Below are 110,935 nucleotides of genomic sequence, written 5' to 3'. Positions count from 1 at the left end.
AGCGACTTGGCGATGGCCAGCCCGATTCCGACGGTGGAGCCCGTGACGACAGCGGTTTTGCCGCGCAGATCGATGGAGAGCATGGGAGCCTTTCTGGGGAGGTGTTGCAAGACTGGATTGCCGTGAAGCACGCCGCGTGGATGGAGGACTTAGCCCAGCAGCAGCGCGTCGTCGGCCAGCTTTTCGCCGCGCACCTTCTCGAACATGTGCAGCAGATCGGGCACATCGAGGCGCTGGCGTTCTTCGCCCGACACATCCAGCACCACCTGGCCCTGGTGCAGCATCACGGTGCGCTCGCCCACGTCCAGGGCCTGGCGCATGCTGTGCGTGACCATCATGGTGGTCAGCTTGCTCTCGGCCACGATGCGCTCGGTCAGGCGCAGCACGAAGTCGGCCGTGCGTGGGTCGAGCGCTGCGGTGTGCTCGTCCAGCAGCAGGATGCGCGACGGTTGCAGCGCCGCCATCAGCAGGCTCACCGCCTGGCGCTGACCGCCCGAAAGCAGGCCGATGCGGTCGGTGAGGCGGTTTTCCAGCCCCAGGCCCAGCGTGGCCAGGCGCTCGCGAAAGCCCTCGCGCATGGATGCCTTGACGGCGCGGCCAAGGCCCCGGAAGGTGCCACGGCGCTGCGCCAGCGCCAGGTTTTCCTCGATGGTGAGGTCTTCGCAGGTGCCGGCCATCGGGTCCTGGAACACGCGGGCCACGCGCTCGGCGCGGGCCCACACGGGCATGCGCGTGACATCCACGCCGTCGATGGCGATGCGGCCGCTGTCCACCGACTGGTCGCCCGAGATGGCGTTGAGAAAAGTGGATTTGCCGGCGCCGTTGGAGCCGATGACGGTGACGAACTGGCCGGCTGGAATGTCCAGCGACATGCCACGCAGTGCGCGCGTTTCGATCGGCGTGCCGGGGTTGAAGGTGATTTCGAGGTGTTGGGCGCTCAGCATGGGGCTCTTTCGGTGCGCGGGTTCAGGACGGCTTGCGCTTGGCAAATTTGCGCTTGAGCTGCGGGATCACCAGCGCCACGGCCACCAGAACGGCGGTGACCAGGTTCAGATCCTGCGCCTTGAGGCCGATGAAGTCGCTGTTGAGTGCCAGCGCAATGAAGAAGCGGTAGGCAATGGCGCCGATGACCACGGCCAGCGTGGCATAGGCCAGGCGGCGCGAGGGCAGGATGCTCTCGCCCACGATAACTGCAGCCAGGCCGATGACGATGGTGCCGATGCCCATGGAGATGTCCGAGCCGCCCTGCGTCTGCGCAAACAGCGCGCCGGCCAGGCCCACCAGGCCGTTGGAAACCGCCATGCCCAGCAGCAGCATGGCGCCGGTGTTCACGCCCTGGGCGCGGGCCATGCGGGCGTTGGAGCCGGTGGCGCGGATGGCCAGGCCCCGTTCGGTGGCAAAAAACCAGTCGAGCAGCAGCTTGGCGGCCAGCACGATGACGACGAGGATCAGCGGGCGCGCAATGTAGTCTTCCATGCCTTCGGGCTGCAGCAGCACGAACAGCGTGGGGTCATTGATGAGGGGCACATTGGGCCCGCCCATGATGCGCAGGTTGATCGAATACAGCGCAATCATCATCAGGATGCTGGCCAGCAGGTCCATGATCTTGAGCCTGACGTTGAGCCAGCCGGTGATCAGGCCTGCCACTGCGCCTGCTGCGGTGGCGGCCAGCGTGGCAAGCCAGGCGTTGGTGCCGGTGGAGATCAGAATGGCGCAGACGGCGCCGCCCAGCGGGAAGCTGCCATCCACCGTGAGGTCGGGAAAGCGCAGCAGCCGGAACGAGACGAAAACGCCCAGCGCCACCAGGCTGAAGATCAGGCCGATTTCAACGGCGCCGAGCAGGGAAAAGAAGGACATGGTGCAGCAGGACGATACGAGTCAAAAAACAAGGCAGGAGCCACGCGAGGCATGGCTCCTGCCGGAGAGGGCGGGCCTGGATGCCCAACCCTGCAGAGGTGGTGCGTTTACTGCACGACCTGCGCGGCCGACTTGACCAGCGCGTCAGACAGCTTCGCGCCCTGCTTTTCGGCAGCGCCGGGGTTCACGAACAGTTCCATCTTGGTGCTGATCTCGGGCTTGATGTCGCCGGGCTTCTCGCCCTTGAGAATGCGCGCCACCATGCGGCCGGTCTGCTCGCCCAGGTCACGGTAGTTGATGCCGAAGGCGGCGATGGCGCCGCGCTTGACGCTGTCGGTGTCCGACGCCACCAGCGGGATCTTGGCCTCCTGGCCCACCTTCACCAGCGCCTCGTAGGCCGACACCACGTTGTTGTCGGTGCTGGTGTAGATCACATCGACCTTGCCGATCAGGCTGCGCGCGGCGCTGCTCACGTCCACCGAGCGGGGCGCTGCGGCCTCGACCAGCGTCATGCCCAGCTTGGGCAGCAGGGCCTGCAGCTGCTTGACCACGACGACCGAGTTGGCTTCGCCAGGGTTGTAGACCACGCCCACGCGCTTGGCACCGGGAACCACCTGCTTGACCAGGTCCATCTGCTTGTCCAGCGCCAGCAAGTCGGACACGCCGGTCACGTTGTTGTGCGAGGGCTCCCAGTTTTTCACCAGCTTGGCGGCCACGGGGTCGGTCACGGCGGAGAACACGACGGGAACCGTCTTGGTCGAGGCAATCACGGCCTGGGCCGAGGGCGTGGCAATCGCCACGATGGCGTCGGGCTTGTCACCCACGAATTTGCGGGCGATCTGTGCAGCCGTGCCGGTGTTGCCCTGGGCGCTTTGGTATTGCCATTTGAGGTTCTTGCCGGCTTCAAAGCCCGCTTCCTTGAGGGCCGCCTGCACGCCGTCGCGCACGGAGTCGAGGGCGGGGTGTTCGACGATGGCGGTCACTGCTACGGATTTTTGCTGGGCGTGAGCGGGTGCGATCACCGCCATGGCCAAGGCCAGGGCGCCCAGAGGTGCCCAAGATATTTGCTTCATTTCCATCACCAACCTGTGTTTCGTTATCCTGTGATTGCAAAGAAGCCCTGGCGCAGGAGGGGCGCAGAGCTTCGCAGGGAGTCTACTGCAGCCTGCGGGGCGGCGGTGCAGTGGGTTGCTTGCCGGGGGCGAGGGGCCGTTCCATCCGTTGTGCCGCTCCCTGGCGGTGGGCAATGTGCACTGCGGCGCCGTCGCCTGTGCCCCGAACCCGCGGATCAGCGCATGCCGCCTGAGCGGTGGCCGCGGCTGCGCGAGACGGCCCAACCCAGCAGGAGCAATACCACCAGAGCGCCTGCGGCCAAGCCCGCGCGGGCCAGCAGCAACAGTTTGTTGTCCTGGGCGTTGCCGCGCAATTGCGCGACCTGGCTCTCTGTGACACGCGCGTTGGGGTTGCCATATTCCTTGAGCAGGTAATTGCCCGGCGTGGCGATTTGCGGGTCGCTCAGTTCGCGCGCAAAGGCCGGCATGATGGTGTCGCGACCATGCCGGGGCACGCCTTGCAGGATGGCCAGCACGAGGTTGTTGGTGTTGCTGCGCCCCAGCGTGCCGCTGTTTTTTTGCAGCATGTGCTGGCATGGCTCGGTCGACGAGTGCTGTACAGCACAACGCGCATAAAAAAGGGCCTGCAGCGCAGACCCTTCAAGCACAAGTTGCTATGGTTTTTACATGCCCGAGTAGTTGGGGCCGCCGCCGCCTTCGGGGGTGACCCAGACGATGTTCTGCGTCGGGTCCTTGATGTCGCAGGTTTTGCAGTGCACGCAGTTTTGCGCATTGATCTGCAGGCGCTGCGCGCTGCCGCCCTTGGCTTCGTCGGGCACAAACTCGTACACGCCAGCCGGGCAGTAGCGGGCTTCGGGGCCGGCGTATCGGGCCAGGTTGATGTTCACCGGCACGCTCGCATCCTTGAGCGTCAGGTGCGCCGGCTGGTTCTCGGCGTGGTTGGTGTTGCTCACGAACACGCTGGAGAGGCGGTCGAAGGTGATCTTGCCATCGGGCTTGGGATAGACGATGGGCTTGCACTCGGCCGCAGGCTTCAGATAGGCGTGGTCGGGCTTGTCGCGGTGCAGCGTCCATGGGATGTGGCCCTTGAGCGCGAACTGCTCGATACCGTTCATCACCGTGGCCACTGTCAGTCCCTTCTTGAACCAGGCCTTGAAGTTGCGCGCCTTGTTCAGTTCGGTGTAGAGCCAGCTGGCCTCGAAGGCTTTGGGGTAGGCGGTGAGTTCGTCGTGCTGGCGTCCGCCGGTGATGGCGTCGTAGGCCGCCTCGGCGGCCAGCATGCCGGTCTTGATGGCGGCGTGGCTGCCCTTGATGCGGCTGACGTTGAGGTAACCGGCATCGCAGCCCACCAGTGCACCGCCCGGGAACACGGTCTTGGGCAGGCTCATCAGGCCGCCGGCCGTGATGGCGCGCGCGCCGTAGCTGATGCGCTTGGCAGGCTTGATGCCCTTGGCTTCGTCGCCCTCCAGGTAGTAACGGATGTTGGCGTGCGTCTTCCAGCGCTGGAATTCCTCGAACGGGCTCAGATACGGGTTGGCGTAGTCCAGGCCGGTGATGAAGCCCAGCGTGACCTTGTTGTCCTCCATGTGGTACAGGAAGGCGCCGCCATAGGTGTTGTTGTCCATGGGCCAGCCGGCGGTGTGCAGCACGAAGCCGGGCTGGTGGCGGGCGGGGTCGATTTCCCACAGTTCCTTGATGCCCAGGCCGTAGGTCTGCGGATCGCTTTCCGCATCGAGCTGGAAGCGGGCAATGACCTGCTTGCCCAGATGGCCGCGCGCGCCCTCGGCGAAGATGGTGTATTTTGCGTGCAGCTCCATGCCGAGCTGGAAGTCGCCCGTGGGCTCGCCTTCCTTGCTCACGCCCATGTTGCCGGTGGCCACGCCCCGTACCGCAGGTACGCCCCCATTCTCGGTGCCGTCCGTGTAGAGCACTTCCGCAGCGGCAAAGCCGGGGAAGATTTCCACGCCCAGGTTCTCGGCCTGCTGTGCCAGCCAGCGCGTGACGTTGCCGAGGCTGACGATGTAGTTGCCATGGTTCTGAAAGCAGCCCGGCAGCAGGAAGTTGGGGGTGCGGAATGACGATTTCTCACCCAGGAACACCATGGCGTCATCGGTGACGGGCTGGTTCAGCGGGGCGCCCTTTTCCTTCCAGTCGGGGATCAGTTCGCTGAGCGCCTTGGGGTCCATGATGGCGCCCGAGAGGATGTGCGCGCCGGGCTCGGAGCCTTTTTCGAGCACCACGACCGATACGTCCTGGCCCTTTTCGGCGGCGAGCTGCTTGAGCCGGATGGCAGTGGACAGGCCAGCGGGGCCGCCACCCACCACGACCACGTCGTATTCCATGGCTTCGCGGGGACCATACTGGGCAAGGATTTCCTGGTTTGTCATCGGTGTCTCGTCGGGCATTTGATAATGAAAGAATGTTCTACAGGCCGTGCCGCATGGCACTGCCTGGCCAGCGGCTGATTGTATTCATGCGAACACGCACAATCGGACGCGCATATTTCCTCTGTTTCTGATTTGTGGAGAAACTCTCAATGGCTTACAGCATCGATTTGTCCGGCCGCGTGGCCCTGGTGACGGGCGCATCCAGCGGCCTGGGGGCCCAGTTTGCGCGCACCCTGGCCCGTGCGGGCGCCGGTGTGGTGCTGGCCAGCCGCCGGCTGGAAAAGCTCAAGGAACTGCGCGCCCGCATCGAAGGCGAAGGGGGCGACGCCCATGTGGTCGAGCTCGATGTGACCGACCACGACTCCATCAAGGCCGCCGTGGCCCATGCCGAGACGGAAATGGGCTCCATCGACATCCTGGTCAACAACTCGGGTGTGAGCACCACGCAGCGCATCCAGGATGTGACGCCTGAAGATTACGATTTCATCTTCGACACCAACGTCAAGGGCGCTTTCTTCGTGGCGCAAGAGGTGGGCAAGCGCATGCTGGCGCGCTCGCGCGGCGCGGCGCCGGGCAGCTTCACGGGCGGGCGCATCATCAACATCGCCTCGATGGCCGGGCTCAAGGTGCTGCCGCAGATTGGCGCCTACAGCATGAGCAAGGCCGCCGTGGTGCAGATGACCCGTGCCATGGCGCTGGAGTGGGGGCGCTTCGGCATCAACGTGAACGCCATCTGCCCGGGCTACATCGACACCGAGCTCAACCACCACCATTGGGACACCGAGCAGGGCCAGAAACTCATCGCCATGCTGCCGCGCAAGCGCGTGGGGCAGCCGCAGGACCTGGATGCCCTCATCGTGATGCTGGCCAGCGACCAGAGCCACTTTGTCAATGGTGCGGTGATTGCGGCCGATGACGGCTTTGCGGTGTGACGATTGAAATCCCCGAGGCCAGGAAGCTGGCTTTTTGAGATGCGCGCTCCCGTGCGCCGGGGTGACATGGATGCCATGGGCCAGCCCGTGATTGCTGGCGGAGCAATCGATGTGTTCTCCCATTCATCGGTCAATCGACCGCGTCCAGTGGTGTGAGCGCGCGGCGAGCTTGCCATCTTTGTCCGCTACCGCGCACGATCACCAGCGTTGAGATGATCCCAGGCACAGTGACCGCGTGGAGTGGGTCGGACGGATCGCCGCCAGCACCGGTCACGACACCAGAGACGGCTTGGCTTCAGCGCGGAAGGCTTTGGCGAACAATCTCCGCAAAATACCTTGCCCCAATGGGCAGCACTGCGTCATTGAAGTCGTATTGGGAATTGTGCAGAGGCACTCCGCCCGGTGCGCCTGCGGCGCCATTGCCGATGAACACGAAGGCGCCAGGGACGACTTTCAGGAAGGCACCGAAGTCTTCCGAGATCATCATGGGGGCGACATTTCCTTCCACGTGGTCTGGCCCCACCACGGATTGGGCCGCCTGGATGGCTACTGGTGTGCACTGCGGCCAGTTCACTGTGGGAACGAACTCGTGGCTGTACTCGACATCGCAAGTTGCCCCATGTGCCTGGGCGATGCCTTGGCAGATCTCGCGCATGCGGCGCTCCAGCAGAGCCTGAACCTGGGGTGAATAGCTGCGCGTGTCACCCTTGATTTCCACATGCGTGGGCAGCGCGTTGCGAATGCCGTCGCTGTGGATTTCGGTGCACGAAACTACGGCGGGGTCGCTGGGATCGACCGAGCGGGCCACGATGGTCTGAAGCGCCAGGATGATCTCTGCAGCGACCACCAGGGGATCGATGGCCATGTGTGGCCTCGCAGCATGGCCGCCTCGGCCCGTGATGCGGATCACAAAGTTGTCCTCGCTGGCCATGATGCCGCCCTCACGTGTGGCGATGTGCCCGACGGGCATTCCTGGGATGTTGTGGGCGCCATAGATCGCGTCCACCGGGAAGCGCTCGAACAGCCCGTCCCGGATCATGGCGTTCGCCCCGCGGCCATGTTCTTCGGCGGGCTGGAAGATGAAGCGGACGGTGCCATTGAAATCGCGGCTCTTTGTGAGAATCTGCGCCGCGCCCAACAGCATGGCCATGTGCCCGTCATGACCGCATCCATGCATGCACCCGGCGTTGCGCGAGATGTGCGCCCGCCCTTCGGCCGTCTCGGTCATGGCCAAGGCATCCATATCGGCACGCAGGCCAATCACACCCTGACCATCGCCCACCGACAAACTGGCAACGAGTCCGGTGCCACCGATGCCGCTGTGCACCTGAAGACCCATCAACTCCAGAGCCTTGGCCACGAAACCCGCTGTCTTGTGCTCGTTGAATCCGGTCTCCGGAAACTGGTGCAGCTGGTGCCGCCAGTTAACCATCTGTGTTCCCACGCCACTGTCCATGTACATGCGCAGTCTCCTGTTGGGTTGCTAGGGCGCCCGGCGTTTCACTGGGCGGATGGTTGCCACGATGACTGGCGTTGAAGCACGGCCTCGGCACTTTCCCCCGTTCGCAGCGCGTACTCTCCGGGTGCCGTGGCACCCTCCGTGCTGACAATGAGGACGCGCGACTCCGTGGTAAGACCCACTTGGGCCGACTGGTGGGGGTCAGCCCTCAATGCCTGCAGCGCGGCCAGTCCGGCGACGCCTGACTCGCCCGCGACGATGGGGATGTCACGGCCACTGCCTTGGGCCAACGTACGCATGGCGTCCAATGCTTGCCCGTCCTCAATCGTCAGGAAGGCGTCGATCGATGGCTGCAGGAAGCGCCATGCGAGGGGCGAGGTTTCTCCGCAGGCCAGGCCCGCCATCACGGAATCAACCGAACCCGTGGCTCGGGCCGGACGCCCTTCGATGGCGCTCTGTTGCAGGCAATCGGCCTGGGCCGGCTCGACGACGATGAAGCAAGGCCGCTGCTCGCCGTGAAATTCCCACCAGTAGCTTGCCAGCCCGGCAGCCATTCCACCGACACCCCCTTGCAAGAAGACGTGGGTGAAAGCGCCCGCCTCGCCAGAGCGTCCTCCCGCCTGCTCAATGATCTCTTCCGCGATCGTTCCGTAGCCTTGCATCACGTCGCGTGGAATCTCCTCATAGCCTTCATAGGATGTGTCCGAGATCACTTGCCAGCCGTTGACTTTGGCGAGGCGCGCCGCCTCTGCCACAGATTCGTCGTAATTGCCCGCAATGCGCACAATCTGCGCCCCGTAGATGGCGATGGCTTGCTCGCGCTCTTCGCTTACCTTGGCATGCAACACGATCACGCAACGGCAACCAGCGTCCCGGGCTGCAGCGGCCAGAGCGCGGCCATGGTTGCCATCCGTGGCACTGATTACCGTGTAGTCCTGGAGATCTTTGGCGTACCGTCCTGCCAGGATGGCCGCTGGTTCGAAGTCAGGATGCAAGCGCAAGATCTGGCGCACGAGCGCAATGGGTGCTCCCAGCGCCTTGAAGCTTCCCAGTGAAGAGCGCACCGACTCGTCCTTGACTCGAATGCGGGCCACTTTGAGGCGTTCTGCCAAGTCTGGCAAGTCATGCAAGGGGGTCGGTTTGCGGCTGATACCGGGCCACGCAGAAAGCCATTGGCGACTTTGATGGGCTTGCGCAATGCTCATGATCGAGAGCAGTTCTGCAGGATAGGACGTTCGGGCAGCACGGGAGTTGAGGATGAGCATGGCGATCTACCGGAGGAAAATACGGGCCTGGTGGGTGGAGGTGCGATGGCGGCTCAATGGGCACCGAGGCAGTCTTGAACAACATCGAGCAAGACCTGCGCACCCAGGATCAGCTGTTCGTCGTCTGTGTGTTCGCGCGGGTTATGGCTGATGCCACCCCTGCTGGGCACAAAGATCATGGCCGAGGGCGCAATGCGGGCCATCATCTGGGCATCGTGCCCCGCTCCCGAGGTCATGCGCATGCTTGACAAGCCGCGGCGCCTTGCGGCCGCTTCGATACGGCCGGCTATGCCAGCGTCGAACACCACGGGCTGGAAGCGCACCAGTGGCTCTGTGTGGATCGTTACACCCTCGCGGTCGGCAACGGCGGCAAGGAAGTCCGCCAGGCGCTGCTCGGCCGCTTGGAGCCGCAATTCATCCGGATCACGCAGATCGACCGTGAAGGTCGCCTTGCGCGGGATGACGTTGATCACGTCGGGCTCGAGACGCAGCGAACCCGTGGTGGCCAGCGTGGTGTCCGGAGCCGCGGCCACGACCCGGTCGCGGAGGTGCGCAATGCAGGCCGCGGCCGCGTAGCCTGCGTCGTGGCGCAGCCGGGTGGGGGTCGTGCCTGCGTGGTTTGCTACCCCGTGGATCGTTACTTTCTGCCAGGAGATTCCTTGAAGGTTCTCCACCACTCCGATGGGCTTGTGCTCTGCTTCAAGCACCGGGCCTTGTTCGATGTGCAGTTCGATGTACTCGTGCGGCATGATGGTTCCCGGCACCATGGTCCCGGCATAGCCGATGCGAGCCAGTTCGTCGCCCAGCCGTGTGCCGTCTATGCCAACGGTGTCCAAGGCCGTCTGTACAGCCATGCCACCTGCATACACCAGTGATCCCATCATGTCAGGCTGGTAGCGCACACCTTCTTCATTGGTGAATGCGCCCACCACAATGGCGCGTGCTGGCAAGGTGCGCGCTTGACGGTAGGCACGCGCTACCGCCAGGCCCGCCAGAACGCCGTAGCACCCATCGAGGGCACCCGCGTTGCGCACGGTGTCGATGTGCGATCCCATCATCAAAGGCTTGGCGTCTCCTTCGGCCGAGGCTGCATGGAGCACTCCAAAGATGTTGCCGACCTGGTCCACCCGTACCTCTAAATCCAGCTCGCGCATCCAGCCTGCCAGCAGGTCGCGGCCGGCTTTCTCCTCGTCGGTCAGGGCGATGCGCGTGCGACCGCCCTGCGCACTGTCCTGGCCAATGGTTCCCAGTTCCTGAAGTTGGGCCAACAGACGCTCCGCATCCAAGGCGAGGTTTGCAGTTGCCACGGTCATTTCCTTGCAAAGGTGGGAATGGGTGAATAATATTTTTCCCTGCTGAATGATTTTTCGAAATTTTGAGTTTTGGATTGAATGTTTTTCACCAATGACCCCATTGACCTGGTGCCCACACGATGAAGCTGGATCACTACGACCGCATCCTTCTGGCCACTTTGCAAGAAGATGGCCGTGTGCCGCAGAGCGAGTTGGGACAACGAGCGCATCTGTCAACGGCCGCAGTCAATCGACGGCTCAAGCTGCTGGAAGGGGCAGGGGTCATCGAGAAGTTCTCGGCCAGCCTCCATCCCAGGTCACTCGGCTATGACCTGACCGTGATCGTGGAGGTGAAAGCAGAGAGCGAGCGAGCGCACCTGCTCGACGAGATGCAGCGCCGCTTTGCGGCTTGCCCACAGGTGCAGCAGTGCTACTACGTGACGGGAGAATGGGATTTTGTGCTCATTTTCCTGGTCCGTTCGATGGACCAGTATGTGGAGCTGACCCGCGAACTGTTTTTTGAATCGGGCAATGTGAAGTCTTTCAATACGCTGGTTGCGATGAACCGGGTGAAGACTGGGTGCACAGTGCCAGTGGACATGGCGTGAGGAAGAAAAACCCTCCTCGCACCATGTGGGTACAACGCCTTCGCCATTTCACACCCTCGGCATCGTGTCCTTTCCCGTAGCGGGCCATGTGCCGGAGTCGCCATGTACCGACCCGAAGGGCCAGGGCCCGGAGATCATTCTGGGTGGATTTTCCGCGGCACAAGGCCATGCCCTTGCCCGACGGAATGCGGGCTATTGCGCTTATGGGTAAATCACTGGTAGCTATCAAATCAGTAGTGATTCCTGCAGGGTCTTATTTCTGCTTGGGCACCCGCCCCATCAGATAGAACTCGGGGTTGGGCTGCATGCCCGCAAAGCTGGCCATGCGGTTGGAGAGGCCAAAGAATGCCGTGATGGCGGCAATGTCCCAGATGTCCTCGTCGTCCAGACCATGGGCGTGCAGGGCGGTGAAGTCGGCGTCTTCCACCTCGTGCGCGCGCTGGCAGACCTTCATTGCGAAGTCGAGCATGGCGCGCTGGCGCGGCGTGATGTCCGCCTTGCGGTGGTTCACGGCCACCTGGTCGGCCACGAAGGGGTTCTTTTCGTAGATGCGCAGGATGGCGCCATGCGCCACCACACAGTACAGGCACTGGTTGGCAGCGCTGGTGGCGGTGACGATCATCTCGCGCTCGCCCTTGGTCAGGCGGCCTTCTTCCTTGAGCATGAGCGCATCGTGGTAGGCAAAAAACGCCCGCCATTCGGCCGGGCGGCGCGCAAACGCCAGGAACACATTGGGAATGAAACCGGCTTTTTCCTGCACTTCCAGGATGCGTGCGCGGATGTCTTCGGGCAGGGTGCTCAGGTCGGGGAAAGGGTAGCGGCGCATGCGGTCTCCTGTGTGTGGTGTTGTCTGACGGGTTGACGGTAGGACAGCAGTGTGGCCCGGATTACGGATGCCATTGGGTGGCACGCACCGGACTCTGTGATGGCGCGGCCGTGTTGCCTGCCAGAGCGTACGACAGGCGGGTGGCGGCGGCGACCACGGTCTGTGCGAGGGCTTCGAGTTTGTTGGCGGGCAGGCGCGACGCCGGGCCCGAAATGCACACCGACCCCATCAATCGCCAATGCATTCCGAACACCGGGGCCGACACCGTGGCCACGCCCTGTTCGCGCTCGCCGATGGACCAGTGGTAGCCCTTCTTGCGGATCTCTTCGTAGGCCTTGCCTGGTTCGCCCGAGAAGGCCAGGATCACGCGGCCCGGCGAGCCCTTGTCCAGCGGCAGTCCTTCGCCCATGCGGGCGTGGTGGCGCAGGGCCTGCGGGCCTTCCACGCGCACCAGGCAGGTGCGCACATGGCCCTCGCGCACATAGAACGCCGCGCTTTCGCCGGTGGCGTGCGTCAGCTCGCGCAGCGCGGGTTCCAGCACGTTCTGCACATCAAAGCCCGCCTGGTAGCGCGCGCCCAGCCAGCCTGCGGCCGGGCCCAGGCGCCAGTCGCCGTCTTCGCGCTGCACCATGAAGCCCGATTGCGCCAGTGTGCGCGCCAGGCGCAGCACCGTGGTCTTGTGCAGACTGCAGCGGCGGCTCAGTTCGGCCAGCGGCAGGCTGGATTCACCCAGCGCAAAGGCCTCCAGCACCTGCAGGGCGCGCGTGACGGCGATGACGCCTCCGGTGTCTTTGGCTGCCGCCGCAGCGTCCATGGCGGGTGGCTCCGGGGCCCTGGATGGGGCTGGGCGCAGGGGTTGGGCAGGGCTGTTGCTCATGGCGGAATTCGTTTCATTGTGTGCAACTGCATTGTATGGGTTGAAACGTCTGCGTAAAGTCGCACCCACGGCGCTGGGCATGAAGAACTCTTGCTCAACGGCGTGACGAACCACCATAACGGAGACAAATCCATGCCAGTGCTTTCATCGCTTTCGCGTTCCTTCGGTGCACAGCTGTGCGCTGCCCTCCTGGGCCTTGCCTCTGCTGCCATACCCACCGGCGCCGCCCTGGCACAGGCTGCCTATCCAGCCAAGCCCATCCGCCTGATCGTTCCATTCCCGCCCGGCGGCGGCACCGACATGATCGCGCGCACCCTGGCACAAAAGCTTACCGACCAGAACAAGTGGAACGTGATCGTGGATAACCGCCCCGGCGCGGGTGGCAACCTGGGCGTGGATGCCGCAGCCAAATCACCGGCCGACGGCTACACCCTGGTCATGGGCCAGACCAGCAACCTGGCCATCAACCCCACGCTGTACCCCAAGCTGCCCTACGACCCGCTCAAGGACCTGGTGCCCGTGGGCCTGGTGTCGTCCTCGCCCATCGTGATGGCCGCGCCGGCCAACTCGCCTTTCAAGACCTTCGCCGATGTGGTGGCGGCCTCCAAGGGCAAGCCCGATGCGCTGACGCTGGGCTACTCGGGCAACGGCACCGTGGCCCACCTGGCGGGCGAACTGGCCGAGAATGCCGCGGGCATCCAGCTGCGCCACATCCCCTACAAGGGCGCGGCCCAGGCCATGACGGACCTGGTGGGCGGGCAGATCGACCTGTACATGTCGTCCGTGCCCACGCTGCTGGGCCAGGTGCGCAACGGCAAGCTCAAGGTGCTGGCCATCACCTCGGCCAAGCGCTCATCCCAGTTGCCCGACGTGCCGACGCTCGCCGAGTCGGGCTACAAGGGCTTCGAGGCCGTGACCTGGTTTGGCATCCTGGCGCCCGCCGGTACGCCTGCGCCCATCGTGGCGCAGCTCAACAAGGCCATCAACGCGGCCCTGCAGCAGCCCGACGTGGCAGACAAGCTGCGCTCCGAGGGCGGTGACGTGCTGGGCGGCTCGGCCGAGCAGTTCAGCGCACTGCTGAAGGCCGAAGTGCCGCGCTGGGCCAAGATCGTCAAGGACTCGGGCGCCAGCCTGGACTGACGCGTTCGCTGGGGCAGAGCGCACTGTGCATGCCCCAGTCCTTCTTTTTCCATGCATCTCGCCGACAGCCGCCCATCGTTGGGTGGTGGCGCCGCGGCATGGGCGCTTTGCAGGCAAGGCCAAGCCTGCTGCGCAGTGCTGATTTCACTGTTACCACCGTTCTTCACAAAGATTCACCATGAGCCAACTCCCTGAAATCATCCGCACCATCGACCGCGTGAGCGCCGACGTGGTGCAACAAGCCGCCACCTACCAGGCCGCCATCCTGGCCGACGTGGCGGGCCGCCGCGGCACCATGCACGGCCGCGTGGCGCCCGTGCACCAGGCCATGAAGGTGGCTGGCCCCGCCTTCACCGTGGAAGTGCGCCCCGGCGACAACCTCATGATCCATGCCGCCATCGCCCTGGCCCAGCCGGGCGACGTGCTGGTGATCGACGGCAAGGGCGACCAGACCGCCGCGCTGATGGGCACGCTGATGCTCAGCGCCTGCAAGAAGCGCGGCCTGGCGGGCGTGATCGTGGACGCCGCCATCCGCGACAAGCTGGAAATTCTCGAGCTGGACTTCCCCGTGTTCAGCGCGGGCTTCAACCCCGCAGGTCCTACCAAGTACGTGCCCGGCCGCATCAACCACCCCATCAGCGCCGGTGGCGCGGTGGTGAACCCCGGTGACCTGGTGGTGGGCGACGCCGATGGCGTGGTCGTCATCGAGCGCGAGAAGGCCCCCGGCATGCTGGCCCTGGCCGACAAGAAGGTGGCCGACGAAGCCGCCCGCATCGAAGCCATTGCCCGCGGTGACACCGCATCGAAATGGCTGCCTGCCGCCCTGCGCGCTGCGGGCATGCTCAAGGAAGGGGAATCGCTGTGAGCAACGCTACTCACCCCGTCATCGTCGTGACCGGCGCCGACCTGGCGCGACAAGCGCTGGACCTGCTCACAGGCTACGAAATCGTCTACGCAGGCAAGACACCGACCGAAGACGACATGGTGGCCCTGTGCCGCGCACACAATCCCGTGGCCATCATCGTGCGCTACGGCAAGGTGGGCGCAGCGGTGATGGACGCGGCCCCCGCGCTCAAGGTCATCTCCAAGCACGGCAGCGGCACCGACACCATCGACAAGGTGGCCGCGAAAGCCCGTGGCATTGAGGTGGTGGCCGCCGTGGGCGCCAACGCTGCGGCCGTGGCCGAGCAGGCCCTGGCCCTGTTGCTGGCCTGCGCCAAATCCGTGGTGGCACTGGATGCGCGCATGCACTCCGGTCACTGGGACAAGGCCACGCACAAGAGCCTGGAACTGGGTGGCCGCACCGTGGGCCTGGTGGGCCTGGGCGCCATTGGCCTGCGCTTTGCCAAGATGGCCGACGCCCTGGGCATGCGCGTGATCGGCTTCGATCCATTTGCCAAGAACCTGCCCGCCTATGTGCAGGCGGTGGACCTGGAAACGATCTGGCGCGAATCGGATGCGATCTCGCTGCACTGCCCGCTGACCGAGGAAAACCGCAACCTGCTCAACGCTGCCACGCTGGCCCAATGCAAGCGCGGCGTGATCGTGGTGAACACGGCACGGGGCGGCCTGATCGACGAAGCCGCGCTGCTGGCCGCCGTGCGCTCGGGCCAGGTCATGGCCGCCGGGCTGGACAGCTTTGCGGTGGAGCCCATGACGGCAGGCCACCCCTTCCAGGGCGAGAAAAACATCATCCTCAGCCCCCACATCGGCGGCGTGACGAGCGATGCCTACGTGAACATGGGTGTGGGTGCTGCCCAGAACCTGCTGGCCGTGCTGGCCCGCAGCACCGCGGAAGCCGCCACGGCCTGAGCAGCCGCGCCCGGAACCCCAGGAGACAAGCCATGCCACAGAATTTCAAGAAGAATCGCCCCCTGGCGCTTGTGTACAGAGCGCTGGCAGCTGCATTTTTAGTAGCGTCCGCCGCCACAGGTCTGGCCCCTGCGGCGCAGGCCCAGGGCGCCTGGCCCGACAAGCCGCTCAAGCTGGTCGTGCCGTACCCGGCCGGCGGCAACGCCGACAACACCGCACGCCTGCTGGCCACGCAACTGGGCCAGCGCCTGGGCCAGCAGGTGGTGGTGGACAACCGCCCCGGCGGCAGCGGTACGATTGGCGCGGCGGCTGTGGCCAAGGCGCCGGCCGATGGCTACACGCTGCTGCTCGATGCCACGGCCTTCACCGTCAACCCCAGTCTGTTCCCCAAGCTGCCGTTCGAAGCCAGCAAGGACTTCGCACCCATCTCGCTCGTGCTGCAAGTGCCGCTGCTGATGGTGGTGCCGGCCATGTCGCCCTTCCAGTCGGTGGCCGATGTGGTCAAGGCCGCCAAGGCTCGCCCCGGTAACCTGACCTATGCATCGGCCGGCAACGGTGGCGCCCAGCACCTGGCGGGCGAGCTGTTCAAGCAGGGGCAAAAAGTGGCCATCACCCACATCCCCTACCGGGGCGGCGCGCCCGCGCTCACCGACCTGATCGGTGGGCAGGTGGATGTGATGTTCAGCGCCACCACGGCCAGCGGCCCATTCGTCAAAAGCGGCAAGCTGCGGGCGCTGGCCATCACCTCGCCCCGCCGCGCCGAGGGCTGGGAGGCCGTGCCCACCGTGGCCGAGTCCGGCGTGCCCGGCTTTCAGGTCAGCGAGTGGAATGGCTTGTTCGCCCCCGCAGGCACGCCGCGCCCCGTGCTGGAGCGGCTGGAGGCCGAGACCCGCGCCATCGTGGCCAGCCCCGAGATGAAGAAGCGTTTTGCCGAGCTGGGCGTGCAGGGCATGGGCTCCAGCGCGCAGGAGTTCAGCGCCTTCTTGAAAACCGAAACCACGAAGTGGGCCGAGGTCATTCGCACCAGCGGCATCCGCATTGATTGAAGGAGTCTTCACCATGTTGAAGAAAAAAATGCCTCTGGCGCTCATCCATCAAGCGCTTGCAGCTATTTTTTTGGTAGCATCTGGCGCAGCCCAAGCGCAAACGGGCGCAGCGGCCTATCCGACCAAACCCGTGAAGCTGGTCGTGGGCTTTGCCGCGGGCGGCCCCACCGATGTGGTGGCACGCGCCTTTGCCGACCACGCCAGCAAGGCCCTGGGCCAACCGTTCATCATCGACAACAAGCCGGGCGCGGGCACCATCATTGCCGCGCAGGCCGTGGCCAGTGCCCCGGCCGATGGCTACACGCTGCTGTTCGGCGCCACCAACCACACCATGATTCCGGGGCTGTACCAGGGCCGCGTCAAGTTCGATGCGGCGAAGTCCTTCCGTCCCCTGTGCACCGTGGCGGGCAGCCCCACGGTGCTGGTGGTGGCCCCCAGCCTGCCCGTGAAGACGCTGGCCGACTACCTGGCCAAGGCCCGCGCCGAGCCCGGCCGCGTGACCGCCGGCACGGCCGGGGTGGGCAGCTCGGGCCACTTCGCCACCGAGGTGTTTGCCCGCGCCCAGGGCCTGCAGCTCAACCATGTGCCCTACAAGGGCGCGGCACCCGTGGTGACGGACTTGATGGGCGGCCAGCTCGACAGCTCTTTCGCCACCCTGGGTTCGGTGCTGCCGCAGATCAAGAGCGGCAAGCTGCGCGCGCTGGCCGTCGGCGCACCCCAGCGCTCGGCCCTGGTCCCCGACGTGCCCACCTTTGCCGAGGCGGGCGGTGGCAACTACGCCGCCGACGTGTGGTACGGCGTGCTGGCCCCTGCGGGCCTGCCCGAGCCCATCGCCCAGGCGCTGGAGCGCACGGCGGCCGACTTTGCCAAGAGCGAATCGGCCGTTGAGAAGCTGCGCGGCCTGGGCATGGAGGCTGAATCGGTCTGCGGCAATGCCTTTTCCGCCCGTGTGGCGCGCGAGGTGGCGACGCACAGCCAGATTGCCAAAGCGCTCGATCTGAAAGCGGATTGAGTCGCCCTGTTGTAGAACCAGAACCCATCGGAGATACCCATGCTTTCCTTTTTCAAACCCCTGATCGCCGCCTGCGCCCTGGCTGCGGGTGTGGCCCATGCTGCCTTCCCTGAGCGGCCCATCACCATCGTCGTGCCCTATGCCCCTGGCGGCGCGGCCGATGCCGTGGCCCGCGTGGTCGCCACCCGCCTGGGCGCCAAGCTGGGCGGCAGCGTGATCGTGGACAACAAGGCCGGTGCCAGCGGCACCATTGGCGCCAGCTACGTGGCCAAGGCGCCGGCCGACGGCTACACCATGCTGTACGACGCCACGCCGTACTCCATCAACCCGCACCTGTTTCCCAAGATGCCGTATGCCGCCAACGCACTGCAGCCGCTGTCGCTGGTGCTGCTGGCGCCCAACGTGCTGATCGTCAAAAGCGATGCACCGTACAAGAACGTGGGTGAGCTGATCGCCAAGGCCAAGGCCCAGCCGGGCAAGATCAACTTTGCCTCGGGCGGCAGCGGCACGGTGCAGCGCCTGGCAGCAGAGCTGATGGCCCAGAAGCTGGGCCTGGACATGGTGCATGTGCCCTACAAGAGCGGCGGCCCTGCCATCACCGATGTGATCGCCGGCCAGGTGGACTTCATGTTCGGCACCGTCGCCGCCACCTACCCGCATGTGTCGGGCGGCAAGCTGCGCGCGCTGGCCGTGTCGGCGCCAGAGCGTTCCAAGCGCCTGCCCGATGTGCCCACGGTGGCCGAGGCGGCCATCCCTGGCTACGAGGCTTATGAGTGGAACGGCGTGTTCCTGCCCGCGGGCGTGCCTGCCCCCATCGCCACCAAGCTGCAGCAGGCCCTGCAAGAGGTGCTGAAGGAAGACGAAGTGAAGCAGCGCCTGGCCGACCTGGGCGCGCAGCCGGTAGGCTCCACCCCCGCAGACTTTGCTGCCTTCTTGAAGAAAGAGGATGCGAAGTGGGGCGAGGTGGTGAAGAAGGGCAATATCAAACTCGACTGACCCATGCCCCTGCCAGCGCTTACCACGCCCGTGCCGCACTCGGTGGGCCTGAACCGTCCGCGGCGCCCGCTGCCGCCCGGTGCGTGCGACAGCCACATGCACATCTTTGACCCGCGCTTTGCGCCGTCAGCCCACTGGCCGCGCACGCCGCCGGTGGCGCCCGTGGCGGTGTACCGGCAACTGCAGGCGCGCCTGGGCACCACGCGCACGGTGGTGGTCACGCCCTCCACCTACGGCACCGACAACGCCTGCACGCTGGATGCGCTGGACCAACTGGGCAACGATGCGCGCGGCGTGGCCGTAGTGGGCGAGGACGTGAGTGCCGATGAACTGGCCCATCTGGCCGCACGCCGTGTGCGCGGGCTGCGGGTCAACTTTGTCTCGCCCCAATCGTGGGGCACCACCACGCCCGACATGCTGGCCACCCTGGCCCGCAAGCTGGCCGAGCACCCGGCCTGCGCGGGCTGGCACATCCAGATCTTTGCGCACCCCGAGCAGCTCATCGCGCTGGCGCCCCAGTTGCAAACCCTGCCCGTGCCCCTGGTCATCGACCACCTGGGCCGCATCGACCCGGCTGAAGGCCCCGCTGCGCAGGCCTATGGCGTGGTGCGCGGCTTGCTGGATGGGGGCAACACCTGGGTCAAGCTCTCGGGTGCCTACATGCGCTCGACCGTGCATGGCCCGAGCTATGCCGACATGCTGCCGCTGGGCCAGGCCCTGGTGCAGGCTGCGCCCGACCGCCTGGTGTGGGGCAGCGACTGGCCGCACACCACCGAGACGCCCGGCACCGTGAACGATGCCGATCTGGTGGACCTGCTGCAGGCCTGGGCTGGCAGCGATGCCGCCATGGACCGCATCCTGGTCGACAACCCGGCGCGGCTGTATGGTTTCGATACCGCCGCCCCCGCCTGAACGAATTGGAAAGACCCGCCATGTTTTTGCTGCAAGCCCCTGAGGTTCGCGACCTCGATGTCTTCACCACCATGCCCGAGCACTTTCGCCGCCGCGAGCGCAGCGACTGGGCCGATGCCAACCGGGGCGGCACCATCACCGATTCGTTTCTCGAAGGCCCGGTGTTCGACGACGCAGGCAACCTCTACGTCAGCGACATCCCCTGGGGCCGCGTCTTTCGCATCAACCCGCAAGGCGAATGGGCGCTGGTGGCCGAGTACGACGGCGAGCCCAACGGCCTGAAGTTCTTGAAGCCCGGCACGCTGCTCATCACCGACTACAAGAACGGTTTGATGCAGCTCGACGTGGCCACGGGCGCCGTTACCCCGTACCTGCAGCGCCGCAACAGCGAGCGCTTCAAGGGTGTGAACGACCTGATCTTTGACGCCGAAGGCAACCTCTACTTCACCGACCAGGGCCAAAGCGGCCTGCACGACCCGAGTGGCCGCCTGTACCGCCTGCGGCCCAATGGCCAGCTGGATCTGCTGCTGCACAACGTGCCCAGCCCCAACGGCGTGGCCCTGTCGCCCGACGGGCGCGTGCTCTACCTGGCGGTGACGCGCGGGAACTGCGTGTGGCGCGTGCCGCTGCTGCCCGACGGCAGCGTGGCCAAGGTGGGCCAGTTCTTCACCTCCTACGGTCCCAGTGGTCCTGATGGGTTGGCGGTGGATGGGGCGGGGCGCCTGCTCGTGGCCAACCCGGGCCTGGGCTATGTGTGGGTGTTGAACCACCGGGCCGAGCCGGAATGCGTGTTGCGCGGACCCGCCGGGGCTTCCACCACCAATCTGGCTTTCGGTGGAGAAGGGCACAGGGTGGTATACGTCACCGATTCGACGCACGGCCATATCCTGCACGCGGACCTGGGCACACCGGGCCTGCAAACGGGTAAGGCCGCAGGCGGCTATCGAAAATAGTGCAATCACTGGCGTACTGCCGCGCTCTTCCTGGCTATCTTCTTGGAGGAGCGGTTAATAAAAACTATCGGTAAATTTATATTAATTGACTTTTTGATCCAGAGGTCACTCCCTATCATTTGGCTTGCAACTCGCCATAACGGCCTCACACGCAAGACAAGGAGCGCTCCATGACCGAAGAATCCAAATGTCCATTCCATGCCGCCGGCGCAAGCAGCAGCCGGACCAGCCGTGACTGGTGGCCGAACCAGTTGCGCGTGGATTTGCTGAACCAGCACTCCGAGCGCTCCAACCCCCTGGGCGGGAAGTTCAACTACGCCGAAGAATTCAAGAAACTCGACTACTCCGCGCTCAAGGCCGACCTCAAGGCGCTGCTGACCGATTCCCAGGACTGGTGGCCCGCCGACTGGGGCACCTACGCTGGCCTGTTCATCCGCATGGCCTGGCACAGTGCGGGCACCTACCGCACGGTGGATGGCCGTGGCGGTGCCGGGCGTGGCCAGCAGCGCTTTGCGCCGCTCAACAGCTGGCCGGACAACGTGAGCCTGGACAAGGCGCGCCGCCTGCTGTGGCCCATCAAGCAAAAATACGGGCAAAAGATCTCCTGGGCCGACCTGATGATCCTGGCGGGCAATGTGGCGCTGGAAAACTCCGGTTTCCGCACCTTTGGCTTTGGTGCCGGCCGCGAGGACGTGTGGGAGCCCGACATGGACGTGAACTGGGGCGACGAGAAGGCCTGGCTCACCCATCGCAACCCCGAGACCCTGGCAAAGAACCCTCTGGCTGCCACCGAGATGGGCCTGATCTACGTCAACCCCGAAGGCCCCAATGCCAGCGGCGACCCCGCATCGGCCGCCGCAGCCATCCGTGCCACCTTTGGCAACATGGCCATGGACGATGAGGAAATCGTGGCGCTGATCGCCGGTGGCCACACGCTGGGCAAGACCCATGGCGCCAGCGCTGCCAGCCATGTGGGTGCCGACCCCGAGGCCGCAGCCATCGAGCAGATGGGGCTGGGCTGGACCAGCAGCTACGGCAGCGGCAGTGGAAGCGATGCCATCACCTCTGGCCTGGAAGTGGTGTGGACGCAGACACCCACGCAGTGGAGCAACCACTTTTTCGAGAACCTGTTCAAGTACGAATGGGTGCAGACGCGCAGCCCGGCCGGGGCCATCCAGTTCGAGGCCAAGGATGCGCCCGAAATCATTCCCGACCCCTTCGATCCCGCCAAGAAGCGCAAGCCCACGATGCTGGTGACCGACCTGACACTGCGTTTTGACCCCGGGTTCGAGAAGATCTCGCGCCGTTTCCTGAACGACCCGCAGGCCTTCAACGAAGCCTTTGCCCGTGCCTGGTTCAAGCTCACCCACCGCGACATGGGCCCCAAGGCGCGCTACCTGGGCCCTGAAGTGCCGAAGGAAGAGCTGGTCTGGCAAGACCCGCTGCCCGCGCCGCAGCACCAGCCCACGGCCGCAGACATTGCCGAGCTGAAGGCGCAGATCGCGGCCTCGGGCCTGTCGGTCAGCGAACTGGTGTCAGTGGCCTGGGCTTCGGCCTCGACGTTCCGTGGTGGCGACAAGCGCGGCGGGGCCAACGGTGCGCGCCTGGCGCTGGCCCCGCAAAAGGACTGGGCGGTGAACACCATCGCCGCGAGCGTGCTGCCCAGGCTGCAGGCCATTGCGCAGGCATCGGGCAAGGCCTCGCTGGCCGACGTGATCGTGCTGGCCGGTGGGGTGGGCGTGGAGCAGGCCGCCCGGGCTGCGGGCGTGGCCGTCGAGGTGCCGTTTGCCCCGGGCCGGGTGGATGCGCGCCAGGACCAGACCGATGCCGACTCTTTCGCCCTGATGGAGCCGGTGGCGGACGGTTTCCGCAACTACCGCCGCGTTGCCAGCAGCACCACCACAGAAGAACTGCTGATCGACAAGGCCCAGCAGCTCACGCTCACGGCGCCTGAGCTGACGGCGCTCATGGGTGGCCTGCGCGTGCTGGGCGCCAACCACGATGGCAGCCAGCATGGTGTGTTCACCGACAAGGTGGGTGTGCTCAGCAATGACTTCTTCGTCAACCTGCTGGACATGGGCACCGTCTGGAAAGCGTCGGACAGCAGCGCTGAGGTGTTCGAGGGGCGGGACCGCAAGAGCGGCGCGGTGAAATACACCGCCACCCGCAACGATCTCGTGTTTGGCTCCAACTCGGTGCTGCGTGCCCTGGCCGAGGTGTATGCCAGTGCAGACGCGCACGACAAGTTCGTTCGGGACTTCGTTGCAGCCTGGACCAAGGTGATGAACCTGGACCGTTTTGACCTGGCGCTGCACCCTGCCTGACAAGGCCGGAGCGAATGGCCAACGCCCCCTGCGAGTCCTGATGGATGCCGCAGGGGGCGTTTCTTTTTGCGCATGATGGAGGCGGATACCATGGCGGCCCCGATCGAACAGGAGAGCCCGCATGACGCAGCAACCCCCATCCACCAAAGACTTTGAGCAAGGACTGGCCACGCGCAAGCAGGTCATGGGCGAGGACTTCGTGGCCAAGGCCTTTGGCAATGCCACGGCGTTCACCCAGCCCATCCAGGAGTTCATCACCCGCAATGCCTGGGGCGATGTGTGGCAGCGCCCGGGGTTGGACATGAAAACGCGCAGCCTGATCACGGTGGCATTTCTCACGGCACTGGGCCGGCAGCACGAGCTCAAGGGCCATGTGCGCGGTGCGCTCAACAATGGCGCCACGGCCCAGGAGCTTCAGGAAGTGCTGCTGCATGCCAGCATCTACTGTGGCCTGCCGGCCGCGGTGGAGGCTTTTCGCACAGCGTCCGAGGTGGTGGACGGTCATGGAAAGGGCTGACGGTGCGCTCTTGCGCTTGGACTGCTTCCTGTCACCCGTAGAACTGGCTTGGCCAGGCCAGTGGTAATGTCCCCCTCAGGGGGAAGGCGCGAAGCGACTCAGGGGGAGCCTATGCTCCCGCCACCAGCTTGTGCACCAGATCGGCCGCGGTGGAGGCGTTGTACTTGCGCATCAGGCGGGCACGGTAGATTTCCACGGTGCGGTGGCTGATCTCCAGGGTCTTGCCGATTTCCTTGGAGGTCAGGCCTTCCAGCAGCTTGGCGGCCACTTCGCGTTCGCGCCCCGTGAGTTCGGCCTTGACGGTGCGCTGCGAGCTGAGGTCTTCAAAGCTCCAGATGCCCGATTCGTGGGGGGCTTCGCGGTTGAGGGCGCGGCCCGACACATGGCACCAGAACACTTCGCCGTTGGCCCGCTTCATGATGCGGCTGTCGGCATAGTGGCCCTTGGCGTTCAAAATGGGTTCCATGTGCGCCCCCAGGCGTTCGTACTCGTCGGTGCTGGGGTAGAGCACCTCGAACGATTGCCCGATCAACACTTCGCGCGAGGCGCCGAACATTTCACAGACCAGCCGGTTGCAGTCCATCATGGTGCGGTTGCGCGAGAGCACCAGACCCACGGGGGCAAATTCGAAAGCCAGTCTGTAATCAACGTCCATAGTGCAAATCTTTACGGGGTACTACTTATCTGTGTACGTAGTATCGTAGCGCATCAAAACTAGCAAGGAGATCGTGGTGAAAAAGTTATTTCCTTCCGCAGCCAAGGCCCTTGAGGGTGTGGTTGCCGATGGCCAGCTGCTGGCCGTGGGCGGCTTCGGCCTGTGCGGCATTCCCGAGGCGCTGATCGACGCGCTGCGCGATTCGGGGGTGAAGAACCTCACCGTGATCTCCAACAACGCGGGCGTGGACGGCTTTGGCCTGGGCAAGCTGCTGGAAACCCGCCAGATCAAGAAAATGATCTCGTCCTATGTGGGCGAGAACAAGGAGTTCGAGCGCCAGTTCCTGGCGGGCGAACTGGAGCTGGAATTCACGCCCCAGGGCACGCTGGCCGAGAAGCTGCGCGCGGGCGGCGCGGGCATCCCGGCCTTCTTCACCAAGACCGGTGTGGGCACCATCGTGGCCGAGGGCAAGGAGCTGCGCGAGTTCGATGGCGAAACCTATGTGATGGAGCGCTCGCTGGTGCCGGAAGTGTCGCTGGTCAAGGCCTGGCGCGCCGACCAGTCGGGCAACCTGCAGTTTCGCTTGACGGCACGCAACTTCAACCCGGCCGCCGCCATGGCCGGCAAGATCTGCATCGTGGAGGTGGAAGAGGTGGTGGAGACGGGCGCTATCGACCCCGACCAGATTCACCTGCCCGGCATCTATGTGCACCGCATCGTGCTCAACGCCCACCCTGAAAAGCGCATCGAGAAGCGCACGATCACCGAGAAAACAGGAGCCTGAACCATGCCTTGGACCCAAGACCAGATGGCCGCCCGTGCGGCCCAAGAACTCGAAGACGGCTTCTATGTGAACCTGGGCATCGGCATTCCCACGCTGGTGGCCAATTTCACCGGTGACAAGGAGGTGTGGCTGCAGTCCGAGAACGGCATGCTGGGCATCGGAGCCTTCCCCACCGAGGACAAGGTGGATGCCGACCTCATCAACGCTGGCAAGCAGACGGTGACCACCATCCCCGGCTCGTCCATCTTCAGTTCGGACCAGTCCTTCGCGATGATCCGCGGCGGCAAGATCAACCTCTCCATCCTGGGCGCCATGCAGGTCAGCGAGCAGGGTGACCTGGCCAACTGGATGATCCCCGGCAAGATGGTCAAGGGCATGGGCGGCGCCATGGACCTGGTGGCGGGCGTCAAGCGTGTGATCGTGCTCATGGAGCATGTGGCGCGCAAGAAGGACGGTACCGAAGACCTGAAAATCCTGCCCCGCTGCACATTGCCCCTCACGGGCGTAGGCGTGGTCGACCGCATCATCACCGACCTGGCCGTGATGGACGTGACACCTCTGGGCCTCAAGGTGGTGGAGCTGGCGCCGGGCGTCACGTTTGATGCCCTCCAGGCCAGGACGGGTGTCACGCTGCTGCGCTGAAGGCACTGCCTGACCTGCCATCACACGGGCCCGCGCAAGCGGGCCTTTTGCTGGCAGGCGCCTTTGTGCGGTGGGAGCAGTTCAAGGCAGGCTCCCACCCTGGACAGCAAGGCGACCTGCTCGAACAGTGGCAAGACAAGGCCGTGGGCCTGGCCGAAGTGGCTCTGGTGGGCGTGAAGCGCTGTGGCGGACTGGTGCGATGGGGGTGATGCGCATGTTGTGGCGGCCCCAAAGCGTCTCTTTTTCCTGTCGGGGTGGTTGGTGGTGAAAGGCAGGAATACTGTGTATATTTACAGTATTCCTGTCTTTTGAGTCTTTGCCACCACCATGACTGCGCCACGCTCCACTTTGCGGGTTGCGTTCGATTTGCCATCCGCCATGCCAGGTGTCTGGCATGCAGACGCATTGGGCGCGGGCCCCCAGATCGCACAGCCCACGGGATACGCGCTGCTGGATGCGCAACTGCCGGGCGGTGGCTGGCCTGTGGGGGCTCTGAGCGAGGTATTGCAGCCCATGGTGGGCCTGCATGAATGGCAACTGGTGCTGCCTGCACTGGCGCAGGCAGTGGCCCGGCGCGTGGGGGCCGTGGTGGTGGTGGCACCACCGTGCGAGCCCTTTGGCCCGGCGCTCAGGGCGCAGGGGTTGCCGGCACAGCGCTTGTGCGTGGTGCGGCCCGACAACGCCAAGGCGGCGCTCTGGGCGGCCGAGCAGGCGCTGCGCTGCCGCGATGTGCTAGCCGTCATGGCCTGGTTGCCGCAGGCACTCCCTGCGGCCTTGCGCCGCTTGCAGCTGGCGGCGGCGCAACAACAGCAGTTGCTGTGGGTGTTTCGCCCGGCCAGCGCCGCTCCGCAGGCGTCACCGGCCTTGTTGCGGCTGAAGGTGCAGGGGCTGGCCCAGCCAGGGAATGTCGTCCTATCGCCTGGCATGCAGGTACAGATCCTCAAGCGCCGGGGGCCGCCTCTGGTGCAGGGGCTGGATCTGCCGGGCTGCCACCCCCGTCTGGCCCAGGTGCTGGCGGCGCAGGCCGCGCGGCGGCGCGCAGCGCAGGGGGAGACCGGTGCAACAGCGGCGCGTCACAGTGCGGCGCAATCGTTGCCGATGCGCCCGGCGCTGGCGCCGTTGATGGCCGTGCCAACGAGGAGGGGCCATGCACTGGATCGCACTGCCGTTGCCATGGTGCGATGAGCCTGCGGCACCTCCGGGCGCCGCGGTGCAAGCCGCGGCGTCGGGCTGGTGGGCTTTGCGCTTTACGCCGCGCGTGGCGCTGGTGGATGGCGACGCCGTGCTGCTGGAAGTGTCCACCACCGAGCGGCTCTGGGGCGGGCGCGATGCCTTGCTGGCACAGGTGTTGCAGGCCTGGGCCGATGCATCCGGCGGGCCGCCGGAGCACACGGCCACCCGGGGACTGCGGGCACAACCGCCAGGCACACAGACGGCGTGGGGCTGCGGGCCGACAGCCCTGGTGGCGCAGGCCTGGCTGCGCATGGCGCAGGCGGGGCTTGTGCCACCAGGGCAGGGCGTGGCGCCGGGTGTGGACGGCTTGCCCTTGCACACGCTGACCGCCCTGCGCCCGCATGTGGCCAGCCTGGAGCGCATGGGTTGCCGCACCTGGGGGGCCTTGCGGTCGCTGCCGCGTGCCGGGGTGGCCAGGCGTTTTGGTGCCCAGGTGTTGCGGGTGCTGGACCAGGCCCTGGGCGATGCCCCCGAAGCCCATGCCTGGCTGGAGCTGCCCGAGCAGTTTGTGCTGACCGCCGAGCTGCCCGCACTGGCCGATTCGGCCGATGCGCTGCTCTGGAGTGCCAGCCGCTGCCTTACGGCCCTGCAGGGCTGGCTGCAGGCGCGGCAGCAGGGCGCACTGGCGCTGGAGCTGGCCTGGCGCCACGACCTGCGGCGCATCGATGGCGTGGCCATTGCCCCCACGCAGGCCCTGCCGGTGCGCACCGCCCAGGCCACGCAGGACATGGCGCACCTGCGGCGCCTGCTGTCAGAAAACCTGGCGCGCACGGCCCTGGCGGCACCGGTCAACCAGATCACGCTGCGCCTGCTGGAGTCCGCCCCATTGCCGCACCGCAGCGCAAGCCTGTTGCCGCCCGGTGATCTTGTGGGCGGTGGCTGCGACGACCCGGCTTCAGCGCCAGGCGAAGCCTTGCACCAGTTGCTGGAGCGCCTGTCGGCCCGCCTGGGGGCCAGCCAGGTGGTGGCCCCCGTGCTGCAGGCCGACCACCGGCCCGAGCACATGCAGCAATGGTGCCCGGCGGCCGAGGTGCTCAACCATGGCCGCGCCCACCCCGGCACCCCTGCCGCCGATACGCAGGCCTTCGACGCCACCCTGTGGCCCACCTGGCTGCTGCGCCCACCCCGGCGGCTGGCGGTGCAGGGCAACCGTCCCTGCCACCATGGCCTGCTGCGCCTGCTGGCGGGGCCGCACCGGTTCGAGGCGGGCTGGTGGTCGGCCGCAGACGGGGGCGCTGGCGACCCGGACCATCCCTGTGCGGGGTTGGCCCTGCGCGATTATTTTGTGGCGCACAACGATGTGGCGGGGCTGGTGTGGGTGTTCCGCGAGCGGTGGGCGCCACCTTCTGGCAATGCGATGCAAAGCGCGGTCACGGCCGTGCAGCCGCACCGCTGGTTCCTGCACGGCATCTATGGGTAAGAGCCTGTTCACGATCTCCCCGGGGTCGCGCAGCGGTCTTTGCGCGATGGGATGCCAGGCACGGTGTGCAGTGGATAGCCCGGCTATCCACAAGCGCCGCAACGCCGCAGACCGCCCGCAAAGACCGCTGCCCCACGGGTTGGAGCGCAATCGGGCGATTGCACGCCCCGGCTGCTTGCATGGGCACCAGCCCATGCGGCGCATCCGAAGCATGCACTCATCCCGATGGCGCTCCAACGCGATCCCCTGTGCGATCGTGAACAGGCTCTAAGGCCATGGCGTCTGTCGAGTTGCCGTCCCCCGCGCCCCTGCCAGGCTATGCCGAGTTGCATTGCCTGTCCAACTTCAGTTTCCAGCGCGGCGCATCCCATCCGAAGGAGCTGGTGGCGCGTGCTGCCCAATTGGGCTACCGGGCCCTGGCGCTGACCGATGAATGCTCGGTGGCAGGGGTGGTGCGCGCCTGGGAGGCCGCCAGGGAATGGGGCTTGCACCTTATCGTGGGCAGCGAGTTTTTGTGGGGCAAGCTGCGCCTAGTGGCCCTGGCGCGCAATGGCGAAGGCTGGGGCAATCTGTGCGAGTTCATCACCGCAGCGCGGGCGGCGGTGCCCAAGGGGCAATACCAGGTCGGCCCGGGCAGCCCGTTCAACCTCCTGGAGGGCTGCGAGCTGCTGCTCGTCCCCCGCCGCGAGTGCTTTGATGCTTCTGATTTTGTAGCTTTCAGCGCTTGCATATCAAGCGCTATAGGTCAATTTTGTTCAAATTTCGATGCCCACCTCTGGCTGGCGGCAGAGCTGCACCTGGCCCCCGACGACAGCCTGTGGCTGGCCACGCTGCAGCGCGTGGGCGCGGCGCTGGGCCTGCCGCTGGTGGCAGCGGGCGATGTGCACATGCATGCCCGTTCGCGCAAGCCGTTGCAGGACGTGATCACCGCCGTGCGGCGGGGCTGCAGCGTGGCCGAATGCGGCTTTGCGCTGCAGCCCAATGCCGAACGCCATTTGCGCCAGCGCGTGCGCCTGGCCGGCATCTACCCGCCCGAACTGCTGGCCGCCACGCTCACGGTGGCCGCGCGCTGCAGCTTCAGCCTGGATGAAATCAAATACCGCTACCCGCAAGAGACCGTGCCCGCCGGCATGACGCCTGCCCAGGCATTGGCGTGGCTGGCACAAGAGGGGGCCCAAGGCCGCTATCCCCAGGGGGTGCCCGACTGGATTGCCGCGCAGATCGACAAGGAGCTTGCGCTGATTGCGCACTGCCAGTACGAGATGTACTTCCTGACCGTGCACGACATCGTGCGCTTTGCGCGCAGCCGGGGCATCCTGTGCCAGGGGCGGGGCTCCGCCGCCAACTCGGTGGTCTGCTATGTGCTGGGCATCACGGCGGTCAACCCCGAGGACTCGCACCTGCTGTTCGAGCGCTTCATCAGCAAGGAGCGCAGCGAGCCGCCCGACATCGATGTGGACTTCGAGCACGACCGGCGCGAAGAGGTCATCCAGTACATCTACGCCAAATACGGCCGCGAGCGCGCCGCCATCACCGCCGTGGTCACCAGCTACCGCACGCGCAGTGCCCTGCGCGACGTGGGCAAGGCGCTGGGCGTGGCACCGGTACTGGTCGATGCGTTTGCCAAAGACCACCACTGGTTCGACGAAGACATGGCCGCCGATCGCCTGCAGCAACTGGCGGGCGACCGGGGCGTGCCGCTGTCGGCGCACCAGGCTGCGCTGTGGCTGGAGCTGGCTGTGCAGCTCAAGGGCTTTCCGCGCCACCTGGGCCAGCATGTGGGCGGCTTTGTGCTCACCCAGGGCAAGCTCACGCGGCTGGTGCCGGTGGAGCCGGCCAGCATGGAGGGCCGCAGCGTCATCCAGTGGGACAAGGACGACCTCGATGCCATGGGCCTGCTCAAGGTCGATGTGCTGGCCCTGGGCATGCTCAGTGCGCTGCGCCGATGCCTGGATCTGCGTGCTGCGCTGCGTGGCGAGCGCTGGGGCCTGGCCGACATCCCGCGCGAGGACGCCGCCACCTACGACATGATCTGCGCCGCGGATACCGTGGGCGTGTTCCAGATTGAGAGCCGCGCGCAGATGAGCATGCTGCCGCGCCTGCAGCCGCGCGCGTTCTACGACCTGGTGGTCGAAGTGGCCATCGTGCGGCCCGGCCCCATTCAGGGCGGCATGGTGCACCCCTACCTGCAGGCGCGTGAGCGTCGGCGCAGGGGCGAGGCGCTGCAGCTCGAAAAGCCCGAGCTCGAAGCCGCCCTGGCACGCACGCTGGGCGTGCCGATCTTTCAGGAGCAGGTGATGCAGATCGCCATGATCGCGGCGGGCTTCACGCCGGGCATGGCCGATGATCTGCGCCGCTCCATGGCGGCCTGGAAGCGCAAGGGTGGCGTGCACCGGTTCGAGGAACCCCTGGTCAACGGCATGCTGGCCAGGGGCTACCGCCCCGCGTTTGCCCAGGCCATCTTCCAGCAGATGCTGGGCTTTGGCGAATACGGCTTTCCCGAAAGCCATGCCCACAGCTTTGCCCTGCTGGCCTATGCCAGCAGCTGGCTCAAGTGCCATGAGCCCGCGTGTTTTCTGGCGGCGCTGCTCAACGCGCTGCCCATGGGCTTTTACACCGCCTCGCAACTGGTGCAGGACGCGCGTCGCCACGGCGTGCGCGTGCTGCCCATCGACGTGGGCTGCAGCGACAGCGATTGCACGCTCGAAGGTCCTGCACAGCGTCTGCGGCCCGCCCCCGGCTTGCCCATGCCGCCGCTGCCGCAACCGGCCGTGCGCCTGGGCCTGCGCCTGGTCGGCGGCCTGCAGGCCAGCGCCATGCAGCGCCTGGTGCAGGCCCGTGCCGCTGCGCCGTTCACCAGCACCGAAGACCTGGCGCTGCGCGCCCAGCTGGGTCCACAAGACCTGCAGGCACTGGCCGCCGCCGATGCGCTGGCCAGCCTGTCGGGCCACCGGCGCCAGCAGATGTGGGAGGCGGCCGCGCAGCACACCGCGCCCGCCCTGTGGCGCGAGGTGCCCGTGCACGAAGCGCCGCTGGTCCTGCCCGCCGCGCCCGAGGGGGAGGAAATTGTGTTCGACTATGCCGCCACCGGCCTCACGCTGCGCCGCCACCCGCTGGCCCTGCTGCGTCCGCGCCTGGCACGCTGGCGTTTGCAGACCGCTCTGCAATTGCACAGCGTCCCCCACGGTCGCAAGGTGCGTGCCTGTGGCATCGTCACCGTGCGCCAGCGCCCCGGCACGGCCAAGGGCACGATGTTTGTCACGCTGGAGGACGAGACCGGCCCCGTCAACGTGATCGTCTGGCCCGCGCTGGTCGAGACCTGGCGCCAGGCGCTGCTCGGCTCGCAACTGCTGGCGGTGGAGGGCCTGTGGCAATGCAGCGCCCATGGCCCCGGCGGCCAGGCCGTGGTGCGCCACCTGGTGGCCCAGCGCTGCAAAGACCTCACGCCGCTGCTGGGCCGCATGGCACAGGCGCTGCAGGGCAGCCGGGATTTCCATTGAGCCCGGCCACCGGTGGTGTGCCGTTCCGTTGGCGGAAATGGCGTGGAAATGCTGTGAAGCGCTCACGCAGAAAGCGCTTCAAGCGATCCAAGCAAGAGGGATCGGATCGCACAAATACTGCCGCACCACCGCAGCGCAGCCACTTTTCAGCGCGCCGCCGGCTTGCCCGCCCGGCCCGCCTTCACCGGCTGGGTGGCCTGCGCCAGCAAAGGCGCGCACTGCGCATCGTCGTCGGCGCCCGGCACGGTCACGGGCAGCAGCGCCAGGGCCGCAGGGGCCGCCACCACTGCGGCAAGCGCGGCGCCTGCGCGCAGCAGCAGGGGGCCGGGTTGCACGCCCACGTCGGGCTGGGCAAAGCTGCCGCGCACATAGAGCGGGGTGCGCAGCGAGAAGAACTTCCACTGCAGCGATTCGGGCTGGATGCGCAGGTTCAGGCGCTCCTGCGCCATGTCGATGGTGCCGCTGGCGTCCACGATGGCCTCGCTGGTGCTGAGCTTGCCGGTGCGCACGGTGGCCACGCCTTCGCGCACGGCCAGGTCGGCCACGGCGCAGCGCAGCTGCACCTCCTTGTCTTGGCCAAACAGTTTGCCCACCACGATGCTGCCCACGTTGAGCGCTGCGCGGTTCAGCAGTTCGCGGCTCAGGGTGCCGTCGCGCACATACAGGCGGGCCTCGCCGCTGCTGGTGCCCAGCCATTGCGCCACCGAGTTGCCCTGGCCGTTGAGCGCCAGGGCGCCATCGAGCTGGCCCAGGCTTTTTCGGGTGAGCTCGACCTCGGGAAAGAGCGAGGCCAGCCGCAGGTTCTGCACCCGCGTGTCCATGCGCGCGGTCAGCGGTTTGCTGCGGCTGTCCAGTACCACCCTGGATTCGATCTGGCCCCTGGCCACGCCGAAACGCAGCGGGTCCAGGCGCAGCACCGCATCGTCCAGCAGGGCATGCACGCTGAGGTCCTCGAGCGGCAGGCTGTCAGGCCGGATCACGCGCTGGCCCGAGAATTTCAGGTCCATGTCCATGGCGCTCCAGCGGTCGGTGGCAAACGCGGCATCGGGCAGCACCTTGCCGCTGCGGCCCGCCTTGGAAGAAGGCGTGGAGGCCGTGCCGAGCACCGGTCCCAGGTCTGCCAGGCGCAACTGCCGGGAGGTGACGCTGCCCGACAGCTTGCCGCGCGGGGTACCCGAGGCAAAGCGCAGGTTGCCATGCAGATCGCTCTGGCCCAAGGTGCCGGTGAAGTCGCGGTAGTCCCATACCGCCTGGCCTGGTTGCAGGCTGCCTTGCAGCCGGCCCCGGGTCTGAAACGCGGGCGTGTTCGGCAGCACCAGGCCGGTCAGCGCATACAGGTCGGCCATGCTGGCGCCCTTGAGCATCACCTGCAGATCCATGCCCGAGAGCGCGCCCGGGTTGGCCAGGATGCCTTGCACGGAGGTCTCCACGCTGCCCGCCCTGGCGGTGAATTGCAGCGGGTAGTTCACCTCCTTGTCGCGCAGCGTGAGCACGGGGCCGGCTTTGCCCTGGCCCGCGATGCGGGCCTTGCCCAGTGTGCCTTTCAGGTCAAAGCGCACGCCGTAGATCGGGGCGGTGGCCGAGGCGGGCATTGCCGGGCCGCCGGCTTCGGGGGGCGGCCCGGCTTCATCGATGGTGTCGATGTGCGCGTGCAGGTCCAGGCTCCTGCCGGCATCCTTGTAGGCCAGCTGCCCCTTGCGCACCACCAGCTGATCGATGTGGACCGTCCAGCGCGGCGTGGGGTCGTCGGGCGCGCGCTGGCGTTCCAGGGTCCAGTTGTTGCGGCCATCGCCGAGGCGGGCCAGGGCGATGTCGGGGCCGGTGAGTTCAAGGGTGTCGATGGCCACTTCGCGTGCCAGCAGGGGCCAAAGGCGCAGCGATGCCCGCGCCATCTCGGCATGGGCCATGGGCCGGGGTTCGGCGGCCTTGCCGGGGCGGGTAAAGCCCGGCGGGTCTTGCATGACCAGTTGCGTGCCTTGCAGCGTGATGCCTGGCACCCAGCGGCGCCAGCCCGTATCGAGCGGCTGCGGCCATTGCCAGGAGGCCGAGAGGTCGCCTTCCACGGCAAAGTGCCGGCCCGTGGCGTTGCTGATGGTCTGGTTGAGCCAGGGTCTGGCATGGTTCCAGTTCAACTGGCCGAGCACGATGGCGCCGATCAGCAGCAAGCCCGCCAACGCCCCGGCCACGCCCACTGCCGTGCGCAACCTGCGCCGATGCGGCGGCGGGGGCGCTGACAAGGACTGTGCGGGCACGGGGGCCTGCGCGGTGCGGGAATCTGTCGGGAGCTCTGTCATGGAACCATCATGCTAGCCCGCAGCGCGCGGTTTTTGGCCGATCTTGCGCGCCCAAGGGTCCATTGGCGCAGTTGTCCTACAGCCTCCTAAAATCCGCACGCCATGCACAACCCCCACCATCCCCATGTTCTGCCCGTGCGCGACGGCGTGAGCCCCAGTTGCGTGGTGCTGCCCTCGCGTGGTCAGGGCAGCATGCTGGACTTTCTGGCCCAGCGCCTGCCGGTGGTGGCGCGCGATGCGTGGTGCCAGCGCATGCTGGCGGGCGAGGTGGTGGATGAGCGCGGGCAGGCAGTGGCGCCAGAGCGGCCATTCGAAGGCGGCCTGCGCTTGTATTACTACCGCAGCCTGCCCGCGGAGCCCATGCTGCCGTTCAGCGAAGCGGTGCTGTACCAGGACGAGCACCTGGTGGTGGCCGACAAGCCGCACTTCATGTCCGTGACGCCCTCGGGCCGCCATCTGCACAACACGCTGCTGGTGCGGCTCAAGCGCCAGCTCGGGCTGCCGCAGCTGTCGCCGCTGCATCGCATCGACCGCGACACCGCCGGGCTGGTGCTTCTGTCGGTGCAGCAGCGCACGCGCGGCGCCTACCAGGCGCTGTTTCGCGACCGCCAGATCACCAAGCACTACGACGCGATTGCGCCTTGGCGTGCAGACTTGGCCTTTCCGCGCGAGCACGCCAGTCGGCTGGAGGAAAGCCCCCAGTTCTTTCGCATGCAGGAAGTGCCCGGCGCGCCCAACAGCCACACCCACATGCAGCTGCTGGAGGTGGCAGGCGACTGGGCGCGCTACCGCCTGTCGCCCATCACGGGCAAGCGCCACCAGCTGCGCGTGCACATGGCCGCCCTGGGCCTGCCGCTGCGCAACGACCCGTTCTACCCGGTCGTCAACGATCCGCCCGAGGGTGACTATTCGCGCCCGCTGCAGCTGCTGGCGCGTTCGCTGGAGTTTGTCGATCCGCTCACCGGAGAACCGCGGGCGTTTGAAAGCCAGCAGCGCCTGGTGTTGCCCGTGGCTTGAGCGACAGCGGCCTCATCGGTGGGAAATGGCGGGAAACGAGAAGGGGTGCAGTTTTCAGCGAAATGTGCTGGCCGCCCTTGCCGGGAGAGTGCTGGAAGCCATGAAAACTGGAGCGGGTGATGGGAATCGAACCCACGTTATTTGCTTGGGAAGCAAGAGTCCTACCATTGAACGACACCCGCGAAGCTGCGAATTATAGGCAGCTCCTAAGGGCTGATTTTCTTGCGCGGCCGCCGGCATGAGGAAACCGGCAGATCCCTGGCGCAGGGGATGCTGCCGGTTTTGGAAGCTTTTGGCCCACAGCGCTTACGCAATCAGCACTGCAAGCTATAAAAAACAGAGCTAACCAGGCAATTCACTATTTCTGGATATCGCCCACGCACAGGTACTTGATCTCCACATAGTCATCCATGCCATGGTGCGATCCCTCGCGGCCCAGGCCCGACTGCTTGACGCCGCCAAAGGGCACATGCTCGGTGGCCAGGATGCCCACGTTGATGCCGACCATGCCGTATTCGAGCGCCTCGCTCACGCGGAAGATGCGGCCCACGTCACGGCTGTAGAAGTAGCTGGCCAGCCCAAACTCGGTGGCGTTGGCTGCGGCTATGGCTTCCTGCTCGGTCTTGAACTTGAACACCGGGGCAAAGGGGCCGAAGGTTTCCTCGCGGGCGCACAGCATGTCGGCCGAGGCGTTGGCCACCACCGTGGGCTCGAAGAACTGGCCACTTCCCAGGTTTTTCAGGCGCTGCCCCCCGGCAACGACCTGGCCGCCCTTGGCAATGGCATCGTCCACATGGCGCTGCACCTTCACGAGGGCCGCCTCCTCGATCAGCGGACCTTGGTTCACGCCATCCTCGAAGCCATTGCCCACCTTGGCCGTCTTCACCCTGGCGGCGAACTTGGCCACGAACGCGTCGTACACGCCTTCCTGCACGTAAAAGCGGTTGGAGCACACGCAGGTCTGGCCGGCATTGCGGTACTTGCTGGCAAAGGCGCCTTCCACGGCGGAGTCGATGTCGGCATCGTCAAACACGATGAAGGGCGCGTTGCCGCCCAGCTCCAGGCTCATCTTCTTGACCGTGGGGGCGGACTGCGCCATCAGGATGCGGCCCACCTCGGTGCTGCCGGTGAAGCTGATGTGGCGCACCACGTCGCTGGCGCACAGCACCTTGCCGATGGCAATCGAGTTGCCGGCATCGGCCGAGAGGATGTTGAGCACGCCCGCCGGAATGCCTGCGCGCACCGCCAGCTCGGCGGCGGCCAGGGCGGTCAGCGGGGTCAGTTCGGCCGGCTTGATGACCACCGGGCAGCCGGCGGCCAGGGCCGGGGCCACCTTGCGCGTGATCATGGCCAGCGGGAAGTTCCACGGCGTGATGGCGGCGCACACGCCGATGGGCTGCTTCAGGACCAAGAGGCGCCGGTTGTTGTCGAACTGGGGCAGGGTCTCGCCGTTGACGCGTTTGGCCTCTTCGGCAAACCACTCCACAAAGCTGGCGCCATAGGCCACTTCGCCCTTGGCTTCGGGGAACGGCTTGCCCTGCTCGGCGGTCATGATGCGGCCCAGGTCATCCTGGTGGGCCATGAGCAGGTCGTACCACTTGCGCAGGATGATGCTGCGCTCCTTGGCCGTCTTGGCACGCCAGGCAGGCCAGGCGGTGTTGGCGGCGGCAATGGCCGCTTCGGCATCCTGCGGGCCGAGGTTGGCCACGTCGGCAAGCTGGAGGCCCGTGGCCGGGTCGTGCACGGCAAAGCGGCTGGCGCCCGCCACCCACTGGCCGTTGATGAGCGCGTCGGTTTTGAGCAGGCTGGGGTCGTTGAGCTGGGCGAGGGGAGAGGCTTTGGTGTCCATGGCTGTCTCGTGTGGGTGGGTAAAGGACAGAGCGTAGCACCCGGCAAAAGCGGGCGCAGCGCAGGGTCAGGGCGCGGTGTGTTCAGGCAATCTTCAGGGGGCGTTTTCACAATGACCTCCATGCCAATCCGGCATGCCAACAGGAGATCATCATGAAGACTCGTACCCTTTGCGCCGCAGCCGCTGCACTGCTGCTTGGCACATCCGCCTTTGCCGATTCGCCATCGTGCACCGCGACCCAGAAGGACACCCGGCTGACGCAGGCGCAAATGCTGCAAAAGCTGGTGGATGCCGGCTACTCGATCGAGCGTTTTGCCACCACCAAAGCCAACTGCTACAAGATGCATGGCTGGGACAAGGACGGCAACCGCGTCGAGATCGTCCACCATCCCGTGGACGGCCGCATCGTGAAACTCGAAATGACCTCCCGGCAGGGTTGACGCCGTGTTTCAGGGTGGGGGCTGGGCAGAAGGGGTGGGGATGGGCGTGCGTGAAACCCCCTAAAATCCCCTGTTCGCCTGCGGGCAGGCCTGCCGCAGCATCTCTGTTCGTGAAGAAAAAGCCCATGACCCCCACTTTCACCGTTGCCGACATCCGCAAGACCTTTCTGGACTTTTTTGCCTCCAAGGGCCACACCGTCGTGGCATCGAGCCCGCTGGTGCCCGGCAACGATCCCACGCTGATGTTCACCAACTCGGGCATGGTGCAGTTCAAGGACGTGTTTCTGGGCACCGACAAGCGCCCCTACAACCGGGCGGTGTCCGTGCAGGCCTGCCTGCGTGCGGGCGGCAAGCACAACGATCTGGAAAACGTGGGCTACACCGCGCGCCACCACACGTTTTTCGAGATGCTGGGCAACTGGAGCTTTGGCGACTATTTCAAGCGCGAGTCGCTCAAGTGGGCCTGGGAGCTGCTGACCGAGGTCTACAAGCTGCCCGCCGACCGCCTGCTGGCCACGGTGTACCAGGAGGACGACGAGGCCTACGACATCTGGACCAAGGAGATCGGCCTGCCGCCCGAGCGCGTGATCCGCATCGGCGACAACAAGGGCGGCCGCTACAAGAGCGACAACTTCTGGATGATGGCCGACACCGGCCCCTGCGGCCCGTGCAGCGAAATCTTCTACGACCACGGTGACCACATCCCCGGCGGCCCTCCGGGCAGCCCCGATGAAGATGGCGACCGCTTCATCGAGATCTGGAACAACGTGTTCATGCAGTTCAACATGGACGAGACCGGCGCCGTCACGCCGCTGCCCGCCCCCTGCGTGGACACCGGCATGGGCCTGGAGCGCCTGGCTGCCATCCTGCAGCATGTGCACAGCAACTACGAGATCGACCTGTTCGAGGCGCTCATCCAGGCCGCCGCGCGCGAGACGCACACCACCGACCTCCACAACAAGAGCCTGCGCGTGATCGCCGACCACATCCGCGCCACCGCGTTTCTGGTCAGCGACGGCGTGATCCCCAGCAACGAAGGCCGTGGCTACGTGCAGCGCCGCATCGTGCGCCGCGCCATCCGCCACGGCTACAAGCTGGGCCAGAAGACGCCGTTCTTCCACAAGCTGGTGGCCGATCTGGTGCGCGTGATGGGCGATGCCTACCCCAAGCTGCGTGCGCAGGAGCAGCGCATCACCGATGTGCTCAAGGCCGAGGAAGAGCGCTTTTTTGAAACGCTGGCCAATGGCATGGAAATCCTCGATGCAGCACTGGACGGCGGCGCCAAGGTGCTGCCCGGCGACGTGGCCTTCAAGCTGCACGACACCTACGGCTTCCCGCTCGACCTGACCAACGACGTGTGCCGCGAGCGCGATGTGGAAGTGGACGAGGCCGGCTTCAAGACGGCCATGGAAAAGCAGAAGGCCCAGGCCCGTGCCGCTGGCAAGTTCAAGATGGACAAGGCGCTGGAATACGCGGGTGCCGCCAACCAGTTCACGGGCTACGATCATCTGGCAGAGACTGCAAAAATCGTAGCTATCTACGTAGACGGAACAAGCGCTGCGGCCCTGAAAGCGGGTCAAAACGGCGTGGTGGTGCTGGACACCACCCCGTTCTACGCCGAAAGCGGCGGCCAGGTGGGCGACGAAGGCGTCATCACCAGCGGCTCGGCCCGCTTTGCGGTGGGCGACACCCTCAAGATCAAGGCCGACGTGTTTGGCCACCACGGCACGCTCGAAGAGGGCACGCTGAACGTGGGTGACACGGTGCAGGCGCAGGTCAACACCGCCGTGCGCGCGGCCACCATGCGCAACCACTCGGTCACGCACATCATGCACAAGGCCCTGCGTGAAGTGCTGGGCAGCCATGTGCAGCAAAAGGGCAGCCTGGTCAATGCCGAGCGCACCCGTTTCGACTTTGCCCACAACGCCGCAGTGACCGATGCCGAGATCCGCGAGATCGAGCGCCGCGTGAACGAGGAAATCCTGGCCAACCAGCCCACGCAGGCCCGTGTGATGGACATTGAGTCGGCCCAGAAGACCGGCGCCATGATGCTGTTTGGCGAGAAGTACGGCGAGACCGTGCGCGTGCTCGACATCGGCACCAGCCGCGAACTGTGCGGCGGCACCCATGTGCAGCGCACCGGCGACATCGGCCTGTTCAAGGTGGTGGGCGAGGGCGGCGTGGCCGCAGGCGTGCGCCGCATCGAGGCGGTGACGGGCGCGAATGCGCTGGCTTACCTGCAGGACTTGGAAGACACCGTGAACCAGGCCGCCAGCACCCTGAAGGCGCCCGTGGCCGAGCTCAATGGCCGCATCGGCCAGGCGCTTGACCATGCGCGTGCGCTCGAAAAAGAAGTGGCGATGCTGAAGGGCAAGCTCGCTTCCAGCCAGGGCGACGAGCTGGTGACGCAGGCTGTCGATGTGAAGGGCCTCAAGGTGCTGGCCGCAGCCCTGCAGGGTGCAGACGCCAAGACCTTGCGCGACACCATGGACAAGCTCAAGGACAAGCTCAAGACCGCCGCCATCGTGCTGGCCGTGGTGGATGGCGACAAGGTGCAGATCGCCGCTGGCGTGACGGCCGACAGCGTGGGCAAGGTCAAGGCCGGCGAGCTGGTGAACTTTGTCGCCCAGCAGGTGGGCGGCAAGGGCGGTGGCAAGCCCGACATGGCCATGGCCGGTGGCACCGATGCGGCCAGGCTGCCCGCAGCGCTGGCTTCGGTGCAGGACTGGGTCGCCCAGAAACTGTGATTGTCAGCGGCCGGGGCCGCTGACCCACACCGCAGGGTGGCCTGTATCCTGGTGCGCCCACGATCGGGTGCAGGGATTCCCACCGAGGCAACGTCCCCGAGCCGGGCTCCTGCCATCGCCCGGCACACCCCAGGCCGGGCGCGAGTGCCGCTTGCTGGTGTCGGTCCGTCCTCCTGAAGTCGGTGGCGCCAGAGCAGGGCCGGGGCGTTTGACTGGGGCTCGCGGTGCGGGTGGGGGCAGGTTCTCAGTGGCGTCGAACAAAGACCACGTCCCAGACGCCATGCCCCAGCCGCAGGCCGCGATTTTCGAACTTGGTCAGGGGGCGGTATTCGGGTTGCGGTGCAAAGCCCTGGGCGGTGTTGGCGAGCAGCGGCTCTGCGCCCAGTACCTGCAGCATCTGCTCGGCATAGGGTTGCCAGTCGGTGGCGCAGTGCAGGTAGCCGCCGGGCTTGAGGCGCGCGGCCAGCTTGGCAACCAGCGCTGCCTGGATCAGGCGGCGCTTGTTGTGCTTTTTCTTGTGCCAGGGATCGGGAAAGAAGATATGGATGCCGTCCAGGCACGCAGGTGCGAGCATGTGGTCGATCACCTCGACGGCATCGTGCTGCAGGATGCGGATGTTGGTCAGGCCCTGTTCGCCGATGCGCTTGAGCAGGGCGCCGACACCGGGCTCGTGCACTTCGCAGCACAGGAAATTGTCGTTCGGGCGCACGCGGGCGATATGGGCCGTGGCCTCGCCCATGCCAAAGCCGATTTCGAGCACCAGCGGGGCGCTGCGGCCAAAAGCGGCATCGGCGTCGAGCGGTGCCGCCGTGTAGGGCAGTACAAAGCGCGGCCCGAGGTCTTCAAAGGCCTTGGCCTGGCCCGTGGTGGTGCGGCCCGCACGGCGCACAAAGCTCTTGATGGTTTTGGGATAGGCCACACCGGCAGGCGGTGTGCCGGCGGTCGCATCGGCTGCAGTGGCTGCAGGGTGCGCGGGGGCTGGGGCAAGGGTGGGATCGGTCACGGTGGTCGATTGTAGTTTCGCGCCCAGGCGCTGACCCACATCTCCAGGGCCTGCGGCAGTGATTTTTGGTGCGACGGCGCCAGCGCCGGCAGGCCCAGCATCCGGGCGGCTTCGCCCAGGGCCTGCAAGGGGTCGCGAAGATCGAGCGCTGCAGCACCGTTTTGCTTGGAAAGCTTTTCGCCGTTGGCGCCGCAGACCAGCGGGGTGTGCAGGTAGCAGGGCGTGGCAACACCCAGCGCCTGCTGCAGCAGGATCTGGCGCGGCGTGTTGTCGGCCAGATCTTCGCCGCGCACCACGTGCGTGATGTGCTGGGCCGCATCGTCCACCACCACGGCCAGCTGGTAGGCCCACAGGCCGTCGGCGCGGCGCAGCACAAAGTCGCCGACCGCACTGGCCACCTGTTGTGACTGCGGGCCGAGGCGGCGGTCCGTCCAGTGCACCGTGTCATTGGCTATTGAAAATATCGCTGCTTGCGCCTTATCTACGGGTTCGAGCGGCTGATTTTTCAGGAAATCCGTGGCGTTGAAGCGCCAGGATCGCGCGGGCCGCCCGCGCAGGCCGTGGCGGCAGGTGCCGGGGTAGGGCAAGGCGGCATGGCGCGCGCGGCCATGGCCTTGCGCCGCGTGGGCGTCTTCGATGTCCTTGCGCGAGCAGGCACAGGGGTAGGCATGGCCTTGCACGATGAGCTGGTCCAGCGCCTGCTGGTACAGCGCGCCGCGGGCCGATTGCCACACCGGTGCTTCATCGGGCACCAGCCCGCAGGTGGCCAGCTGCTGCAGGATGAGCTCGGCAGCGCCAGGAATGCAGCGTGGTGTGTCCACGTCCTCGATGCGCACCAGCCAGCGCCCGCCTTGGCCGCCATTCCAGGCGCGCGCATCCAGCCAGCTGGCCAGCGCAGCCACCAAGGAGCCCGCATGCAGCGGGCCGGTGGGCGAGGGAGCAAAGCGGCCCTGGTAGGTGCTGGCCTGCCGCTGGGCCCCTTCGCCATTCGTCATGCCACGGCGAGTGCCAGCTCCAGACCGGACACAAAAGCATCTTCCAGGCGGTGGCCCAGGCACCAGTCGCCGCAGGCGCCCAGGGCCAGGCTGGCATCCCACAGGTGGCTCTGGCCCAGGGGCTGGGTGGTTTGCGCATAGCGCCAGCGGCGCGTGTCGGCATGGGTGGGTTGCGCACGGATGCCAGTCACCTCGGCAAACGCCTTGAGCAGCTTCGATTGCACGCGCTCCACATCGTCTTCGAGGTGTTCTGCCGACCAGGCCGGACTGGCTTGCACCGTCCAGCGCTCGATGGTGGTGCGGCCGGGTTTGGACGACTCGCGTGCCAGCCATGCAATGCGGTGGTGGGTGCTGCGCGCGGCGTTCCACTGCGGCCCCAGGGTGGTCAGGCCCGGGCGCACGGCCTGTGGGTAGGCGAGCATCAATGTCCAGCAGGGGGCGGTGTGCACACTGGAAAGGGCGGCCGTCAGAGGGGTGTCCAGAGATGAGGCCGCCAGCAGCGCCTGGGCGGGCGTGGCGGGCTGGGCCAGCAGCACCGCATCGAAGCCGGCGTAGACATGCTGTGCGCCGCCGGATCCTTCGGTACGCAGCTGCCAGTGGGTGTTGTTGAGGGGGTCGCGTTCGATGCTGCTCACGCGGGTGTCGGTAATGAGCTGGCCGGCCTGCAGCAGCGGGGCGGCCCAGGTGGTGACGAGGGCGTTCATGCCCGGACTGGCCACCCAGTGCGGTTCGCGGGTGGGCAGGCCCGCCGCTGCCACGCGGCCTGCCGCGTCGAGCACGCGCACGGCGTTGGCGCTCCAGGGGCGGCACAGGCCGGGCACGGTTTCGATCGCCTTGGCGAAGCGCGGGTCTCGCACGGTGAAATATTGCGCGCCCGCATCGAAGCTGCCGAACGGCGAATCGATGGTGGTGGTGCGCCCGCCGGCCCGGGGCGATTTTTCAAAAATGGTGACCTGGTGGCCCGCTTGCACCAGCGTGCGCGCGCAGGCCACGCCCGCCATGCCGGCGCCAATGATGGCGAAATGGCGCGGTGCCTTTGCTGCCTTCCCGGCCTTGCCGGATGGGCGTTGTGCGGGTGCTGATGCCTGGGTGCCGGGGCGTCGGGGCCGTTTGGCGGGGCGGGAAACAGGTGAAGTCATGGAAGGCCTTTCGGAGACGGTCGGCTACAGAAATATGACAAGGGCCACTCTACACGCCCGGCGCGGGGTCGGACATCAGAAATGGTGGTGGTTTTCCAGCAGGGCCCTGCGCGTGGTCGGGCTTTGCAGCTGGTTCAGCCACCACTGCAGCGCCCGTCCGGGCGCCGTGAAGCCAGGCCCACCCCATGCGTAGTGGATGCGCATGTTGCGCTCCGGGCGGGCCACGCGGCGTGCCACCAGGTGGCCGGCTTCCAGGTAGGGGCGCACCATGGGTTCGGGCAGAAAGCCGCCGCCCAGGCCGCGCAGCTGCGCCTGCACCTTGGCCTGCATGGTGTCCACCGTGAGCACGTCCTGCCCGCCCAGCAGGCCCATGGTGGCGCCACCGCGCCGCGCAGAGTCGGCCACGGCCACGGCGCGGTGCTGCAGCAAGGTGGCGTCGGTGATGGGTTCGGGCACCGAGGCCAGCGGGTGGTGGGGCGCCACCACGTAAGTGAACAAAAGCTCGCCCAGCAGCCCCTGCTGCAGGCCGGCCACGTTGGAGCCCTCGACCGAGACGCCGATGGCCAGGTCGGCATGGCCCGATGTCAGTGCTTCCAGGGTGCCGGTCATGATGCCGTCGCGCAGCTTCAGGTGCGTGGGCGGGGCCATGGCGTAGAACGCATCCACGAGCTCCAGCAGGGTGTGGGGCGAGACCACGCCGTCCACGGCAATCGTGAACTGGGGTTCCCAGCCCGTGGCCACGCGGCGCACGCGGTTGGCCACGGCATCGATCTCGCGCAGCAGCCGTGCGCCCTCGCGCAGCAGCTCGGCGCCGGCTTCGGTGGGCCGTGCCTGGCGGGCCGTGCGGTCAAAGAGCAGCACATCCAGGGCGTCCTCGATCTGGCGCACCCGGTAGGTCAGCGCGCTGGGGACCAGGCCCAGGTGCCGGGCCGCTGCAGCAAAGCTGCCAGTTTCCGAAATCACCTGTAGCATGGCGAGGCTGTCCGGCGTGAGAACGTCGTAGGAGTGGGGCATGGTGGAAATGTTAGTTCAGATATTTTGAACGATTCCGACAATCCTGCAGGCCCTGCGATGGCGGCCCGCCCAATACAGTGGAGTCTTGAAAGGAGCAATCACCATGCTGACTGTTCGTAAATCGCAAGACCGGGGCCACGCCGACCATGGCTGGCTCCATTCCTTCCACAGCTTCTCGTTTGCGGGTTACTACGATCCCCGCCATATGGGCTTTGGCAATCTGCGCGTCATCAATGAAGACCGCATTGCGCCCGGGACCGGCTTTGGTACCCACAGCCACCGCGACATGGAAATCATCAGCTATGTGCTGTCGGGCGAATTGGCCCACAAGGACAGCATGGGCAACGTGAAGGGCATCCCCCCGGGCGATGTCCAGCGCATGAGCGCCGGCACGGGCGTGACGCACAGCGAGTTCAACCATGCTGCCGGCCAGACCACGCATTTCCTGCAGATATGGATCCTGCCCAACGTGCGGGGCATTGCGCCCAGCTACGAGCAAAAGACTTTTGCCGACGCTGAAAAGCGGGGTGTGCTGCGGCTGGTGGCATCGCCCGACGGTGCGCAGGGCTCGGTGACCGTGCATGCCGATGCCGCGCTGTATGCCGGGCTGCTGGATGGCCCGGAGGCTGTCACCCAGCCCCTGAACCCGGCGCGCAAGACCTATGTGCACCTGGTGCGCGGTGCGCTGCGTGTCAATGGCCAGCCATTGGCCGGCGGCGATGCCGCGCTGCTTGAAAACGAGTCCTCCCTGGCGTTGACCGAAGGCCACGATGCCGAGGTGTTGGTGTTTGATCTGGCCGCTTGAGTTGTTTGAGTTTTTCCTTCATCTTTTTCAGGAGTCCACCATGCTTTCTTCTCTGCAAAATCCCCTGGCCCTTGTGTCTCGCCTGCTGTTCGCCGTGCTGTTTCTGCCGGCGGGCATTGGCAAGTTCACTGGCTTTGCCGGCACGGTGGGCTATATTTCTTCGGTGGGGCTGCCCATGCCCACCGTGGCGGCGGCCGTTGCCGCCGTGGTCGAGGTGGTGGGTAGCCTGGCGCTGATCGTGGGCTTTGGCACCCGGTTTGCCGCGCTGGTGCTGGCCTTCTTTACGCTGGTGGCCAGTTTCTTCTTTCATGCCTACTGGGCTGTGCCAGCCGACCAGCAGATGATCACGCAGCTGCTGTTCTTCAAGAACATCGCCGTGGTGGGTGGCTTGCTGGCGCTGACGGCATTTGGCGCTGGCGCCTGGAGCGTTGACGGTCAACGCTCCGGCCGTTGAACCGTTGAAAGATCCCGCTCCCGCTGCTCCCGCTGCTCTCGCTGCGGCGGGCGGGAGTGGCTGTTTGATTTTTTGCCTGAAAGTCGTTCCATGTCCCTGATTGCAGTGGTTTATCACTCGGGCTATGGCCACACCCAGCGCATGGCGCAGGCCGTAGCCGACGGCGCCGATGCCCAGCTCATCGCGATTGATGCCGACGGCAACCTGCCCGAGGACGGCTGGGACACCCTGCTGGCTGCACAGGCCATCATCCTGGGTTCGCCCACCTACATGGCGGGCCCCAGCTGGCAGTTCAAGAAGTTTGCCGATGCCTCGTCCAGGCCCTGGTACAACCAGGCATGGAAAGACAAGCTGTTCGCCGGCTTCACCAACAGCGCCAGCCCCAGTGGCGACAAGCAGATCACGCTGGACTATCTGTTCCACCTGGCCATGCAGCACGGTGGCCTGTGGGTGGGGGCGGGCACCCTGCCTTCCAACGCGAAAGCGGCCACGCGCAGCGATGTGAACTGGCTGGGGGCGTTCAGCGGAGCCATGGCGCAGTCGCCCTCCGATGCCTCTGCGGCCGAGATGTTTGCGGGCGACCTGGAAACCGGCCGGCTGCTGGGCCAGCGCGTGGCAGCGGTCGCGGCGCGGCTTGGTTCCTGATCCACTGAACCCCTTGGAGTACCCGATGACCATTGAACTCAGTCGCATTCAATCCACGCCCATGGCGCAGACACTCACCATCCGCAGCCACGCGCTGGTGGTGGATGGCACGGCAGAAGAGGGCGGCGACGACGCCGGCCCGAATCCGCACGACCTGTATGACGCGGCACTAGGTTCGTGCAAGGCACTCACGGTGCTCTGGTACGCGCGCCGCAAGGGCATCCCGGTGACCGACGTGCGCACGGTGATAGAGCGCGATGCCTCGGCCGAGCGCGCGGGCACCTACCGCCTTGCGGCCCGCATGCAGATCAGCGGCGAGCTCAGCGATGCCCAGCTGCAGGAGCTGCAGGCCGTGGCGCACAAATGTCCGGTGCACAAACTCATGACGGCTGTCACCACCGAAATCACCACCACCGTGGAGCGCATGGCATGAGCGGCGAGCACCTCCTGCGCCTGAAGGGGCACGACAAGGATCTGGGCGGTGGCTTCACCGTGCGCCGCCTGCTGCCTTCGCTGCAGCGCAGGGCCGTAGGGCCTTTTCTGTTCTTTGACCACTTTGGCCCCGTCACGGTGCACCCGCAGGACGAGTACGACGTGCGCCCGCATCCGCACATCGGCCTGGCCACCGTGACGTATCTGTTCGAGGGCGCAATGATGCACCGCGACAGCCTGGGTTCGCTGCAGCAGATCGAGCCCGGCGCCATCAACTGGATGACCTCGGGGCGTGGCATCGTGCATTCCGAGCGCCGCCCCGAGACCCTGGCCGGGCGCGACTACGTGAACCACGGCGTTCAGCTGTGGGCCGCGCTGCCGCGCGAGCACGAGGAGGTGGCGCCCGCCTTTGTGCACACGCCCGCCGAGGTCATTCCCGAGGTGCGTGTCGGCGACGCCGTGGTGCGTGTGCTGATCGGTACTGCTTTTGGGCAGACCTCCCCCGTGGCCACTTTCGCCCCCACGCTGTACCTGGACGTGCAATTGCCCGCCGGTGCCGCTCTGGACCTGCCTGCGCTGGCCCCCGAAATGGCGATCTACTGCGTGAATGCCGACCTGTTGCTCGACGGCGAGGCCGCGCCCCTGCCTGCGCTCACCCTGGGCGTGCTGCCCCAGGGGCAGGCCACCACGGTGCGCTGCCCGGCAGACGCCGTGACCAGCCCGCCGACCCATCCAGGTGCTGGTGCGCGTATCGTGGTCATCGGTGGCGCACCGCTGGACGGGCCACGCCACATGTGGTGGAACTTCGTCTCCAGCCGCAAGGAGCGCATCGTGCAGGCGGCGCAGGACTGGGAAGACCAGGCCATGGGCAAGGTGCCGGGCGAGGTGGAGTGGATTCCGCTGCCCGAGCGCCGTTTCAAGCCTTGATGCGGGGGGCAACCCATGCGCGAGAGAATTCTGGTGAAATAAGGCTTAAGTGCTTATGAGATAAGCGCTTTTTGCTCACTTCTCAATAGCGTTTTCAGGCGCGGTGCGCAAGGCGCCGGTGGACAGGTCGGCGGCCAGCGTACGGCGCTCGTCGAACACGAAACAGCCGCCGTGGTAATGCGCGCCATCCGTTTCCTCGAAATATTTCAGGATGCCGCCTTCGAGCTGGTACACGTGGGTGAGCCCCTCTTCGTGCATCAGGATGGCGGCCTTTTCGCAGCGGATGCCGCCCGTGCAAAAGCTCACCACCGTCTTGTCCGCCAGGTCACTCTTGTGGGCCCGCAGGGCCGGGGGGAACTCGGTGAACTTGTCGATGCGCCAGTCGATGGCGTTGTCGAATGTGCCTTCATCCACCTCGAAGGCATTGCGCGTGTCCAGCGTCAACACGGGGCGGCCCGTGTCGTCATGGCCCTGGTCCAGCCAGCGGCGCAGGGTGGCCGGCGTGACGGCAGGCGCCCGGCCCTCGGAGGGCTGGATCGCGGGGTGGTCCATGCGGATGATCTCGCGCTTGACCTTGACGAGCATCTTGCGAAACGGCACGGTGTCCGACCAGCTCTCCTTGGGGGAGAGGTCGGCAAAGCGCGGGTCGGTGCGCAGGGCATCGACAAAGCCGCGCACCGCCGCTGCCGGGCCCGCCAGAAACATGTTGATGCCTTCGTGGGCCAGCAAGATGGTGCCCTTGAGCGCAGCGGCCAGGGCGCGCTCGTGCAGAAGAGCGCGCAATGCCTCTGCATCCGGCAGGGGCACGAACTTGTAGCAGGAGATGTTCAGGACAGTATTCATGGCAGAAATTTCGTGATGGCACCTGGCCCGCATCCGGGCGCTGCGCCGGGGCCACTCTCAGGCCTTGGGTACCCGCAGCGTGGATTCGATCTTGTCGGCCAGCTGGGCAAGGGCCGGTGAAGCGGCACAGCCCGGTGTCCGCAGCAGCGCTTTTGCAGTGGGCGCTACGGAGGAGGTTGGGTTGCTGGATGAAGGGGGCAGCACGTCGCTCATTGCATAACCTTCAGTTGCTGTAGTGCATGCAGGGCCTCGGCGTCGGTGCGGTACATGGCCAGCCCCGCGCCGGGCGCCAGCACCCCTGCGCGGCGCAGCATCTGCTCCACCGGAAGCTTGAGGCCGCTCAGGTGCAGCGTGCCTGCGCGGGTGCGCATGGTGGCCAGCAGATTGGCGAAGGTTTCCACACCGGTCATGTCGATGCGGTTGATGGGCTGGGCCAGCAGGCAGACATGCACCACATCGGGGTGTGCAGCCAGGTGGTCCATCACCCGGCGTTCGAGTGCGCTGGCGGAGGCAAAGTCGAGTTCGGCATCCATGCGCAAGGCCAGCAGGTGCGGCGCCAGTGCCGGGAGCTGCCACAGGTGCCGGTCGCGCAGGCTGCCGTCGGGGTGCAGCCCCACTTCGATGATGCGCGGGTGCAGGCGCTGGTAGAGGAAATGGCTCAGGTTCATCAGCAGGCCCACCAGCACACCCCAGTACATGCGGGGGGCCGTGGCCAGCGTCAGGCCAAAAGTGATGCCGGAGATGACCGCCTCGACGCGGGAAATGCGCCACAGCCGCAGGAAGCTGGCGGGTTGGATCAGGCTGGTGACGGCTGTCACCACCACGGCTGCCAGCACCGATTGCGGCACATGGTAGAGCGCCGGGGTCAGCCACAGCAGCACCACCAGCACCAGCGCGATGGCAAACACGGTGGCCCAGCCGCTGCGGGCCCCGGCATACAGGTTGATGGCCGAGCGCGAGAACGAGGCGCTGGTGGCGAAACTACCGCACAGGCCACTGCTGATCTTGGCCAGACCTTGGCCGATCAGGTCCTGGTTCTCGTTCCAGCGCTCGCCCGAGCGCTGGCTGTCCACCTTGGCACTGGACGCCGTTTCCAGGAAGCTCACCAGCGTGACCACCAGCACCGGCATCACGAGGGCCGCAAAGCTGGACCAGGGCAGGGCGCCCGGCCAGTAAAGGCTGGGCAGGCCGGCAGGCAAGGCGCCCACCACTGCGCCGTCGGCCTCGGCGTAGCCCAGGACCCAGCTAAGGGCCCCGGCGGCCCCCAGCACCACGATCGCGGCCGGAAAGCCCGGACGCAGCCTGCGCGCCAGCATCAGCAGCACCAGGCTGCCCAGCCCGAAGGCAGCTGCGGTCAGGTCGAAGTGGCCCAGCGAGGGCGTCGTCCACAAGGCCCCCAGATCGGAGCGCAGACCTGTCAGCGCGCCGAGCTGAGACGACAGAATCAGCAGCGCCGCTGCCTGGGTGAAGCCGCTGAGCACCGGCGAGGTCACGAGGTTGAGCAGCCAGCCAAAGCGCGCCAGTCCCATCACCAGCTGCAGCAGGCCCGACAGAATCGCCATCCAGGCGGCCATGGCTACCCACTGCGCGCTGCCGGGCTCGGCCAGACCCGAGAGCGACGCGCCGATCAACAGGCTGGTGAGGGCCGTGGGCCCCACTCCCAGGCGCGTGGAGGCGCTGAACAGCACGGCCACCAGTGCCGGCACGAGGGAGGCATAGATGCCTGTTACCAGCGGCATGCCCGCCAGCGCGGCGTAGGCAACGCCCTGTGGCACCAGCATCAGGCCCACGGTCATGCCGGCCCAGAACTCCCCCCTGAGCAAGGCGCGGTCAGGGCGCGGCCAGGCCAGAAAAGGCAGCCAACGGGACAAAGGGTGAAGCGACATCCCCACTATTGTCGCCGTTGTGCGGGCTCGGCGCCTTGTGCGCCGCGCTGCGGGAGAGGGTGGCTGGCGATGTTGTCCTACAGTCCATTCGGCGCTTTCCGACCCTGGTGGGTGTGTGACTTGCCTACATTCACACCATCTTTAAGGAGTCGCACATGAATATCCGCCAATTTCCGCACAGCAACCCGCAACGCATCTGGACCCTTCTCGGTGCCAGTGCCCTGGCGTTTGGGCTGGCTGCCTGCAGCAAGCAGGAGGAACCCACCGTGGGACAAAAACTCGATTCCGCTGTCCAGAAAACCGAACAGGCAGCCGCAGAGGCGCAGACAAAGGCAGAAAGCGCACTCAAGAACGCGGAAACCAAGGTGGAGGAAGGCGCCGCCACGGTGCAGTCGGGCGCCCAGGAAATGGGCAGCGCCGCCATGGGTGCCGTGGATGACGCCACCATCACGGTGCAGGTGTCTGCCGGCCTGGCCAAGGACCCCGACCTGAGTGCATTCAAGATCGATGTGGACACCCGTGCCGGTGCCGTCACGCTCACAGGCCCCGCACCCAATGCAAGCGCCCGCGAGCGTGCTGAAACCATCACCAAAGGCGTCAAGGGTGTGCTATCGGTGACCAACAACCTCAAGGTCGCCAGCTGACATCCGGCATCCTGGGGGCGCCGCCGGGGATGCGCTTTGGCGCGGACGTTTGGCAGTCGGACGGTGTTGTCGCGCGCTACCATGCCAGGCATGAATGAAGATTCCGCTTTCGGCCCCGCCACCCGCATCGTCCACCATGCCTACACACCTCCCGCCGGGTTTGTTGCACCCCAGCCTGGCGTTTTCAAGGCCTCCACCGTCATTTTTCCCAATGTGGCGGCGATGCGGTCGCGCGAATGGAAAGACAAGAGCGGCTACACCTATGGCCTGCACGGCACGCCCACCACCTTCATCCTGGAAGAGCGCCTGTGCGCGCTGGAGGGCGGGCGGCAGTGCGTGCTGGTTCCCAGCGGCCTGGCGGCGATTGCCAACGTGGCGCTGGCCTTGCTCCGCCCCGGGGATGAAGTCCTGATTCCAGACAACGCCTACGGCCCCAGCAAGGATCTGGCCAACGGGGAGCTGGCCCGTTTCGGCATTCGCCACGTACTGTATGACCCCCTCGATCCTGCGGATCTGGCCGCGCGCATCACTTCGGCAACCCGGCTGGTGTGGCTGGAAGCACCCGGGTCGGTGACCATGGAGTTTCCCGATCTTTGCGAACAGGTGCGTATCTGCCGTGCCCGGGGGGTGATGTCGGCACTCGACAACACCTGGGGCGCCGGCCTGGCATTTGCGCCCTTCGATCTGGGCGGGGATGGCAGCGGCAACCTGGCGGTCGATGTATCGGTCCATGCGCTCACCAAATACCCCAGCGGCGGTGGCGATGTGCTGATGGGCAGTGTCATCACGCGCGACCTGGCCCTGCACATGAAAATCAAGCTCACCCACATGCGACTGGGCCTGGGCATTGCCGCCAACGACGCCGAAGCCGTGCTGCGCGCCTTGCCCAGCATCGGTTTGCGCTACCGCGCGCACGATGCGGCGGCACGCCAGCTGGCGCTGTGGATGCAGCAGCAGAGCGCTGTGGCCCAGGTGCTGCACCCGGCACTGCCCGGCGCGCCGGGACATGCCCACTGGCGGGCCCTGTGCGGCGCTGCCAACCATGGCGACGGCGCTGCGGCTGGCTTGTTCAGCGTGATGATCGATGCGCGCTACAGCCAGGCCCAGGTCGATGCGTTCTGCGACGGCCTGCGCCTGTTCAAGCTGGGCTACAGCTGGGGCGGCCCCATGAGCCTGGTGGTGCCCTACCAGCTGGCGTCCATGCGCCGCCGCCCTGTGCCGCACCTGCTGCCTGGCACGCTGGTGCGCTTTTCTGTGGGGCTGGAAGATGTGGCAGATCTCCGCCAGGATTTGCAGCAGGCCATGGCCCGGGCTTTCGGCGCGGTCTGATGGCCTGATGGCACGGTGGCGGCGCTGGGGTGGTAGTTTCCTCAGTGGCGCATGGCGGGCAGGTGGCTTAGGGTGTTGACATATATCAACGGGCGTTGCGCCCACCGACCCAGCCCGTCTCCGCAACTTGTTGCCATTACCGCCATGTCCGCACCTCCCGCCGCCCAAGTTTCACCTGCCACAGCCGTGGCGATCACGCTCCATCCGCTGCGCCTTGCCGATCCCTTCCACTGGTTGCGCAAGGGCATCCAGGATGTGGTGGCCGCGCCGGGCATTGCCCTTTTTTATGGCGCGTGCTTCTGGGGCATGGCGCTGGTGCTGGGCTGGGTGTTTCGCACGCGGCCCGAATACACCATGTCGCTGGCCAGCGGGTGCCTGCTGCTGGGGCCGTTTCTGGCGATGGGCCTGTATGACACCAGCCGGCGCCGCGAGGCGGGCCAATCGCCCGATCTGGGGCAATCCATCACCTGCTGGGACAGTCACATGGGCAGCATGGGCATGCTGGTGCTGGTGCTGGTGGTGCTGGAGCTGCTGTGGGGCCGCGCCTCACTGGTGGTGTTTGCCGTTTTCTTCAACACCGGCATGCCGTCCACCACCGGGGTGATGGCGGCCATTTTCAACCCCCAGAACTGGGGCTTTGTCGGCGTCTATCTGGCGGTGGGCGGTGCCTTTGCTGCGCTCGTTTTCTCGACGTCGGTGGTTTCCATTCCGATGATCCTGGACCGTGACACCGATGCGCTGACCGCGGGCATCACCAGCATGCGGGTGGTGCTGGAGAACGCCGCCGTCATGCTGCTGTGGGGGCTGTTGATCACGCTGATCGTGGCCGTGTCGCTGTGGTTGTGGGGCGCCGGCCTGCTGCTCGCTGGCCCGGTGCTGGGCCATGCCAGCTGGCATGCCTACCGCGCGGCGGTGTCTTCTGTGCCACGCGTGGCGGTTTGAGGCGCCCTGAGGGCAAACTGTTAAAGTGGACTCCTACTTCAGGAAGCAAATACCTTGGCAACACCCAACTACGGATACGAAAAGCGCCAGCGCGAGCTCGCCAAAAAGCAAAAAAAGGAAGACAAGCTCAAAGCCAAAAACCAGCGCAGGCCCGATGAGCCGCAACACGAACAGCCGGGCGGTGGGGCTGCAGCGTTGGCATCGCCCGCGCCCGCCGAACCGTCGGAGCCTGCCGGCCATTGATTTTTTCCACGGCTCTTAGAGCCTGTTGACGATCTCCCAGGGGTCGCGCAGCGGTCTTTGCGCGATGGGATGCAAGGCGCGGTGCGCAGTGGATAGCCCGGCTATCCACCAGCGCCGCAACGCCGCAGACCGCCCGCAAGGACCGCTGCCCCAAGGGTTGGAGCACAATCGGGCCGATGTACTTGGAGTGTTGGCGCCCCGGCTGCTTTCATGGGCACCAGCCCATGCGGCGCATCCGAAGCATCCACTCATCCCGATGGCGCTCCAACGCGATCCCCTGCGAGATCGTCAACAGGCTCTTAACGCAAGAGCTTCTGGAGTTCCGGCCACACGTTGGCCAGCATCTGTGGATGCGCCTCGGCGCGTGGGTGGATGCGGTCTGGCTGGAACAGCCGGGTAGGGTCGGGCCCATCGGCCACGCCCTTGAGGAAAAACGGCACCACACCCGCCTTGTGCGCCTTGGCTACCGCCGCAAAGGTGGACGCAAAACGGTTGGCGTAGTCGGTGCCGTAGTTGGGTGGCACCTGCATTCCCACCAGCAGTACCCTGGCTCCCGATTGCTGCGCTGTCTGCACCATCCACGACAGGTTTTCCTCGGTATTTTTCAGTGGCAGGCCCCGCAGGGCGTCATTGCCGCCGAGCTCGATCACCACCTGGCTGGGCTGGTGCTGTGCCAGCAGCGCCGCCAGGCGCGAACGCCCGCCGGAGGTGGTTTCTCCACTGACGCTGGCATTCACCACGGTGGCTGCGATCTTTTCCTGCGCCAGGCGCTTTTCCAGCAAAGCCACCCAGCCGGTGCCGTGCGCCAGACCGTATTCGGCGCTGAGCGAGTCACCGAGCACCAGGATGACCTTGGGCCGCGCCGAGGCCGCCTGTACCTTGCCGCCCGGCTGTGCCACGGCCACGGGGGTGCAAAGGCCCGCCAGTGCGCCGGCTGCTGCTGTCAGGATAAAGTGGCGTCGATGCAGATCGCAAATCACAATAAAAAGCCTTTCATGTCCGAAACCTCCCCCACGCCAGCCACACCCATTATTGCGGTCGAGCATGTATTCAAGTCGGTGACCGACTCCACCGGCACGCTGGACATTCTGCGGGATATCGATTTCCGCCTGGCGCCTGGGGAAACCGTGGCGATTGTCGGTGCGTCAGGCTCGGGCAAAAGCACCCTGCTGTCGATCATTGCGGGCCTTGACACCCCCACGCGCGGCACCGTGCGGCTCGATGGCCAGGATCTGTTTGCGCTGAGCGAAGACGGCCGCGCCGCGCTGCGGGCGCAAAAGGTGGGCTTCGTTTTCCAGAGTTTCCAGCTCATGGGCAACCTCACGGCGCTGGAAAACGTCATGCTGCCACTCGAACTGGCCAATCGCAGTGATGCCCGCGCGGCCGCCACCGAGATGCTCAGGCATGTCGGGCTGGGGCAGCGCCTGGGGCATTACCCCAAAGTGCTCAGCGGGGGGGAGCAACAGCGCGTGGCGCTGGCACGCGCTTTTGTGATGCGGCCGGCCGTGTTGCTGGCCGACGAGCCCACCGGAAGCCTCGATTTCGCCACCGGCGAGACCATCATGCAGCTGATGTTTGACCTCAACCGCGAGCAAGGCACCACGCTGGTGCTGGTCACGCACGATCGTGCCATTGCCCAGCGCTGCGAGCGCCTCATCAGCATCGAGGCCGGCCAGGTCAGTCCCTGAGCCCGCCGACGCTTCAGGGGGCCGGGTGTTTGCGTGCTGGATCCGCCCAGCGGCAGGCCACGGCCGTGAACAGCACATCGGTGGATGAATTGAGTGCCGTCTCGGCCGAGTCCTGCAGGATGCCGATGATGAAACCGATCGCCACGACCTGCATAGCCACATCGTTGCTGATCCCGAACAGGCTGCATGCCAGCGGAATCAGCAGCAGCGAGCCGCCGGCCACGCCCGAGGCGCCACAGGCGGAAACGGCGGCCACCACGCACAGCAGCAGGGCCGTTGGCGCGTCCACCGCAATGCCCAGGGTGTGCGCTGCCGCCAGCGACAGCACGCTGATGGTGATGGCCGCACCGGCCATGTTGATGGTGGCGCCCAGTGGAATGGCGATGCTGTAGGTGTCTTCGTTCAGGTTCAGGCGTTTGGCCAGCGCGAGGTTGATGGGAATGTTGGCCGCCGAGCTGCGCGTGAAGAACGCCGTCACGCCGCTCTCGCGCAGGCAGGTGAATACCAGCGGATAGGGATTGACGCGCAGCGCCAGAAAGACGATGAGCGGATTGACCGCCAGGGCCACAAACACCATGCAGCCCAGCAACACGCCCAGCAGGTGCGCATAGCCCCATAGCGCCTGTGTGCCGGCTTCCGCGAAGGTACTGGCCACCAGGCCCAGAATGCCCAGGGGCGCAAAGCGGATCACGACCTGGATGATGACGGAAACGCTGGCCGCCAAGTCGTGCATGACGGCGCGCGTGCCCGCGCTGGCGTGGCGCATGGCCAGGCCAAGGCCCACCGCCCAGGCGAGGATACCGATGTAGTTGGCATTCATCAGAGCCCGCACGGGGTTGTCCACCACGTTCATGAGCAGCGCCAGCAGCACATCCTGGATGTTCGTTGGGCCATTGGCTGCATTCGCAGGCGCCTGCAGCGCCAGGGTGGACGGAAACCACAGGCTGGCCGTGACGCCCACGATGGACGCCGCCAGCGTGCCCACCAGGTACAAAAACAGCACCGGTCGCATGTGGGTGGCTTCGCCGGGCTGGTGGTTGCTGATGGCGGAAATCACCAAAATGAACACCAGCACGGGGGCGACGGCCTTGAGGGCAGAAATGAACAGCGTGCCCAGAATGGCCACCTTGGGCGTGGCGGCCGGAAAGAACACAGCCAGAGCAATGCCTGCAAACAGGGCCATCACAATCTGCGTGACCAGGCTTGTGCGCTGTACCCAGCGAAGCGGGTGAAGAATCATGGTGTTGAGCAAAGGTAAAACAGGCCAGTGGGTGCGGCAAAAAATGCAAAAAACAGCTGCCGTCCCCAATCGAAAGGGCTGGCGTGATGCCAGCCCGCAAAGCCACACCGGCACACAGGAATCGGCGCAAAAGATAGCAACGTCGCCTGCGGATCGAGCAATGGAAAGGCGCGATTTTAGGCGCTTCAGGGCAAACCCTTGGCGCAAGACCTTCGCGCGCACGATGCCGTGGTTTGGCCAGCGACCGGGTGCACGCCAACCTGTGGGCCTGGCAATGCCCGGATAATCCCCCCATGTCCAGCCCCAAAGTTCTCTTCGGCTTTCACGCCGTGGGCGTGCGTCTGAAGACCGCGCCGCAATCCATCATCGAGATTTACTACGAAGCCACGCGGCGCGACGCCCGCATGCGCCAGTTTCTCGACCGCGCCCGCGAGGCCGGTGCGCGCCTGATCGAGGCCGACAGCGTGCGCATTGCCAAGCTGGCCGGCAGCCACGGCCACCAGGGCGTGGCCGCGCGGGTGGAGCCTGTGGCCCAGGTCACCTCGCTCGACGAACTGCTCGAAAACCTCGAAGCCGCCGGCATCGAGCAGCCCCTGCTGCTGGTGCTCGACGGCGTGACCGACCCGCACAACCTGGGCGCCTGCCTGCGCGTGGCGGACGGTGCGGGTGCCCACGCCGTCATCGCCCCCAAGGACCACGCCGTGGGCATCAATGCCACCGTGGCCAAGGTGGCCAGCGGTGCGGCCGAGACCATGCCGTACTTCATGGTCACCAATCTCTCGCGCACCCTCCATGAGCTCAAGGAGCGCAACATCTGGTGCATCGGCACCAGCGACGACGCCCCCAAAACCGTGTACCAGGTCGATCTGAAAGGCCCGGTGGCCCTGGTGCTGGGCGCCGAGGGCGACGGCATGCGCCAGCTCACGCGCAAGACCTGCGACGAACTCGTCAGCATCCCCATGAAGGGCGCGGTGGAGAGCCTCAACGTGTCGGTGGCCAGCGGCGTGTGCCTGTACGAAGCGCTGCGGCAGCGCGGCGGCTAGCAAGCCCGCACGGCCTGCGTCATTTCATCGAATGCAGGCCGATCATGTTGCCCTCGGTGTCGGTCACCAGGGCGCAGTGGCCATACTCACCGATCGAAAATTTGGGCTTGGACACCTTGCCGCCGGCTGTCTCGACCCGGCCTTGTTCGACAGCGCAATCCTCGCAGGCAAAGTAGACCAGCGTGCCGCCGCCGCCAGAGGGCACTCCTTCCATCTTGACCAGCGTGCCGCTGGCGCCCATGGTGCTCATGTCGCCGGGGAAGGACAGCATCTGCATGCCGTTGGCTTCGCCCGCGGGTGATTTCAGCGTCTCCAGCTGGCACTGGAACACCGCTTCGTAGAACTTGCGCGCACGGGCCATGTCCTGCACGTGGATCTCGAACCAGACGACGGGATTGGGTTTCATGGGGTGCTCCTTGCGATGCTGAGGGGGAGTCAGGCGCGGTGCTCGACGTGCCGCGCAAAGTTGTCCAGGATGGCCTGCCAGCCCTGGCGCTGCTGTTCGGCGCTGTGGCTGTCCTCGGCGTCGAAGGACTCGCGCACCGTGATGCCATTGGCCACTGGAATGAACTCGACCCGCACCGCGCGCCCGTCGCCCAGGGTGTATTCGATCAGGCGCTGCGGTGCGATACGGGTGTAGGTGCCCTCGAAGTCGAAGCCGACGCTGCCGTCCCGCGCCTCCATGCGCGCGCAGAACTTGCCACCTTCGCGCAGATCGACACTGGCGCGCGGGGTGTGCCAGTCGGGCGAGGCAGCGTTCCACTGCTCGATGGCGCGTGGGTCATTCCAGGTGGCCCATACGCGGTCGATGGGCGCGTGGACAGTGGTTTCGATGGTGATCTTCATGGTCATGCCTTTCGACGGCGGCTGCTCAGACGCCGGGTGCGCGTGGCGCCGCAGGACGGCATGCGTGGCCTTGTCCGACGCCACGAACCGCACGCATTCGTAGCCCAGCGCCCGCAGGTCGAGCCCCTGGAAGAGCGGCTCTCCCCGGCCGAGCAGGACCGGCGCGATGGCGATGTGCAGTTCGTCGATGAGGCCTTCATGCAGGTACTGCCGGATGGTGTTGGCCCCGCCGCCGATCCGCACGTCCTTGCCGGCAGCCGCATCGCGCGCAAGGCCGAGCGCCTCATGGATGCCACCGGTGACGAAGTGAAAAGTCGTGCCGCCTTCCATCTCGATCGGCGGCCGTGCATGGTGGGTCAGGATGAAGACCGGCACGTGGTAGGGCGGATCGTCGCCCCACCAGCCTTTCCAGGTCTTGTCCTGCCAGTCGCCGCGGAAGGGGGTGAACATGTTGCGCCCCAGAATCCAGGCGCCGACGTTCTGAAAGCCGCGCGCGGCGAAATCATCGTCCACCCCGGTGGTGCCACCGTCCTGGCCGAACAGCGTGCGCTGGAGCGTGCGGGTCGGCAGCAGCCACTGGTGCAGTTCCGTCCCACCGATGCCGAGCGGATCATCGAGGCTCTGGTCCGGGCCGGCGCCGTAGCCGTCGAGCGAAAGGGTGAAGCTCTCCACGCGAACACTTGCCATCGTTTTTTCCTCGGTTTCGGCACCTGATTGGCGTCGGGCATGCAGCCTCGGTCTGGTGCGCGGCAGCCATCAGCCCGGAAGGTCCGGTTCGACCAGCGCGGCCAGCTGCAGCAGCGATTCCTGCCAGCCCAGGTAGCACATCTCGACCGGGATCGCCGCGGGGATTCCGGCCTGTTCGATGTCCAGCTCGGTGCCGCACGACACGGCGCGCAGCTTCACGGTCACGTGCATCTGGCCGGGCAGGCTGGGGTCGTCGAAGCGGTCGGTGTACTCCACCAGTTCGCCGGGGACCAGCTTCAGGTATTCGCCACCGAACGAATGGCGGTGGCCGCTGGAGAAGTTCTCGAACGACATCCTGAAGCTGCCACCGGCCTGGCCATCGAACTGATGGACGTGGCAGACGAAGCCGTGGGGCGGCAGCCATTTGGCCAGGGCCGCGCCGTAGGTGAAGGCGCGGTAGACCTTGTCGGGCGTGGTGCGCAGCACGCGGTGCAGGCGGATGGTTCCGGTGGGCATGATCGGTTCTCCTGGTTCAAGTGGCGTTTACGTTGACCATCCATGGCGTGCCGAAGCGGTCGGTCACCATGCCGAAGCCGGCCGACCAGAAGGTCTTGTCGAACGGCATGCTCACCTGGCCGTCCTGCGCCAGGGCATCGAACACGCGCCGGCCCTCGGCCGCATCGCCCACCTGGATCGACACCCACAGGCCTTGCGGCCTGGCATAGCCGCCAGCGCACGCGTCGCTGGCGCCTGGCAGGGCGTCGGAGCCCATCAGCGCCTGCGCGCCGACCTGCAGGTGCACGTGCATCAGGCGGTCTTTCGCCTCGGGCGGGATCGGCGGATTCTGCGGGTCTGGTGGCATCTCGCCGAAGCTGCTCTGGTGCACCACGGTGCCCTTGAACAGATCCTGGTAGAAGGCAAAGGCCTCGCGGCAGTTACCGTCGAAATTGATGTAGGGGGTGAATTGCATGCTGCCTCCGGGTTGGACAGGGATTGGGGGTGGCAGGTCAGCGGCCTGCCACGGCGGCCTCGATGGCGGCGACGTCGATCTTCTTCATGGTCATCATGGCGTCGAAGGCGCGCCTGGCGGCGGCGCGGTCAGGGTGGGTCCAGGCCTGGGCCAGCGCCACCGGCGTGATCTGCCAGGAGATGCCCCACTTGTCGCGGCACCAGCCGCATTCCACCTCCTGGCCACCGTGGCCGACAATGGCGTTCCAGTAGCGGTCGGTCTCGGCCTGGTCGGCGGTGGACACCTGGAACGAGAATGCCGCGCTGTGCTGGACGCCCGGCCCACCGTTGAGGCCCATGCAGGGCAGGCCCAGCACGGTGAATTCGACCACCAGCACGTCGCCCGCCTTGCCTGCGGGATAGTCCCCCGGCGCGCGGTGGATGGCACCGACGGCCGAATCGGGAAAGGTGCTGGCGTAGAACCGCGCTGCTGCTTCAGCGTCGTTGTCGTACCAGAGGCAGAGGGTGTTCTTCGGTGGCTTGATCCTGCGGTTGGATTCCATGCGAGTCTCCTTTGTGAAACGGCCAATGGAGCGATATGTGTACGACGTCCACTTCATTCTGCCGTAAACTGGACAGTGTTCACATTTAACCCTTCGCAGAACAGGGATGCCATCTTGAGCGCTTCACTTTCCGTTTCTCTCACTCCCCCCACCCCTGCCGCACCCGCGGGCCAGACCGCGCGGCGGCCCACCTACCGCCATGGTGACCTGCGCCGCGCGCTGCTTGACGCAGGCATTGCGCTGGTGCGCGAGGGCGGGCCAGCGGCGCTGGTATTGCGCGAGGCCACACGCCGCGCCGGTGTGGTGCCCAACGCCGCCTACCGCCATTTCGCCGGCCACGCGGCGCTGCTTGACGCCGTGCGCGGCGCCGCACTGGGCCTGATGGCACGTGCCATGGAGGCCGAGATCGACCGCGCCACGCGCCACCTGAGTGCACCGGTGGCGCGGGCGCGGGCCGCCTTCAAGGCCGTGGGCACGGGCTACGTACGCTTTGCGCTGGCCGAGCCGGGGCTGTTTCGCACGGCATTCGTGGCCCAGCCCTTCGACGTGGCCAACGGCAGCCGCGACGACTTCCGCGGCGACAGCGGGCGCGATCCGTTCGAAATCCTCTGCGGCACCCTCGACGACATGGTGGCTGCCGGCGCGCTGGGCGCGGCACAACGCCCGGGCGCCGAATTCCTGGCTTGGTCGGCAGTGCACGGCCTGGCCATGCTGGCGCTCGACGGCCCGCTGCGCGCGCTGAGCGCCGCGCAGACCGAAGCCATGGCCCAGCGCGCCGTGGCGATGGTGGAGCAGGGGCTGGCGGGCTGAGCGCGTCCAGGCAGCGACAGCCAAAACAACCGCTAGCGCAACAGCGTTGCCGCAGTCAGCCATGGCCGGCGGTGCGTGGGAGAAGGGCTCCGAAGGACCGGCCAGCGCGTGGCCCCCTTCCACACCGCCAGAGGCCATCGTCGCCGCCCGCCCCGGCTTGATAAGCTGCGCGCATGAACATCGTTTTTCCTGCAGATGCTGGCGAGGTGCGGCAATGGCTGCAGGGCGCGGGCCACATTGCAGTGCTGACCGGTGCCGGCATCAGTGCCGAATCGGGTGTACCCACCTTTCGCGATGCACAAATCGGCTACTGGGCCCGGTTTCGTGCCGAAGACATGGCGACCGAGGCCGGCTTTCGTGCCCATCCCCGGCGCGTGTGGGACTGGTACCAGCACCGGCGCGACCTGCTGACCGGCGTACAGCCCCATGCGGGGCACGCGGCGCTGGCGGATTTTCAGCGCCGCCACCCTGGCCGGCTGACGCTCATCACCCAGAACGTGGACGGCCTGCACCAGCGCGCGGGCAGCACCGGCGTGCTGTGCCTGCATGGCGACATTTTTGCCGACCGCTGGCTCGACACCCCGCGCAACTGCTGCCATATTGACCACGCTGCCGCAGGCCGCCCGCCGTATTGCGACCGCTGCGGCAACCTGCTGCGCCCGGGTGTGGTGTGGTTTGGCGAGGCCCTGCCTTACGCCACGCTGGAGGCAGCGCAGCAGGCTGCCCGTGCCTGCGACCTGATGCTGGTGGTGGGCACTGCGGGGGCCGTGTACCCGGCGGCGGGGTTGGCGCAAGTGGCGCGCCAGGCGGGCGCTCGCGTGATCATCGTCAACCCGGCCGCAAGCGCCCTCGACGATGTGGCCCATGTGCTGCTGCGTGGCACGGCCGCCAGCGTGTTGCCGGCCTTGCTGGCGGCTGCCTGATGCGGGTTTGCCATCCAGGTGCTGTCGCACCCGCCCGCATCACACCAGCCCCAGCGTCCCCAGCAGCGCCCCGGCGCCCAGCAGCCACAGCAGATGCAGCCGGGTGCGCCACACCAGCAGCGTGCACACCAGCGTGAGCAGCCACAGGGGCCAGTCGGTGGCGGGGTTGCCATGGGCGCTGCCCAGCAGCCAGGCGGTGGCCAGCAGCAGGCCGATCACCACCGGCGCCATGCCCTGCTTGAAGGCGCGCACGCTGCGCCGCTCGCGGTTGCGGTGGCCCCAGCGCGTGGCCAGCCAGGTCAGCGTGGTGCTGGGCAGCATGATGCCGAGCATGCTCAGCGCCATGCCCAAAGCGCCGCTGGCCCAAGCTGATGGCCCGGCGCCGCCGGTGTTGATGCCCACGTTCCAGCCCAGCAGTGCAATGAACAGCACATTGGGCCCTGGTGCCGCCTGGGCGATGGCAATGGAGGCGTTGAACTGCAGCTCGGTCAGCCAGCCCTGGCGCTCCACCAGAAAGCGGTGCATGTCGGGCGCGGTGGCAATCGCGCCGCCCACGGCCAGCAGCGAGATCGAGATGAAGTAAAGAAACAGGTTCAGCCAGTCGAGCGGCTGCAGCGCAATGGCGTGGGTCATGGTGCCATCTTTCGCCAGGTCAGCACGCAGGCCATGCCGCCCAGCGCCGGCAGCACCCAGGCCAGCGGCCAGTGCAGCAGCGCCATGCCGGCGAAGGTGAGGGCCACCAGGACGGCGCACAGCCAGGGACCCAGCGGGTGTTTGCGCAGCGCTGCCGCCAGCTTGAGGCCCGTGCCCGCAATCAGCCCGGCGGCCACTGCGCCCATGCCGCGCAGCGCACCCGCCACGGCCGGGTGGCTGGCAAATTGCGCATACACCAGCGCCAGCGCCAGCACCACCAGCAGGGGGAAGGTGAGCATGCCTGCAATCGCCGCCAGCGCGCCGCGCAACCCGAAATGGCGGTCACCGATCATCACCGCGAGGTTGACCACGTTGGGGCCCGGCATGATCTGGGCCACGGCCCAGTCTTCGACGAATTCCTCGTTCGTCATCCAGCGTTTTTTTTCCACCAGCTCGCGCTGCACCACCGCCAGCACGCCGCCAAAGCCCTGCAGCGCCAGCCAGGTGAATGACCAGAACAGGTCGGCCGGACTGCGCGGCAGCGGCCGCGGTGCGGGGGCATCAGGAGAGGGCTGGGGCTCAGGCATGGTGGATGGTAGAGAGATATGCCTCTGGCGAGATAACCATAAGCGCTGGCAGCTATGAAAACAGGAGTTTACCGGTGACTTGAATGGACTCTTGGCAGGGCGCTCCATGGTAAGCCGCAAGCCTGGGTGGCCGGGCGGCTGCGGCATCGTCAACGGCGACAGGGGCATCACGATTGCTGATGGGTGGCGCAGCGGGCAGCAGCGGGCCACCGGTGCCGGCGCAGTAGGATGCGCTGCTTGCGCCCGCTTGCGACGGCACGGCAACCCCGACACACAAGGACACTCCCATGAAACTGGTTCGTTATGGTCAACCCGGCGCAGAGCGCCCCGGCGTGGTGGATGCGCAGGGCGTGCTGCGCGATCTGTCGATGCTGTTGCCCGAAATGGGCCCCGGCCAGCTCGGTCCGCGCACCCTGTCGGCATTGGCAGCGCTCGATGTGGCGCGCCTGCCCGCCGTGTATGGCGCGCCACGCCTGGGTTGCCCGGTGGCGGGCGTGGGCAAGATCATCTGCGTGGGGCTGAACTATGCCGACCACGCGCTCGAAGCCGGCATGCAGGCGCCCGCCGAGCCCGTGCTGTTCATGAAGGCCGTCACCGCCCTGAGCGGCCCTCATGACGCGGTGCGCATTCCCCCTGGCGCGTGCAAGACCGACTGGGAGGTCGAGCTGGGCATCGTCATCGGTACCCGCGCCAGTCATGTCAGCGAAGCCGCCGCGCTGCAGCATGTGGCCGGCTACGTGCTGGCCAACGACGTGTCCGAGCGCGCCTGGCAGACCGAGCGCGGCGGCCAGTGGGACAAGGGCAAGAGCTACAACACCTTTGCCCCCACCGGCCCCTGGCTGGTAACGGCCGACGAAGTGCCCGACCCGCACGCCATCGACCTGTGGCTGGAGGTGAATGGCCGGCGTGTGCAAAACGGTAGCACGCGCAACTTCATCTTTGGCGTGCCCACCGTGGTGTCGTACATCAGCCAGTTCATGGTGCTGGAGCCGGGCGACATCGTGCTGACCGGCACCCCCGCCGGCGTGGGCCTGGGCCAGAAGCCCACGCCATGGTTTCTGAAGCCCGGTGACGTGATGCGGCTGGGCGCCACGGGCCTGGGCGAGCAGACCCAGACCTGCGTGGGCGGCTAGACATCAGCCGATCTGCCCGCGCAGCTTGTGGCCGGCATTGCGCCAGCCCGCCTGGTCACGGTATTTGACCTTGAAGGTCTTGAGGTCGGCCTGGCTGGCGTATTTCACCCGGAAGATCCTGAACGTGGCATCGGCCTCGTAATTCACGAAGCACCACTCGGTGTCGCCATCGGCCTGCTGGTGGTAGGGCAACTCATACCAGCACAGGTCGGCCTGGGTCTCAAACGGCACTTCAAACACGCTTGCGTCGGCTTTGTTTGCCAACGCAACCTCCAGAATTTTTGCCATACGCAAACTCGTGCAAGAGGATAAAAAACCAATGTATCCACTACGCAGCGGGAACCAGTGGACCCAATCGGTAGGAACAAAATGTAAACCCATCACACGGCCGCACACTAGTGGATACCCTCGCCTCAATGCATGAGACAGGGGCCTGGTGGGGGACAGGGCCCACCCGAAGCCGATTCGCCCTGATTCAGTCGAAGGGGGCGCACCGCACTGCGCCGGATAACAATGCAGGGTCCGTGCAACTGGTTACTGCGCTGCGCAAGCGGCTGTGTCGGCAGACGGTGCGGCTTTCAGCTCCACGATCAGCACATGCGTGGGCGTGGTGCCGGTGTTCTCGCCAATATGCGTCTGCGCGTCGGACCACATCACATCGCCCGCCTTGAAGCTGCGCTTGCGCTGCTTGCCATCGGGCAGCGTGATCGTCCGCTCGAATGCGCTCAGTGCATGCAACACAAATCCCGGGTGGTGATGCTGGTGCGTTTTCTCGCCCGGCCTGTCGCGGTAGTCGAGCACGCGCACACAGGGGTTTTCCAGCACGACCTTGTACTTGTCGCCATCGGTGGCGACGGCATCCTGGGCCACAGCGCAAGGCAGCAGCGATGCAAGACCAAGTCCGAACAGAATGCGGATCATGAGAACCTCCATCATGCCGAGCCGTGGCAGGCGGCCACACCAGTCAGCTCGGCGGGTGGCTGGGGGCCTTGAGAATGGCCATGGTGCGCCTGCGTACTTGCAAAGGCAACGCTTCGCAATGGCGCTGGTGACGGCAGGGGCATAGGGCATCGCCAATGCAATGGTTGGTTGACTCTTCGCCCCATTGCCCCATACCCTGCCAGCTTCACTGCCGCACCAAGAATTCCCCCATGCCATCCACCACCCGCCGCCTGCACCCTGAACGCCACCGCACCGACCGCATTGGCTGGCTGCGCGCCGCCGTGCTGGGGGCCAACGACGGCATTGTGTCCACCGCCAGCCTAGTGGTGGGCGTGGCGGCGGCGCAGGCCAGCCAGTCCACCATCGTGATGACGGCGGTGGCCGGGCTGGTGGCCGGGGCCATGTCGATGGCGGCGGGCGAATATGTCTCGGTGCACTCGCAGGCCGACACCGAAAAAGCCGACCTCGACCGTGAGCGCCACGAACTCGTCGCCGACCCCGCCGCCGAGGCGCGCGAGCTGGCCAGCATCTACATGGGCCGGGGGCTCGACGCCGCGCTGGCCCAGCAGGTGGCCCGGCAGCTCATGGCGCACGACGCCCTGGGCGCCCATGCGCGGGACGAGCTCGAAATCTCCAGCGCCATGGCCGCCCGCCCGGTGCAGGCCGCGCTCACCTCGGCTGCCGCCTTTGCCGCTGGCGCCGCCTTGCCGCTGCTGGTGGCCGCCGTGGCGCCCGCCAGCAGCCTGCTTTACTGGGTGGCCGGTACCGCGCTGGTGTTTCTGGCCCTGCTGGGGGCGCTGGCCGCACGCACGGGCGGCGCGGGCATGCTGGTGGGCGCCTGGCGGGTCACTTTCTGGGGTGCGCTGGCCATGGCCGTCACGGCGGGCGTGGGGGCGCTGTTCGGGGCACCGGTGGGGTGATGCGCGGCGGGTTACCGAAACATGGAAGAAAACAGGCAACAACGCTTGCTGAATCAGCGCTAATAGCTGCCCAAAAACAGCGATTTTCCCCACACTGCACTGAGAAAACTCAGGCCGCGCGCGCAGGTTGCGCCACCGCATCACCCGGTGCATCGTCGGCCCAGGCGCTGATGCCGCCCAGCAAGGCATAGACCTGGGGGCGCCCGGCGGCGCGGATGCGTTCGGCCAGGTAGGCGGCCGACACCTCGCTGGGGCAATCGCAATACACAATGACCGACGCATCGGCCGGCAGCGCCGCCAGTTCGCGCGGTCCGGCATCCAGCCCCAGGCGAATGGCGCCCGGAATGCTGGCCTCGCTGCCCGTCAGATCGGGCCGCACATCCACCACCACATGCGGCACGCCTTGCGACTGCATGGCCTTGAGCTCCTGCACCCGCAGGCGCGGCACGCGGTGGCTGCGGCGCACCACCTGCATGCGGCGTGCCCATTTCCAGGCCAGAAAGGCCGCAAAACAGGCCAGAATGGCGATGAAGCCCGGCACCACATACGCCGCCAGCAGCGCCAGCAAGGCGCCCACGGCGTCTTCAAACAGAATGCCCATCATCAGAGCCGAAGCCACCCAGATGGCCGAGCCTGCCGCATCAAACAGCACAAAGCGCGTCAGCGAGGTGCCCGCCGTGCCCGCCATCAGCGTGGTCAGCGCGCCCGCCCCTGGCAGAAACTTGGCCACCAGCAGCACCCGCGGGCCGATCTGGCGATAGAAATGCGTGCTTTTGCGGATGCAGCTGTCGGGCGACAGCGACACGCGGCACACGCCCCGCATCAGCCAGCTGCCATGCCGCCGCCCGGCAAAAAACCAGGCCGTGTCGGCCACCACGCAGGCCAGCACCGCCAGCGTGAACACCAGGGCCACCGGAATATCGCCGCGCACCACCGTCAGCGTGCCGGCCACCACCAGCGAGGGGTAGGCCGGAATCGGCAGTCCCGCCTGCTCCAGCAGCACATTCAAAAACAGCAGGGCCAGCGCATGTTCAGCGACCAGTGAGCGCAGGGTTTCGGCGATGTCGATCATTCGTGCGGGGCGCTTGGGCGCCAAATTTGACTTGCGGATAGCGCCCTGGGCGGGTGCCCAAGGCCTTTGGCCGGGGCTGGCGCGGCGTTGGCAAAAGACGGGTTTCGGGGCGTGGCGGCGTGCGCAGGCAAGGGGCGATGGTAACGATGGGGCCATGGCGCCGCTAGTTGGCAATCAGCGGCTTCACCGTTCCATTCTTTGAACCAATCTGCCACGCGGGTGTTTGGCACGCTGCGCCTTCGGTTCCGGAAATGGGGTCAGAGCACGAGTTTCGCTGCGCGAAATCGTGATCCGACCCCATTGCCTGCGCCGTGATGTGAGCCCAATGCTTGCCGCATCACCTGCGCCCCGCATCACCCCCGCCAGGCCATTTCGCCACTGGTGGCCACGGCCTGCGCCCGGCCCAGCGCCTCCAGCGTTTGCAGCAGGGTGGGCAGGCTTTTCCGTCAAGGGACTATGGCCGTCGTGGCGGGCGTGAGGGTGCTGTTCGGGGCACCGGGGGGCGGGTCGGGGTGCCGGCATGTGATTGAAAACAGGTTTTAGCGCCTTCTATATATGCGCTAATAGCTATTAGAGATAGAGCGATTGATCCACTCAAATCTTCTGCATTACCCGGCACTTGGGGAACGTTGAGCACCCCCAAAACTGTTTGCCAGCGTTGGCGCCCGACTTTGCGGTGCGCAGCACCATCGTGCTGCCGCACTGGGGGCATTTGCGTTCAGTATTCGGCGCATGGCGCTCTTTGAGCTGCTGCACATGGGCGACATGCGTGGCCCTGGTGGGTGCCAGTCGGCCGGTTCGCAATTGCTGCACCAGGCGCTGCACCTGCCGGGTGTCAAAAACGGGCTGCGTGAACGAGAGAATGTAATTAACGCACCCACCACCATAGGTCACATTGGCGGGCATCTCGGTTTTGAACGTGCTGCCGCCCACAAACACGATGACCGCGTGAACAGCTTCTGGCGGCACTTGCAACGTGGCCTCAAGCGCCTTGGTGTGCTTGTAGTTCTGGCGCAGTGGGTTCTGAAATTTGAACGTGCGCTTGTAGATTTTTTGTGTCCACTCGGCCTGCCGTTCGCTGCCAAAAATCCAGCCCTCCATGTTCTTGGTTTCGATGGCGAAGATGCCAAAGCGCGACACGATCACATGGTCAATCTGCGTGCTGCCGTCGGGCGTGCTGAGGGTGACGTTGTGCAGCGGAAAGTAAACCGCTTTGTCCAGCCCCCAGCGCAGCATGAAGCGCACAAACCATTCACCGATATGGCCCTTGGCCCACGGGCTCCGCAGGATGGCTACCAACACCATCAGCGGAATCACCCACGACAGGGTGGATATCAGCATGTGGACAAGAGGTTGAATGGCGTTTTGCATGGTTCAGCCGGGCACGAGGCCGTGGCGGTGGTTGGTGTTGTGCTGGTGTGCAATCGATGTTCGGTTGCTGCGTGCCGCCGAGGCGCCAAGGTGCATCACCCCCGCCAGGCCACCTCGCCACCGGTCTGCACCGCCTGCGCCCGGCCCAAAGCCTCCAGGGTTTGCAGCAGCGTGGGCAGGCTTTTCTTCCAGGGGCCGCGGCCTTTGAAGCGGGCTTCGAGGGCGCTCAATGTGAGGGGCGCGGGGCTGGCGGCCAGGGCGGCGGCCACGGCGCGCACTTGTTCGGGCAGGGTGGCGGGCCAGGGGTGCTGGGTGGGTTTGGTTTGCTCTGGTTTTAATAGCGGTTTTTCACTCTCAAAATCAGCCTCTAGCGCTTGATTCTTTTGCGCAAGCAACTCCTGTTTTTGCAGTGAATTTTGTTGATTTTGAAAGTCGGGCCGTAGCCAGCGCATGCGGCCCTGGGCTTCTTCGGCGGCGCGCTGGGTGTTGAGCTGCACCAGGTGGGCCAGGATGTCGTCGGTGCTGGCGGTGGCGGGCAAGCCGTAGGCGGCCAGCACAGAGGTGTCCAGCTCGTCGTGCAGCTCGCGCAGCACGCCCACCAGGCCCTGGGTGTGCTGGGTTTTCTCTTTGGCGGTGAGCGCGCGGCCTTCGCGCAGCGCTACCAGCACGTTGTAGAGGCCTGTGAGGGTGAGGCCGCTGTGGCCTGCTTCGGGCGCCAGCACGCGCTTGCGGTGGGCGTCGATCTGCTCGGCGAGGTGGGCGATGCGCTCGTGCAGCGGCGGGGTCAGGCCGGTGTCTTCGTCGGGGAATGGGAAGGTTTCGAAGCAGCGGGAGTTGTTGTAGCGCGGGCGGTCTTCCAACGTGCCGCCTGCGGCCATGGCCCAAGTGACATGAGTTTGGCTGGAAAGCAACCCCAAACAAAACGAGTCATCGTGTGCGACAACAACCAAACCTTGGTCGGGCAGCACTCCGGCTGGAACGAACTGGAATGTTCGATGCTTCGCAGTCATGGGGCTGGCGATGTATCGATTCAGCCCCGTCAATGCTTGACGCATGGCCGGGCGTGTTTCGGCGAACTGCCACCATCTGTTGCGATAGCTCTCGCGCTGCGACTGGTCTCTTTCGGGTTTTACGCCCAGCAGCACCCGTTGGTAGCAGCTTGGAAAGCGGTCTCGTGCTTCGTTTTGCTCAAGTCCGTAGAAATCGATGGCATGCATGTGCCTTGGCTTTTCGGTCAAGTCACGCCCGTTCAAAATTTCTCTCAATGCGCCGGGCTCGTCGGTGATGAGCGGGTCGCCCTGTTCCACCCAAAAGCCAGAGCCCATCAACGTGACACCACGGAACGTTATGCCTTGGCATGCTTGCAAAGGCATGGCTGCCGCCACGTTGGCCCCAGCGCTCAAATCCGCGTGAATCAGCCCGCGCCGTTCAGTCAGCGTTACCGCCACTTCGCCAAAGTCGCCAGTCTGCTCGTCGGTCACGGTTTGCACACTGCCTTCGCCCGCACCGGGCGCCAGCACCGTCATGGCAATGCGCACGGCGGCACCATTGGCGCCATCCACCCAAGGGTGGTCTGCAATCGCCATCTGCAGGTGCGTGCCCTTGTCCAGCGCGGCTTGCACCACGCGCCGGTTAAATGTCTGTCGCAGGCTGTTGGTGGTGATCAGCCCCATGCGCCGGGTGTGGCCTGCGGCCACCTGCGCGGCGGCGTGGTTCCACCAGAACATCACGAAGTCCGCACTCTCGGGCACCTCGGGCCAGGCGCCGCGCAGGGCTTGCACGTAGCCGTCGCCCAGGGCGGCGCGCATGCTGGCGGCGCCAATGAACGGCGGGTTGCCCACAATGAATTCCGCCTGCGGCCACTGCGCCTGTCGGGCCCCCACGTAGCGCCATTGGGGCACCTGGGCGGCTTCGTCGGGCACTTGCTCGCTGGTCACAGGGTGCGTCTTGAAGGTACGGCCATCCCAGCGGCTGAGCAGCTGGCCGGCGTCGTCGTAGGCCAGTTCTTGCGCGTCCCAGGCCAGCACGGCGTCGCGGCATTCGATGTTGCCGTAGTTGTGCACCACGGGCTCGGCCACGGCGGCGTTGCCACGGGTGCGGATGTGCCATTGCAGGTAGCCAATCCACAGCACCAGCTCGGCCAGGGCGGCGGCGCGTTCGTTCAGCTCGATGCCGCGCAGTTGCTGCAACGTCACGGTTTCGCCTTCAAAGCCGAGCTGGTCTTGCGTATGGCCCAACGCTTCCAACTGGTTGACGACTTCGCCCTCCAGGCGCTTCAAGTGTTCCAGCGTCACATACAAAAAGTTGGCGCTGCCGCAGGCCGGGTCGAGCACGCGGGTGGTGCACAGCTGGTGGTGGAATTTTTTGACCTCGGCGCGGGCTTCGGCCAGTTTGGCGTCGTGCGCCTTGCCCTCCAGCGCGGCGGCTTCGTGGGCCAGCACCAGGGCGGCGGCCTGGGCGTTGGCCCAGTCTGCGCGCAGGGGCTCTATCACCGTGGGCAGCACCAGGCGCTCGACGTAGGCGCGGGGCGTGTAGTGGGCGCCGAGGGCGTGGCGCTCGGTGGGGTCGAGGGCGCGCTCCAGCAGGGTGCCGAAGATGGCGGGCTCGACCTCGCGCCAGTTGGATTGGGCGGCCTGTATGAGCAAATCAATCTGCGCGGGGGTGAGCAGCAGGCTGTAGCCGTCTTGCCCCGCGCCCTTGAAGAGCTTGCCGTTGAAGTGCAGCACGGGCTTGGCCAGCGCGGCAGAAAAGCCGCCCCGGTCCATGTCAGCCCACAGGATGCGCAGCATCTGCTGCAGCGTGGCGGGGTCGTTGCGGTGGGTTTGCAGCAGGCCGAGGAAGGCGCCTTTGGGCAGAAGCTCGACGTCTTCGGCAAACATGGAAAAAAGGCAACGGGTGAGAAAAATTGCTACTTTTTCAGGAGCTATAAACGCTTTTCTAGATTGCGATAGCTCGGTATTTTGCGAAAATTCTGGTCGGCTGGTCGGCTGGTCGGCTGGTCGGCTGGTCGGCTGGTCGGCTGGTCGGCTGGTCGGCTGGTCGGCTGGTTTCGAGCGACTTGGCGAGTTGCGCCAACAGCGCGGCCACGTCGCGGGTGACTTGCGCGCTGATGCGGGCGGGGTTCAGGCTGTCGGGCTCGGTCCAGATGCGGCGCAGGCGGTCTTGCACCTCGGGTTTCGCCAAATCGCTGAGTGCCAGGCGGTGGCTGCGCGGGTCGGGGTAGGGGGTGTAGGTGCCGCCGGTCTGGCTGAACTCGGCATACACCTCGATGACGGTGCCCACGTCCACCACCAGCACAAAGGGCGGGCGGCCCTCGCCAGCGGGCAGGGCGCGGGCGTAGGCCTCGCCCTGGCTGCGGGCGCGCAGCAGGCCGTCGTCAAAACCCTTGGTGTGGCTGCCGGCCTTGAGCTTTTTGGCCTCCAGCACGAAGTGGCCGCGCCGGTAGCAGTCGATGCGGCCGGCGCTGGTGCTGCCGTCGCCGTGGGCGAAGGTTACGGGGCGCTCGAACATGTAGTTTTGCTCGGGCGTGGGGTGGGGTTTGTCCACGCCGAGCAACTGGCACAGGTCGATGACGAAGCTTTGCGCGGTGGCCAGCTCGCTGGCGGTGTTGTGCTGCCAGCGCTGGATGAAGGCGTGGGTGGCGGCGGTGTCGATGGCTGCGGGGGCGGTGGCGGTAGAGGTCATGCGGTCAGCAATGGGGGCGGGGTGTCGGCAAAGGTCAAAGGCCCAGGGCGGTGGCGCCTTGCAGGCGTTGCAGCACCGTGTGCTGCATGGCGGGCGGGGCGGTGTGTAGCAGCTGCGGCCAGTCGGCGCGGGCCAGTCTAACGACATCCCGTAACAACGCCAGGTGCCTTGGCACGCGCAGCAGGCCGGCGGTTTTGAGCAGGGCTTCCATGTCGTACCAGGTGAAGGCGCGCAGGGTGCGGTCGATGGCGCGGTTGACGGCGTAGTGGCTCTCGGGCAGGCCGTCAAAAAAGGCGGCCACGCAGACGGGGTCGTACACCGGGGCGAGCTGGGGCGTGCGGCCGTCGGGGTAAATGAGTGCCCAGTTTTTTAAATGCGCGTCGGTGTTGCCCATCAGGATGAAGGCCACCATGCGGGCCAGGAACTCGCGCGTGTCCTGCACGGGCTGGCAGCTCAGGCGGTTGAGCACGCGCAGCATGGTGGCCCAGTCCTGCAGTACCCCTTTGCCATGGGTTTTGCCGTATTTCTGGCGCGGGGTGTAGCCCAGCACCTGGTTGAACTCTTCCATGTGCACGCGCGCGCCGCCGGGCAGGTGGTCAAAGCGCTGCACGGCCAGGATCTCGTTGAAGGGCACGGTGTCGGGCAAATCGGCCTCGGCGCGGGTGATGACGCGGGCCTGGGCGCAGTTGAGGCCCAGCGCCTGGCACAGCTGGTAGCCGGTGAACTCGTTGGCCACCAGGTCGGGGTGGGCGGTGGTGGGTAGCTTGAGGATCACGCTGCCCGCCGCGCCGCGCCGGTGCACGGTGTAGCGGCGGCCGTCCTGCACGGCGCTGAACTTGGTGACCACACCGGGCAGCGAGGCGGCGTCTTCCACGGGGTACTCGACAAATCCTGGCTCCAGCACATCGAGGCCCTGGGTGGTGTGCCAGTGGCGCACCACGTCGGGGATGCCGTCTTGCGCGGGCACGGGCTCCACCTCCAGCGCGCCCATCAGGTCGTGGCCTGCGGCGGCCAGCAGCTCGAACTCGTCATCGGGGCTGCAGCCACGCTCGCGCGCGAGGCGCTCGCGGTTGTGGCCCTCGGGCAGGAGGTTCTGAAAATACACGGGCCAGCGTCCATCGGTGCGCACCAGCCGCGCATCGCGGGCCGACGCCAGGATCTGCTGCGTGGCGGCTTCGTCTGCGCCCTGGTAGCTGAGCGACAGGGTGGGCCGCTGCGGGTTGCGGATGTAGCTTTCGTCAAACGACACCCGCAGGATGTCGCCGTACTGCGAGAGGTAGCCAATCGCCTCGCGCTCCCCCCGCGCACCGTCTGCCCGGGCGGGCCGGTGCAGGTACAGGCGCAGGTAACGGATGGAGGTGCTCATGGCGTGGCTGTCGGTCGGGTTTGCGGGGCGTCGCCAGGGTCAGCGGCGCAGTCCGTCTACGACAGAGGGTGGCGCATCCACCCCCTCCGGCTGGCCCAGCAACTTGCCGCCCGACTGGATGAACGCCTCCAGGCTGGGCCGCAGGCTGCTGGGCACGGCGATGATGTCCATGCCCAGCACGCGGGCCATCTCGGCCAGGGTGGAATAGCGCGGGTCCAGGTCGCCGCCTTCGGTGCGCTGCACCGTCATGCGGGAGAGGCCTGCGCTTTCTGCGAGCTGGGCCTGGGTCATCTGGTGGGCCTTGCGGGCGGCGGCGAGGGTAGGGATGAGATCGGCTGTCATGATGATATTTATACTCCTTTTTAATTTAAAGAGTAGATAAATATTCAAATTGTCGCCGATATAGATCCGATTCAGGATGGCGCCACTGCTGGCAATACCTCGCTGCGCTCGCCGCAAAACCGCCGAGCTTCCTCTGCCAGCCACTCCCTTACCAGTTCCATGGATGGGCTGGGGTGCGTGGTGGTCACAAATGAATACGCCGCGCGCGACAGCACGCTACGCCCGAACAGCGGCACCAGGCGCCCGGCTTTCACGTCCTGCAGCACCAGCGCTGCGCGGCCCATGGCAATGCCCTGGCCGGCCAGGGCGGCGCCCAGGGCGAGTTGTGACAGGTTGAACTGCTGGCCGCCTGTCCAGGGCGGTGGCGGGGTATCCATCTGGGCAAACCAGTGTTGCCATTCCTCATAGGTATCCGCGCCGTCCCAGGCGCTGCCGTCGTGCAGCAGCCATTCGCCCTGCAGGTCTGGTGCGGTGGTGATGGGCGGGTGCCGGGCCAGGAACTCGGGGCTCGCCACGGGGATGAGCCATTCGTCGAGGAACACCGTGGCGTTCAGGTCGCGGTAGCCGCCCAGGTCAAAGCGCACGGCGGCTTCGATGCCACCCTGCACCATGCGGGTGCGGTCCAGCGTGTGGAACTCGCCAAACACGCGCAGCCCGGTGTGGGGGTGCTGGCGAAAGAAGTCACCGAGCCGGGGCGTGAGCCAGCTCATGGCAAACGAGGGCGAGCAGCTCAGGGTGGCGGTGGCGGCCTCGGCGGGCTGGCGCATCTGGGCCAGGGTGCTTTCGATGGCTTCGAAGCTCTCGCGCAGCACCACGGCCAGCCATTTGCCCTCGGGCGTGGGCACCAGCGCGCGCGGCGTGCGCAGGAACAGGGGGCGGTGCAGCCATTCTTCGAGCTGCTTGACCTGCTGGCTCACGGCGCCCTGGGTGATGCACAGCTCGGCCGCCGCCTTGGTGAAGCTGCCGTGGCGCGCGGCTGCATCAAAACTGCGCAGCCAGGCGAGCAGGGAGGGGGAGAGGCGAATATCCATTATTAATACTAATGCCTTGCTCACTATAAATGGCTTGTGACAGGCGCGTGACGGGCGAAGAATGTGGGCAAGACTTTTCGAGACATAGGTGCCATGACGCTTGCCGAGACCCAACCTGCCGTGGATACCCTGCTGGCCACCCGCCTGCGCAACGCCCAGCCTGCCCTGTGGACCAACCCGGCACGGCAGGCGCAGCCCACCGCGGCACTGCCCGCATTAGGGAGAACCATTAGTCTGGATGATACAAAGGCGGCTGCTGCGCGCCTCGCCCGTTTTGCCGGGCTGCTGGCGGAGGTGTTCCCCGAGCTGGCTGCCGCCGGGGGCGTGGTGGAGTCGCCCCTGCTGCCCGCCGCCGTGCTCCAACCCGCACTGGGCATGGCCGAAAGCCAGGGTCGCCTGTTCATCAAGGCCGACCACAGCCTGCCCGTGGCAGGCTCCATCAAGGCCCGGGGCGGCATGCACGAGGTGCTGGAATTTGCCGAGCGACTGGCGCTGCAGCACGGTCTGGTCGAGCCCGGCTGTGACTACCGCGCGCTGGCCACCCCGGCAGCGCGCGAGGTGCTGGGCCGCTACCAGGTGGCGGTAGGTTCCACGGGCAACCTGGGCATGAGCATTGGCGTGGTGGCGTCGGCCCTGGGCTTCCAGGCCACGGTGCACATGTCGGCTGACGCGAAAGAATGGAAAAAGGATCGCCTGCGCCAGCGCGGTGTGCAGGTGGTGGAGCACACCGGCGACTACGAGCGCGCCGTGGCTGCGGGCCGCGCCGAGGCAGCCCACAACCCGCTGTGCCACTTTGTGGACGACGAGCAATCGTTCTCGCTGCTGCTGGGCTACAGCGCGGCGGCGCTGCACCTGCAAAAGCAGCTGGCCGGGCAGGGCGTGGCGGTGGATGCCGAGCACCCGCTCATCGTCTACCTGCCTTGCGGCGTGGGCGGCGCGCCTGCGGGCATCACCTTTGGCCTGCGGCAGGTGCTGGGGCCGCATGTGCACTGCTTTTTTGCCGAGCCGGTGCAGTCGCCGTGCTTCATGGTGCAAATGATGGCCGGGCAGGGGGAGCACCCATCGGTCTACGACTGGGGCCTGACCAACCGCACCGAGGCCGATGGCCTGGCCGTGCCGCGTGCCTCGCTGCTGGCGGCCGAGCTGATGCGGCCGCTGCTGTCGGGCGTGTTCACTGTCGCCGACGACACCCTGTTTGCGCACCTGGTGCGGGTGCTGGACGCCTTGGGCGAGCGCATCGAGCCCTCGGCCGCCGCAGGCTTCAGCGGCCCGGCGATGTTGACCGGCACCACGGCCGGGCAGGCCTGGCTGTGCAGCACGGGCATCGACGCCGTGCTGCACCAGGCCACGCACCTGGTGTGGACCACGGGCGGCCTGCTGGTGCCCGATGCGCAGTACCAGGGCTTTGTGCAGCGCGGGCGGGCCGTGCTGGCTGCGCAGGGCTGACTTTTTTGCTTTCCCAATTTTTGTGACCTTTGGAGAAACCCCATGAACCGCAAGCAACTGCTTTTGTCTGCCGCCGCCTGTGCCGCCCTGGGGGCCACCGCGTGGGCTCCGGCCATGGCGCAGGAGGGGGCCTTTCCCACCAAGCCCATCACGCTGGTGATTCCGTTCCCGCCCGGTGGCGCCACCGATGTGCTGGGGCGCCTCATCGGCAAGAAGCTGGGTGACAAGCTGGGCCAGAGCGTGGTGATCGACAACCGCGCGGGGGCGGGCACGGTGATTGGTGCGACGTCGGTGGCGCGGGCCGCACCCGATGGCTACACCCTGCTCATGAGCTCGGGCACCACCTTCACCGTCAACCCGGCCGTGCGCGCCAAGCTGCCGTACGACCCGGTCAAGAGCTTCGAGCCCATCGGCATCACCGGGCGCACGGGCCTGATCCTGCTGGCCAACAAGGATGTGCCGGTGGCAGACGTGAAGCAGTTCGTGGCCCTGGTGAAGGCTGCGCCCGACAAGTATTCGTATGGCTCGTTCGGCGCGGGCACCACCTCGCAGTTTGCGGGCGAGATGTTCTTCCACGCGGCGGGCCTCAAGATCCAGCATGTGCCCTACAAGGGCAGTGCGCCCGCGATGACCGACCTGCTCGGAGGGCAGATTCCGTTCACCGTCGATACCGTATCGGCCGCGCTGCCGCAGCTCAAGGACGGCAAGATCAAGGCCATCGCGGTGACCTCCGGCAAGCGCTCGGCCCTGCTGCCCAAGGTGCCCACGTTGGCCGAGAGCGGCTACCCGGGCCTGGAGATGGACACCTGGCTGGCCATGGTGGCCCCGCGTGGCCTGCCACCGGCCGTGAAGACGCGGCTGGAGCAGGCCCTGGCCCAGGTGGTGTCAGATCCCGAAACGCGTGACAAGATGGTCGCCGTGGGGTTTGAACCGTCCTATGCTCCGTCCACGGCACTGGCCGAGCTGATCGACAAGGAACTGCCGCTGATGCGTGCCATCGCACAGCGCGCCGGCATCACCGCAGACTGAGCGCCGTGTGAACAAGGAGACAAACCCGAGATGACAACAAGTCCCCAAGCCCTGGTCGAGCTGACGGCCAATGAATTGCGCCACCGCATCGGCACGCGCGAGATTTCTCCGGTGGAACTGCTCGACGCCTGCATCGCGCGCATCGAGGCGGTGAACCCCTATGTGAATGCCGTCACCGCCACCTGCTACGACCGCGCCCGCACCGAGGCCCAGGCCGCCGAGCAGGCCGTGCTGCGCGGTGAGCCGCTGGGCCTCTTGCACGGCCTGCCCCTGGGCGTGAAGGACCTGGAGGCCACGGCGGGCTTGCTGACCACCTATGGCTCGCAGATCTACCGCGAGCACATTCCGGCCGAGGACAACGTGCTGGTGGCGCGCCTGCGCGCCGCGGGCGCCATCGTCACGGGCAAGACCAACATCCCCGAGATGGGTGCGGGCGCCAATTCGCGCAACACGGTGTGGGGTGCCACGGGCAATCCGTTCAACCCCCACCTGAATGCCGGGGGCTCGTCGGGCGGCTCGGCCGCCGCGCTGGCCTGCGACATGCTGCCGGTGTGCACGGGCTCGGACACGGGTGGGTCGCTGCGCATTCCGGCGTCCATCTGTGGCGTAGTGGGCTTCAGGCCCTCGCCCGGCGTGGTGCCCAGCTCGCGCAAGCTGCTGGGCTGGACGCCGATTTCGGTGGTCGGCCCCATGGGCCGCACGGTGGAAGAGGCCTGCCTGCAGCTGGCCGCATCGGCGGGCATGTCGCCCGGCGACCCGCTGAGCTATCCGCTGGACCCGATGGGTTTTTTGCTGCCCGAAACGGTGGACCTGAGCCGCCTGCGCGTGGCCACCACCGAGGACTTTGGCGCCTGCGCGGTGGACAACGGCATCCGCGCCGTGTTCCGTAAAAAGGTGCAGGCCATGAAGCACCTGTTCGCTAGCTGCGATGCCATCGACATCGACCTGGGCGATGTGCACCGCTGCTTTGACGTGCTGCGCGCCGAGGCCTTTGTGGCCAGCACGCGCGAGGCCTACGAGCGCGACCCCGCCAGCCTCGGCCCCAACACCCGCGCCAACTACGAAATGGGCGCCGCCATGACGCTGCTGGACAGCGCCTGGGCGCAGGCTGAGCAGACACGCATCCTGGCGCGGTTCCAGAAGCTGTATGAGGACTACGACGTCATCCTCGCGCCCACTACGCCCGTGTCGCCGTTCGCCTGGACGGAACTGTTCGCCAGCCACATCAACGGCGAGCCGCAGGCCAACTACTACCGCTGGCTGGCGCTGACGTACGTGACCACGCTCACCACGCACCCGGCGCTGAGCCTGCCCTGCGGGCTGGACGATGCGGGCATGCCGTTCGGCCTGCAGATCGTGGGCCGGTTCCGTGCCGACCGCCACACGCTGGGCGTGGGGCACGCGCTGGAGCAGGCGTTCAAGGGCATTGCGGGGCTGGCACGGCCCCGGCCCGACATTGCCCAATTGATGCAGACGCGCGCCGAGCCCGCGCTGACTTCCATCGTGACCGTGGCCCCCGACACCCGCGACGCCCGCAGCCTGCCGCGCGACAACCGTGGGGCGTCGGCGGCGCAGGTGTCGGCGGTTTGAAAAGGAGACTCTGACCATGCAAACCGTGGACACCATCGTGATCGGTGCGGGCATTGCCGGGGCCTCTGTGGCCTGGCAATTGGTGCAGCCTAGCGGCGCAGGCCAGGGCGCCAGCGTCCTGCTGCTGGAGCGCGAGTCCCAGCCCGGCTACCACACCACCGGCCGCTCGGCCGCGCTGTACATGGCGACCTATGGCACGCCCAATATCCAGGCGCTGACGCGGGCCAGCCGCGCTTTTTATGATGCGCCGCCACCCGAGTTTGGCGCCGACCCCATCCTCTCGCCCAGGGGGGTGGTCTATGTCGCCAGGCCGGACCAGCTGGACCTGCTGAAGCAGACCTACGACGACGCGCATGCCACCTCACCCAATGTGAAATGGGTGGATCAGGCAGATTTGCTGGCAATGTTGCCCTGCCTCCAACCCGAAGCCGTGGCCGCCGGCATGAGCGAGCCCGAGGCCGCCGACATCGACGTGAATGCCCTGCACCAGGGCTACCTGCGTGGCCTGCGCCAGCGCGGCGGCCAGGTGCTGACGAACGCCGAGGTCACGGCCGTGCGCCGCGAAGGCAATGTATGGCAGGTGACGCTGGCCGACGGGCGGGTGTTTGCCGCCCCCACCCTCGTCAATGCTGCGGGGGCCTGGGCCGACGTGGTGGCGGGCCTGGCGGGCGTGCCACCCATCGGGCTGGAGCCCCGTAGGCGCACGGCGTTTACCTTTCCTGTGCCCGAGGGCATGGACGCCACCCACTGGCCGGCGGTGATCGGCGTCGACGAAAGCTTTTATTTCAAGCCCGACGCGGGGCAACTGCTGGGCTCACCCGCCAATGCCGACCCCACGCATCCGCACGATGTGGTGCCGGAGGAGCTGGACGTGGCCACCGGGATCTACCACATCGAGGAAATGACCCGCTTCCAGATCCGCCGCCCGTCGCACACCTGGGCGGGCCTGCGTTCGTTTGTGCCGGATGGCGACATGGTGATTGGCTGGGACAACCATGTGCCCGGCTTTTTCTGGCTGGCCGGGCAGGGCGGTTATGGCATCCAGAGTGCTGCGGGCGCCTCGTTGCTGGCGCGGCAGCTGTTGCGCGGCGAACCGCTGGCCGACGAGCTGGTGTGCGAGGGCGTGGGGGTGGAAGGGCTGTCGCCTGCGCGTTTGCGCTGACCTGATTGGAGCTTTTGGGGCTTTGCCGCTGGCTGGAAAATCGCTTGCAGCTGTGTTTTATGCAGCGGTTCCAGCTGGCGGGGCCTGAACCTCGGCCTGCACCGCGTGCGCGGGTGCCTGCTGGCGTGCCTGCAGGTTGGTGCGCACAAAAGCCTCGAAATGATCGGGTGGCAGTGGGCGGCTGAAGTGGTAGCCCTGCACCTGGTCGCAGCCCTGTGCGCGCAGATAGTCCAGTTGCTCGGCGGTTTCCACGCCTTCCGCGATGGTGGTCATGCCCAGGCTGTGGGCTATCTGAACGATGGCGGTGGCAATGGCCTGGTCGTCCGGGTCGGTGCCGATGTCGCGCACGAAGGACTGGTCAATCTTGAGCTGGTTGATGTGAAAGCGCTTGAGGTAGCTGAGCGACGAGTAGCCGGTGCCGAAGTCGTCGATCGACAGGCGGATGCCGCGCTGGCTCAGCTCCTGCATCTTCTGGGCGGCAACTTCGGGGGTTTTCATGGCCACGGCTTCGGTCAGTTCAAGTTCGAGGCCTTCGGGGGGAACACCGGTTTGCTGCAGCAGCTGGCTGACCATGTCGGTCAGCCCGGGTTGGCCAAACTGCACCGCCGAGAGGTTGACCGCCATGGTCATCATGGGCAGGCCGTTGTCGAGCCAGGTGCGCAGCTGGCGCAGCGCGGTCTGCAGCACCCATTCGCCAATGGGCACGATGAGGCCGTTGGCCTCGGCCAGCGGAATGAATTCGGCCGGCGACACCATGCCCCATTGCGGGTGGTTCCAGCGCAGCAGGGCTTCGGCACCGATGATGCAGCCGTCATGCAGCGACACCTGCGGCTGGTACTCGAGGTACAGCTCGCCACGCGGCAGGGCCTGCTTGAGAGCGTTGCCCAGGGCCAGCGCGCGGGAGGAATGCGCCTGCATCTCGGGCGTGAAGAAGCGGTAGCTGTTGCGCCCTTCTTCCTTGACGCGGTACATGGCTGTTTCGGCGTTTTTCAGCAGGGAGTCGAGCTGCTGGCCGTCATCGGGTGAGATGGCAATGCCGATGGATGCGGTCACGAACATCTCTTGCCCGGCTACCTGCACCGGCTGTGCCAGCAAGTCCAGCAAGCCGGTGCAGAGCTTCGCGGCTTCGTCCTGGCTGGTGTGGGGCAGCAGGGCGACAAAATCATCGCCCGAGTGGCGCGACAGCGTGGCGTCGTCAGGCAGATCGGAGCGCAGGCGCTGGGAGACTTCCAGCAGCAGCAGGTCGCCCACGTTGTGACCCAGCGAGTCGTTGATGTCCTTGAAACGGTCCAGGTCGATCCACAGTACGGCCAGGGCGGTACTTTGGCGGATGGCGTAATCAAAGTGCTTGCCCAGCATGGTGCGGTTGGGCAGGCCGGTGAGCTGGTCGTGGTGCGAGAGCTGCTGGATGCGCGCGGCGGCCCGTTTGCGCTCGGTCACGTCTTCTTTGTGGGCGAGGTAATGGGTGACCTCGCCCTCTGCATTGCGCACCGGGTAGATGAGCACCGATTCGGTGTACTCGCGGCCGCTTTTGCTGCGGTTGATGAGGTCTCCCTGCCACGATTTCCCTTGCTGGAGCCGTGCCCACATGTCTTGGTAGGTGGCAACGGGTGTTTTGCCCGATTGCAGGACGCTCGGGTTTTGTCCCAGCACTTCGGCGGCAGTGTATTCGCTGGAGCGGGTGAAGGCGTCGTTCACGTATTCGATGCGGCCTTGCAAGTCGGTGATGACGATGGGCAGAGGACTTTGCGCGACTGCCTGAGAGAGCTTGCGCATGGCCTCTTCACTCTGCCGGCGCTGGGTGATGTCGCGCGAGATGACCACGAAGTGCTGGCCATGGCCCGGCTGGGGAGGCTTGCGCGCCACCGAGAGCTCGAACCAGCGTTGGCCGTCGGGCACCCTCAAGGGCAGCACCCGGCCGCGCGAGAAGCCCTGCTGGCGAGCTTCTTCCAAGGCGGCCAGGGTGATGTCGGCTGCTTCGGCGGGCAGCGCTTCCTGCAGGGTCTTGCCCAGCAGTAGGCTGGCGGGGGCGGCCAGGCTGCCCGCATGGCCTGCGCGCACATCCACGTAGCGCCCTTCGTCATCGAGTTCCAGCATCGGGTCGGGCAGGGCGTCCAGCGTGGCCTGCAGCTGCTGTTGCGAGGCGCGCAGCAGGGTGTAGGGCCGCTGCACGGTTTCGACAAAAATTGCGCGGTACAAAAAGGCGTAGGCCAGCGCCTTGTAGATGTGGCCCACCGTGTTGTAGATGTCGGTGACGCCGGTGTAGCGCGTGAAGAAAAACTCGCTCAGCGCCATGACGCACGCCGCCGCAAACAGGCCACTGGTGTTGAAGCTGCGCTGCCGGCGCATGTGCCTGAGCAGCAGCGCGGCGGCAGCCAGGTATAGGGCCATCAATGCATATTCAAAGCCGATCTTGAACGCGGTGAGCCCCTGGCCGGAGACAAAGGTTTCGGGCAACAGGTGCGGGGCCAGAAAAAACAGCCCGTACAGCGCGGCCACCAGCACCAGCACGAGGGCGAGCAATGACCATGCATAGGGCTGCGAGGCGCTGGTGCTCCAGGGCAGCAAGGCCACTGCGAGCAAGGCCAGCGCGCTCAGCAGCCGCGCTGCCAGCCAGAATTGAATGCCCTTTTCGGGGGAGCTGGGGGTGATGAAGTCGGGCATGCCGCTGTACGACAGCATGTGGCCGAAGTCGAGCAGGCCCACGCCCATGAAGGCGCAGCCCAGCAATAGCGCGTTGCATGGCAGCTGTTCATGCTTTGAGCTCCAGACCACGCCAAACGTGAGCGCCGCCACCACGATCGCCAGCGTCTCCAGCGCCATGTGCAGCGGCAGGTAGTGCGCCACGCCCCGCATGCCGGGCAGGGAGGGCAGTGCCATGACCAGTACCAGCACCAGGAAAAGGGCACCCACGGCGCGGATGGCCTGGCGGGCTGCGGGCTGGTGGCTGGGGTGTATCAGCATGAACGGGTGGGTTGCTTCTTACCCAGGGTGGCGAGCGTGTCAGCGGAGCATGTTTGTGTGTGAGTGTAGCCTTTGTAATGATGTGTTTAAAGACCATGCGGCCAGTCCGCTGGGCCGGGCCAGCCGACGCGTCCCTGGCCGTGGTCGTTGACGCGCTGCACAAAGGCGCTGGCCTGGGTTTCGGGCAGGCGCAGCTGCAGGGTGACGAGCGAGCCATGTTGCACGTGCAGCAGCTCGGCGCCTGCGGCGTCGATCTCGCGGCGCAGCAGGCCTTCGAGCGCATAGGGCACCAGGCATTGCAGCGTAGCCATGCGTTGAAGCTGCATTTTGTGTGCGGTCAGCAGGGCCTGGGCCACGCAGTCGGTGTAGGCACGCACCAGGCCGCCGGCACCCAGCTTGACACCGCCAAAATAGCGCACCACCGTGGCCAGCACGCCGTCGAGGTCCTGGTGGCGCAGCACATCCAGCATGGGGCGCCCGGCTGTGCCGCCGGGCTCGCCGTCGTCCACTGCTGCCGATTGCCCGCCTGCCAGCAGCGCCCAGCAGATGTGGGCTGCGCCGGGGTGCTGCTGCCAGAGCGCATCGACATGGGCCTGGGCGCTGGCGCGGTCGGCCATGGGCTGCACGCAGCCGATGAAGCGGCTTTTTTTGATGGTGATTTCGCTGTGCGCGGGCGCGGCGAGGGTCTGGGGCATGGGGCGCGAGCTTAACGCGCGAGGCGGACCATGTGCCAGCCTCCCCGGGTTCAATGTGCAGGCTCTAAGGTACGAATCGGTGGCGTCGAGTGATGCAACAGCTGCAGCAGGTCGAGTTGCTTGGACGTGCCGGTCTTGGAGAACATGTGCTGCAGGTGTGTGCGAATGGTCGGCTCGCTGATACCCAGAATATCGGCCGCCTCCGTGCCGCTCAGCCCCTGGGAAAGCGCCAGCAGCACGCGCAGTTCGCCTCCGGTAAGCCCGTGCAGCTTGGCGAAGGCATCACCCGGAATGCATGTCGCCTGAACAGGATCCTGCATGAAAACTGCGACCGATGCGGCAAAGGACGCAAGAATACCGTGCCGCCGAGTGTTCTCAATCGGAAGAAGGGTCGCAATGTATCCGCCGCCGAATCCAGCTGGTATCGCCACGAAATGTTCGCCCATGTTCACCACCGCATCATCACGCGCTGCTTCTTCCATCGCCTTTGCCAGTGCATTGCGAGCCGCCAAATCCGTGGGAACAATCCGATTGTTTACCAAGTGAATCGCATTGCCCATTTTGATCTGGCATTCAGCAGCATGGTTCAAATATACAACCTGACCATCGCGTGCTGTAAGAAAAACACCAGCAACCAGCCCATCCAGCGTATTTTCCAGCATTTCCGACCTAGCCGTCCTGATATCCAGCATTTCGGATATGGCCAGTGCACGGCATACATGTGGCGAGAGAATTTTGAAAAAATTAAGGTCACGCTGTTGAAAATCAGGTTCGTTTTCGCTTCGTGACGCATGCAGGGAGATCATGCGTTCTGCGGTTTGCACCATGGGAAAGCAGACCATGTCCTGGAGTCCATACGGCTTTAGTACCTCTTGAAAGAACCGAGTTTCGAGCAACTGGTAACGTTCCCTGCGATCATCGTTATTTGAACCGATGCTGGCAGCCGCCATTGAATTTTCTGCATAATGATTTTCCAGCATTTGCAGGAATTCTGGCTGGTATCCGAACACGAACGGCTGTTTGTTTTGTACGTGTCGCAGATCATGAACGAATATTCCGCCCGCCGTGCTTCTACTGAACTCTGCAATCTGTTGGCAAGTGGACTGCCAGCGCTGCGGATCGAGTGCGCAGTTATAGATCGAACCTATCAGGTTGGTTAATTCTTCAGCAGAAATAACCTCCAGGTCGATCATGGAGCTCCCCTATTGCGCAGGACGTTGAAAAGCCATGCCATGGACTTTCACAAGGATACGGCTCACGCTTGAGTGCAAATTGTATTCGGCCCTCCCGGAGTGCCGCTGAATCCTTGAGGGATTGCTACCTATTTCTATGATATCAAACGCATATATTTGTAACAAATATAATATTCAAGTGATTTTATTTCCGCCGGCAATGGTGCTTGCGATAGATTTTGTTGGTAATAACAGTAACTTTATTGGTATGTCATTGCTTCCGATGACGCGTGGGGCAGGTGCCTTGCCTAAGCTCAATGCGTGACCAAGATGCCCTGTGCGCGTCGCCGTGGCGATGGTGCATCCATCGGGACGAATGGCTCACAAAGATATAGCTCCAGGAGCCAATGATGACCAAAAAAGCCAATACCGCAGTCAGCGAATTGCCAGGCAGTTCTCTATCACCCACATCGCCAGACGAATGTGCAGCATGCATGGCATGGGTAATTGAAACGGATCGCTTGATCTTGGCGCCTCTAGGTCGATGGCCGATGCGATCCTCCATCAGTCGGCTGGGCGCCGTGATTCTCGGTGGCGTGCTCCTTGCCTCCTGTGGCCCCAGCGTGAATGGCGTTGGAATGTCCGTGGCTGCCTCGATCAGTGGCGAGTCAGAAAAAGATGCCGCGAGAATGCCGATCCTGGAACGGCTTGATCACATGGTGGTGAACCAACACAGCACTGCGCACGATTCAGACTTGCCCGGAGTGTCCGTCGCCTCGTATTGACTGTACTTTTGCCATTCGGGTCGTTGGCAAAGCAATTCAATGCCTCGGGTTGCCAAACCCTTGCCCAGGCGGGGGCAAGGGCCGTCATTGCGACAAAAATGCCCTGCCGCCGTAAAATCGCGGGTTACCCACCAAAACCGCGCCCCACCACCACCATGGGCGGCCGCACCCCCCGCATGAACGCCCCCGTTGACGTCTCCTTTTTTGCGCGCGCCGCCAAGCCCTTGACCAGCTACCGGCCGTACTGGGCCAAGCGCTTTGGCACGGCCCCGTTTTTGCCGATGAGCCGTGCCGAGATGGAGCAGCTGGGCTGGGACAGCTGCGACGTGGTGCTGGTGACGGGCGACGCCTACATCGACCACCCGAGCTTTGGCATGGCGGTGATCGGGCGTACGCTGGAGGCGCAGGGCTTTCGCGTGGGCATCATCGCCCAGCCCGACTGGCAGAGCGCCGAGCCTTTCAAGGCGCTGGGCAAGCCCAACCTGTTCTGGGGCATCACGGCCGGGAACATGGACTCGATGATCAACCGCTATACGGCCGATCGCAAGATCCGCAGCGACGATGCCTACACCCCTGGCGACGTGGCCGGCAAGCGCCCCGACCGCGCCGCCATCGTGTACAGCCAGCGCTGCCGCGAGGCCTACAAGGACGTACCCATCGTGCTGGGCGGCATCGAAGGCAGCCTGCGCCGCATTGCCCACTACGACTATTGGAGCGACAAGGTGCGTCGCTCCATCGTGGTCGATGCCAAGTGCGATCTGCTGCTGTACGGCAACGCCGAGCGCGCCCTGGTCGAGGTCGCGCACCGGATTGCAGCGCGCGAGCCAGTCGAAAACATCACCGACGTGCGCGGTACGGCCTTTGTGCGCCGCACCACGCCCGAGGGCTGGTTCGAGATCGACTCCAGCAGCGTCGATCTGCCGGGCCGCGTGGACGAACACATCAACCCCTACCAGACCACCAGCGAACAGGCGGCGGGGCAGGGCGGCAGCTGCAGCAAGGAAGATGCTGCTGTGTCAGCAGCTGTTGGCGCAGACACAGAAAACACCACAGGCCAAAAAGACACCAGAACAGCTGGCACCACCCATGCGCTCACCTTCGTGCCCAACCCGGCCGTGCAGGGCAAGCACAAGGCCCCGCCGCGCGAGCGCACCGTGATCCGGCTGCCCAGTTACGAGCAGGTCAAGAGCGACCCGGTACTGTATGCCCACGCCAACCGCGTGATGCACCTTGAAACCAACCCCGGCAACGCCCGCGCCATGGTGCAGGCGCATGGCGAAGGCGCCACGGCACGCGATGTGTGGCTGAACCCGCCGCCCATCCCGTTGACCACGGCCGAGATGGACCACATCTTCGATCTGCCCTACGCGCGCAACCCGCACCCGCGCTATGCCGACGAGCGCGGCCGCCACGACGGCGCCACCAAGATCCCGGCGTGGGAGATGATCCGGTTCTCGATCAACATCATGCGCGGCTGCTTTGGCGGCTGCACCTTCTGCTCGATCACCGAGCACGAAGGACGCATCATCCAGAGCCGCAGCGAGGATTCCATCATTCGCGAGATCGAGGACATCCGCGACAAGGTACAGGGCTTCACCGGCACCATCTCCGACCTGGGCGGCCCCACGGCCAACATGTATCGCCTGGGCTGCCGCACACCCGAGATCGAAGCCGCCTGCCGCAAGCCGAGCTGCGTTTACCCCGGCATCTGCCAGAACCTCACCACCAACCACGATCCGCTTATCCAGATCTACCGCCGGGGCCGTGCGCTCAAGGGCATCAAGAAGATCCTGATCGGCTCTGGCCTGCGCTACGACCTGGCCATCCAGTCGCCGGAGTATGTGAAAGAGCTGGTGCAGCACCATGTGGGCGGCTATCTGAAGATTGCCCCTGAGCACACCGAATCGGGCCCGCTCACCAAGATGATGAAGCCGGGCATCGGCAATTACGACAAGTTCAAGACGCTGTTCGAGAAGTACACCGCCGAGGCGGGCAAGAAGCAGTTTCTGATTCCGTACTTCATCGCCGCGCACCCTGGTACCAGCGACGAGGACATGATGAACCTCGCCATCTGGCTGAAGAAAAACGGCTTTCGTGCCGACCAGGTGCAGGCCTTCTACCCCAGCCCCATGGCCAGCGCCACGGCGATGTACCACACGGGCAAGAACCCGTTGCGAAAGGTGACGCGCGACAGCGAAGAGGTGCCCATCGTGCGCGGCGAAAAGCGCCGCCGCCTGCACAAGGCGTTCTTGCGCTACCACGACCCCAACAACTGGCCGCTGCTGCGCGAGGCGCTCAAGGCCATGGGCCGGGCCGATCTGATCGGCAACGGAAAGCACCACCTGATCCCCACCTTCCAGCCGCTCACCGATGGGGGTTACCAGAGTGCACGGCGCACCAATTCCACACCGGGCTCTGCCAGGGCGGCCGCAGCCGCAGCAGGCCCCGCCAGGGGCAGCACCACGCCAGGCAAGCCGCAAAAAGGGCGGCTGCTGACCCAGCACACCGGCCTGCCGCCGCGTGTGACCGGCGCGGCCAAACCCGGCGCGCGCAAGCCGCGGCCCTGATCAGGCCGCCTGGCTTCTGATGGGTCGTTCAGGCCCGACGCTGGTCAAGCTGGCCAGGCCTGGTTGGAGCCGGGTTTTCGTGCGGGTGCGCCAGCTGCCATGCCTGGCTGCGCTGTGCTTCTGCGCTCTGTCGGCGGCATGGTGCAGCGCCGCTTACCCGGACAGGCCGCTGTCGGTAATGCGCCGTGCATACACCGCCAGCACGATGCGTTCTGAGTGCACCAGGTACTCGTTGAGTGCCGCGGCCGCTTGTTGCAGCTTGCCGGCCTCGAACAATTCCAGGATGTTCAGGTTCATCTCCACATAGGGCATGTGCAGAAATTCGGGGTCGTTGAGCAGTCCAAAGGCAAGCCGCAGTTCGGCCAGCACATGTGAAAACATCACGTTCAGGCGCTCGCTGTCGGCCAGCTCGACAACCGCCATGTGAAACCCCATGTTGGCCGTGCCCACGCCTTGCCAGTCGCCGGCATCGCGACAGCGCTGGGCCATCTCCACGGCCTGGCGCAGGCGTTTCTTGGCCGGGTGGCGCGGGTAGGCCTGCGCCAGCGCCTGGCATTCGATCAGCCGGCGCACGCGGTAGATGTCGATGATGGACGCAATGCTGGGAATGGCCACAAACACGCCCCGGTTGGGCGCGTGCGTGAGCAGCCCCTCTTTGGTCAGCAGCCGGAACACCTCACGCAGGGTGTTGCGCGAGATGTCCAGGCTTTCACTCAGGGCCGCTTCTGACAGGCGCTGGCCGGGTGAAAACTCCCCTTGCACGATCTTCTGGCGGATCAGCTCGGCCATGCGGTCTGTCAGGTTGGGCTGGGGGTCGTTGGTGGGGGGCATTCGGTGAAAGCGTGTGTGTTGGGGCGCAGGTGTCCAGGCAAGTGTAGTCCGCGCCCGGGGCCGTAGATGGCACCGCATTGGTACGAGCCGGTACTGCCGTGCAGCACCATAGGGTAAATACTTACCACGGCTACACAATTTTTGTTCAACAATTGTGAATATTTAAAAGAACAATGTACTTTTGTTGCTAAGCACTGGAGCATATGCTGTTCAATTAAATTGTCGCCATACTTTTATCGGAAGACCCCCCATGATTGAGACCAGTAAGCTTGCCGCACCTGCGCAAGACTTTGCAAAAAAGCGGCGTTCCTCGCTGCTGGCAGCCATTTTTCTGATGGCTACGTCGGCCATTGGTCCGGGTTTCATTACCCAGACGGCCACCTTCACCGCGACCATGGGGGCCGCGTTCGCTTTCGGCATCCTGGCGTCCATCCTGATCGATTTCGTGGTTCAAGTAAACATCTGGCGCATGATCACCGTGACACGGATGCGTGCTTCGGACCTTGCCAATGCCGCTATTCCGGGCAGCGGCTATCTGCTGGCGGTGCTGGTCATCTTTGGCGGCCTTGTGTTCAACGTGGGTAACATCGCTGGTGCGGGCCTGGGGTTGAATGCCATGTTGGGGCTGGATCCCAAGTGGGGTGGTTTGCTGAGCGCCTTGGTCGCCATAGGCATCTTCTCATCCAAGCGCGCAGGCGTGGCTGTGGACCGCATGATCATTGTGCTGGGCATCGTGATGGTGGCGCTCACCGCATTTGTAGCGTTTGTCTCCAATCCGCCGCTGGGCGAGGCGCTGCGCCAGACGGTGTGGCCCGATGCCATCAACTTCGCCACCATCACCACGATTGTGGGTGGCACGGTGGGAGGCTACATCACCTACGCTGGCGCACATCGCCTGCTCGACAAAGGCATGGTGGGGGTAGAAAACCTGGAGGCAGTCTCCAAGGGTGCGCTCAATGGCATTGCTGTCACCGGGCTGATGCGTTATGTGCTGTTCCTGGCCGTGCTGGGGGTGGTGGCCAGCGGCGTGGCAATTGATGTATCCGGCAAGGGGGCCAACCCTGCTGCGCAGGCTTTCCAGTCGGCGGCGGGGGCGTTCGGTCTGCGTGTCTTCGGTCTTATTTTGTGGGCTGCAGCCATCACCAGCGTGATCGGTGCGGCTTACACCTCCATGTCGTTCATCAGCACCTTTGTGCCCAGCGTGACTGAGACAGGTCGCAATCGTGTGACGGTGGTGTTTATCCTGATGTCGTTGGCGGCATACATGGCCCTGGGCACTGCGCCAGCTGCGTTGCTGGTGTTCGCTGGCGGTTTCAATGGCCTTATCCTGCCTTTGGGGCTCAGCCTTTTCATGTATGTGGGCTGGTTTCGCAGCGACCTGATGGGGGGGTACCGTTACCCTCGCTGGATGCTGGTGTTGGGTACCATCACCTGTGCCCTCACCTGGTGGATGGGCTACAAATCGATTGGCCCCATCTTTGCATTTTTGTCGCTGTAAGACGAGAAGGCTCCTATGGCAACGATTGATTTGAACAGTGACCTGGGCGAGAGCTTTGGCATCTGGACCATGGGTGACGACGAGGCCATCCTGCGCATTGTGACCAGCGCCAACGTGGCGTGCGGCTTCCATGCTGGCGACCCCGCAGGCATCCTGGCCACGCTGCGTGCGGCCAAAGAGCAGGGCGTTGCGGTGGGGGCCCATGTGGCTTATCCGGATCTGGCGGGCTTTGGTCGTCGCAACATGGATGTGGCCAGTCCCGATCTGGTGGCGGACATCATCTACCAGATCGGTGCATTGCAAGGGCTGGCTACGGCCGTTGGGGTGCGTGTGGCCTATGTGAAGCCGCATGGTGCGCTCTACAACACCATCGCCTATGACGAGCGCCAGGCCCGCGATGTGATTGCTGCCGTGCGTGCCGTAAACCCAGAGTTGGCCCTGGTGGTGCTGGCGGGCTCGCCCCTGGCGAAATGGGCACAGGATGCGGGTCTGCGTGTGGTGGCAGAGGCTTTTGCCGACCGGGCCTACACCCCGCAGGGCACGCTGGTGTCCCGCCGCGAAAAAGGTGCCGTGCTGCACGATGTCGAGATGGTTGCGCAGCGCATGTTGCGCCTCGTGCATGAAGGGGTTGTGGAGGCCATTGATGGCAGTCTTGCCCGTGTGGAGGCGCAATCCATCTGTGTGCACGGCGATAACGCCGCAGCAGTGGACATGGCCCGCGCCGTGCGCGTTGCGCTGGAGCGCGAAGGTGTGGCCGTACGTTCTTTTGCCTGATTTTCGGGAGGCATTGCGTGAGTATTTTTGCGTTGCAAGAGGTACGGGAAGCCGCCGTGGCTGCGGCCCGTCAGGCCCGTGCCACCTATCGGTCAGGGCTTGTGCAACCCACTGCGGGTATTGCCCCAGGCATGACGCAGGCCAACATGATTGCGCTGCCGAGCGACTGGGCTTGGGACTTTTTGCTCTATGCCCAGCGCAATCCCAAAGCTTGCCCCGTGCTGGATGTGATGGAGGCGGGATCGCACCAGACCGTGCTGGCCAAGGATGCGGATATCCGCACGGACATTCCTTTGTACCGCGTGTGGCGCAATGGACGCTTGGTGCAAGAGGTGGCGGATGCCACACCGTTGTGGGCTGAGCAGGCCGATTTGGTGACGTTCCTCATTGGTTGCAGTTTCACGTTTGAGACGCCGCTGCAAGAGGCTGGCATTGAAGTACGACACATTGCCGATGGCTCCAATGTGCCCATGTACCGCACCAATCGCCAGTGCCGCCCAGCCGGGCGCCTGCATGGCGAAATGGTGGTATCCATGCGGCCCATACCTGCACATCGGGTGGCAGATGCCGTCACGATTTCGGGGCGTTTTCCCTCGGTGCATGGTGCGCCGGTGCATGTGGGCGACCCCGCTGCTTTGGGTATTGTCGATCTATGCAAGCCTGACTTTGGGGATGCCGTGCGCATCGAGCCAGGCGAGATTCCCGTTTTTTGGGCCTGTGGCGTGACGCCACAAGCGGCTGTGATGGCATCGGGCGTGCCTTTTGCCGTCACCCATGCGCCCGGACACATGTTTATCACCGATGTGCCGGACAGTGCTTACCACGCATGAAGGTATCGGCTTTATTTCCGGAAAATAAATTGCGTTTTCTTCCTGTCAACCTCAATGCGCTGCTGGTCGAGCTGGACGACCTGGACCAGACCTTGGCGCTGCTGGCCTCGCTGCAGCGCGAGCCCCTGCAGGGCGTGCAAGAGTTGGTGCCCGCCGCGCGGACGCTCCTCGTACGCTTTCGTCCCTCTGCCACCAGCGCCGAGGCGCTGGTGCAAGGTATTGCCGGGCGTGATCTCTCGCAGCGCGCCGAGCGCAGCAGCACCCTGGTCGAGATCCCCGTGCACTACGACGGCGAAGACCTCGCCGAAGTGGCTCAGTTGCTGGGCATCACGCCCGAAGAAGTGGTGCGCCGCCACACCGGCAGCGAATACACCGTGGCCTTCACTGGTTTTGCCCCCGGTTTTGCCTACCTGAGCGGTGGCCACCCCAGCCTGAACGTGCCGCGCCGCAGCACGCCGCGCACCCGCATACCAGCCGGCGCCGTGGGCCTGGCGGGCTGCTTCAGCGGCGTGTACCCGCAGGCCAGCCCCGGCGGCTGGCAGATCATTGGCGTGACACCCTTGGCCATGTGGGATCTTGAGCGTGCCCAGCCCGCTCTGCTGCAGCCCGGTTACCGCGTGCGATTCGTGGATATTGCGACACAACCGATCGCTGCCGGTGGAATAAAACCAAAGGCTACGGGCCAACAAGGCCCGAAAAGTACCGCATGCCGTTCGGTGCAGGCGCTTGCGCCGGACCAGGCTGGGCTGCGGGTGCGCGCCACCGGCCTGCTGACCGTGTTTCAGGACCTGGGGCGCCAGGGCCAGGCGGGGCAGGGCGTGTCGGAGTCGGGTGCCATGGACCAGTCTGCCCTCAAGGCCGCCAACCGGCTGGTGGGCAACGCCAGCAACGCTGCAGCGCTGGAAACGGTAGGGGGCGGCCTGCAACTGCAAAGCCTGGGCGAGACCGTGGTGGCTGTCACCGGTGCTGACGCGCCCCTGGATCTGACCACTGCAGACGGTCGCCGCTGGAGCCTGCCGCGCCACGCCCCCGTGTCGCTGGCCCATGGCGACACCCTGGCCGTGGGCCAGCCCCGGGCGGGCGCGCGTTGCTACGTGGCCGTGCGTGGCGGCTTTGATGTGGCAGCTGTCATGGGCAGCTGCGCCACCGACACCCTGGCCCATGTCGGGCCCGCACCGTTGTCTGTGGGTGACATGCTGGGCGTGCGGCCCGCCAGCACCAGCGCGGTGGTGGGCGCCGCCGATCTGGCCACCGACGATCTGCCCACACTGGAGCAGGAGGTGGTGCTGGACGTGGTCATGGGCCCGCGCACCGACTGGTTCACCGCCGAGGCCATTGCACGGCTGGCCACCCAGCGCTGGCAGGTCACGCCCCAGTCCAACCGGGTGGGCCTGCGCCTGGCGGGCGAGCTGCCGCTGGACCGTGCCATCTCCGGGGAGCTGCCCAGCGAGGGCACCGCCCTGGGGGCGCTGCAGGTGCCGCCCAGCGGCCAGCCCGTGCTGTTTCTGGCCGACCACCCGCTCACCGGTGGCTATCCCGTGATTGGCGCCGTGGCGCCCTACCATCTGGACCGCGCGGGGCAGATCCCCGTCGGGGCCTGGTTGCGTTTCAACCCCATTCGCGCCTTTGCAGAGCTTTCGCCCAGCGTTTGAAAGAGTCAACCATGAAAAAAGTCTTGATTGCCAATCGCGGCGAAAACGGCCGCGCCGCGGGCGTTTCCCTACATCGCTGTGCCTGCGTAGCAGGTGACGGCGAACTCGCCATCCTTCACGTTTTCGAGGCGAAAGGTTTGATGCCATGAAAAAAGTTTTGATTGCCAATCGCGGCGAGATCGCCGTCCGCATTGCCCGCGCCTGTGCCGACTACGGCGTGCAATCGGTGGCGGTGTATGCCAATGCCGACATCGATGCGCTGCATGCGCGCATGGCGGATGAGGCCTATGGCCTCGATGGCGACCGGCCGGCCGACACCTATCTGAATATCGCCAAGCTGCTGGAGATCGCCCGAAAGAGCGGTGCCGACGCTGTGCACCCAGGCTACGGTTTCCTGTCGGAAAACCAGGCTTTTGCCCAGGCCGTGATCGATGCCGGCCTGGCGTGGATCGGCCCGCCACCCGCCACCATCGCCCAGCTGGGCGACAAGGTGCAGGCACGCAAGATTGCGCTGCAGGTGGGCGCGCCCCTGGTGGTGGGAACGCCCGACCCGGTCAAGGATGCCAGCGAGGTGCTGGCCTTTGCCGAGCAGCACGGCCTGCCCATCATCATCAAGGCGGCCTTTGGTGGCGGCGGGCGCGGCATGAAGATCGCCTGGCGCATGGACGAGGTGGCCGAGCTGTTCGACTCCGCCGTGCGCGAGGCCGTGACGGCCTTTGGCCGTGGCGAGTGCTTTGTCGAGCAGTTCCTGGACAAACCCCGCCACATCGAGGCCCAGGTGCTGGCAGACACCCATGGCAACGTGGTGGTGCTGGGCACGCGCGACTGCTCGCTGCAGCGGCGCAACCAGAAACTGGTGGAAGAGGCCCCTGCGCCATTTTTGACCGATGCGCAGCGCGAGCGCATCCACAGTTCGGCGCGCGACATCTGCGCGGCCGCAGGCTATGTGAGCGCGGGTACGGTGGAGTTTCTGCTCAGCCAGAGCGGCGCCATCTCGTTCCTGGAGGTCAACACCCGCTTGCAGGTCGAGCACCCCGTGACGGAGCAGACCACCGGCGTGGACCTGGTGGTGGAGCAGCTGCGCGTGGCCGACGGCCTGCCGCTGTCCGTGGCGCAGACGCCCGCTCCGCTGGGCCATGCTATTGAGTTCCGTATCAACGCCGAAGACGTGGGCCGGGGCTTTCTGCCCACCCCTGGCCCGGTGCAGCGCTTTGATGCGCCCTCGGGCCCCGGCGTGCGGCTGGACACGGGCGTGCAGTCGGGCTCGGTGGTGCCGGGCACGTTTGACTCGCTCATGGCCAAGCTGATCGTGACGGGTGCCACCCGCGAGCAGGCCCTGGCCCGTGCGCACCGTGCGTTGCGCGAGTTCAAAATCGAAGGCGTGGCCTCGGTGCTGCCGTTCCACCGCGCGGTCATCGACCACCCCGACTTCGTGGGCGCCGATGGCTTCAAGGTGCACACGCGCTGGATCGAATCCGACTTTGCCGCACCGCTGGCCGCCTCGATCCAGGCGCAGGCGCGCGCTGAACCGCAGCCCGACGCCAGCTTGCTGCGTACCGCCATCGAGATCGACGGCCGCCGCGTCAACCTGGGCCTGCCCGCCGCGCTGCTGCAGGGTTTGGCGCATGTGTCCGGCGGGGCTGCACAGGTGAAGGCCCCCGAAGTGGTGGTGGATGCCGGCGCGGTCACATCGCCCATTGCGGGCAACCTGCACGCCTGGAAGGTGGCTGAGGGCGACCTGGTGCAGGACGGTGACGTGATCGCCGTGATGGAAGCCATGAAGATGGAAATGCAGGTCACCGCCCACCGCAGCGGCCGCATCACGCTGACCGCAGAGGCCGGCACCAGCCAGGCGCTGGGGGCGGTGATCGCGCGGATTGCGGGAGTCTGAGGGGTCGCCGGGCCGCTGCCCGAACCGCACCATCTTTTCTCCCATGAAAAAACCGCCCGAGGGCGGTTTTTTCGTGGCGGCTGGGCAGGCTCAGATCACCTTGGCAATGGCCTGGCAGACGTAGTCGATGTTCTTGCTGTTGAGCGCAGCCACGCACATGCGGCCGGTGTCGGTGCCGTACACGCCGAATTCATTGCGCAGGCGCACCATCTGGTCCTTGGACAGGCCCGAATAACTGAACATGCCGATCTGGGTGGTGATGAAGCTCATGTCCTGCTTCACACCCGCAGCCTTCAAGCCGTCCACCAGCTTCTGGCGCATGGCCTTGATGCGCACGCGCATTTCGGCCAGTTCCTTTTCCCACAGCGCGCGCAGCTCGGGGTTGTTCAGGACCGCAGCCACGACCGCGCCACCGTGGATGGGTGGGTTGGAGTAGTTGGTGCGGATCACGATCTTGAGCTGGCTCAGCACGCGGCTGGCTTCTTCCTTGTCAGAGCACAGCACCGACAGGCCGCCCACGCGCTCGCCATACAGGCTGAAGCTCTTGCTGAAAGAGGTGGAGACAAAGAAGTTGAGGCCGGCAGCCACGAACTTGCCGATCACCGCGCCGTCTTCGGCGATGCCGTGGCCGAAGCCCTGGTAGGCCATGTCGAGGAAGGGCGTGAGGCCCTTGGCCTTGACCACGGCAATGACCTGGTCCCACTGCGCGGGCGTGATGTCGTAGCCGGTGGGGTTGTGGCAGCAGGCGTGCAGCACCACGATGGTGCCGGCAGCGGCAGCGTTCAGGCTGGCCAAAAAGCCTTCGAAGTTCACGCCGCGCTTTTCGGCGTCGTAGTAGGCGTAGGTCCCGACTTCAAAACCGGCGTTGGTGAACAGCGCACGGTGGTTTTCCCAGCTGGGATCGGAGATCAGCACCTTGGCGTTGGGGCTGACCTTCTTCAGGAAGTCGGCGCCGATCTTGAGGCCGCCGGTACCGCCGATGGCCTGCACGGTGGCCACGCGGCCGGATTGGACGGGTTCGCTGTCGGCGCCGAACACCAGGCTCTTGACGGCGTTGTCATAGGCCACGATGCCGTCGATGGGCAGGTAGCCACGGGCCGTGGGGGTGGACATCATGGTCTTTTCTGCGGCCTGCACGCATTGCAGCAGGGGCAGCTTGCCGTTGTCGTCGAAATAAACGCCGACGCCCAAGTTGACCTTGTTGGGGTTGGTGTCGGCGTTGAATTGCTCGTTGAGGCCCAGGATGGGGTCGCGGGGGGCCATTTCGACGGCGGTGAACAGAGACATGAAAATCCTTGAAAGGTTGTCAGTAGCGAAGAATCGGGGCGTGGTGTACTGTGCCCGGTTGCGCCGATTTTAACGGCCCACCACAATCCCTCGTTGACTGCACCATGCCGGATATCACTGAAGTCTCTACCGAAAAGCCCGACGGCGAGTACGTCCGCTTTCCCGATTCCCCGTTTGAACTGTTCCAGCCTTACCCGCCTGCGGGCGACCAGCCCGAGGCCATCAACAAGCTGGTGGAGGGGCTGAATGACGGGGAGACCTTCCAGACGCTGCTGGGTGTGACGGGCTCGGGCAAGACCTTCACCATGGCCAACGTGATCGCCCGCATGGGGCGCCCGGCCATCGTGTTCGCGCCCAACAAGACGCTGGCGGCGCAGCTCTACAGCGAGTTCCGCGAGTTCTTCCCCAAGAACGCCGTCGAATATTTCGTGAGCTACTACGACTATTACCAACCTGAGGCTTACGTGCCGCAGCGCGACCTGTTCATCGAGAAGGACAGCGCCATCAACGAGCACATCGAGCAGATGCGATTGAGCTGTACCAAGAGCCTGATGGAGCGCAAGGACGTAGTCATCGTGGCCACCGTGTCGGCCATCTACGGCATTGGCGAGCCCGAGAGCTACCACCGCATGGTGATGACATTGCGCACGGGCGACAAGCTGGGCCAGCGGGATGTGATTGCCCAGCTGATCCGCATGCAGTACCAGCGCAATGAAGCGGACTTTTCGCGCGGCAAGTTCCGCGTGCGCGGCGACACCATCGACGTGTTTCCGGCCGAGCATTCCGAGCTGGCGATGCGCATCGAGCTGTTTGACGACGAGATCGAAAGTCTGCAGCTGTTCGATCCGCTCACGGGGCGCGTCAAGCAGAAGATCCCGCGCTTTACCGTGTACCCCAGCAGCCACTATGTGACCCCGCGCGACAAGGTGCTGGCCGCCGTGGAAACCATCAAGCTGGAGCTGGCCGAGCGCCTGCAGCAGCTGGTGGCCGATGGCAAGCTGGTGGAGGCCCAGCGGCTGGAGCAGCGCACGCGCTTCGACCTCGAGATGCTCAGCGAGGTGGGGCACTGCAAGGGCATCGAGAACTACACGCGCCACCTGTCGGGCGCCGCGCCGGGCGATCCGCCCAGCACGCTGACCGACTACATGCCCAAGAACGCCATCATGTTCCTGGACGAGAGCCACCAGATGATCGGCCAGCTCAACGCGATGTACAGCGGTGACCGCTCACGCAAGACCACGCTGGTGGAATATGGGTTTCGCCTGCCATCGGCGCTGGACAACCGCCCGCTCAAGTTCGAGGAGTTCGAGCAGCGCATGCGGCAGGTGATTTTTGTTTCAGCCACGCCGGCTGACTATGAAAAAACCCATTCGGGCCAGATCGTGGACCAGGTGGTACGCCCCACCGGCCTGGTGGACCCGGTGGTGGAAGTCCGTCCCGCCACCCACCAGGTGGATGACGTGCTGCAGGAAATACGCATTCGCGTTGAAAAGCATGAACGCGTACTCATTACCACGCTGACCAAGCGCATGGCCGAGCAGCTGACCGATTACCTCACGGACAACGGCGTAAAGGTGCGTTACCTGCACAGCGACGTGGACACCGTGGAGCGCGTCGAAATCATCCGCGACCTGCGCCTGGGGGCATTCGACGTACTGGTGGGCATCAACCTGCTGCGCGAAGGGCTGGACATTCCCGAGGTGTCGCTCGTGGCCATCCTGGACGCCGACAAGGAAGGCTTCCTGCGCGCCGAGCGCAGCCTGATCCAGACCATCGGCCGTGCTGCGCGCAACCTGAACGGCCATGCCATCCTTTATGCGGATCGCATCACCGATTCCATGAAAAAAGCCATGGGCGAGACGGAACGCCGGCGCATCAAGCAGATCGCATACAACGAGGCCCACGGCATCACGCCGCGCAGCATTGTCAAGCGGGTAAGAGACCTGATTGACGGGGTTTACAGCGAAAAAGCGGGCAAGGACGCAGAGCGGCTGGAGCAGGAAGCCCTGCAGCGCGCCCAGGTGGAGGACATGTCCGAGAAGGACGTGGCGCGCGAGATCAAGCGCCTGGAGAAGCTCATGCTGGAACATGCGCGCAACCTGGAATTCGAGCAGGCCGCACGCATGCGCGACCAGTTGACACGGCTCAAGGACCAGGCTTTTGGAGCGCATGGCAGCGATTCAGTGGCACTCTGAACGCAGGTGTCCCAAGGGGAATGAAACTTGATCGGTGAAATTATGACTTGTTGGTTTTTTAACCCGACAAAATCGATTGGGATTTGTGGTATACTCTTACAAAATACTCAAGAAAAGAGCCCAACGATGAAGGGCCCTGTGCCAGACAACTGGACGGGGTAAGGGGCGGAGACGGTGCAGGCGCTGCGCATTTGCCAGGGCCCGCAGTTTTATAACGAACAAGCGTAGACAAGGAGCTTGCGATGCGTCTCACAACCAAAGGCCGTTTTGCGGTCACCGCCATGATTGACCTGGCTTTGCGCCAGAACAATGGCCCTGTCACGCTGGCGGCCATCAGCCAGAGGCAACAAATCTCGCTGTCCTACCTGGAGCAGCTCTTTGGCAAGCTGCGCCGCCACGAACTCGTGGAATCCACCCGGGGACCCGGCGGTGGCTACACCCTGGCCCGCAAGGCGGCCGACATCACGGTGGCAGACATCATTGTTTCGGTGGATGAGCCGATTGATGCCACGCAGTGTGGTGGCAAGGAAAATTGCCTGGGTGAGGCGGGTCGCTGCATGACGCATGAGTTGTGGGCTTCGCTCAACCAGCGCATGGTCGAGTTCCTCGATTCCGTCACGTTGCAGAAGCTGGTGGACGAGCAACTGGCCAAGGGTGTGCAGATCGAGGACAAGCCCGTGACGCGGCGCGCGATCTCCACGACTCCCGTGGTCAAGCCCATTCGCGTGAATGCACCCAATTCGGTGTTCGCGCTGGGTAACGTCTTCGCCAAATCCTGATACCTGGGGCGCCCGGTTCGGCCCTGGGGTCGGCACCGCCCTGAACGTGTTTCTCGAACCTTGTTTTTTTGAGTTTGCCAGCCAGCAATTTTTACTGAGCCAGCCATGGACATGACCCCGCATTTCCCCATCTATCTCGATTACGGCGCCACCACGCCGGTGGATCCACGCGTTGTGGATGCCATGATTCCGTGGCTGCGCGAACATTTCGGCAACCCCGCTTCCCGCAGCCACGCCTGGGGCTGGGAGGCCGAAGAGGCCGTGGAAAAAGCACGCGTGCAAGTGGCCGACCTGATCGGCGCGGACCCCCGCGAGATCGTCTGGACCAGCGGTGCCACCGAGTCCATCAACCTCGCCTTGAAGGGCGCTGCCCATTTCTACCAGGGCAAGGGCAAGCACCTCATCACCCTCAAGACCGAGCACAAGGCCGTGCTGGACACCATGCGCGAGCTGGAGCGCCAGGGTTTCGACGTGACCTATCTGGATGTTCAGGAGGATGGCCTGGTCAACATGGACGCCCTGAAGGCAGCCATCCGCCCTGACACCATCTTGATCAGCATCCTGTTCGTGAACAACGAAATCGGTGTGATCCAGGACATTCCGGCCATTGGCGCCCTGTGCCGCGAGAAAGGCATCCTGCTGCATGTGGATGCCGCGCAGGCCACAGGCCGGGTCGAGATCGACATGAGCGTTCTGCCGATCGACCTGATGAGCATGACGGCCCACAAGACCTACGGCCCCAAGGGGGTGGGTGCCTTGTTTGTGCGCCGCAAGCCCCGCGTCCGCCTGGAAGCGCAGATGCACGGTGGTGGCCACGAGCGCGGCATGCGTTCGGGCACGCTGCCCACGCACCAGATCGTGGGCATGGGCGAGGCTTTTCGCATCGCCAAGGAAGAAATGGCCGAGAGCAATGCCAAGGCCCGCGCATTGCAGCAGCGCCTGCTCAATGGCTTGAAGGATATCGAGCAGGTGTTCATCAATGGCAGCCTGGAGCGCCGGGTGCCGCAGAACCTGAACATGAGCTTCAATTTCGTCGAAGGCGAATCGCTGATCATGGGGATCAAGGGTCTGGCCGTGTCGTCGGGCTCTGCCTGCACTTCGGCCAGCCTGGAGCCCAGCTATGTCCTGCGCGCCCTGGGTCGCAGCGACGAACTGGCGCACAGCAGCCTGCGCATGACCATTGGCCGTTTCACGACCGAAGAAGAGATCGACTACGCCATTGGCACCATTCGTGAAAACGTGGCCCGCCTGCGCGAACTCAGCCCGCTGTGGGAGATGTACCAGGACGGCATCGATATCAGCACCATCCAGTGGGCAGCGCACTGAATTCCTGAAGATTTCTGAAGAATTGAAGAGGTACACATCATGGCTTACTCCGACAAAGTGGTTGACCATTACGAAAACCCCCGCAACGTGGGTTCGTTCGACAAGGGTGACGATTCCGTGGGCACCGGCATGGTGGGCGCTCCCGCCTGCGGCGACGTGATGAAGCTGCAGATCAAGGTGAACCCCCAAACCGGTGTCATTGAAGATGCCCGTTTCAAGACCTATGGCTGCGGCTCTGCCATTGCCTCGTCGTCGCTGGTGACCGAATGGGTCAAGGGCAAGACGCTGGACGAAGCGGCGGCCCTGAAAAACAGCGAGATCGCCGAAGAGCTGGCTCTTCCGCCCGTCAAGATCCACTGCTCCATCCTTGCCGAAGACGCCATCAAGGCGGCCGTGAACGACTACAAGGCCAAGCACCACAGCGCGGCGGCCGCAGTCTGACCATGGCCATTACGTTGACAGAAGCTGCTGCCCGGCATGTCTCCCGCTACCTGGCGCGCCGGGGCAAAGGATTGGGCGTGCGCCTGGGGGTCAAGACCACCGGCTGCTCGGGCCTGGCCTACAAGCTCGAATATGTGGACGACTCCGAACCGGAAGACATCGTGTTTGAAAACCACGGCGTCAAGGTGCTGATCGACCCCAAGAGCCTGGCCTACATCGATGGCACCGAACTGGATTTTGTGCGCGAAGGCCTGAATGAAGGCTTCAAGTTCAACAACCCCAATGAACGGGACCGCTGCGGCTGCGGTGAGAGCTTCCGCGTTTGAGGTTTCCTGTCGCGTTGCCGTCCAACCGCCATCGCGCTGCGTGCTGGCGGTTTTTTATTGATCCTGCGTGACCTAGTATGGGCATGAATCTGCAATCTGACGATTTTGAGCTGTTTGGCGTGCCGCAACGCTTTGCCCAGGACCGCGCGGCACTGGATGCGCGCTGGAAGGAACTGCAGCGCGAGGCCCATCCCGACAAATTTGCGGCACAGGGCGCCGCTGCCCAGCGGGTAGCCATGCAGTGGTCGGTGCGCATCAACGAGGCCTACCAGCGCCTGAAGGACCCGATGCGCCGTGCCGCCTACCTGTGCGAGCTGCATGGCGCACCCATCCAGGCCGAAGACAACACCGCCATGCCCGCAAGCTTTCTGGTGCAGCAGATGGAGTGGCGTGAATCGCTGGAGGAAGCGCGTTCATCTGCCGAGCTGGACGCGCTGGACGATGGCGTGCAGCAGGCCCAGAGCCAGGTGCTGACGCTTTGCAGGCAACTGCTCGACGAGCAACAGGATTACGCCGCTGCAGCGCGGCAGGTCAGAGCCCTCATGTTCATTGCGCGATTTGCCGACGACATCGAGCGGCGCCGGGATCAACTGGGACAATAGCGGCATTCCCCTTTTTTTCGAGGCGCTTTGCGCAAGGCAGGGCCTCATCACGTAGAACACAAGAATTCCATGGCGCTTTTGCAGATTTCCGAGCCCGGGCAGTCCCCCGATCCGCACCAACGGCGCATTGCGGTAGGCATTGATTTGGGCACCACGCATTCGCTGGTGGCGGCGGTGCGCAATGGCGTGGCTGAGTGCCTGCCCGATGGCGAGGGGCGCGTGCTGCTGCCATCGGTGGTGCGCTACCTGGAGCAGGGCGGGCGGCAGATTGGCTACGATGCGATAGCGGCGCAGTCCGGCGATGCCCGCAATACCATCGCCTCGGCCAAGCGCTTCATGGGCCGTGGCCTCAAGGATGTGGCGGACGCAGAGCAGTTGCCCTACGAATTCGTCCAGAGCCCCGACGCCAGCGCTGGCGGCATGGTGGGGCTGTTGACGGCGGGGGGCGTGAAGTCGCCGGTGGAAATCAGTGCTGAGATCCTGGCCACGCTGCGTTACCGTGCCGAGGACACCTTCAACGACGACCTGTACGGTGCCGTGATCACGGTGCCGGCCTATTTTGACGACGCCCAGCGCCAGGCCACCAAAGATGCAGCCAAGCTGGCCGGAATCCATTTGCTGCGCCTGATCAATGAACCAACCGCTGCGGCCATTGCCTATGGCCTGGACAATGCCAGCGAAGGCGTCTACGCCGTTTACGACCTGGGCGGTGGCACCTTCGACATCTCGGTGTTGCGACTGACGCAAGGCGTTTTCGAAGTGATTGCCACCGGCGGCGATTCGGCCCTGGGTGGCGATGACTATGACGCAGCGCTCGCCAATTGGGTGCTTGAGCAACAGGGCTTGTCCGCCGATACGCCTGCCGACAAGGCAGCAATCCGCATGGCGGCCAGAGCCTGCAAGGAAGCCTTGACCGCTACTGAAATCGTAGCGTTTGTCGTTGAGTTGGCAGCTGGTAGCGTGCGATTGGATGTCAAGCAATCCGATTTTGAAACCGCTACCGCCGAGTTGACCGCGCGCTCCATGGCCGCGGTGCGCCGCGTCTTGCGCGACGCGAAGCTGGCGAGGGACGAGGTGCAAGGGGTGGTCATGGTGGGCGGCTCCACCCGCATGCCCCAGGTGCAGCGAGCAGTGGCCGAGTTTTTTGGCAAGGAGCCCCTGACCAATCTCAACCCGGACGAGGTGGTCGCGCTGGGTGCCGCCATCCAGGCCAACCAGTTGGCAGGCAACAACACGGCGGGCGATCTGTTGCTGCTCGACGTGATTCCCCTGTCACTGGGCATCGAGACCATGGGCGGGCTGGTGGAGCGCATCGTGGCCCGCAACGAGACCATTCCCACCGCCAAGGCGCAGGACTTCACCACCTACAAGGATGGCCAGACCGCATTGGCCATCCATGTGGTGCAGGGCGAGCGCGACCTGGTGCAGGACTGCCGCAGCCTGGCCCGTTTCGAGCTGCGCGGTATACCTGCGATGGCGGCCGGCGCAGCCCGCATCCGGGTCACTTTCACGGTCGATGCCGACGGCCTGCTGAGCGTGAATGCCCGGGAGCAGGGCAGCGGGGTCGAGGCCCGCATCGACGTGAAGCCCTCCTATGGCCTGTCGGACGACCAGATCGCCCGCATGCTGCAGGACGGCTTTGCCACGGCCGCGCAGGACATGCGCGCACGCGCCGTGGTGGAGGCGCGTGTGGACGCCGACCGCATGCTGATGGCGACCCAGAGCGCCCTGGACGCCGATGGCGACGTGTTGACTGGGCCCGAGCGGGCCGACATCGAGGCCTTGATGACCGCCCTGGGCCAGCAACGCGCGTCCGACGATGCCGCGGTCATCGAGGCGGCGACCCAGGCCCTGGCCAAGGGCACAGAGGCCTTTGCTGCGCAGCGCATGAACCGCGGCATTCGCCAGGCCCTGGCGGGCAAGAACGTGCAGGCTTTCTGAACCCACCGAGCGTACCCCTGCGAACAAGAAGACCATCCATGCCTGTCATCAAAATACTGCCCCACCCTGAATATTGCCCCTCCGGTGCCGAAATCACCGCACCCGCAGGCACATCCATCTGCGAAGCGCTGCTGGAGAACCACATCAACATCGAGCACGCCTGCGACATGAGCTGCGCCTGCACCACCTGCCACGTCATCGTGCGCGCGGGCATGGAGTCGCTCAACGAGGCCGAGGAAGAAGAAGAGGACCTGCTCGACCGTGCCTGGGGGCTGGAGCCCCAGTCGCGCCTGTCGTGCCAGGCCATCATTGCGCAGAAAGACTTGGTGGTGGAGATACCCAAATATTCCATCAACCACGCCAAGGAAAACCACTGATATGCACGGTGCTTCAGCCCCACGCGGCATGAGTACTGTGCGCCGCACGCCGGTTGCACCACGGGAGGCCTGATGTCACGGCAGATTGTTCTGGACACGGAAACCACCGGTCTGTCCGCCGAAGGGGGCGACCGCATCATTGAAATCGGTTGCGTGGAGCTGGTGGCGCGCAAGCTCACGGGCAACAACAAGCATTTCTACCTGAACCCCGAGCGCGACAGCCACGAGGATGCGCTGCGCGTGCACGGCATCAGCAACGAATTCTTGAAGGACAAACCCAAGTTTGCGGCCGTGGCCGATGAGCTGCTGGACTACCTGCAGGGCGCCGAGATCATCATCCACAACGCGGCATTTGACGTGGGCTTCCTGAACAAGGAGCTGGAGCTGGTGGGGCGCCCCGCGTTCCGCAGCTTTGTGGACAGCATCACCGACACCCTGGCCATGGCCAAGGAGCTCTATCCCGGCAAGCGCAATTCGCTCGATGCGCTGTGCGACCGCCTGGGCGTGGACAACTCGGGCCGCACACTGCATGGCGCCTTGCTGGATGCCGAATTGCTGGCGGATGTGTACATCAACCTCACCCGAGGCCAGGATGCGCTGCTGATCATCGACGATGCGCAGGACAGCGCCGATGGCGCCAGCTTCGTCCAGATCGATCTGCGCAGCTTCAACCTGCCCGTGCTGCAGGCCAGCGAGCAGGAAATTGCATCCCACGAAGAAGTGCTGACGCAGATCGACAAGGCCAGTGGTGGCAAAACAATTTGGCGATCCGTTCAGCCAGGCTGAAAAGCTGTGCCATAATCGAAGGCTGTCGCAGCGACACGGGTGATTAGCTCAGCGGTAGAGCACTGCCTTCACACGGCAGGGGTCACATGTTCGATCCATGTATCACCCACCAATTCAACCCTTGCAGGCGCATGTCTGCAAGGGTTTTTTCATGACCGGGGCATAACGGCGCACAAGCGGATGGATTGGCCGTTACAGTTGGCGCTCCGCGTCCGTACATTGCGCGAAGCGGCCTGCCCCTCGGACCCAATGTGGGCGGCGAAACGTTTCCCCGATCTTGCCCTTACTCCATGCTGGCTTTTCACAACCCGTTGCACCGGGGGCATGCCCCCGTCCATGAGTTCTTCCGGGGTGAACGCGTGCCCTGTTTTGAAAATCCCACACGGGCCGATTACGTGGAAAACAGCCTCCGAGCCCGGGGCCACAGCTTGCTCGCACCCGATGTCGACAGCGCAACGGTGTTGGGCCAGGTTCATGCGGCGCGCTATCTGGCATTCCTGGAGGGGGCCTGGCAACAGTGGCTGGCGCTCGATACCGCCAATGCCTCGGTGCAGCCGTTCCCGTCGGTCTGGCCGGTGCGCACATTGCGCAGCGACAGGGAGCCTGACAATTTCATCGCGCGCCTGGGCCTCTACTCCATGGACAACGGTACGCCGCTGGCGGCAGGCACCTGGGCTGCCGCCAAGGCCGGCGCGGATGCGGCTGCCAGTGCGGCCTTCCGGGTGGCCGCAGGCGAGCGCGCCGTGTTTTGCTGCACGCGTCCGCCCGGGCACCATGCGGGGCCCGATTTCATGGGGGGTTACTGCTTTCTCAACAATGCGGCGGTGGCGGCCCAGGCCTTGCGCGACCGGGGGGCGGATCGCGTGGCCGTGCTGGATGTGGATTACCACCATGGCAATGGCACCCAGAGCATCTTCTACGGCCGCGGCGATGTGCTGTTCGTGAGCATCCACGGTGCCCCCCGCACCGAATACCCTTTCTATCTCGGCCATGCCGATGAAACCGGCGAGGGCGAAGGAGAGGGCTGCAACCTGAACCTGCCGCTGCCCGCCGGGACCACCGCAACCGCCTGGTTTGCTGCGCTGGAGCAGGCCTGTGCCCGCATTGCGCGCTTCGGAGCGGATGCCCTGGTGGTTTCGCTGGGCCTGGATACCTTCGAAGGGGATCCCATTTCGCGGTTTGCCCTCGCTTGTGCCGATTTTTCCCGTCTGGGTGCGCGGCTGGCGGGATTGAAATTGCCGACGGTGCTGGTTCTGGAAGGCGGCTATGCCGCTGCAGAGCTGGGCACCAATGCAGGCAATGTGCTGGACGGTTTTGAGCAGGCCTGAAGGTATTCTCAGAAAAAAGGAAGACAGAGATGACGGACAAGGTGGATTGCGTCGTGGTGGGCGCGGGTGTGGTGGGCCTGGCCGTGGCCCGTGCGCTGGCCATGCAGGGGCGCGAGGTGATGGTGCTGGAGGCCGCAGACGCCATCGGCACGGGTACCAGTTCGCGCAACAGCGAGGTCATTCATGCCGGGCTGTATTACCCCACGGGTTCGCTCAAGGCGCGCCTGTGTGTGCAAGGCCGTGATCTGCTGTATGCCTATTGCGCCGACCATGGCGTGCCGCACCGGCGTTGCGGCAAGCTGCTGGTGGCGACTTCGCCGGAGCAACTGCCAGGCCTTCGGTCGATTCAGGAGCGCGCCACGGCCAACGGTGTTCTGGACCTGCGGTGGCTGGACCGCGACGCGGCCCGGGCACTGGAGCCCGCCCTGGAATGCGTGGCGGCACTGCATTCGCCCAGCACGGGAATCGTGGACAGCCATGCCCTCATGCTCGCCCTGCAGGGTGATCTGGAGCATGCAGGCGGAATTGTTGCATTGAATTCGCCTCTGGCATTTGCCGATTGTGTGCAAGGTGCTATTTTTTTAGAAGCAAAAGATGGCACGCGCCTGCAAGCAAGTACCGTGGTCAATGCGGCGGGTCTGCAGGCGCCGGCCCTGGCCCGGCAGTTTTCCGGGCTGGACGCACGCTACATTCCGACGGCCTATTACGCCAAGGGCAGCTATTTCACGCTGACCGCAAAGGCACCGTTCAGCCATCTGATCTACCCGGTGCCCGAGGCTGCGGGGCTGGGGGTTCACCTCACGCTGGATCTGGGCGGGCAGGCCAAGTTCGGGCCGGACGTGCAATGGGTGGATTCGGCCGACGATCTGCTGGTCGATCCGGCGCGGGGAGAGGCCTTTTATGGCGAAGTGCGCAAGTACTGGCCTGGCTTGCGCGATGGCGCGCTGGCACCGGGCTACGCGGGCATCCGGCCCAAGATCCATGGCGCCGACGCACCCGCAGCGGACTTTCTCATCCAGGGGCCGTGCGACCATGGCGTGCCTGGCTTGGTGAATCTCTTTGGCATCGAATCTCCGGGCCTTACCAGCGCCCTGGCCATCGCCGACCATGCGCTCTCTCTGGTTTGACTTGCATCAAATCCCGCTCTTTTGGTAACGTTTAGCGACCAAGCGGTGTGACAGGTTTTTGGGCATGTCGCTAAGATGGTCCTCAGGCTGCAGCATCCACGCTGCATGGCTGCTCACTTATTGCAACGAAAGGCATGTATGACTGCTTCTGACACCACCACCACCCAGGGCGAACTTGAAAAACTCGTGTCCGATCTGCGCGGCTTGTTGGCAAGCCGGGATCTGGATTCGTTCCCCGAGATCAAGGTGCTGCGCCAGCGCCTGGACGACGGCATGCATTCGGTGCGGGAATCGGCAGTGCGTGCCGCGCAGGAAGCAGCCCGCCAGGCCAAGGATGCAGCCGTGGCGGCTGACCGCTATGCCCACGATGAGCCCTGGCGCGTGGCCAGCGCGGCGCTGGCCGTCGGTGCTCTGGTGGGATTTTTGCTTGCACGCCGTTGATCGCTTGCCGTCCATTGCGCTGATGCAGGGAGAGTGCGTATGAACTGGCTTTCCTTGCTCGGACTGGAGGCATTCGCGGCGCGGTGGCGGGCGAATGCCATCGAGGGGGTCATCGCTGCCGAAGATCGGCTGGCATTGGCGCGCCTGGAGTGGCTCGATCAAAAGCAGCGCTTGCAACAGCTGCTGGCGCTGTTGATCGCCGTTATCGGGCTCACCATGGTGGCCTTGGTGATGGTGTCGATGGCCGTGCTGGTGCAGTTCTGGGACACGCCCCATCGCGTGCTGGCGGCCTGGGTGGTGGCAGGGACATGGCTGGTGGCCTGGTGCGCTGCCATCGTCACGTTGGTAGCGGTGGTACGCAGCATGGGCAATGGTTTTGCCCTGACCCGGCGTGAGTTGTCACAAGACTGGCGTGATATCAAGGAGCGCTTGTGAGTTCTTCCGAACAGGCCTTTTCAGTGCACGCCACGGTGGCGCAGCAACGGGTGCTGGAGCGCATCGCCGAGCAGCGCACGCGTTTGCGCGACCGCCGTGCCGCGCGGTTGCAGGCCCAGGCCTTGGCTGCTGCGACCGAGGGCGACGATGCGGAGGCTTCTTTGCTGCTGCGCGTTGCTGGCTTTGTCCGCCAGCATCCTGCTGCCGTTGCCGCGCTGGCCGGCGTGGCGATTGCCGCTGGCCCACGCCGACTGGTGCGATGGGCAGGGGTGGTGCTCCCGCTGGTGATGCGCCTGCGCCGCTAAGGCGCGATGTGGCTGCAAGGTGGGGCGCAAGGCCTCACCATTGGCCGTTCATCAGCCGTTCACGCCATTGCCTTGATGGCGCGCGCCACCTTCGAGACAAGCGCGGGGCCTTCATAGATCAGGCCGGTGTAGATCTGCACCACGTCTGCTCCCGCGCGGATTTTGCTCAGGGCATCTTCCGCACTGAGAATGCCACCCACGCCGATGATCGGAAAACGGCTGCCCAGTGCGGCGCGCAGCTGGCGGATAACCTGGTTGCTGGCTTCCAGCACCGGTGCACCGCTGAGCCCTCCCAGCTCCTCGGCATGGGGCATTCCCTGGACGGCTTCCCGGCGGATGGTGGTGTTGGTGGCGATCACGCCATCCATGCCGTGGCGTTGCAGTGTGCTGGCAATCACCGCCACCTGCGCCTCGTCGAGGTCGGGGGCAATTTTGACAAAGATGGGCACGCGGCGGGACGAGGTGACACCCTTGCTGTCGGTCTGGCGGTATTGCCCGGCCAGTGCTTCGCGGCGTTCGGCAATCGCACCCAGCAGGGCATCAAGGGCCGCGTCGCTTTGCAAGGCGCGCAGGTTCTGTGTGTTGGGGGAGCTGATATTGACCGTGACATAGTCAGCGTGCGGGTACACGCCGTCGAGGCAGGTGAGGTAGTCGCTGGTGGCGTCTTCGATCGGGGTGCTGGCGTTCTTGCCGATGTTCAGCCCCAGCAGCATCGGATGTTTGCGATGCTGGGTGCGAAACCGCGCCTGCTGCACGTTGTGGATGAATGCGTCCAGGCCGTCGTTGTTGAAGCCCAGCCGGTTGATCAGGGCCCTTGCCTCGGGCAGGCGGAACATGCGGGGCTTGGGATTGCCCGGCTGGGCCTTGGGCGTTACCGTGCCCACCTCCACAAAGCCGAAGCCCATGGCACCCAGGGCGTCGATGCAGCGGGCATTCTTGTCCAGCCCGGCCGCCAGACCCACGCGGTTGGGGAAGGTCAGCCCGGCCAGCTCGATGGGGTCCTCCACGGTTTCGTTGCACCAGGCCCACTGCATGGGCGTGCCTTGGCCGCGCGCGAGCATGCCCATGGTGAGTTCATGGGCGGACTCGGCATCCATGCCGAACAGGAAAGAGCGGGTGAGGGCGTAGGGGATCAGTGACATGAGGAGATAATTCGACGATTACCCTTTGATTCTCCCCCATGACGACTCCATCCCCTCTGACCCAAGACGAACTCAAGGCCCTGGTGGGCAAGGCGGCCCTGCAATACGTGGTGCCCGGTGCCATCGTGGGGGTTGGTACGGGCTCCACGGTCAACCACTTCATCGACGCGCTGGCGGGCATCAAAGACCAGATCCGGGGCGCTGTTTCCAGT

The 110,935-nt window shown here is 65.5% G+C and carries 108 protein-coding genes, 2 tRNA genes and 1 pseudogene (2 of these 111 only partly in view); 64 read left to right on the top strand and 47 right to left on the bottom strand.

What is annotated here, in order from left to right; translation table 11 throughout:
* The 6 genes from K225_RS0103680 to K225_RS0103655 form a co-directional block, all read right to left on the bottom strand.
* A protein-coding gene (locus K225_RS0103680) for an SDR family NAD(P)-dependent oxidoreductase (RefSeq protein WP_034711711.1) crosses the window boundary here: on the bottom strand, positions 1-83 show its start. 709 nt of this gene lie to the left of the window's left edge; the window shows 83 of its 792 coding nt (coding positions 1-83); it begins with the start codon at positions 81-83; the stop codon falls past the left edge of the window.
* A gap of 66 nt (positions 84-149) precedes the next feature.
* Positions 150-944, bottom strand: coding sequence for an ABC transporter ATP-binding protein (locus K225_RS0103675; RefSeq protein ID WP_026435151.1), 795 nt, complete (start codon positions 942-944; stop codon positions 150-152).
* A gap of 22 nt (positions 945-966) precedes the next feature.
* Complete coding sequence (locus K225_RS0103670) at positions 967-1,857, bottom strand: ABC transporter permease (protein ID WP_026435150.1); 891 nt, start codon at positions 1,855-1,857, stop codon at positions 967-969.
* Positions 1,858-1,964: 107 nt separating this feature from the next.
* A complete protein-coding gene (locus K225_RS0103665) occupies positions 1,965-2,930 on the bottom strand; it encodes an ABC transporter substrate-binding protein (protein WP_026435149.1) in 966 nt (321 codons plus the stop codon).
* Positions 2,931-3,145: 215 nt separating this feature from the next.
* Complete coding sequence (locus tag K225_RS0103660; protein ID WP_026435148.1) at positions 3,146-3,496, bottom strand: cytochrome c; 351 nt, start codon at positions 3,494-3,496, stop codon at positions 3,146-3,148.
* A 96-nt stretch (positions 3,497-3,592) separates the two neighbouring features.
* On the bottom strand, positions 3,593-5,317 hold the full coding sequence (locus K225_RS0103655; RefSeq protein ID WP_026435147.1) for an electron transfer flavoprotein-ubiquinone oxidoreductase: 1,725 nt from the start codon (positions 5,315-5,317) through the stop codon (positions 3,593-3,595).
* Between the two features lie 149 nt (positions 5,318-5,466).
* On the opposite strand from K225_RS0103655, the gene K225_RS0103650 reads away from it, so the two are divergent.
* Complete coding sequence (locus tag K225_RS0103650; protein ID WP_026435146.1) at positions 5,467-6,249, top strand: SDR family oxidoreductase; 783 nt, start codon at positions 5,467-5,469, stop codon at positions 6,247-6,249.
* 295 nt (positions 6,250-6,544) lie between these two features.
* Here the strand turns inward: K225_RS0103650 and K225_RS0103645 are convergent, their stop codons facing one another.
* The 3 genes from K225_RS0103645 to K225_RS0103635 are packed head-to-tail and all read right to left on the bottom strand — an operon-like array spanning position 6,545 to position 10,286.
* Complete coding sequence (locus tag K225_RS0103645) at positions 6,545-7,711, bottom strand: M20 aminoacylase family protein (RefSeq protein WP_026435145.1); 1,167 nt, start codon at positions 7,709-7,711, stop codon at positions 6,545-6,547.
* 38 nt (positions 7,712-7,749) lie between these two features.
* Positions 7,750-8,973: a diaminopropionate ammonia-lyase gene (locus tag K225_RS0103640; RefSeq protein WP_026435144.1), complete on the bottom strand. Its 1,224-nt coding sequence runs from the start codon at positions 8,971-8,973 to the stop codon at positions 7,750-7,752.
* A gap of 53 nt (positions 8,974-9,026) precedes the next feature.
* On the bottom strand, positions 9,027-10,286 hold the full coding sequence (locus tag K225_RS0103635; protein ID WP_026435143.1) for a Zn-dependent hydrolase: 1,260 nt from the start codon (positions 10,284-10,286) through the stop codon (positions 9,027-9,029).
* Between the two features lie 119 nt (positions 10,287-10,405).
* On the opposite strand from K225_RS0103635, the gene K225_RS0103630 reads away from it, so the two are divergent.
* Positions 10,406-10,873 (top strand): Lrp/AsnC family transcriptional regulator, encoded by a 468-nt coding sequence (locus K225_RS0103630; protein WP_026435142.1) that lies wholly within the window; start codon positions 10,406-10,408, stop codon positions 10,871-10,873.
* A gap of 253 nt (positions 10,874-11,126) precedes the next feature.
* Here K225_RS0103630 and K225_RS0103625 read toward each other — a convergent pair whose 3' ends face one another.
* Together K225_RS0103625 and K225_RS0103620 are read right to left on the bottom strand one after the other, a co-directional pair.
* Positions 11,127-11,699 carry a peroxidase-related enzyme gene (locus tag K225_RS0103625; protein ID WP_026435141.1) on the bottom strand — a complete coding sequence of 191 codons (573 nt, stop codon included), beginning with the start codon at positions 11,697-11,699 and terminating at the stop codon, positions 11,127-11,129.
* A gap of 61 nt (positions 11,700-11,760) precedes the next feature.
* Positions 11,761-12,576 (bottom strand): IclR family transcriptional regulator, encoded by an 816-nt coding sequence (locus tag K225_RS0103620; RefSeq protein ID WP_026435140.1) that lies wholly within the window; start codon positions 12,574-12,576, stop codon positions 11,761-11,763.
* A gap of 132 nt (positions 12,577-12,708) precedes the next feature.
* Here K225_RS0103620 and K225_RS0103615 point away from each other — a divergent pair, with 132 nt between their 5' ends.
* The 10 genes from K225_RS0103615 (at position 12,709) to K225_RS0103570 (ending at position 23,288) form a co-directional block, all read left to right on the top strand.
* Complete coding sequence (locus tag K225_RS0103615) at positions 12,709-13,716, top strand: tripartite tricarboxylate transporter substrate binding protein (protein WP_026435139.1); 1,008 nt, start codon at positions 12,709-12,711, stop codon at positions 13,714-13,716.
* 178 nt (positions 13,717-13,894) lie between these two features.
* Positions 13,895-14,581: a diguanylate cyclase gene (locus tag K225_RS0103610; protein ID WP_026435138.1), complete on the top strand. Its 687-nt coding sequence runs from the start codon at positions 13,895-13,897 to the stop codon at positions 14,579-14,581.
* Positions 14,578-15,528 (top strand): NAD(P)-dependent oxidoreductase, encoded by a 951-nt coding sequence (locus K225_RS0103605; protein WP_202900015.1) that lies wholly within the window; start codon positions 14,578-14,580, stop codon positions 15,526-15,528. Before K225_RS0103610 ends, K225_RS0103605 begins: the two co-directional genes overlap by 4 nt.
* A 32-nt stretch (positions 15,529-15,560) precedes the next feature.
* Positions 15,561-16,574, top strand: a complete 1,014-nt coding sequence (locus tag K225_RS0103600; protein ID WP_034711708.1) for a tripartite tricarboxylate transporter substrate binding protein — start codon at positions 15,561-15,563, stop codon at positions 16,572-16,574.
* Between the two features lie 13 nt (positions 16,575-16,587).
* Positions 16,588-17,586, top strand: coding sequence for a tripartite tricarboxylate transporter substrate binding protein (locus K225_RS0103595; RefSeq protein WP_026435135.1), 999 nt, complete (start codon positions 16,588-16,590; stop codon positions 17,584-17,586).
* Positions 17,587-17,625: 39 nt separating this feature from the next.
* The gene (locus K225_RS0103590) at positions 17,626-18,582 is read left to right on the top strand and encodes a tripartite tricarboxylate transporter substrate binding protein (RefSeq protein WP_026435134.1); all 957 of its coding nucleotides are present in this window, start codon (positions 17,626-17,628) and stop codon (positions 18,580-18,582) included.
* A 3-nt stretch (positions 18,583-18,585) separates the two neighbouring features.
* Complete coding sequence (locus K225_RS0103585; protein ID WP_026435133.1) at positions 18,586-19,494, top strand: amidohydrolase; 909 nt, start codon at positions 18,586-18,588, stop codon at positions 19,492-19,494.
* Between the two features lie 20 nt (positions 19,495-19,514).
* Positions 19,515-20,447 (top strand): SMP-30/gluconolactonase/LRE family protein, encoded by a 933-nt coding sequence (locus K225_RS0103580; protein ID WP_026435132.1) that lies wholly within the window; start codon positions 19,515-19,517, stop codon positions 20,445-20,447.
* Positions 20,448-20,617: 170 nt separating this feature from the next.
* The gene (gene katG / locus K225_RS0103575; protein ID WP_026435131.1) at positions 20,618-22,771 is read left to right on the top strand and encodes a catalase/peroxidase HPI; all 2,154 of its coding nucleotides are present in this window, start codon (positions 20,618-20,620) and stop codon (positions 22,769-22,771) included.
* 121 nt (positions 22,772-22,892) lie between these two features.
* Positions 22,893-23,288, top strand: a complete 396-nt coding sequence (locus K225_RS0103570; RefSeq protein ID WP_026435130.1) for a carboxymuconolactone decarboxylase family protein — start codon at positions 22,893-22,895, stop codon at positions 23,286-23,288.
* 109 nt (positions 23,289-23,397) lie between these two features.
* Here K225_RS0103570 and K225_RS0103565 read toward each other — a convergent pair whose 3' ends face one another.
* The gene (locus K225_RS0103565) at positions 23,398-23,943 is read right to left on the bottom strand and encodes a PAS and helix-turn-helix domain-containing protein (RefSeq protein ID WP_026435129.1); all 546 of its coding nucleotides are present in this window, start codon (positions 23,941-23,943) and stop codon (positions 23,398-23,400) included.
* 76 nt (positions 23,944-24,019) lie between these two features.
* On the opposite strand from K225_RS0103565, the gene K225_RS0103560 reads away from it, so the two are divergent.
* From K225_RS0103560 to K225_RS0103535, 6 genes are all read left to right on the top strand, one after another.
* A complete protein-coding gene (locus K225_RS0103560) occupies positions 24,020-24,727 on the top strand; it encodes a CoA transferase subunit A (RefSeq protein WP_026435128.1) in 708 nt (235 codons plus the stop codon).
* Between the two features lie 3 nt (positions 24,728-24,730).
* A complete protein-coding gene (locus K225_RS0103555; RefSeq protein ID WP_026435127.1) occupies positions 24,731-25,369 on the top strand; it encodes a 3-oxoacid CoA-transferase subunit B in 639 nt (212 codons plus the stop codon).
* A 47-nt stretch (positions 25,370-25,416) separates the two neighbouring features.
* The gene (locus K225_RS22345) at positions 25,417-25,578 is read left to right on the top strand and encodes a hypothetical protein (RefSeq protein WP_162143876.1); all 162 of its coding nucleotides are present in this window, start codon (positions 25,417-25,419) and stop codon (positions 25,576-25,578) included.
* A gap of 169 nt (positions 25,579-25,747) precedes the next feature.
* On the top strand, positions 25,748-26,554 hold the full coding sequence (gene imuA, locus K225_RS0103545) for a translesion DNA synthesis-associated protein ImuA (protein WP_238323177.1): 807 nt from the start codon (positions 25,748-25,750) through the stop codon (positions 26,552-26,554).
* The gene (locus K225_RS0103540) at positions 26,517-28,022 is read left to right on the top strand and encodes a DNA polymerase Y family protein (protein ID WP_026435125.1); all 1,506 of its coding nucleotides are present in this window, start codon (positions 26,517-26,519) and stop codon (positions 28,020-28,022) included. The genes imuA and K225_RS0103540 overlap by 38 nt, the downstream gene beginning before the upstream one ends.
* 275 nt (positions 28,023-28,297) lie before the next feature.
* Complete coding sequence (locus K225_RS0103535) at positions 28,298-31,522, top strand: error-prone DNA polymerase (protein WP_026435124.1); 3,225 nt, start codon at positions 28,298-28,300, stop codon at positions 31,520-31,522.
* 146 nt (positions 31,523-31,668) lie between these two features.
* Here K225_RS0103535 and K225_RS0103530 read toward each other — a convergent pair whose 3' ends face one another.
* Positions 31,669-33,816, bottom strand: coding sequence for an AsmA family protein (locus K225_RS0103530; protein WP_026435123.1), 2,148 nt, complete (start codon positions 33,814-33,816; stop codon positions 31,669-31,671).
* A gap of 102 nt (positions 33,817-33,918) precedes the next feature.
* Between K225_RS0103530 and K225_RS0103525 the strand changes: the two genes are divergently transcribed.
* On the top strand, positions 33,919-34,833 hold the full coding sequence (locus K225_RS0103525) for a pseudouridine synthase (RefSeq protein ID WP_026435122.1): 915 nt from the start codon (positions 33,919-33,921) through the stop codon (positions 34,831-34,833).
* 108 nt (positions 34,834-34,941) lie between these two features.
* Here the strand turns inward: K225_RS0103525 and K225_RS0103520 are convergent.
* Both K225_RS0103520 and K225_RS0103515 read right to left on the bottom strand, forming a co-directional pair.
* Positions 34,942-35,015: transfer RNA gene (locus K225_RS0103520), tRNA-Gly, on the bottom strand.
* 176 nt (positions 35,016-35,191) lie between these two features.
* Positions 35,192-36,682, bottom strand: a complete 1,491-nt coding sequence (locus K225_RS0103515; protein ID WP_026435121.1) for an NAD-dependent succinate-semialdehyde dehydrogenase — start codon at positions 36,680-36,682, stop codon at positions 35,192-35,194.
* Between the two features lie 152 nt (positions 36,683-36,834).
* On the opposite strand from K225_RS0103515, the gene K225_RS0103510 reads away from it, so the two are divergent.
* Positions 36,835-37,122, top strand: a complete 288-nt coding sequence (locus K225_RS0103510; protein WP_026435120.1) for a PepSY domain-containing protein — start codon at positions 36,835-36,837, stop codon at positions 37,120-37,122.
* 125 nt (positions 37,123-37,247) lie between these two features.
* A complete protein-coding gene (gene alaS, locus K225_RS0103505; protein WP_026435119.1) occupies positions 37,248-39,869 on the top strand; it encodes an alanine--tRNA ligase in 2,622 nt (873 codons plus the stop codon).
* A gap of 244 nt (positions 39,870-40,113) precedes the next feature.
* Here the strand turns inward: alaS and trmB are convergent, their stop codons facing one another.
* The 4 genes from trmB to K225_RS0103485 form a co-directional block, all read right to left on the bottom strand.
* Entirely contained in the window at positions 40,114-40,872 is a 759-nt protein-coding gene (gene trmB / locus K225_RS0103500; RefSeq protein WP_026435118.1) for a tRNA (guanosine(46)-N7)-methyltransferase TrmB, read from the bottom strand.
* On the bottom strand, positions 40,869-41,867 hold the full coding sequence (gene gluQRS, locus K225_RS0103495) for a tRNA glutamyl-Q(34) synthetase GluQRS (RefSeq protein WP_026435117.1): 999 nt from the start codon (positions 41,865-41,867) through the stop codon (positions 40,869-40,871). Before gluQRS ends, trmB begins: the two co-directional genes overlap by 4 nt.
* Entirely contained in the window at positions 41,864-43,006 is a 1,143-nt protein-coding gene (locus K225_RS0103490; protein ID WP_026435116.1) for an NAD(P)/FAD-dependent oxidoreductase, read from the bottom strand. The genes gluQRS and K225_RS0103490 overlap by 4 nt, the downstream gene beginning before the upstream one ends.
* A gap of 75 nt (positions 43,007-43,081) precedes the next feature.
* Positions 43,082-44,020: a LysR family transcriptional regulator gene (locus K225_RS0103485; protein ID WP_026435115.1), complete on the bottom strand. Its 939-nt coding sequence runs from the start codon at positions 44,018-44,020 to the stop codon at positions 43,082-43,084.
* A gap of 103 nt (positions 44,021-44,123) precedes the next feature.
* Between K225_RS0103485 and K225_RS0103480 the strand changes: the two genes are divergently transcribed.
* The 5 genes from K225_RS0103480 (at position 44,124) to K225_RS0103460 (ending at position 47,283) form a co-directional block, all read left to right on the top strand.
* Positions 44,124-44,825: a pirin family protein gene (locus tag K225_RS0103480; protein WP_026435114.1), complete on the top strand. Its 702-nt coding sequence runs from the start codon at positions 44,124-44,126 to the stop codon at positions 44,823-44,825.
* A 40-nt stretch (positions 44,826-44,865) separates the two neighbouring features.
* Positions 44,866-45,279, top strand: a complete 414-nt coding sequence (locus tag K225_RS0103475; protein WP_026435113.1) for a DoxX family protein — start codon at positions 44,866-44,868, stop codon at positions 45,277-45,279.
* Positions 45,280-45,369: 90 nt separating this feature from the next.
* Positions 45,370-45,924: a flavodoxin family protein gene (locus K225_RS0103470; RefSeq protein WP_026435112.1), complete on the top strand. Its 555-nt coding sequence runs from the start codon at positions 45,370-45,372 to the stop codon at positions 45,922-45,924.
* 25 nt (positions 45,925-45,949) lie between these two features.
* Entirely contained in the window at positions 45,950-46,357 is a 408-nt protein-coding gene (locus K225_RS0103465) for an OsmC family protein (RefSeq protein ID WP_026435111.1), read from the top strand.
* Complete coding sequence (locus K225_RS0103460; protein ID WP_026435110.1) at positions 46,354-47,283, top strand: pirin family protein; 930 nt, start codon at positions 46,354-46,356, stop codon at positions 47,281-47,283. The genes K225_RS0103465 and K225_RS0103460 overlap by 4 nt, the downstream gene beginning before the upstream one ends.
* A gap of 75 nt (positions 47,284-47,358) precedes the next feature.
* Here K225_RS0103460 and K225_RS0103455 read toward each other — a convergent pair whose 3' ends face one another.
* The 3 genes from K225_RS0103455 to K225_RS0103450 are packed head-to-tail and all read right to left on the bottom strand — an operon-like array spanning position 47,359 to position 50,012.
* Positions 47,359-48,126, bottom strand: a complete 768-nt coding sequence (locus K225_RS0103455) for a sulfurtransferase (protein WP_026435109.1) — start codon at positions 48,124-48,126, stop codon at positions 47,359-47,361.
* Positions 48,127-48,183: 57 nt separating this feature from the next.
* On the bottom strand, positions 48,184-48,339 hold the full coding sequence (locus K225_RS22100) for a hypothetical protein (RefSeq protein ID WP_155885217.1): 156 nt from the start codon (positions 48,337-48,339) through the stop codon (positions 48,184-48,186).
* Complete coding sequence (locus K225_RS0103450) at positions 48,336-50,012, bottom strand: SulP family inorganic anion transporter (protein ID WP_026435108.1); 1,677 nt, start codon at positions 50,010-50,012, stop codon at positions 48,336-48,338. Before K225_RS0103450 ends, K225_RS22100 begins: the two co-directional genes overlap by 4 nt.
* 155 nt (positions 50,013-50,167) lie before the next feature.
* On the opposite strand from K225_RS0103450, the gene K225_RS0103445 reads away from it, so the two are divergent.
* From K225_RS0103445 to K225_RS0103430, 4 genes are all read left to right on the top strand, one after another.
* Positions 50,168-50,656 carry a BON domain-containing protein gene (locus K225_RS0103445; protein ID WP_026435107.1) on the top strand — a complete coding sequence of 163 codons (489 nt, stop codon included), beginning with the start codon at positions 50,168-50,170 and terminating at the stop codon, positions 50,654-50,656.
* An 81-nt stretch (positions 50,657-50,737) separates the two neighbouring features.
* On the top strand, positions 50,738-51,985 hold the full coding sequence (locus K225_RS0103440) for a PLP-dependent transferase (protein ID WP_026435106.1): 1,248 nt from the start codon (positions 50,738-50,740) through the stop codon (positions 51,983-51,985).
* Between the two features lie 144 nt (positions 51,986-52,129).
* Positions 52,130-52,927: a DUF2189 domain-containing protein gene (locus K225_RS0103435; RefSeq protein ID WP_026435105.1), complete on the top strand. Its 798-nt coding sequence runs from the start codon at positions 52,130-52,132 to the stop codon at positions 52,925-52,927.
* A gap of 54 nt (positions 52,928-52,981) precedes the next feature.
* Entirely contained in the window at positions 52,982-53,170 is a 189-nt protein-coding gene (locus tag K225_RS0103430; protein ID WP_026435104.1) for a hypothetical protein, read from the top strand.
* A gap of 299 nt (positions 53,171-53,469) precedes the next feature.
* Here the strand turns inward: K225_RS0103430 and K225_RS0103425 are convergent, their stop codons facing one another.
* Positions 53,470-54,150 (bottom strand): arylesterase, encoded by a 681-nt coding sequence (locus tag K225_RS0103425; protein ID WP_202900014.1) that lies wholly within the window; start codon positions 54,148-54,150, stop codon positions 53,470-53,472.
* A 15-nt stretch (positions 54,151-54,165) separates the two neighbouring features.
* Between K225_RS0103425 and K225_RS0103420 the strand changes: the two genes are divergently transcribed.
* A complete protein-coding gene (locus K225_RS0103420) occupies positions 54,166-54,858 on the top strand; it encodes an ABC transporter ATP-binding protein (RefSeq protein WP_026435102.1) in 693 nt (230 codons plus the stop codon).
* A gap of 13 nt (positions 54,859-54,871) precedes the next feature.
* Here K225_RS0103420 and sstT read toward each other — a convergent pair whose 3' ends face one another.
* Positions 54,872-56,098, bottom strand: coding sequence for a serine/threonine transporter SstT (sstT, locus tag K225_RS0103415; RefSeq protein WP_026435101.1), 1,227 nt, complete (start codon positions 56,096-56,098; stop codon positions 54,872-54,874).
* A gap of 293 nt (positions 56,099-56,391) precedes the next feature.
* Here sstT and rlmB point away from each other — a divergent pair, with 293 nt between their 5' ends.
* A complete protein-coding gene (gene rlmB, locus K225_RS0103410; RefSeq protein ID WP_026435100.1) occupies positions 56,392-57,141 on the top strand; it encodes a 23S rRNA (guanosine(2251)-2'-O)-methyltransferase RlmB in 750 nt (249 codons plus the stop codon).
* A 19-nt stretch (positions 57,142-57,160) separates the two neighbouring features.
* Here the strand turns inward: rlmB and K225_RS0103405 are convergent, their stop codons facing one another.
* The 6 genes and pseudogenes from K225_RS0103405 to K225_RS0103385 all read right to left on the bottom strand — a co-directional run bounded on the left by K225_RS0103405 (position 57,161) and on the right by K225_RS0103385 (position 60,185).
* Positions 57,161-57,547, bottom strand: coding sequence for a VOC family protein (locus tag K225_RS0103405; protein WP_026435099.1), 387 nt, complete (start codon positions 57,545-57,547; stop codon positions 57,161-57,163).
* Between the two features lie 29 nt (positions 57,548-57,576).
* Complete coding sequence (locus tag K225_RS22420) at positions 57,577-57,987, bottom strand: SRPBCC family protein (protein ID WP_202900018.1); 411 nt, start codon at positions 57,985-57,987, stop codon at positions 57,577-57,579.
* Between the two features lie 45 nt (positions 57,988-58,032).
* Positions 58,033-58,674: pseudogene (locus K225_RS22415) on the bottom strand (dihydrofolate reductase family protein); the annotation flags it as partial.
* A 69-nt stretch (positions 58,675-58,743) separates the two neighbouring features.
* Entirely contained in the window at positions 58,744-59,190 is a 447-nt protein-coding gene (locus tag K225_RS0103395) for an SRPBCC family protein (RefSeq protein WP_026435098.1), read from the bottom strand.
* Positions 59,191-59,206: 16 nt separating this feature from the next.
* Positions 59,207-59,644: a VOC family protein gene (locus K225_RS0103390; RefSeq protein WP_026435097.1), complete on the bottom strand. Its 438-nt coding sequence runs from the start codon at positions 59,642-59,644 to the stop codon at positions 59,207-59,209.
* A 37-nt stretch (positions 59,645-59,681) separates the two neighbouring features.
* Entirely contained in the window at positions 59,682-60,185 is a 504-nt protein-coding gene (locus tag K225_RS0103385; protein ID WP_026435096.1) for a VOC family protein, read from the bottom strand.
* Between the two features lie 207 nt (positions 60,186-60,392).
* Here K225_RS0103385 and K225_RS20295 point away from each other — a divergent pair, with 207 nt between their 5' ends.
* A complete protein-coding gene (locus K225_RS20295) occupies positions 60,393-60,995 on the top strand; it encodes a TetR/AcrR family transcriptional regulator (RefSeq protein ID WP_051248663.1) in 603 nt (200 codons plus the stop codon).
* Positions 60,996-61,168: 173 nt separating this feature from the next.
* Positions 61,169-61,918, top strand: a complete 750-nt coding sequence (locus K225_RS0103375; RefSeq protein ID WP_026435095.1) for an NAD-dependent deacylase — start codon at positions 61,169-61,171, stop codon at positions 61,916-61,918.
* A gap of 39 nt (positions 61,919-61,957) precedes the next feature.
* Here K225_RS0103375 and K225_RS0103370 read toward each other — a convergent pair whose 3' ends face one another.
* Positions 61,958-62,551, bottom strand: coding sequence for a chromate transporter (locus K225_RS0103370; RefSeq protein ID WP_026435094.1), 594 nt, complete (start codon positions 62,549-62,551; stop codon positions 61,958-61,960).
* Entirely contained in the window at positions 62,548-63,138 is a 591-nt protein-coding gene (locus K225_RS0103365; protein ID WP_026435093.1) for a chromate transporter, read from the bottom strand. The genes K225_RS0103370 and K225_RS0103365 overlap by 4 nt, the downstream gene beginning before the upstream one ends.
* A gap of 287 nt (positions 63,139-63,425) precedes the next feature.
* Between K225_RS0103365 and K225_RS0103360 the strand changes: the two genes are divergently transcribed.
* Positions 63,426-64,271 (top strand): fumarylacetoacetate hydrolase family protein, encoded by an 846-nt coding sequence (locus K225_RS0103360; RefSeq protein ID WP_026435092.1) that lies wholly within the window; start codon positions 63,426-63,428, stop codon positions 64,269-64,271.
* Positions 64,272-64,274: 3 nt separating this feature from the next.
* Here K225_RS0103360 and K225_RS0103355 read toward each other — a convergent pair whose 3' ends face one another.
* Together K225_RS0103355 and K225_RS20290 are read right to left on the bottom strand one after the other, a co-directional pair.
* On the bottom strand, positions 64,275-64,559 hold the full coding sequence (locus tag K225_RS0103355; protein WP_034711694.1) for a DUF6150 family protein: 285 nt from the start codon (positions 64,557-64,559) through the stop codon (positions 64,275-64,277).
* 246 nt (positions 64,560-64,805) lie between these two features.
* On the bottom strand, positions 64,806-65,192 hold the full coding sequence (locus K225_RS20290; protein ID WP_202900013.1) for a hypothetical protein: 387 nt from the start codon (positions 65,190-65,192) through the stop codon (positions 64,806-64,808).
* A 230-nt stretch (positions 65,193-65,422) separates the two neighbouring features.
* On the opposite strand from K225_RS20290, the gene K225_RS0103345 reads away from it, so the two are divergent.
* Positions 65,423-66,133 carry a VIT family protein gene (locus tag K225_RS0103345; protein ID WP_026435090.1) on the top strand — a complete coding sequence of 237 codons (711 nt, stop codon included), beginning with the start codon at positions 65,423-65,425 and terminating at the stop codon, positions 66,131-66,133.
* Positions 66,134-66,242: 109 nt separating this feature from the next.
* Here the strand turns inward: K225_RS0103345 and K225_RS0103340 are convergent, their stop codons facing one another.
* The 7 genes from K225_RS0103340 to K225_RS0103315 all read right to left on the bottom strand — a co-directional run bounded on the left by K225_RS0103340 (position 66,243) and on the right by K225_RS0103315 (position 74,999).
* The gene (locus K225_RS0103340) at positions 66,243-67,205 is read right to left on the bottom strand and encodes a rhodanese-like domain-containing protein (RefSeq protein WP_034711692.1); all 963 of its coding nucleotides are present in this window, start codon (positions 67,203-67,205) and stop codon (positions 66,243-66,245) included.
* 594 nt (positions 67,206-67,799) lie between these two features.
* Complete coding sequence (locus K225_RS0103335) at positions 67,800-68,576, bottom strand: nuclease-related domain-containing protein (protein ID WP_034711690.1); 777 nt, start codon at positions 68,574-68,576, stop codon at positions 67,800-67,802.
* Between the two features lie 95 nt (positions 68,577-68,671).
* Complete coding sequence (locus tag K225_RS20285) at positions 68,672-71,482, bottom strand: class I SAM-dependent DNA methyltransferase (RefSeq protein ID WP_369794832.1); 2,811 nt, start codon at positions 71,480-71,482, stop codon at positions 68,672-68,674.
* Between the two features lie 31 nt (positions 71,483-71,513).
* A complete protein-coding gene (locus tag K225_RS22780) occupies positions 71,514-72,260 on the bottom strand; it encodes a type IIL restriction-modification enzyme MmeI (RefSeq protein WP_034711688.1) in 747 nt (248 codons plus the stop codon).
* Between the two features lie 34 nt (positions 72,261-72,294).
* Positions 72,295-73,626 carry a type II toxin-antitoxin system HipA family toxin gene (locus K225_RS0103325; protein WP_026435087.1) on the bottom strand — a complete coding sequence of 444 codons (1,332 nt, stop codon included), beginning with the start codon at positions 73,624-73,626 and terminating at the stop codon, positions 72,295-72,297.
* Positions 73,627-73,665: 39 nt separating this feature from the next.
* Complete coding sequence (locus tag K225_RS0103320) at positions 73,666-73,968, bottom strand: helix-turn-helix transcriptional regulator (RefSeq protein ID WP_026435086.1); 303 nt, start codon at positions 73,966-73,968, stop codon at positions 73,666-73,668.
* A 71-nt stretch (positions 73,969-74,039) separates the two neighbouring features.
* Entirely contained in the window at positions 74,040-74,999 is a 960-nt protein-coding gene (locus tag K225_RS0103315; protein ID WP_026435085.1) for a LysR substrate-binding domain-containing protein, read from the bottom strand.
* A 93-nt stretch (positions 75,000-75,092) separates the two neighbouring features.
* Between K225_RS0103315 and K225_RS0103310 the strand changes: the two genes are divergently transcribed.
* The 4 genes from K225_RS0103310 to K225_RS0103295 are packed head-to-tail and all read left to right on the top strand — an operon-like array spanning position 75,093 to position 80,226.
* Complete coding sequence (locus tag K225_RS0103310; RefSeq protein WP_034711686.1) at positions 75,093-76,445, top strand: D-serine ammonia-lyase; 1,353 nt, start codon at positions 75,093-75,095, stop codon at positions 76,443-76,445.
* Positions 76,446-76,487: 42 nt separating this feature from the next.
* Complete coding sequence (locus K225_RS0103305) at positions 76,488-77,474, top strand: tripartite tricarboxylate transporter substrate binding protein (protein WP_026435083.1); 987 nt, start codon at positions 76,488-76,490, stop codon at positions 77,472-77,474.
* Positions 77,475-77,504: 30 nt separating this feature from the next.
* Positions 77,505-79,064, top strand: coding sequence for an amidase (locus K225_RS0103300; RefSeq protein ID WP_026435082.1), 1,560 nt, complete (start codon positions 77,505-77,507; stop codon positions 79,062-79,064).
* 16 nt (positions 79,065-79,080) lie between these two features.
* Positions 79,081-80,226, top strand: coding sequence for an FAD-binding oxidoreductase (locus K225_RS0103295; RefSeq protein ID WP_026435081.1), 1,146 nt, complete (start codon positions 79,081-79,083; stop codon positions 80,224-80,226).
* A 57-nt stretch (positions 80,227-80,283) separates the two neighbouring features.
* Here the strand turns inward: K225_RS0103295 and K225_RS20275 are convergent, their stop codons facing one another.
* The 3 genes from K225_RS20275 to K225_RS0103280 form a co-directional block, all read right to left on the bottom strand.
* The gene (locus K225_RS20275; RefSeq protein ID WP_051248640.1) at positions 80,284-83,190 is read right to left on the bottom strand and encodes an EAL domain-containing protein; all 2,907 of its coding nucleotides are present in this window, start codon (positions 83,188-83,190) and stop codon (positions 80,284-80,286) included.
* Positions 83,191-83,276: 86 nt separating this feature from the next.
* Positions 83,277-83,885, bottom strand: coding sequence for a YigZ family protein (locus K225_RS0103285; RefSeq protein WP_026435080.1), 609 nt, complete (start codon positions 83,883-83,885; stop codon positions 83,277-83,279).
* Positions 83,886-83,935: 50 nt separating this feature from the next.
* Positions 83,936-85,078, bottom strand: coding sequence for a helix-turn-helix transcriptional regulator (locus K225_RS0103280; protein ID WP_026435079.1), 1,143 nt, complete (start codon positions 85,076-85,078; stop codon positions 83,936-83,938).
* Between the two features lie 389 nt (positions 85,079-85,467).
* Between K225_RS0103280 and K225_RS22085 the strand changes: the two genes are divergently transcribed.
* Positions 85,468-85,842 (top strand): hypothetical protein, encoded by a 375-nt coding sequence (locus K225_RS22085; RefSeq protein WP_155885215.1) that lies wholly within the window; start codon positions 85,468-85,470, stop codon positions 85,840-85,842.
* Positions 85,843-86,018: 176 nt separating this feature from the next.
* Positions 86,019-88,409 (top strand): YgiQ family radical SAM protein, encoded by a 2,391-nt coding sequence (locus K225_RS0103270; protein WP_026435077.1) that lies wholly within the window; start codon positions 86,019-86,021, stop codon positions 88,407-88,409.
* Positions 88,410-88,562: 153 nt separating this feature from the next.
* On the opposite strand, the gene K225_RS0103265 is transcribed toward K225_RS0103270, so the two are convergent.
* Positions 88,563-89,240 (bottom strand): GntR family transcriptional regulator, encoded by a 678-nt coding sequence (locus tag K225_RS0103265; RefSeq protein WP_026435076.1) that lies wholly within the window; start codon positions 89,238-89,240, stop codon positions 88,563-88,565.
* A 250-nt stretch (positions 89,241-89,490) separates the two neighbouring features.
* On the opposite strand from K225_RS0103265, the gene K225_RS0103260 reads away from it, so the two are divergent.
* From K225_RS0103260 to K225_RS0103240, 6 genes are read left to right on the top strand one after another with little or no spacing between them, the layout of a single operon-like run.
* Positions 89,491-90,738 carry an NRAMP family divalent metal transporter gene (locus tag K225_RS0103260; RefSeq protein ID WP_034711684.1) on the top strand — a complete coding sequence of 416 codons (1,248 nt, stop codon included), beginning with the start codon at positions 89,491-89,493 and terminating at the stop codon, positions 90,736-90,738.
* Positions 90,739-90,753: 15 nt separating this feature from the next.
* Entirely contained in the window at positions 90,754-91,512 is a 759-nt protein-coding gene (locus K225_RS0103255) for a LamB/YcsF family protein (RefSeq protein ID WP_026435074.1), read from the top strand.
* Positions 91,513-91,535: 23 nt separating this feature from the next.
* Positions 91,536-92,342: a putative hydro-lyase gene (locus K225_RS0103250; RefSeq protein WP_051248661.1), complete on the top strand. Its 807-nt coding sequence runs from the start codon at positions 91,536-91,538 to the stop codon at positions 92,340-92,342.
* A 29-nt stretch (positions 92,343-92,371) separates the two neighbouring features.
* A complete protein-coding gene (gene pxpB, locus K225_RS0103245) occupies positions 92,372-93,994 on the top strand; it encodes a 5-oxoprolinase subunit PxpB (protein ID WP_026435072.1) in 1,623 nt (540 codons plus the stop codon).
* Positions 93,995-94,005: 11 nt separating this feature from the next.
* A complete protein-coding gene (locus tag K225_RS22080) occupies positions 94,006-94,143 on the top strand; it encodes a hypothetical protein (protein WP_155885213.1) in 138 nt (45 codons plus the stop codon).
* Complete coding sequence (locus K225_RS0103240; protein WP_026435071.1) at positions 94,140-95,885, top strand: biotin carboxylase N-terminal domain-containing protein; 1,746 nt, start codon at positions 94,140-94,142, stop codon at positions 95,883-95,885. Before K225_RS22080 ends, K225_RS0103240 begins: the two co-directional genes overlap by 4 nt.
* A gap of 90 nt (positions 95,886-95,975) precedes the next feature.
* On the opposite strand, the gene K225_RS0103235 is transcribed toward K225_RS0103240, so the two are convergent.
* Complete coding sequence (locus K225_RS0103235; RefSeq protein WP_026435070.1) at positions 95,976-97,172, bottom strand: amino acid aminotransferase; 1,197 nt, start codon at positions 97,170-97,172, stop codon at positions 95,976-95,978.
* A 104-nt stretch (positions 97,173-97,276) separates the two neighbouring features.
* Here K225_RS0103235 and uvrB point away from each other — a divergent pair, with 104 nt between their 5' ends.
* The 15 genes from uvrB to K225_RS0103160 all read left to right on the top strand — a co-directional run bounded on the left by uvrB (position 97,277) and on the right by K225_RS0103160 (position 109,581).
* Positions 97,277-99,367 carry an excinuclease ABC subunit UvrB gene (gene uvrB, locus K225_RS0103230; protein ID WP_026435069.1) on the top strand — a complete coding sequence of 697 codons (2,091 nt, stop codon included), beginning with the start codon at positions 97,277-97,279 and terminating at the stop codon, positions 99,365-99,367.
* Between the two features lie 242 nt (positions 99,368-99,609).
* Positions 99,610-100,146 (top strand): Fe-S cluster assembly transcriptional regulator IscR, encoded by a 537-nt coding sequence (iscR, locus tag K225_RS0103225; RefSeq protein ID WP_026435068.1) that lies wholly within the window; start codon positions 99,610-99,612, stop codon positions 100,144-100,146.
* A gap of 105 nt (positions 100,147-100,251) precedes the next feature.
* Entirely contained in the window at positions 100,252-101,472 is a 1,221-nt protein-coding gene (locus tag K225_RS0103220; protein WP_026435067.1) for an IscS subfamily cysteine desulfurase, read from the top strand.
* Between the two features lie 39 nt (positions 101,473-101,511).
* Positions 101,512-101,913 (top strand): Fe-S cluster assembly scaffold IscU, encoded by a 402-nt coding sequence (gene iscU, locus K225_RS0103215; RefSeq protein ID WP_026435066.1) that lies wholly within the window; start codon positions 101,512-101,514, stop codon positions 101,911-101,913.
* A 2-nt stretch (positions 101,914-101,915) separates the two neighbouring features.
* Positions 101,916-102,239 (top strand): iron-sulfur cluster assembly protein IscA, encoded by a 324-nt coding sequence (gene iscA, locus K225_RS0103210; RefSeq protein WP_026435065.1) that lies wholly within the window; start codon positions 101,916-101,918, stop codon positions 102,237-102,239.
* Positions 102,240-102,322: 83 nt separating this feature from the next.
* Complete coding sequence (hscB, locus tag K225_RS0103205; protein WP_026435064.1) at positions 102,323-102,841, top strand: Fe-S protein assembly co-chaperone HscB; 519 nt, start codon at positions 102,323-102,325, stop codon at positions 102,839-102,841.
* Positions 102,842-102,910: 69 nt separating this feature from the next.
* Positions 102,911-104,782 carry a Fe-S protein assembly chaperone HscA gene (hscA, locus tag K225_RS0103200; RefSeq protein ID WP_026435063.1) on the top strand — a complete coding sequence of 624 codons (1,872 nt, stop codon included), beginning with the start codon at positions 102,911-102,913 and terminating at the stop codon, positions 104,780-104,782.
* 38 nt (positions 104,783-104,820) lie between these two features.
* On the top strand, positions 104,821-105,159 hold the full coding sequence (fdx, locus tag K225_RS0103195; RefSeq protein WP_026435062.1) for an ISC system 2Fe-2S type ferredoxin: 339 nt from the start codon (positions 104,821-104,823) through the stop codon (positions 105,157-105,159).
* Between the two features lie 72 nt (positions 105,160-105,231).
* Positions 105,232-105,945, top strand: a complete 714-nt coding sequence (dnaQ, locus tag K225_RS0103190) for a DNA polymerase III subunit epsilon (RefSeq protein ID WP_026435061.1) — start codon at positions 105,232-105,234, stop codon at positions 105,943-105,945.
* Between the two features lie 37 nt (positions 105,946-105,982).
* Positions 105,983-106,057: transfer RNA gene (locus K225_RS0103185), tRNA-Val, on the top strand.
* 178 nt (positions 106,058-106,235) lie between these two features.
* Positions 106,236-107,273 carry a histone deacetylase family protein gene (locus K225_RS0103180; protein ID WP_026435060.1) on the top strand — a complete coding sequence of 346 codons (1,038 nt, stop codon included), beginning with the start codon at positions 106,236-106,238 and terminating at the stop codon, positions 107,271-107,273.
* A gap of 29 nt (positions 107,274-107,302) precedes the next feature.
* On the top strand, positions 107,303-108,400 hold the full coding sequence (locus tag K225_RS0103175) for an NAD(P)/FAD-dependent oxidoreductase (protein WP_026435059.1): 1,098 nt from the start codon (positions 107,303-107,305) through the stop codon (positions 108,398-108,400).
* A gap of 138 nt (positions 108,401-108,538) precedes the next feature.
* On the top strand, positions 108,539-108,841 hold the full coding sequence (locus tag K225_RS0103170) for a YqjD family protein (protein WP_026435058.1): 303 nt from the start codon (positions 108,539-108,541) through the stop codon (positions 108,839-108,841).
* A 39-nt stretch (positions 108,842-108,880) separates the two neighbouring features.
* Positions 108,881-109,276, top strand: a complete 396-nt coding sequence (locus tag K225_RS0103165) for a phage holin family protein (RefSeq protein ID WP_026435057.1) — start codon at positions 108,881-108,883, stop codon at positions 109,274-109,276.
* Positions 109,273-109,581, top strand: coding sequence for a hypothetical protein (locus K225_RS0103160; RefSeq protein ID WP_026435056.1), 309 nt, complete (start codon positions 109,273-109,275; stop codon positions 109,579-109,581). The genes K225_RS0103165 and K225_RS0103160 overlap by 4 nt, the downstream gene beginning before the upstream one ends.
* Before the next feature lie 59 nt (positions 109,582-109,640).
* On the opposite strand, the gene K225_RS0103155 is transcribed toward K225_RS0103160, so the two are convergent.
* Complete coding sequence (locus tag K225_RS0103155; RefSeq protein ID WP_026435055.1) at positions 109,641-110,723, bottom strand: quinone-dependent dihydroorotate dehydrogenase; 1,083 nt, start codon at positions 110,721-110,723, stop codon at positions 109,641-109,643.
* Between the two features lie 38 nt (positions 110,724-110,761).
* Between K225_RS0103155 and rpiA the strand changes: the two genes are divergently transcribed.
* Positions 110,762-110,935: the beginning of a ribose-5-phosphate isomerase RpiA gene (rpiA, locus tag K225_RS0103150; protein ID WP_026435054.1), read on the top strand. 519 nt of this gene lie beyond the right edge of the window; only the first 174 of its 693 coding nucleotides appear in the window; its start codon is at positions 110,762-110,764; its stop codon lies beyond the right edge, outside the window.

The organism is Acidovorax sp. JHL-9, from assembly GCF_000426205.1.
GTDB classification, from domain to species: Bacteria; Pseudomonadota; Gammaproteobacteria; order Burkholderiales; family Burkholderiaceae_C; genus Acidovorax; species Acidovorax soli.
This window is presented reverse-complemented; position numbering and strand designations above follow the sequence as displayed.

Excerpts from the sequence above, each read along its gene's own strand:
- K225_RS0103675 (WP_026435151.1), bottom strand. The coding sequence starts at position 944 with ATGCTGAGCGCCCAACACCTCGAAATCACCTTCAACCCCGGCACGCCG.
- K225_RS0103670 (WP_026435150.1), bottom strand. The coding sequence starts at position 1,857 with ATGTCCTTCTTTTCCCTGCTCGGCGCCGTTGAAATCGGCCTGATCTTC.
- K225_RS0103665 (WP_026435149.1), bottom strand. The coding sequence starts at position 2,930 with ATGAAGCAAATATCTTGGGCACCTCTGGGCGCCCTGGCCTTGGCCATG.
- K225_RS0103660 (WP_026435148.1), bottom strand. The coding sequence starts at position 3,496 with ATGCTGCAAAAAAACAGCGGCACGCTGGGGCGCAGCAACACCAACAAC.
- K225_RS0103655 (WP_026435147.1), bottom strand. The coding sequence starts at position 5,317 with ATGACAAACCAGGAAATCCTTGCCCAGTATGGTCCCCGCGAAGCCATG.
- K225_RS0103650 (WP_026435146.1), top strand. The coding sequence starts at position 5,467 with ATGGCTTACAGCATCGATTTGTCCGGCCGCGTGGCCCTGGTGACGGGC.
- K225_RS0103645 (WP_026435145.1), bottom strand. The coding sequence starts at position 7,711 with ATGTACATGGACAGTGGCGTGGGAACACAGATGGTTAACTGGCGGCAC.
- K225_RS0103640 (WP_026435144.1), bottom strand. The coding sequence starts at position 8,973 with ATGCTCATCCTCAACTCCCGTGCTGCCCGAACGTCCTATCCTGCAGAA.
- K225_RS0103635 (WP_026435143.1), bottom strand. The coding sequence starts at position 10,286 with ATGACCGTGGCAACTGCAAACCTCGCCTTGGATGCGGAGCGTCTGTTG.
- K225_RS0103630 (WP_026435142.1), top strand. The coding sequence starts at position 10,406 with ATGAAGCTGGATCACTACGACCGCATCCTTCTGGCCACTTTGCAAGAA.
- K225_RS0103625 (WP_026435141.1), bottom strand. The coding sequence starts at position 11,699 with ATGCGCCGCTACCCTTTCCCCGACCTGAGCACCCTGCCCGAAGACATC.
- K225_RS0103620 (WP_026435140.1), bottom strand. The coding sequence starts at position 12,576 with ATGAGCAACAGCCCTGCCCAACCCCTGCGCCCAGCCCCATCCAGGGCC.
- K225_RS0103615 (WP_026435139.1), top strand. The coding sequence starts at position 12,709 with ATGCCAGTGCTTTCATCGCTTTCGCGTTCCTTCGGTGCACAGCTGTGC.
- K225_RS0103610 (WP_026435138.1), top strand. The coding sequence starts at position 13,895 with ATGAGCCAACTCCCTGAAATCATCCGCACCATCGACCGCGTGAGCGCC.
- K225_RS0103600 (WP_034711708.1), top strand. The coding sequence starts at position 15,561 with ATGCCACAGAATTTCAAGAAGAATCGCCCCCTGGCGCTTGTGTACAGA.
- K225_RS0103595 (WP_026435135.1), top strand. The coding sequence starts at position 16,588 with ATGTTGAAGAAAAAAATGCCTCTGGCGCTCATCCATCAAGCGCTTGCA.
- K225_RS0103590 (WP_026435134.1), top strand. The coding sequence starts at position 17,626 with ATGCTTTCCTTTTTCAAACCCCTGATCGCCGCCTGCGCCCTGGCTGCG.
- K225_RS0103585 (WP_026435133.1), top strand. The coding sequence starts at position 18,586 with ATGCCCCTGCCAGCGCTTACCACGCCCGTGCCGCACTCGGTGGGCCTG.
- K225_RS0103580 (WP_026435132.1), top strand. The coding sequence starts at position 19,515 with ATGTTTTTGCTGCAAGCCCCTGAGGTTCGCGACCTCGATGTCTTCACC.
- katG (WP_026435131.1), top strand. The coding sequence starts at position 20,618 with ATGACCGAAGAATCCAAATGTCCATTCCATGCCGCCGGCGCAAGCAGC.
- K225_RS0103570 (WP_026435130.1), top strand. The coding sequence starts at position 22,893 with ATGACGCAGCAACCCCCATCCACCAAAGACTTTGAGCAAGGACTGGCC.
- K225_RS0103565 (WP_026435129.1), bottom strand. The coding sequence starts at position 23,943 with ATGGACGTTGATTACAGACTGGCTTTCGAATTTGCCCCCGTGGGTCTG.
- K225_RS0103555 (WP_026435127.1), top strand. The coding sequence starts at position 24,731 with ATGCCTTGGACCCAAGACCAGATGGCCGCCCGTGCGGCCCAAGAACTC.
- imuA (WP_238323177.1), top strand. The coding sequence starts at position 25,748 with ATGCCAGGTGTCTGGCATGCAGACGCATTGGGCGCGGGCCCCCAGATC.
- K225_RS0103540 (WP_026435125.1), top strand. The coding sequence starts at position 26,517 with ATGCACTGGATCGCACTGCCGTTGCCATGGTGCGATGAGCCTGCGGCA.
- K225_RS0103535 (WP_026435124.1), top strand. The coding sequence starts at position 28,298 with ATGGCGTCTGTCGAGTTGCCGTCCCCCGCGCCCCTGCCAGGCTATGCC.
- K225_RS0103530 (WP_026435123.1), bottom strand. The coding sequence starts at position 33,816 with ATGACAGAGCTCCCGACAGATTCCCGCACCGCGCAGGCCCCCGTGCCC.
- K225_RS0103525 (WP_026435122.1), top strand. The coding sequence starts at position 33,919 with ATGCACAACCCCCACCATCCCCATGTTCTGCCCGTGCGCGACGGCGTG.
- K225_RS0103515 (WP_026435121.1), bottom strand. The coding sequence starts at position 36,682 with ATGGACACCAAAGCCTCTCCCCTCGCCCAGCTCAACGACCCCAGCCTG.
- K225_RS0103510 (WP_026435120.1), top strand. The coding sequence starts at position 36,835 with ATGAAGACTCGTACCCTTTGCGCCGCAGCCGCTGCACTGCTGCTTGGC.
- alaS (WP_026435119.1), top strand. The coding sequence starts at position 37,248 with ATGACCCCCACTTTCACCGTTGCCGACATCCGCAAGACCTTTCTGGAC.
- gluQRS (WP_026435117.1), bottom strand. The coding sequence starts at position 41,867 with ATGACGAATGGCGAAGGGGCCCAGCGGCAGGCCAGCACCTACCAGGGC.
- K225_RS0103490 (WP_026435116.1), bottom strand. The coding sequence starts at position 43,006 with ATGACTTCACCTGTTTCCCGCCCCGCCAAACGGCCCCGACGCCCCGGC.
- K225_RS0103485 (WP_026435115.1), bottom strand. The coding sequence starts at position 44,020 with ATGCCCCACTCCTACGACGTTCTCACGCCGGACAGCCTCGCCATGCTA.
- K225_RS0103480 (WP_026435114.1), top strand. The coding sequence starts at position 44,124 with ATGCTGACTGTTCGTAAATCGCAAGACCGGGGCCACGCCGACCATGGC.
- K225_RS0103475 (WP_026435113.1), top strand. The coding sequence starts at position 44,866 with ATGCTTTCTTCTCTGCAAAATCCCCTGGCCCTTGTGTCTCGCCTGCTG.
- K225_RS0103470 (WP_026435112.1), top strand. The coding sequence starts at position 45,370 with ATGTCCCTGATTGCAGTGGTTTATCACTCGGGCTATGGCCACACCCAG.
- K225_RS0103465 (WP_026435111.1), top strand. The coding sequence starts at position 45,950 with ATGACCATTGAACTCAGTCGCATTCAATCCACGCCCATGGCGCAGACA.
- K225_RS0103460 (WP_026435110.1), top strand. The coding sequence starts at position 46,354 with ATGAGCGGCGAGCACCTCCTGCGCCTGAAGGGGCACGACAAGGATCTG.
- K225_RS0103455 (WP_026435109.1), bottom strand. The coding sequence starts at position 48,126 with ATGAATACTGTCCTGAACATCTCCTGCTACAAGTTCGTGCCCCTGCCG.
- K225_RS22100 (WP_155885217.1), bottom strand. The coding sequence starts at position 48,339 with ATGAGCGACGTGCTGCCCCCTTCATCCAGCAACCCAACCTCCTCCGTA.
- K225_RS0103450 (WP_026435108.1), bottom strand. The coding sequence starts at position 50,012 with ATGTCGCTTCACCCTTTGTCCCGTTGGCTGCCTTTTCTGGCCTGGCCG.
- K225_RS0103445 (WP_026435107.1), top strand. The coding sequence starts at position 50,168 with ATGAATATCCGCCAATTTCCGCACAGCAACCCGCAACGCATCTGGACC.
- K225_RS0103440 (WP_026435106.1), top strand. The coding sequence starts at position 50,738 with ATGCCAGGCATGAATGAAGATTCCGCTTTCGGCCCCGCCACCCGCATC.
- K225_RS0103435 (WP_026435105.1), top strand. The coding sequence starts at position 52,130 with ATGTCCGCACCTCCCGCCGCCCAAGTTTCACCTGCCACAGCCGTGGCG.
- K225_RS0103420 (WP_026435102.1), top strand. The coding sequence starts at position 54,166 with ATGTCCGAAACCTCCCCCACGCCAGCCACACCCATTATTGCGGTCGAG.
- sstT (WP_026435101.1), bottom strand. The coding sequence starts at position 56,098 with ATGATTCTTCACCCGCTTCGCTGGGTACAGCGCACAAGCCTGGTCACG.
- rlmB (WP_026435100.1), top strand. The coding sequence starts at position 56,392 with ATGTCCAGCCCCAAAGTTCTCTTCGGCTTTCACGCCGTGGGCGTGCGT.
- K225_RS0103405 (WP_026435099.1), bottom strand. The coding sequence starts at position 57,547 with ATGAAACCCAATCCCGTCGTCTGGTTCGAGATCCACGTGCAGGACATG.
- K225_RS22420 (WP_202900018.1), bottom strand. The coding sequence starts at position 57,987 with ATGAAGATCACCATCGAAACCACTGTCCACGCGCCCATCGACCGCGTA.
- K225_RS0103395 (WP_026435098.1), bottom strand. The coding sequence starts at position 59,190 with ATGCCCACCGGAACCATCCGCCTGCACCGCGTGCTGCGCACCACGCCC.
- K225_RS0103390 (WP_026435097.1), bottom strand. The coding sequence starts at position 59,644 with ATGCAATTCACCCCCTACATCAATTTCGACGGTAACTGCCGCGAGGCC.
- K225_RS0103385 (WP_026435096.1), bottom strand. The coding sequence starts at position 60,185 with ATGGAATCCAACCGCAGGATCAAGCCACCGAAGAACACCCTCTGCCTC.
- K225_RS0103375 (WP_026435095.1), top strand. The coding sequence starts at position 61,169 with ATGAACATCGTTTTTCCTGCAGATGCTGGCGAGGTGCGGCAATGGCTG.
- K225_RS0103370 (WP_026435094.1), bottom strand. The coding sequence starts at position 62,551 with ATGACCCACGCCATTGCGCTGCAGCCGCTCGACTGGCTGAACCTGTTT.
- K225_RS0103365 (WP_026435093.1), bottom strand. The coding sequence starts at position 63,138 with ATGCCTGAGCCCCAGCCCTCTCCTGATGCCCCCGCACCGCGGCCGCTG.
- K225_RS0103360 (WP_026435092.1), top strand. The coding sequence starts at position 63,426 with ATGAAACTGGTTCGTTATGGTCAACCCGGCGCAGAGCGCCCCGGCGTG.
- K225_RS0103355 (WP_034711694.1), bottom strand. The coding sequence starts at position 64,559 with ATGGCAAAAATTCTGGAGGTTGCGTTGGCAAACAAAGCCGACGCAAGC.
- K225_RS20290 (WP_202900013.1), bottom strand. The coding sequence starts at position 65,192 with ATGATCCGCATTCTGTTCGGACTTGGTCTTGCATCGCTGCTGCCTTGC.
- K225_RS0103345 (WP_026435090.1), top strand. The coding sequence starts at position 65,423 with ATGCCATCCACCACCCGCCGCCTGCACCCTGAACGCCACCGCACCGAC.
- K225_RS0103340 (WP_034711692.1), bottom strand. The coding sequence starts at position 67,205 with ATGATCGACATCGCCGAAACCCTGCGCTCACTGGTCGCTGAACATGCG.
- K225_RS0103335 (WP_034711690.1), bottom strand. The coding sequence starts at position 68,576 with ATGCAAAACGCCATTCAACCTCTTGTCCACATGCTGATATCCACCCTG.
- K225_RS22780 (WP_034711688.1), bottom strand. The coding sequence starts at position 72,260 with ATGACCTCTACCGCCACCGCCCCCGCAGCCATCGACACCGCCGCCACC.
- K225_RS0103325 (WP_026435087.1), bottom strand. The coding sequence starts at position 73,626 with ATGAGCACCTCCATCCGTTACCTGCGCCTGTACCTGCACCGGCCCGCC.
- K225_RS0103320 (WP_026435086.1), bottom strand. The coding sequence starts at position 73,968 with ATGACAGCCGATCTCATCCCTACCCTCGCCGCCGCCCGCAAGGCCCAC.
- K225_RS0103315 (WP_026435085.1), bottom strand. The coding sequence starts at position 74,999 with ATGGATATTCGCCTCTCCCCCTCCCTGCTCGCCTGGCTGCGCAGTTTT.
- K225_RS0103310 (WP_034711686.1), top strand. The coding sequence starts at position 75,093 with ATGACGCTTGCCGAGACCCAACCTGCCGTGGATACCCTGCTGGCCACC.
- K225_RS0103305 (WP_026435083.1), top strand. The coding sequence starts at position 76,488 with ATGAACCGCAAGCAACTGCTTTTGTCTGCCGCCGCCTGTGCCGCCCTG.
- K225_RS0103300 (WP_026435082.1), top strand. The coding sequence starts at position 77,505 with ATGACAACAAGTCCCCAAGCCCTGGTCGAGCTGACGGCCAATGAATTG.
- K225_RS0103295 (WP_026435081.1), top strand. The coding sequence starts at position 79,081 with ATGCAAACCGTGGACACCATCGTGATCGGTGCGGGCATTGCCGGGGCC.
- K225_RS20275 (WP_051248640.1), bottom strand. The coding sequence starts at position 83,190 with ATGCTGATACACCCCAGCCACCAGCCCGCAGCCCGCCAGGCCATCCGC.
- K225_RS0103285 (WP_026435080.1), bottom strand. The coding sequence starts at position 83,885 with ATGCCCCAGACCCTCGCCGCGCCCGCGCACAGCGAAATCACCATCAAA.
- K225_RS0103280 (WP_026435079.1), bottom strand. The coding sequence starts at position 85,078 with ATGATCGACCTGGAGGTTATTTCTGCTGAAGAATTAACCAACCTGATA.
- K225_RS22085 (WP_155885215.1), top strand. The coding sequence starts at position 85,468 with ATGACCAAAAAAGCCAATACCGCAGTCAGCGAATTGCCAGGCAGTTCT.
- K225_RS0103270 (WP_026435077.1), top strand. The coding sequence starts at position 86,019 with ATGAACGCCCCCGTTGACGTCTCCTTTTTTGCGCGCGCCGCCAAGCCC.
- K225_RS0103265 (WP_026435076.1), bottom strand. The coding sequence starts at position 89,240 with ATGCCCCCCACCAACGACCCCCAGCCCAACCTGACAGACCGCATGGCC.
- K225_RS0103260 (WP_034711684.1), top strand. The coding sequence starts at position 89,491 with ATGATTGAGACCAGTAAGCTTGCCGCACCTGCGCAAGACTTTGCAAAA.
- K225_RS0103255 (WP_026435074.1), top strand. The coding sequence starts at position 90,754 with ATGGCAACGATTGATTTGAACAGTGACCTGGGCGAGAGCTTTGGCATC.
- K225_RS22080 (WP_155885213.1), top strand. The coding sequence starts at position 94,006 with ATGAAAAAAGTCTTGATTGCCAATCGCGGCGAAAACGGCCGCGCCGCG.
- K225_RS0103240 (WP_026435071.1), top strand. The coding sequence starts at position 94,140 with ATGAAAAAAGTTTTGATTGCCAATCGCGGCGAGATCGCCGTCCGCATT.
- K225_RS0103235 (WP_026435070.1), bottom strand. The coding sequence starts at position 97,172 with ATGTCTCTGTTCACCGCCGTCGAAATGGCCCCCCGCGACCCCATCCTG.
- uvrB (WP_026435069.1), top strand. The coding sequence starts at position 97,277 with ATGCCGGATATCACTGAAGTCTCTACCGAAAAGCCCGACGGCGAGTAC.
- iscR (WP_026435068.1), top strand. The coding sequence starts at position 99,610 with ATGCGTCTCACAACCAAAGGCCGTTTTGCGGTCACCGCCATGATTGAC.
- K225_RS0103220 (WP_026435067.1), top strand. The coding sequence starts at position 100,252 with ATGGACATGACCCCGCATTTCCCCATCTATCTCGATTACGGCGCCACC.
- iscU (WP_026435066.1), top strand. The coding sequence starts at position 101,512 with ATGGCTTACTCCGACAAAGTGGTTGACCATTACGAAAACCCCCGCAAC.
- iscA (WP_026435065.1), top strand. The coding sequence starts at position 101,916 with ATGGCCATTACGTTGACAGAAGCTGCTGCCCGGCATGTCTCCCGCTAC.
- hscB (WP_026435064.1), top strand. The coding sequence starts at position 102,323 with ATGAATCTGCAATCTGACGATTTTGAGCTGTTTGGCGTGCCGCAACGC.
- hscA (WP_026435063.1), top strand. The coding sequence starts at position 102,911 with ATGGCGCTTTTGCAGATTTCCGAGCCCGGGCAGTCCCCCGATCCGCAC.
- fdx (WP_026435062.1), top strand. The coding sequence starts at position 104,821 with ATGCCTGTCATCAAAATACTGCCCCACCCTGAATATTGCCCCTCCGGT.
- dnaQ (WP_026435061.1), top strand. The coding sequence starts at position 105,232 with ATGTCACGGCAGATTGTTCTGGACACGGAAACCACCGGTCTGTCCGCC.
- K225_RS0103180 (WP_026435060.1), top strand. The coding sequence starts at position 106,236 with ATGCTGGCTTTTCACAACCCGTTGCACCGGGGGCATGCCCCCGTCCAT.
- K225_RS0103175 (WP_026435059.1), top strand. The coding sequence starts at position 107,303 with ATGACGGACAAGGTGGATTGCGTCGTGGTGGGCGCGGGTGTGGTGGGC.
- K225_RS0103170 (WP_026435058.1), top strand. The coding sequence starts at position 108,539 with ATGACTGCTTCTGACACCACCACCACCCAGGGCGAACTTGAAAAACTC.
- K225_RS0103165 (WP_026435057.1), top strand. The coding sequence starts at position 108,881 with ATGAACTGGCTTTCCTTGCTCGGACTGGAGGCATTCGCGGCGCGGTGG.
- K225_RS0103155 (WP_026435055.1), bottom strand. The coding sequence starts at position 110,723 with ATGTCACTGATCCCCTACGCCCTCACCCGCTCTTTCCTGTTCGGCATG.